Below are 115343 nucleotides of genomic sequence, written 5' to 3'. Positions count from 1 at the left end.
AGTTTCTGCAACAATTTCAATAATTTCATCTAATTGAATTTCGTTTAAATCTGGAGCTATTTTCAATAAAATTGGCTTTTGAGTTGAAAATTCCTTATTCAACTCCTGCATTTTAGTTATCAATTCTATTAAGTAAGATTTATCAGTTAATTTGGCGTGACTACCAACATTAGGGCAACTTACATTCAGCACAAAATAATCTACATAAGGATGCAGCTCTTTAAAACACTCTGCATAGTCATTGGTATAACTATCAGGCATTGTAGCTGTGTTTTTACCAATATTTCCACCGATAATAATTTTTCCCTTATTGTGTTTTAATTTTTCAATAGCAGCTTTTAAACCATCATTGTTAAAGCCCATTCTGTTAATCAACCCATTATCAGCTTTTAATCTAAAAACACGCTTTTTAGGATTTCCTGCTTGTGCTTTTGGAGTTACCGTTCCTATTTCAACAAAACCAAAACCAAAATTAGCCAGCTCATTGTATAACACTGCATTTTTATCAAATCCAGCAGCTAAACCCACTGGATTTTTAAACGTTAACCCAAATAATTTACGCTCTAATTTTTCATCATTTACTTGAAATAAACCTCTAAAAATAGCAGGTACTCCTGGTATTTTAGACAATATTTTAATAAATGAAAATGTAAAATGGTGGATTTTTTCAGGATCGAACAGAAAAAATAAAGGTCTAATTATAAGTTTATACATTGAATTTGTTTTTGCAAAATTAAAAAAAAGCCTTTAGAAATTCATCTAAAGGCTTTAAAATTATAATGTTTTAATTATCGTAAGGTAGCACCCACATTTTTTTCAAATGTTTGTTGCAACTTTTGCATTATTTTATCTATTTGCTTGTCGTTTAAGGTTTTGTTTTCATCTTGCAATAAGAAACTTACCGCATACGATTTTTTCCCTTCCGCTAATTTATCACCTTCATAAACATCAAATAAATCAACTTCTTTTAGTAGTTTTCTCTCTGATTGAAAAGCTAAGTTATAAATTTCACCAAAAGATACATTATTATCTAACAACAATGCGAAATCACGTTTTACCGCAGGGAATTTTGGCAATTCAGAAATTTTAACTTGAGATTTACCTCCAACTTTCAACACATTATCCCAGTTAAAATCGGCAAATAACACTTCTTGTTTAATTCCAAATTCTTTATTAATTGAACGTTTTACAACTCCAAAATCTACCAATTTAATTTTTCCTAAACACAATGTAATTCCTTCTGAAAAAACATCATTTTTAGTTGGTGTTGTTTTTAAATTTTGAAGCCCTAATCGGTTTAATAACGTAAGTACAATTCCTTTTAAATAAAAGAAATCTGTTGTTTTTTGAGCAACATTCCAAGTATCTTTTGTTCTATTTCCAGAAACAAATAGAGTTAAGTGTTTGTTTTCGGTATAACCACTTTCAAATTTATGGTACGATTTTCCGAACTCAAAAAACTTGATCGCATTATTTTTTCTATTGATATTATAAACAACCGACTCTAAACCACTAAATAACAGTGACTGACGCATAACTCCTAAATCACTACTTAACGGATTTAACATAGCCACATCATTCTCAGAATTTAACACATCGGTTAAAGAAAGGTATTCAGCTTTGGTTAACGAATTTGCCATAGTTTCATTAAAACCTTGGGCAATTAATTGGTTGGCAACAACGTTTTCAATTTTTACACCATCAAATTCTGAAAAAGAAATTGACGTATTTAATTTGTGTGAAAACTCCACATTATTATAACCATACACACGCAAAATTTCTTCAATAACATCCGCTTCACGAGTTACATCTACTCTGTACGATGGAATTGTTAAACCAATACCACCATCAGTAACACTATTAAATTTAATATCTAAAGAAGCTAAAATATTTTTTACCGTTTCTCTTGGAATTTCAGCACCAATTAAACGATTCATTTTTTCAAAAGATAAAAACACTTGAAAATCTTCCATTTTTGTTGGATATAAATCAACTATCTCAGAAGATATTTTTCCACCTGCAATTTCTAAAATTAAGTTTGCGGCACGCTTAAGCGCATATTTTGTAATATTTGGATCAATTCCTCTTTCAAATCTAAAAGAAGCATCTGTGTTTAACGCGTGTCTTTTTGCCGTTTTTCTTACTGTTACAGGGTTAAAGTAGGCGCTTTCCAAAAATATTGAAGACGTATCATTTGTAACTCCAGAGTCTATTCCTCCAAAAACACCTGCAATGCACATTGGCTCTTCATTACCGTTACAAATCATTAAATCTTCTTCATGTAACTCACGCTCAACACCGTCTAAGGTTGTAAATTTTGTTCCAGAAGGCAACGTTTTAACAATTACTTTGTTCCCTTTTACTTTTGAAGCATCAAAAGCATGCAGTGGTTGGCCAAGTTCATGCAACACATAATTTGTAGCATCAACAATATTATTAATTGGTGTTAAACCAATTGCTTTTAACCTATTTTGAATCCATTCTGGTGAATCTTTTACAGTAACGTCAGAAATAGTAACTCCAGCATAACGTGGTGCTTTTTCTGAATCCTCAACTTCTACATCAAACTTCAACGTTCTATCATCTACATGAAAATTACTTGCTGAAGGAGATATCAATTCTAAGGTTACCCCATTTTGAATTAAACCTGCTCGTAAATCACGCGCTGTACCGTAATGACTCATTGCATCGGCACGGTTTGGTGTTAGGCCTATTTCAAAAACTTCGTCTTTTTCTATATTGAAAACTTTGGCAGCAGGAGTACCAGCTTCTAATTCATCATCCAACACCATAATACCATCATGACTGGATCCTAAACCTAATTCATCTTCGGCACAAATCATTCCGTGACTTTCTTCACCTCTAATTTTACCTTTTTTAATTTTGAAACCTTCACCTTTATCATCATATAAAGTAGTACCAATAGTTGCCACAGGAACCGTTTGACCGGCAGCAACATTAGGAGCGCCACAAACAATTTGCACAGGTGTTTCCGTTCCTAAATCAACCGTGGTTATTCTTAAACGATCTGCATTGGGATGTTGAACACAGGTTAACACCTTACCAACAACAATGCCTTCTAAACTTCCTTTTATGGATTCAACAGTCTCAATTCCCTCAACTTCAAGTCCTAAATCGGTTAATAATTCCCCTGTTTTTTCCGCTTCCCAATCAACCTTCAAAAACTGCTTTAACCAATTGTATGATATTTTCATCTAAAATTTGTTTTTTTTCGAATGGCAAAGATAATCATTACATATTAAATGTTAAAAGTTTGAAGTTAAAAGTTGCCTTTAGAATTTTAAGGTTTTGGTATTAAAAGTAAGCCTCAAAAGTAGTTATTTAGCTAATGTTTTGCCAAATAGTACTGTTTTTACTTATTTTTTGGTAAGCTATTTTTATACACCCATTTTCTGGATTTGCTAAAATAGGATCTACTGTTAGTAAATTAATTGCTGTAGCTCTTGCCATTTTTAGCAAATTGGCATCTTTAACAATATCGGCAATTCGTAAATTTAAAACTCCACTTTGTTGCGTTCCCATTAAATTTCCTGGGCCACGTAATTTTAAATCTACTTCTGCAATTTTAAAACCATCACTGGTTTCAACCATTGTATTTAAACGGATTTTTGCTTCAGCCGAGAGTTTAAAACTCGTCATTAAAATACAATAACTTTGTTCAGCTCCACGTCCAACTCTACCCCGTAATTGATGCAATTGAGACAAACCAAAACGTTCAGCGCTTTCAATAACCATAACACTGGCATTTGGAATATTAACCCCTACTTCAATAACGGTAGTTGCCACCATAATTTGAGTTTCACCCTTCACAAAACGCTGCATTTCATACTCTTTATCAGTCGGTTTCATTTTTCCGTGAACTATGCTAATTTGATATTTTGGCAATGGAAATTCTCTAGAAATACTTTCGTAACCATCCATTAAATCTTTATAATCCATCGCTTCAGACTCATTGATTAACGGATAAACAACATAAACTTGCCTTCCTTTTTCAATTTCATCTCTTAAAAACTTAAAAACCGACAAGCGATTAGCATCATACCGATGCGCTGTTTTTACTTCTTTTCGTCCTGGAGGCAATTCATCAATTACCGAAATATCTAAATCGCCATACACACTCATTGCCAAGGTTCTTGGAATTGGTGTAGCTGTCATTACCAAAATATGTGGAGGTAATTCGTTTTTTCGCCATAGTTTTGAACGTTGCTCTACTCCAAAGCGATGTTGCTCATCAATAATAGCGATTCCTAAGTTCTTAAATTTTACTTTATCTTCAATAAGAGCGTGCGTACCTATTAAAATATGCAATTCGCCCGATTCTAATTGTTCATGAATTAGTTTGCGTTGTTTTGTTTTTACTGAACCTGTTAAAAGTTGAATATTAACTCCCATTCCGTCTAACAATTCAACCAACGAATTATAATGCTGAGTTGCTAAAATTTCGGTAGGTGCCATTAAAGCTGCCTGAAAACCATTATCCAATGCAATTAGCATCGTTAACAGCGCAACAATTGTTTTACCAGACCCTACATCTCCTTGCAACAATCGATTCATTTGCGCATTAGAGCCAACATCTTTTCTAATTTCTTTCAACACGCGTTTTTGCGCATTGGTTAGGTCAAAAGGTAATTTGTTTTTATAAAATTCATTAAAATAAGCTCCAACCTGTGTAAAATTATACCCTTTAATTTTTGACTTCCGAATTAACTTCTTTCGAATTAATTGTAATTGAATAAAAAATAATTCTTCAAACTTTAAACGCTGCTGTGCTTTAGTTAATAAATCTTGGTTTTTAGGAAAATGAATATTTAGTAAAGCTTCACTTTTTGAAATGAAGTTGTATTGTTTAATAATTGAATCTGAAAGTGTTTCTGCAAACTTACCATGAACTTCTTCAAACAAATTTTGAATCATTTTTGAAACAATTCTGTTAGTAATACCTTTATTAGTTAATTTTTCGGTGGAAGGATATACAGGCTGCATGGCAGTTCGCAAGCTTTTTTTATATTCAGCCAGCAGTTCAATTTCCGGATGCGGCATTGAGAAGAGTCCGTTAAAATGAGTTGTCTTTCCAAAAATAACATACGTTGTATTTAGTTTTAGTGTATCTTTTATCCATTTTGCTCCTCTAAACCAAACCAATTCCATAAAACCAGTTTCGTCTCTAAAAGTGGCCACTAGCCTACTTCCTCTTTTTTGTTGTACCGTTTTTATGTTTGTGATTTTTCCTATTACCTGAATTTCAGCCGAGTTTTGTTGCAACTGATTAATTTTAAAAAACTGAGTTCTATCAATATACCTATTCGGAAAAAAATTCAATAAATCTTCAAAAGTATAGATGCCTAATTCTGATTTTAAAAGATCAGCTCTACTAGGTCCAACGCCTTTTAAATAAGAGATAGAAGTGTTTAAGGTATACGTACTCATTTACTTTTATAAAACACGAAGGTAATAATTCAAAGAGCAATAAACAATTACATTTTTAATAGTAACTAATTACGTATCTTTGCAACCTTAAAATTTTAGTATGAGATTACACAGAAACTTAGTATTTACAGTTATTGACTCCATGAAACTTATTTTTAATGAAGAAGAGTATGCTGATAAAGTGGTTCAAAAAGCATTAAAACGCGATGCACGTTGGGGAGCTAGAGACCGAAAATTTGTTGCCGAAACTATTTACGAAATGGTTCGTTGGAAACGTTTATACAATGAAATTGCTGGAACAAAATCTCACTATACTACTGAAAATGTTTGGAAAAACTTTAGTGTTTATGCTGTTTTAAAAGGTTATAAATTACCCGATTGGCCACAATTTGTTGGAGTTCCTGAAAGAAGATATAAAGGAAAATTTGATGAACTTCAAAAAACACGTGTTTTTAAAGAGTCTATTCCTGATTGGATGGATGAATTGGCGATAAAAGAGTTAGGTGAAAAACATTGGACAAAAGAAATTGAAGCCTTGAATAAACAAGCTGAGGTAATTTTACGTACAAACACGCTTAGAACGAATAAAGCTTCATTACGCAAAAAATTAGCTGAAGAAGGTATTGATACTGTTTTTATTGACGGTTATCCTGATGGTTTAAAATTAGTTGAGCGTGCAAACGTATTTAAAACTAAATGTTTTCAAGATGGTTTATTTGAAGTACAAGATGCTTCTTCACAATTGGTTGCTGCCTATTTAGATGTAAAACCTGGAATGCGTGTAATTGATACGTGTGCGGGTGCTGGTGGAAAAACATTACATTTAAGCGCCTTAATGGAAAATAAAGGACAAATTATTGCTACCGATATTTACGAAAGTAAATTGAAAAAATTGAAAATTAGAACCCGAAGAGCTGGTGCTCATAATATTACTACCAAAGTAATTGATTCTTCAAAAGTGATCAAAAAAATGAAAGGCACTGCCGACAGAGTTTTGATTGATGCGCCTTGTAGTGGTATTGGAGTTTTAAAAAGAAATCCTGATAGTAAATGGAAATTACAACCTGAATTTGTAGATAATATTATTAAAACACAAGCTGAAATTTTACAAAACTATTCGCAATTGGTTAAGGTTGGAGGAAAAGTTGTGTATGCTACGTGTTCTATTTTACCTTCAGAAAACGAAAATCAAGTAAAAAAGTTTATAAAAGAGAATGAGAATTTTCAAATTCTAAAAGATCATAAAGTATCGCCTTTTAAAACGGGTTATGATGGTTTTTACATGGCTTTATTAGAACGTAAAAGTTAAATTAAAAAGACACTATCCCGTAAAGTGTGTAAACTTATTTATAGGGTTCAATTTATTAAAGTTGAACCCTATTTTCAATTATAGTAATAAATTGATTGTAAATTTATCCATTTTTAAAACATGTTTTTTACCATTTTTCGCTAATGTTTGTGCAGTTTGATAGATTGAAGATTGACTTTAAAGCAGCTTCAATATTAGGAAAGACCTTTTTAGTTCGGTTTTACTTTCTTGAACTTGCATTAAAACTTTCAATAATGTTAATAGTATAAATAAATTTTCTAATTTCATTGGGGTGACTTAAAAAAGTTGTTAGGTTGTCCCAAGATTGCATTGATAAATACTTTTTAGCCCAATTTTGTTTAAATATTTCAAAAGATTCTAAGACTTCATCTAAATTGTCAACCTAATAAACCCCCTTATATCTACAATATTTTTTCTACAGTTTTTTAAAAAGGAATATTACACTCCCACATAAAGTAGTAATCATTACAAAAAAAAGCCACTTACATAACAATGTAAGTGGCTTTAATATTTTAATTAAGTTTTATACTATCTAAAAGATATTTTACGCATACGTAAACTTAAAGGTGTAACTTCTAAATACTCATCTTCTTTAATATACTCCATACATTCTTCTAAAGAAAATTCTTTCTTAGGAGCAATGTTTACAGCTGTATCTGTTCCTGATTTACGAACATTTGTAAGTTTTTTACCTTTTGTAAGGTTAATTGACATATCATCTTGTCTGTTATTCTCTCCTACAATTTGACCTTTATATATTTCTTGATTGATATCAATAAAGAAAATACCTCTATCTCCTAATTTATCAATTGAATAAGCAGTTGCTTTACCTGCATCTCCAGAAATTAAAGCTCCATTTATTGAAGTCTCTATTTCTCCTTTAAAAGCATCAAAACCACGTAATCTATGGTTAATAATTGCTTCACCTTGAGTTGCCGTTAATATTTTATTACGTAAACCTATTAAACCACGTGAAGGAATATCAAATTCTAAATGCTGCATATCTCCTTTAGGTTCCATCACCAACATATCCCCTTTTCTTAAACTTACCAAGTTAATTGCTTTACTTGCTAAGTGTTCAGGAACATCAATTACTAATGTTTCATAAGGCTCACATTTAACACCATCAATTTCTTTGATAATTACCTGTGGGCGACCAACTTGTAACTCATACCCTTCTCTTCTCATTGTTTCAATTAGAACAGATAAATGCAAAATTCCACGACCAAAAACATTAAATTTATCTTCAGAATCTGTAGCTTCAACACGTAATGCTAAATTCTTTTCAGTTTCTTTGAACAAACGATCACGTAAGTGACGAGAAGTTACATATTTACCTTCTTTACCGTAAAATGGAGAGTTATTAATTGTAAATAACATACTCATAGTAGGTTCATCTACTTTTAATCTTGGTAAAGCTTCTGGATTTTCTAAATCAGCAATTGTATCTCCAATATCAAAACCTTCAACACCTGTTATTGCACAAATATCTCCACTTCTTACTTTTTCAGCTCTATTTTTACCTAAACCTTCAAATGTATGTAATTCTTTGATACGTACTTTCTTAAAACTACCATCAGCTTTACAAAGCATATAATCTTTTGCCTCAACTAAATCTCCTCTAAATACACGTCCAATTGCAATTCTACCTACAAAAGATGTAAAATCTAATGAAGTAATTTGCATTTGTGGTGTTCCTTCAAAATAAGGAGCTTCAGGTATATTTTCTAAAATAGAATCTAATAAAGGTACAATATTATCTGTTTCATCTTTCCAATCATAACTCATCCAACCATTTTTTGCAGAACCATAAATAGTTGCAAAATCTAATTGTTCTTCAGTTGCATCTAAAGCAAACATTAAGTCAAACACTTTATCGTGAACTATATCTGGTGTACAATTTGGCTTATCAACCTTATTAATAACCACAATAGGTGTTAATCCTAATTCTAAAGCTTTTCCTAAAACAAAGCGAGTTTGAGGCATTGGTCCTTCAAAAGCATCAACTAAAAGCAATACACCATCAGCCATTTTTAAAACGCGTTCAACTTCACCACCAAAATCGGCGTGACCAGGAGTATCAATTACGTTAATTTTTACACCTTTATAATTGATTGATACATTTTTAGATAAAATGGTAATTCCACGTTCACGTTCCAAATCATTATTATCTAATAATAAATCTGTACGTACTTTACGCTCATCTAATATATGAGCTTGATCAATAATTTTATCAACCAACGTAGTTTTACCGTGGTCAACGTGAGCTATAATAGCTATGTTTCTAATAGATTGCATATAATGTTTTTTAGCAGCTGCAAAAGTAGTTGTTTTATTTTGTTTTACAGCACCAATTAAAAATAATAATTTTTAATTAACATATTGATATACAGTAAACTAAAAAAAGAGCCATTAAAACAGCTCTTTATTAATATTTAAAAAAAGATTTAAACTTTTCGTCGTTCTCGTTCTCGTTTCAATAATTCGAGCTCTCTATTTGTTTGCCCAGCTACCGATGTATTTTCCTCTGCGCGTCTAATTAAATAAGGCATCACGTCTCTTACTGGTCCGTATGGCAAATACTTAGCTACATTGTAACCGTGTTTAGACAAGTTATAACTAATATGATCACTCATTCCGTATAACTGTCCAAACCAAATTCTTTTGTCAGCTTTATCAATTGAAGATTTTGACAATAAATCCATTAATAAATAAGAACTCTCTTCATTATGCGTTCCTGCAAAAACAGCCATATCTTCAATATTGTTAAACATATAAGTTAATACATTATTAAACATTTTATCGGTTGCAGCTTTGTTTTCACAAATTGGATCTTTGTAGCCTTTTTCTTCAGCACGTTCACGTTCTTTTTCCATATAAGCTCCACGAACTAATTTCATGCCTATTTTAAAACCTTGCTCGTTAGCTCTTTTATGTAGTTTCTTCAAATAATCTAAACGATCCCAACGGTATAATTGTAACGTACCAAAAACAATCACTTTCTCAGTATTATATTTAGCCATCATTTCTTCAATTAAATCATCGGCGGCAGTTTGCATCCAAGTTTCTTCAGCATCAATTAGTAAAGGTACATCTCTTTCAAAAGCAGCCTTGCAAACAATGTAGTATCTTTCTTTTATACGATTCCATTCGTTTATTTCCTGTTCGCTTAATACTTCACCTTCAGTTAATTTTCTATAGACTTCTAATCTACCAAAACCTGTAGGTTTAAAAACAGCAAAGGGTACACTGTCTTTTTCTTTACCAAACTTAATGTTATTTAAGGTTTTTTGCATTGTTAAATCAAACTGCTCATCATCTTCCTTTCCTTCTGCAGAATAATCTAAAACAGCATGTACTCCTTTCGAATACATTTTTTCAATGGTTGACATACAATCAATTTCTGTAACACCGCCACAAAAATGATCAAATACGGTAGCTCGTATCAATCCTTCAACCGGTAAGTGCGTTTTTAACGCAAATTTAGTCATAGCTGTCCCTATTTTCACTAAGGGCTCACGCTTTATCATTTCAAACAAATAAAAGGCTCTATCAATCTCTGAATTAGATTTTACTTCAAAGGCAACCTCTGTATTGTCAAATATTTTATCCATTCAAATTATGTTTTAACAAAGATAATTACAAACAGTTTATTTTTTCATATTTTTACCCTTAATTTGCACAAAAATATTATCCAAAATGCAACCTATATTATCCAATAATTACTACGTAAATTTTCAAGAAGACGCATATATTAAATTGAACAAATATATTATTGACACTCCTCCTTCTAAAATATTTATTTTAGTAGACGAAAATACCAACGAAAATTGCCTACCTATTTTATTACAAGCTCTTGAAACCACTCAAGAAATTGAAATTATTGAAATTGAAGCTGGTGAAGAAAATAAGAATTTAGATACCTGCTCGGGTGTATGGCATGCACTTACAGATTTGGGTGCTGACCGAAAAAGTTTAATGATTAACTTAGGTGGTGGTGTAATTACAGATTTAGGTGGTTTTGTAGCTTCAACATTTAAAAGAGGTATTGCTTTTGTTAATATTCCTACAACTTTATTAAGCATGGTTGATGCTTCTGTTGGCGGTAAAACAGGTGTTGATTTAGGAGTGTTGAAAAATCAAATTGGATTGTTTTCGGATCCTGAAATGGTACTTATTGACACTCAATACTTAAATACAGTTCCTGAAAGAGAAATTATCTCGGGTTTAGCTGAAATTATTAAATATGGCTTAACTTATGACGTAACAATTTGGAATAAAATTAGAAATTTTGACGAACTTTCACTTGAAAATATTAGTACGTTAATTCACCGTTCAATAGAAATTAAAAACGAAGTTGTAACTGAAGACCCTAAAGAAGGAGGTTTACGTAAAGTATTAAATTTTGGACATACCTTAGGGCACGCTATTGAATCGTATTTTTTAGAATCTGAAGAGAAAGATAAATTAACTCACGGTGAGGCTATTGCCATTGGTATGATTACAGAATGTTATATTTCAGAAAAACTATTAAATTTTCCTTCGGAAGAAGTAGCTGAAATCAAAATGAAAAGTCTTAAGATTTATGAAAAAGTTCAAATTAACAAGACTGATTATGATCCTATTATGGAGCTTTTAATTCACGACAAAAAGAATGTTGGCGGACAAGTAAACTTTGTGCTTTTAACCAGTTATGAGAATTTTAAAGTTGACTGTAAAGTTGATAAAGCCTTATTAATTGAAGCGCTAGATTATTATAATAGTTAATCGAGATTAGGGATTAGAATATAATATTTTAAAACTAACAACAACCAACAACAACTTCACGATACAGTTCTTTATACGCGGGTAAAACGTTTTGTAAACTAAAACGTTTTGCCTGTGCTAAAGCATTTTGCTTAAACTGCTGCAATCTTTCATCATTTTCTAAAATAAAAATTCCGTTTTTAGCCATATCATCGGTATCACCTACATCGCTTAAAAATCCCGTTTCTCCTTGAATATTTACTTCAGGTAAACCACCTGCATTTGTTGATATTACAGGTGTTCTTGCAGCCATAGCTTCCAAAGCAGCCAAACCAAAACTTTCAGTTTCAGAAGGCAGTAAAAACAAGTCTGAATAACAAAGTAATTTATTAACCTCGTTACTATTTCCTAAAAATAAAACTCGATCCAAAATTCCTAATTGTTTTGCTTGAAACTCTATAGCTTCCCTATCTGGTCCTTCACCTACTAATAATAATTTTGATGGAATTACTTTTTGAATTTTATAAAAAATATCCATAACATCGGTTGCTCTTTTAACCGGGCGTAAATTACTGATATGTGTAATTATGCGTTCACTATCCTTTGCAATGGTATTTCGCTTGCACTCTTCAGCATGAATTTCAGGATATTTTTCAAAATCAATAAAATTATGAATTACATGTATTTCTTTTTTAATGTTGAATAAACGCAAAGTATCATTCTTTAAACTTTCTGAAACCGTAGTTACTACATCAGAATTATTGATACTAAATTCAACCGCTGTTTTATAGTTAGGGTGACTTCCTACAAGTGTAATATCTGTTCCGTGTAATGTAGTTACAACCTTAATGTCAATCCCTTTTTCTTTCAACATTTGTTTTGCCATATACGCAGCATACGCATGCGGAATTGCATAATGTACATGTAAAATTTCCAAATCATACATTTCTACAACTTCAACCATTTTACTTGACAACGCTAATTCATAAGGTTGAAAATGAAATAAAGGGTATTCTTCTACAAAAACTTCATGAAAATGAATGTCATTAGAAATAAAATCTAACCTAACTGGTTGTTTATATGTGATAAAATGTACGTGATGCCCTTTTTGAGCCAAAGCCATTCCTAATTCAGTTGCTACTACTCCACTTCCTCCAAAAGTTGGATAACAAACAATTCCTATTTTCATTTATTAAGTTTAATATTATTTTGAACAGACGTAAATATAACTATAAACTTACAAATGATAACTGTTACTTGTACTAAAAAATCACAAAAAAACCTCTTTCAATGTTGAATGAAAGAGGTTTTAGTTAATTTATATAAAATTAAACACTAAGGTTTAATAATCTCCTAATGTTGCAGGGTTTTGATTTAAAGCATCTTCCAATTGAGCATCACTTGGTGCTTTACCATGCCAAGCATGTGTATGCATCATAAAATCAATTCCGTTACCCATTTCTGTTTGTAATAAAATACAAACAGGTTTTCCGTTTCCGGTTAAAGATTTAGCTTCAGCTAAAACTTTTTGAATACTTTCAATATCATTCCCTTTTTCTTCTTCCAAAACAATCCATCCAAAAGCTTCAAACTTTGCTTTTAAATCACCCATTGGCATAACGTGATCTGTAGAACCATCTATTTGCTGTCCGTTATAATCAATAGTTGAAATTAAATTATCTACGTTTTTACCAGCTGCATACATAATTGCTTCCCAGTTTTGACCTTCTTGCAACTCACCATCTCCGTGTAGCGTATATACTAACCTGTCATCTCCATTTAGCTTTTTAGCTTGAGCAGCACCTAATGCAACACTCATTCCCTGACCTAAAGATCCTGAAGCCATACGAACACCAGGCAACCCTTCATGTGTTGTTGGATGCCCTTGTAAACGTGTATTTAATATTCTAAACGTAGCCAATTCTTCCACAGGAAAATAACCACTTCTTGCCAAAACACTATAAAAAACTGGTGAAATATGCCCGTTAGATAAAAAGAACAAATCCTCCCCTTCTCCATCCATATCAAAATCTGTTGAATGCTTCATAACATCCTGATAAAGAACTGTTAAAAACTCATTACAACCTAATGAACCTCCTGGATGCCCAGAGTTTACTGCGTGTACCATTCGTACAATATCTCTTCTTACTTGCTGAGCAAAATCTTTTAATTGTTGTGTAGTTGACATTTTTTATTATTTAATTTAAAAAAGCAAAAATACTCTTTTTGAAATTTGATACAATATTATTTTGAAATAAAGTTATTGTGGTGTTATTAACACGTTTATGTTTTCTGTTTTTTCTTTTTTGCAGCAGGAAACAATACATTATTTAATATCAATCTGTAACCAGGTGAATTTGGGTGTAAATCTAATTCTGTTTTCGGGTCTCCTACTCTATGCTGATAATCTTCAGGATCGTGCCCTCCATAAAATGTAAACATTCCTTTTCCTTTAACTCCATGAATATATCGTGCTTCTCTATTTGATTTTATTTCACCCATAACCAACACATTTGATTTGATAGCATCTCGATCAAATGATGTTGTTTGCCCCATAAAACCTTTCACCAATTGCGTATGATTTTGGCATAACATTGTAGGAATTGGATCCCATTTCGCTGAATATTCTTTCAATGAAAAATAATCTGAGGTTCGTTTTATACTTGAGCGCTTGCGTGTCATATCAATAGAAGAAAACTCGTACTCCATAGGGTTTTTAACCAAGGTGAAATCTTTAAAAGCAAAGGTTTTATTGTAATCTATTTTTGTTTGATAATCTTTTTCTGAAGGATCACCATCAAACATAACTTCACAAATATCAACACCTTCTGCAGAAAGTGCAATGTCAAAACTATCTGTTGCTGAACACATGGCAAACATAAATCCGCCACCAATTACAAAATCTCTAATTTTTAATGAAACTACCAATTTTTCTTGAGAAACTTTTGAATAACCTAAGCTTTCTGCTAAGTTTTCTGCATTTTTTTTCTGTTCAATATACCAAGGGGCCATTTTATAAGAGCCATAAAATTTACCATATTGCCCTGTAAAATCTTCATGATGTAAATGTAACCACTCATATAAAAGCAACTTTTCGCTTAAAACTTCTTCATCATAAACTACATCAAAAGGAATTTCAGCATAAGTTAAAACCATAGTTACAGCATCATCCCAAGGCATTCTATCTTTTGGTGAATATACCGCAATTTTAGGTGCTTTTTCTAAAACAATCGCTTCCATATTTTTAGACGGGCTGCTAATTTCCTCTAAAATTTTTGCGGCTTGCGTGTCTGAGATAACTTGAAAAGTAACACCTCTAATTTTACATTCATTTCTTGTGGCTTCAGAATCTTCTAATAAAAATGAACCTCCTTCATAATTTAGCAACCACTTTGCTGTATTTCCTTTTTCCAAAGACCAGTACGTAATTCCGTAAGCTTTTAAATGATTCGTTTGCGTTACGTCATCCATAGGAATTAAAATAAAAGACGCAAATATAGAATTAGATACTAAACAAAAAAACACAACCAACAATTGTTTAATTATTGGTTGAATATTTAAGTTATATGTGCTGTTTTTAAAAAGGTACATCACCGTCATCTAAGTTATCAGGAGCTCCAAAAGCATCTTCGGCACTTGCTGGAATACTACCTTCAGGAATCACATTCATTTTAGATTGGAATTCATTTCCATAATCTTCATCTAAATTACTAAACTGTGCTAAATGCCCTGTAAATTTTAAACGAATATTTTCCAAACCACCGTTACGGTGTTTTGCTACAATAAATTCTGCCTGACCTTCACAAGGTGAATGTTCATCATCGTCCCACTCTGTTAAACCATAATATTCAGGTCTAAAAATAAATGAAACAATATCGGCATCTTGCTCAATCGCTCCAGATTCACGTAAATCTGAAAGTAAAGGTCTTTTACTACCTCCACGCGTTTCAACCGCACGAGATAATTGTGAAAGAGCAATAACAGGGATTGATAATTCTTTTGCCAAAGCTTTTAAGTTTCTTGAAATCATTGAAATTTCTTGTTCTCGATTTCCTCCACCAGCACCACCAGCTGTCATTAATTGTAAATAATCAATAATTATAATTTTAATTCCGTGTTGTGAAGCCAAACGACGGGCTTTTGCACGTAAATCAAAAATAGATAAGGAAGGTGTATCATCAATAAAAATTGGTGCTTTAGATAAGTTTTTAACTTTTACATTTAATTGCTCCCACTCGTGAGGCTCTAAATTACCTTTTCTTAGTTTTCCTGAAGAAATACCCGTTTCACTAGAAATCATACGAGTAATAAGCTGTACCGAGGACATCTCTAATGAAAAAATGGCTGCAGGAGTTCCAAAATCTATGGCCATATTTTTTGCCATAGACATTACAAAGGCTGTTTTCCCCATACCAGGACGTGCAGCTAAAATAACTAAATCGGAAGGTTGCCAACCAGATGTTAATTCATCCAAACGTGTAAAACCAGTGGCAACACCACTCATTCCACTTTGGTTAGAAATCTCCTGAATCTTTTTAATCGCCTGATTTACAAGACCCTCAGCATCTTCAGATCCCTTTTTAAGATTTCCTTGTGTAACCTCAAAAAGCTTTGTTTCAGCATTGTCTAACAAATCAAAAACATCCATTGTTTCATCATACGCTTCCTCAATAATTTCAGAAGAAATTGAGATTAATTTACGCTGAATAAATTTTTGAAGAATAATACGTGCGTGAAACTCAATATGCGCTGATGATGATACTTTTTGTGTTAAGCCAACTAAATAAAAATCACCTCCAGCAGCTTCTAAATTTCCTGTTTTTCGTAACTGGTTAGAAACTGATAATAAATCAATTGGCTCTGTATTTTGAAATAAAGCATAAATAGCTTCATAAATTAACTGATGTGACTCTTTATAAAAAACTTCATCATGAATAATATCAATAACATCATCAACCCCTTTTTTATCAATCATCATTGCTCCCAAAACAGCTTCCTCTAAATCAATTGCTTGAGGCGGAATTTTCCCCTTCTCAAGACTTATTACTGAATTTTTTTTAAACTTTTTTGCTGGTGTCGGCTGTAAATTCTTCACTCAATTAAATTTATAAATAGTTGGTTATTAGAATATTAATTTACGATATAATATCGATAAATTCAGTTGCAATATAAAAACATATTGTTTAGAAAAACAATTAGATTCGTGTTTTTTTACGTTAACAAATGTAATTTTTAAAACACAGTTTTAACTTAAATATCAATATTTATTTGTACACATTTCTTGTTAACAAGTTTCATTTTTGTTAATAACTTAATAAACGTATAATTCTCATTAATTATTTCATATTTTTGAAAAATGAAAGTTGAAAAAACAACTAAAATATTAACAATCCTTTTAGTTATGCAATGGGCTTTTGTGCAAATTATTGCCCAATACCCAAGTTTTGTTGAGAAATATTATGCGAACGGGTTGTATGTTTATATTTCTAATTTGTTACGATTTGTATTAGGTTGGGTCCCATTTTCAATTGGCGACTTTATTTATACCTTTCTTATTTTTTATATTTTAAAATCTATCTTCATTGCAACCAAAAAAAGAAAAATCAATTTTAAAAAAACTTTTTTTAAAACGGGCGCTATTTTATCTATTCTTTTTTTCTTTTTTCACCTAAATTGGGGGTTAAATTATTTTAGAACTCCTTTATTTGAACGTTTAAATTTTAATAAAACTACGTATTCAAATACTGAACTTATTGAGTTTACCGAAACTTTAATCACTAAAATAAATACTGTTCACACTTTAATTACTCAAAACGACACATTAGTTGTTGCTATTCCTTTCACTAAAAATGAAATAAAACAAATAGCTTCAAATTCGTATAAAGAATTAGAAAAAATACATCCAGAGTTCAACTACAAAAATACTTCTATAAAAAGCTCTCTTTTTAGTTTACCCCTAACTTATATGGGGTTTGCTGGTTATATTAGTCCACTAACAAATGAAGCACAAGTAAATTATTTAATTCCGAAGAATAATTATCCTGCAACAAGCTGTCATGAAATTGCACATCAATTAGGAATTGCATCAGAAAAAGAGGCTAATTTTGTAGGGTATTTAGCTGCTACAACCTCTAAAAACAAATATGTTAATTATTCTGGCTATTTAATGGCTTTACGCTATTGCTTGTTTGAAATTTACAGAAAACAACCCGAGAAATTTGAAGCTTTAAAACAAACATTAAACAAAGGTATTTTAAAAGACATTCAAAATAGCCAAAAGTTTTGGCAATCGTACCAAAACTGGTCTGAACAATTTTTCAAAATCTTTTACGATTCTTATTTGAAAGCTAATAAACAACAGTACGGAATTAATGGTTACAATAAAGTTGTACTGCTTTTAATAAATTATCATTCAACCAAAGAAATATAGCTTTTTAAATAGTATTTTTGCCAAATGTTTAAACAAATTACAAGCCCACAAAACTCTTTTATTAAAGAACTTGTTCAGCTAAAAGAAAAATCACGCCTTCGAAAAAAAACCAATACATTTCTTATAGAAGGTTTGCGTGAAATTTCATTGGCTATAAAGGGTGGTTATGAAATCACTACTATTTTAGCAGATGCTTCAATTATTTATCAAGAAGATTTTGAAACCTTACACCGTTTATTATCTTCAGAAGTTGAAATTATTGAAATTTCAAATGAAGTTTATAAAAAAATTGCTTTAAGAGATAGTACAGAGGGAGTTTTAGCGATTGCTAAAAGTAAAGATTTAAGTTTGGAATCTATCCAATTTAAACATAAAAACCCATTAATATTAATAGCTGAAGCACCCGAAAAACCTGGAAATATTGGCGCAATTTTACGAACTGTCGATGCTGCCGGTATTGATGCTGTTTTTATTGCAAATCCAAAAACAGATATTTACAATCCTAATATTATTCGCTCAAGTGTTGGCTGCGTTTTTACCACAACTATTGCAACGGGAACAACTTCAGAAATTATTTATTTTTTAAAATCAAAAGAAATTAAAATGTATGGAGCTGCTTTAACCGCTGCCGTTGAATATCAAACAATTGATTTTAAAGAACCATCGGCTATTATTGTAGGTACTGAAGCCACAGGTTTAAGTGACGAATGGCTAAATAATACAACACAAAACATTATCATTCCAATGCGTGGCACTATAGATTCTATGAATGTTTCAGTAAGTGCAGCTATTATTATTTTTGAAGCAATTAGACAACGAAATGTCTGATTTATAATTTTTGAAGTTTGGAATTATTCAATACTTGATACAAAAAAGATACACTTTTAAACCATTAAACTTTTCCACACCAATTACAACATGACTCCACAAACCATTTTTTATATTTTAATAGCAATAATTATTGTTAAATTTTTATTCGATACTTTTATTAATGCATTGAATGCGAAACATTTTAACGACCCTATTCCGCAGGAATTAGAAGGTGTTTATAATGAAGAAGAATATGTAAAATCTCAAAATTACAAAAAAACAAATTATCAGTTTTCAGTATTAACTAGTTCATTCTCAATCATAATGACTGTACTTTTTTTTGCTTTAGATGGATTTGCTTATGTTGACACTATTGCTAAAAGTTATACAAATAATAACATCTTAATTACACTTATTTTTTTCGGAATTATACTATTTGCAAGTGATCTATTAAACACACCTTTTTCCTATTATAAAACTTTTGTTATTGAAGAAAAGTTTGGATTTAATAAAACTACAAAAAAATTATTTTTCATCGATAAAATTAAAGGTTGGGGAATGCTTGCTATAATTGGTGGAGGAATATTAGCTTTAATTTCTTGGTTCTACCAATTAACAACTTCAAATTTTTGGTTGTATGCTTGGGCTTTAGTTACAGTTTTCAGCGTGTTTATGAATATGTTCTATTCAAAACTAATAGTTCCATTATTTAATAAACAAACCCTACTTGAAGACGGTGAACTTAAAACAGCTATTGAAAATTTCGCAAAAAAAATAGGCTTCAAACTAGATAACATTTATGTAATTGATGGTTCAAAACGATCAACTAAGGCGAATGCTTATTTTTCTGGTTTTGGGTCACAAAAACGAATTACATTATATGATACGCTGATAAATGATTTGGAAACAGATGAAATTGTAGCAGTTTTAGCACATGAAGTTGGGCATTATAAAAAGAAACACATTCTATATAATTTATCGCTTTCAGTGTTAATTACCGGACTAACGTTGTACATTTTATCTATATTTATTGGAAACGAATTACTTTCAAAAGCTTTAGGTGTTGCAACACCTAGTTTTCATATTGGTTTAATTGCTTTCGGAATTTTATACAGCCCTATTTCTGAAATAACTAGTTTATTTATGAATGCTTTATCTCGTAAATTTGAATACCAGGCTGATGATTATGCTAAAAACAATTTTGCGGCTAAACCTTTAATTACTTCATTAAAAAAGTTATCAAAAAATAGTTTGAGTAATTTAACACCTAGCCCATTATACGTTAAAATTCATTATTCTCACCCTACTTTATTGCAAAGAGTTCTAAATTTGAAAAAATAATAGTTATCAATTGTTTAATAAATTTTAAATAGTATTTTTAAGCGATGGCTTATACTTTAAATACAGAAGAAGAAAATAAGGAAATAGCAAAACGATATAAAGATTTGCTTAAAGGTGCGTATCAAACTTTTACTGAAAATGACAAAAAAGAAATACGTAAAGCTTTTGATATTGCTTTAGAAGCTCATAAAACTCAGCGCAGAAGAACGGGAGAACCTTATATTTTTCATCCTATTGCTGTTGCAAAAATTGTGGCTTATGAAATTGGATTAGATACTACTTCTATAGTTGCTGCATTACTGCATGATGTTGTTGAAGATACCGATTATACTGTTGAAGATATTGAACGCTTATTTGGTGAAAACGTAGCACGTATTGTTAATGGCTTGACAAAAATATCGCATTTAAATAAGGAACAAGACGCTTCAATACAGGCTGAAAATTTTAGAAAAATGTTGCTTACATTACACGATGATGTACGTGTAATTTTAATTAAAATAGCAGATAGGTTGCACAATATGCAAACTATGAGTGCGATGCCACAAGACAAGCAAATAAAAATTTCTTCTGAAACACTTTATATTTATGCGCCTTTAGCACACAGACTTGGTCTTTACAATATTAAAACTGAACTTGAGAATTTAGGATTAAAATACACGGAGCCAGCTGTATATTATAATATTTTAGATAAAATAAGTCAAAGTAAAGAAGAGCAACGTATTTATATTGAAAATTTCTCAAACATTATAAAAGAATCTTTAGATGCTGAAAATTTTAAATACCTTATAAAAGGTCGAAGAAAATCTATTTATTCTATTCGTAAAAAAATGCTCTCACAAGGAGTAACTTATGATGAAATCTATGATAAATTTGCCATTAGAATTATCTACGATTCAACACTAAAAGAAGAAAAATTTGACGCTTGGAAAATATACTCCATTGTAACAGATCATTTTAGACCAAACCCTAGTAGATTAAGAGATTGGATTTCTCAACCTAAATCTACAGGATATGAATCTCTTCATATCACAGTTATGGGGCCTCAAGGTAAATGGGTTGAAGTTCAAATTCGTTCCTCTCGAATGGATGAAATTGCTGAAAAAGGCTATGCAGCTCATTATAAATATAAAAATAAAGAAGAGGCCGAGAGTGGACTTGACGATTGGTTAAATAAAATTAAGGAATCACTTGAAAACTCCGATTCAAATGCCATAGATTTTGTTGAAGATTTTAAATTGAACTTATATTCAAAAGAAATTTTTGTTTTTACGCCTAATGGAGATTTAAAAGCCTTACCTAAAAATGCAACTGCATTAGACTTTGCTTTTTCTATACACACGCAAGTTGGTATGAATTGTAGAGGTGCAAAAGTAAACGGTAAATTAAAACCTATTAGTCATGAATTAAAAAGTGGTGATCAGGTTCAAATTATTACGGCTAAAAATCAAAAACCAAATGTAGGTTGGTTAGAGTTTGTTGTTACTGCAAGAGCAAGAACACGTATAAAAAATGCGCTAAAAGAAGATCAAAAGAAAATAGCCGAAGAAGGTAAGGAAATTTTAATACGTAAGTTAAAACATTTAAAAATTACTTTAAGCGAAAAAGTTGTAAATGAGTTAGTTGTATTTTTTAAATTAAAAACAAGTTTAGATTTGTTTTATAGAATGGGAATTGGCTCAATTGATAACAATCAATTAAAAGAATTTTCATCTCAACGAAACAATTCTTTTGTAAGTTTCTTTAAAAACAGAATAAAACGAACTACAAAAAACGCGCCTTTAATTGACAAAGATGAAGTTACTGAAAATTACGATTCCTTAGTTTTTGGAAAAGAAGAAGAACGTTTAGATTATAAAATATCACAATGTTGTAACCCTATTCCTGGAGATAAAGTTTTTGGTTTTATAACTATAAATGATGGCATAAAAGTTCATAAAAAAGATTGTCCAAATGCTATTAGTTTACAAGCTAATTATGCATATAGAATTTTAAAAGCAAAATGGATTGACTCTACAAAACAGGAGTTTAAAGCCATTATAAAAATTCAGGGTGAAGACCACGTTGGAATGGTAAATGAAATTACTGGTATTATTTCAAAAAATATGAGCGTAAATATTCACGGACTTAATATTTCTAGTAATGATGGTGTTTTTGAAGGGAAAATTACGGTAAGCGTAAAAAACAAATCTCAGCTAGAAAAATTAAGCGATAGTATTAAAAAAATTAAAGGAGTTAACAATGTAGAAAGAATATACAAACACTAACTTTATTCACAATTAAAGTTAATAAATATGACATGTAACATACTTTTAATTAAAAATTAACTTTAACTTTGCGTTTATAGTTTTTATGACTCAATTTTTATAACATTATGGGTGCTGATAATCAAAAGATTGTTAAAAGTGTTTTTGTGAAATATTTGGAAACAAATAGTCACAGAAAAACTCCAGAACGATTTGCCATTTTACAAGAAATATATGATTTAGATGATCATTTTGATATTGAATCACTATATATTCAAATGAAAAATAAAAACTACAGAGTTAGCAGAGCTACTCTTTATAATACCATAGAACTTTTATTGGAATGTGGGTTGGTTCGAAAACATCAGTTTGGACAAAATCAGGCACATTACGAAAAATCATACTTCGACCGTCAACATGACCATGTTATTTTAACTGATACAGGTGAAGTAATAGAATTTTGCGATCCAAGAGTTCAAATTATTAAAAAAACGATTGAGGATACTTTTGATATTGACATCCACAATCATTCACTAAATTTCTACGGAACAAAAAAACAAAAAAACAACTAACATTTTATTAAGCAATGGCTGTAAATTTATTACTAGGACTACAATGGGGAGACGAAGGAAAAGGAAAAATTGTAGATGTCCTTACCTCAGAATATGATATAATTGCACGTTTTCAAGGTGGTCCAAATGCAGGTCACACATTAATTTTTGATGGTCACAAACATGTATTACACACAATTCCTTCAGGTATTTTCCATAAAAACGCAGTAAATGTGGTTGGAAATGGTGTTGTAATTGACCCTGTAATTTTTCAAAAAGAAATTGACAACTTAGCAAAATTCAATTTAGATTTTAAATCTAAATTGTTAATTTCAAGAAAAGCGCATTTAATTTTACCAACACATCGTTTATTAGATGCTGCAAGTGAAGCTTCCAAAGGAAAAGCAAAAATAGGTTCTACTTTAAAAGGTATTGGTCCAACTTACATGGATAAAACTGGTAGAAATGGAATGCGTGTTGGAGATCTAGAATTATCTGATTGGAAAGAAAAATATAGAACTTTGGCTGACAAACATATTAAAATGATCGACTTTTATGATGTTGACATTCAGTATGATTTGGCAGAATTAGAAGTAGATTTCTTTAAAGCAGTAGATGATATCAAAAAACTAACATTTATTGATAGTGAGGAGTATTTAAATAACGCAATGAAAGCTGGAAAAACAATTTTAGCTGAAGGTGCACAAGGATCTTTATTAGATATTGATTTTGGAACTTATCCGTTTGTAACTTCTTCAAACACTACAGCAGCAGGTGCTTGTACTGGTTTAGGTGTTCCTCCAAATAAAATTGGTGAAGTTTTCGGTATTTTTAAAGCATATACTACAAGAGTTGGTTCTGGTCCCTTCCCTACTGAGTTATTTGATGAAGTTGGTGAAAGAATGTCTAAAGTTGGTCATGAATTTGGAGCAACTACAGGAAGAGCAAGACGTTGTGGTTGGTTAGATTTAGTCGCTTTAAAATATGCTGTTCAAGTAAATGGTGTTACACAATTAATGATGATGAAAGGTGATGTATTATCTGGTTTTGATACCTTAAAGGTTTGTACATCTTACAATTATAAAGGAGAAGAAGTTAGCCACTTACCATATAATATAGAAGAACACAACGTAACTCCTATTTATACTGAAATTAAAGGTTGGCAAGAAGATTTAACTGAAATGACCAATGAAGATACACTTCCAAAGGAATTGATGGATTATATAAAATTCATTGAAGATTTTGTAGAAGTTCCAGTAAAAATTGTTTCGGTTGGCCCTGATCGAAAACAAACAATACTAAGATAATATTTAAAAAGCTTCAATTTACTTGAAGCTTTTTTATTTTAAGTCTATTTCATAATATACTAACAACTTTTTCGTTAATTTTGCAGCAAATTACTTTCAATTTGAAAAAATTACTTTTTATTAGTTTTATACTTCTGAATATTTCAGCTTATTCGCAATCTAAAAAGATTAAGATCTTAAAAGCTGACAATACTATGGCAGACCCAAAATATCCGGGAGCTACTATTTCTTTAGGAAATGTTTTTGTTGAGCATGAAGGTGCAACATTACGATGCGACAAAGCCTATATTTATCAAGAAACTAAGTTGATTAAGGCGATGGGAAATGTGGTTGTAAATCAAGGCGATACCATTTTTCAATATAGTAAATATACTGATTATGATGGTGTAAATAAACTGGTAACCTCTTGGGGAGATGTGTTTTTGAAAGATGATATTATGGAGCTAAGAACAGATACCTTATATTTTAATCGAGAAAAACAACATTTGTATTATAGAAGTGGTGGTACTATTAAAGACACTACCAATGTGTTAAAAAGTAAGATTGGCAACTATTATTTAGCCGAAAATAAATTTCAAGCTTTTACAAATGTAGAAGTTACAAACCCTGACAGTAAACTAGTTTCAAATCATTTAGATTATTTTACCGATTCTGGTATTGCTGAATTGTATGGACCTTCAACAATCACTAGCGAACAAAATAAAATTTATACAGATAGAGGGCATTACAACTCTAAAACAAATATCTCCTATTTTATAGAAAATTCTAAAATATATTACGAAGACAGAACAATTGAAGGGGATAGTTTATATTATAACAAGAGTAAAGATTTTGCTTCGGCTACAGGGAATATTGTAGTAAACGACACTTTAAACGATACCAAGATAAAAGGAGGTTATGCCGAGTTGTTTAAGTTAAAAGATTCTGTATTTATTACGGATAAAGCGGTTGCTATTTCTGCCGTAGAAAACGATTCAACTTACATTCACGGAAATGTATTAATGGTTACTGGTCCTACTGAAGAGCGTATTATTAGAGCATTTAATTATGTGAAATTTTTCAAAACCAATATGCAAGGTAAATGTGATTCCTTAGTTACCAATGAAAAAACAGGTGTAACTCAATTGCTTAAAAACCCCGTAATTTGGGCTGAAGGAAATCAAATTACAGGAGATACTATTCACTTAATTTCAAATGTAAAAACCGAACAACTTGACTCTCTTAAGATTCTATCTAATGGATTTATGGTTCAAAAAGATTCAATTGGGTATAGCCAAATGAAAGGAAAAAACATGTATGGAAAATTCAAAAATAACGAATTAGTTACTTTAGATGTTGTAGGTAATAGTGAAGTCATATTTTACGGTAGAGATGAAAATAAAAAATTGGTTGGTATTACGAAAATGCAAACAAGTAAAAACATTTTTATTACGCTAGGTGATAAAACCATAAATACCATCGACTTTTTTGTAAAACCTGATGGAAAAACATATCCTCCTTCTAAATTACCCGAGCAAGAAAAGATCTTAAAAGGTTTTATTTGGAGAGAAGATGAGCGACCATTAACAAAAGATGATATTTTTACAAGAGATGATGGAAGCACTCCAATAACTACAAAATTGGAAAAATCAAAAGCTACAGTTAAAAAACTTGAAATTATTAAATAAACATTGAAAAAAGATTTTTTAACATATCAAGCACAAACATCTCCTCACCCACTTGCTCTTGAAATTTCAAAGGCTAAAGGAAGCTATGTTTACGACACCGATGGAAAATCATATTTAGATTTTATAGCAGGAGTCTCAGCAAATACCTTAGGCCACGGTCATCCTAAAGTATCAGAAGCTATAAAAAATCAGGTTGATGCTTATACACATGTAATGGTTTATGGTGAATTTATTCAACAACCATCAGTTCAATTGTGTAAATTACTTGTTGAAAATTTACCAAGTCCACTAGAAACTGTTTATTTAACAAACTCTGGGACCGAAGCTACTGAAGGTGCCATAAAACTAGCAAAACGCTTTACTGGAAGAAGTGAAATTATAGCTGCTAAAAATGGTTACCACGGAAATACGCAAGGTGCTATGAGTGTTTGTGGTGCTGAAGAACAAAACAGCGCTTTTAGACCGTTAATTCCAGGAATTCAATTTATTGAATTCAATAACATAGCTGATATTGAACGTATAACTAGTAAAACTGCAGGCGTTATTTTAGAAACCATTCAAGGTGGTGCTGGTTTTATTGAACCTAAAGATAATTACCTTTTAAAAGTAAAGAAGCGTTGCGAAGAAGTTGGTGCTTTGTTAATTTTAGATGAAATACAATCTGGAGTTGGTAGAACAGGAAAATTATACGGTTTTGAAAATTATAATGTAGTCCCTGATATTTTTGTAACTGGAAAAGGATTAGGTGGAGGTATGCCAATCGGTGCATTTATTTCTTCTAACAAATTAATGAGTTGTTTACAACAGCATCCCAAATTAGGACATATTACTACTTTTGGTGGGCATCCTGTAATTGCCGCAGCTGCAGAAGCAACATTAGCTGAATTGTTAAATTCTAATCTTATAGCACAAACAATTCAAAAAGAAGTTTTAATCCGTAAATTATTAATCCACCCACTTATTACCGAAATTAGAGGAAAAGGATTAATGTTAGCGGCTTTAGTTGAAACTCCTGAAATTGCTTCAAAAGTAATTTTAAAATGTTTAGACAAAGGATTGCTACTATTTTGGTTATTATTTGAAGGCAAAGCTATTAGAATTACTCCTCCTTTAACTATTTCTGAAGATGAAATTTACAAAGGCTGTAACCTAATTATTGAGAGTTTAAACGAAATATTTTCAGAATACTCATAACCTTTTCAACTTTTTTCAAATTAAAATATTAATAATTAACGACTTAGTTAAATAATTGTTAATATAGTACTATGTAATACATAATAGAGTAACAAAATTTAAGTATGGACGTCTTTTATATAAAGACAATAACTTAAAACTATTTATTATGAAAACACTAGATGTAAACACTGGACAAGAAAACAAGAAAAAAACATTATTTATAAACTTTACAAATACCAAAAGAATTCAATGGGATAGATTCAGAAGATATGGTTTATATAATGCTTAAAATCAAGATTATGAAAAGATTAAAATAACCCTGTAGCTCTTAGTTACAGGGTTTTATTTTGCTAGCAATTCATCTAGTAACTTTCTTACTTTATCACTATCCCAATCAGCAGCACCTGTTTTCTTTATTAAAATATTCCCTTCTTTGTCTAATAAATAAGTCGCTGGAATACTATTTGTTTCTGAAAATTTATTTGGTGGACTACTTATAGAATTATAAGTTGGTAAATTATAACTATTCTTACTATAAAACTTTTCTACAGTAGGCCAATTTTCATTCGTTACAAAAACAAATGCCACTTTATCTTTATAATCATCGTATAGTTTTTGAATCATAGGCATTTCGGCTCTACAAGGCGGGCACCAAGTAGCCCAAAAGTTTACAAAAACTACTTTCCCTTTTAAATCAGAAAATTCAATATTAGCTGTATTTAATCCGTTTAAACTCCAGTTATAGGTATCAATTTGTTCTGATTCGTCTACCGTATTTACAGAAGGAGAAAAGGCTATTTGACGTTGAAACCACTCTCTTGAAGGTGGGTAAAGTAACAATGCAGCAACTATAAGGAATATAATATTTGATGTTGAGAAATTCTTTTTATTGAAAATTTTATTCATACACTTCGTTTTATAATAATAGTGGTTTATTTTACCCAAAACTTACAAGCAAATATAACAAAAAAGCGATGCTACATTGTAACATCGCTTTCACTAGAACTGAATTAAATTAAATTATCTTGAAACAGTTCCTGTTGGGAATTGTAAATTTTGTCCCATATCATAAGTTGTGTGATCAGTTGCTCCTGCTGCAATAGTTCCTACTAAAGGCTTCAATAAAAAAGGAGCTGAACTATTATCTGGGTAAGGCTCAATTGAAATCACCGCTACTCCACCTGCAAGATCAGTTGGAAAAGTTAATCCACTTGGCGCATTTAATAAAAAGTCTTCGCCTGGAAAAGGAGGTCCTGATTTTGAACCACTAAATCCGCTAAAATCATCAGCTACATCAACTGCTGTAAAAGTTCCTGTTGATACAGGACTTCCATTAATTACTACCCAGCCTTCATATTTCCAACCATCAGGTAATGTTGGTAAGTCTAATCCTACTGCGGGAGATCCTGATGCTAAACTTAAAAACCAAATACCACTATTTTCATTGGTATCTACATCATCTGTTGGTGTTGCCAAAATGTATTTTCCTGCTGCTGAAGCATAATCATCTCCTAATGCTGCAGGATGAAAAATACTTAAACTTCCAGATTTACCGCTAAAATCTCCAGCTAAAATATGAACCGCACTTGGCGCAGGATCATCTCCTACTGATGGTTCAATTGTTAAAATAAACGTTGATGCATCAGACACATCATCATAATCTAATGCAAATGAATCTTGAGAAAGTTCTCCTGAAGCATCTACAGAAAATCTTCCAGTTGTTACTGGAGCACCATCAACAATTATCCATCCTTCATACACATAATCATTTCCTAAATCTTCTAAACCTGAAATGTTTAATTCTAAATCTTTGTACTTTGGGGTATCATCATTATCATCACAAGATGCAAAAGCTAATCCCAACGCTAGTAAACTAAATAAAACTTTAATTTTTGCCATTTTTAATAATTTTTAAATTGTTATAAGGCAAATGTATTTTAGTTTGAAGTAATAAAATGTTAGCTAGCTAACACTAAGCAGATTTTTTTAAAAAAAGTATCTGTTTTCCTTTAAAATCAATAACTCCTTCTTCTTTTAACTCATTCATTATTGAGTTTAATGTTGGCCTTGAAGTACCTAATAAATTTGCGATATCCTTTTGAGTATAAGGATGTTCAGCTTTCATTTTACCTGTTTCTTCACAACAAACCCCATAATCTTCACACAATTCATCTAAAAAGTCTAATAATCGAGTTTTAGCATCTTTAAACAATAATAATTGTAAACGACGCTCTAACTTTTGAATTCTAAAACTAATGAATTTATAAATTTTTAAAGTAAACGTTTGGTTATCCCTCATTAAATCGTGAAGTGTCTCAACACCAATGGGACAAATTGATGTTTTACTATCTATAGATTGTGCAAACTCATTACGCTTATCTTCTCCTAAAATGGCCTTTTCACCAAATAATTCTCCTTTACACAGAATTGCTTTCACAACCTCGTTTCCATCTTTCGTATAATAGCCCAATTTAACCTTTCCTTTGTCAATTAAATAAACCGTTGAAGATGCATCATCTTCAAAATAGATATAATCATTTTTTGCATAACCATTAAAATTATGACAGTCCTTATAATTAGCATATTTGTGCGGACATAAAATTTTAAAAAGATTTACATTTTCTAAAAACCAAAGTTTACTCATAATTGCAATTTAAATATTTTTATTAAATTGTCGAAACATCTTATTATAACTTACAAAAAAAGCCTCTTAAAATTAAGAGGCTTTTTTTATATAAATTAGAAAAACTATTCGCTAATAATATGTAATTCCCTAAAACCTTTCGTTATCTCTAACGTTACATCTCCATTTGACATTTTAATTTCAATCTCCTCATTATCTACTTGAATAGATTTTATTTTAAATGGTAACCCGTGAATATTAATTTTAAAAGTTTCATAATTCGTAATAAATTTACCCGACTTATACTGCTGAATAATAAAAGATTTATTTTTTCCAACTTGGGTAAAATTTCTTAAACTATACCTTCCTTTTTTATAATCGTATCCATCTTGAGCATCTTCATACACTTCAGAAGATTCTTTCCCTTTTTTATAATAAACATCTAATTCTAGTTGTTCAATTTCTTTTTCACCTACATATTGTTGAATTGGATATTTCGGAATTATTGCTCCTTCTTTTACAAAAATTGGCATACTATCAATATCTGCGTCTACCCAAATTTCTTCACCTCCAACAATAATTGAATTATCCCAGAAATTATACCATCTTCCTTTAGGAAAATACATTCTTCTCCCCTTTGCATTTGGTTCTAAAATTGGACAGGCTAATATTTTTTCACCAAAAATAAATTCATCATTTCTATAATGTGTGTTTGGATCTTCTTGATCAAAAAGTACTAACGATTTTAAAATTGGAATTCCTTCACCTGCATACCTCCAAAAAGCTGTATATAAATAAGGCAATAACTGGTATCTAATTTCAATAAATTTTCGAACAATATCAGTTAATGTTGTTCCAAAAGTCCAAGGTTCTTGATCTCCATGGTCTCCTGATGAATGTACTCTAAAGAAAGGGTGAAATACACCTAATTGAATCCAACGTGTAAATAATTCACCGTTTGGTTGTTCTGCAAATCCACCAATATCAGATCCTACAAAAGAAAAACCAGACATACACATACGTTGTGCCTGATTATTAGCCAATGATAAGTGATCCCAAGTAGCTACATTATCTCCAGTCCAAGTAGAGGTATAACGTTGTGTACCTGAATAAGCTGCTCTTGTAATTACAAAAGGACGCTTTGGATATGAAAACTTTTTTAAGCCGTGATACGTTGCACGAGCCATTTGCATTCCATACACATTGTGTGCTTTTCTATGACTACAAGGATTTCCATCATAATCGTGACGAACATCTTTTGGAAATGTTTTTCCTGGAACATCCATTACGGCAGGTTCATTCATATCATTCCAAACTCCTTTAACACCAATATCTTCAATTAATTCTCTAAATAATTCAGACCACCATTCACGAACTTCAGGATTTGTGTAATCTGGAAAATAACATTCACCAGGCCAAACTTTTCCTTTCATAAAGGCACCATCAGCACGTTTACAGAAGTAGTCTTTTTCAAGTGCTTCTTTATAAACACTATAATCATTATCAATTTTTATTCCTGGATCAATAATAGCTACGGTTTTAAAACCATCATCAGCTAATTCTTTTACCATTCTTTTAGGATCAGGGAAATACTCTTTATTCCAAGTAAAGCATCTAAACCCTTCCATATAATCAATATCTAAATAAATTGCATCACAAGGAATTTTTAATTCTCTAAATTTACTGGTGACTTCTTTAACCTTACTTTCTGGATAATAGCTCCATTTACATTGGTGAAACCCTAAAGCCCAAAGTGGTGGAATATGTTGTGGACGACCTGTTAAATCGGTGTAATTTGAAACAACCTCAGACATTTCAGGTCCATAAATGAAGTAATAATTCATTTCTCCACCTTCAGCCCAAAAACTGGTTACATTTCTTTTTTCTTTACTAAAATCGAAAAATGAGCGGAATGTGTTATCAAAAAATATTCCGTATGCTTTTTTATGGTGTACACCTAAATAAAATGGAATGGTTTTATAAATAGGGTCAGAACCTCTACCATAAGCATAGGAATCTGTTACCCAGTTTTCAAATCGTTTTCCTTTTAAATTTACATCTACAGGTTTATCTCCTAAACCATAATAACTTTCTCCTTCTTGTGAAGTTTTAGACATTTTTACAATGTCTCCTCCTTCTTCATAAAACTCTTCCCAGTGGAATCCTAATTCATCTTCACAAATAAGTGAGTTGTCTTTGGCATCAAAAATTGCAGTACGCATATCTAATTTAGAAATATGACAAATTAATTTAGATGTTGTAATTATATAATTATCATCATCTTCATCTATATCCAAACGGTTATACCCTTTACTTGCATATTTTGTAATACCGTAAGAAAAGTCTTTTTCAAAAATGGCTGTAGTTGCAAATCTAAATCTTAAAACACTATCTCTCTGGACAATAACTTGCAGTGCAACCCCATTTTCACTTTTAAAATATAAAGTGTCAACATCTTTTTTATAAAAGACAATTTTTGTTGGAAATAAATTTCCTTTGTATTCTAATTCTGTATTTAAAATCATAAGCTAGTAGTAATCAAATATTTGCAAACGTACTAAAATTAATGATTTAATACCATTTCTTTTAATGAAAAAAACGCTTGATATTTTATAAAATTTATAAAATATCAAGCGTTCTATTACTTAAATTAAGTTTGTGTGCTATTTTAACTTTAAAATAGTTATTCCTAATGGTGGTAACGTTAGTTGAGCTGAGAATTCTTTTCCATTCCAAGGTAACTTTTTAACTGGTATTTGACGCGGATTTACAATTCCACTTCCTCCAAATTTTTCGGCATCACTATTAAATTGTTCTTTTAATTTACCACCTTTGTGTACTCCTAATAAATAGTTTTCCTGTACTTTAGGTGTGAAATTACAAACAACAATCACATCATCTTCTGGGTTATTTCCTTTTCTGATATATGAAATAACTGAGTTGGTGTTGTCTTCATAACTAATCCATTCAAAACCTTCATTTACAAATCCTTTTTCAAAAAGTGAAGGTGTTTCTCTATAGAATTTATTCAATTCTTTGTAAAATGTTTTTAATTTTTGATGTGGTTCAAATTCTAACAAATGCCAATCTAAACTACTTTCAAAATCCCATTCGTTGTATTGACCAAATTCACCTCCCATAAATAATAATTTAGTTCCAGGGTGCGTAAACATATAACCGTATAATAATCTTAAATTTGCAAAACGTTGCCACTCATCGCCAGGCATTCTTCCTAAAATAGATTTTTTCCCGTACACAACTTCATCATGTGATAGCGGCAACATAAAATTCTCTGTAAATACATACGCTAAACTAAATGTAATCTCATTTTGATGGTAGCGTCTATAGATGGAATCTTTTGCGAAATACTCCAGGGTATCGTGCATCCATCCCATCATCCATTTCATTCCAAAGCCTAAACCTCCCATTGAAGTTGGTTTTGATACCATTGGAAATGCAGTAGATTCTTCAGCAATGGTTTGTACATCAGGAAACGATTTATACACTTCCTCATTCAATTCTTTTAACAATGAAATAACCGCTAAGTTTTCATTTCCTCCATACATATTTGGTTCCCATTCACCATCTTTACGTGAATAGTCTAAAAATAACATTGAGGCTACTGCATCAACACGGAGTCCATCAGCGTGAAATTGATCTAACCAAAAAATAGCATTACTTATTAAAAAGGAACGAACTTCATTTCGTTCATAATTAAAAATTAAACTTTTCCAATCTTGGTGATACCCTTTACGTTTATCTGGATGTTCATACAATTCTGAGCCATCAAAATAACCTAAACCGTGAGCATCTTCAGGAAAGTGAGATGGCACCCAATCCAATATGATTCCAATACCGTTTTCATGCAGTTTATCTACCAAGAATTTAAATTCTTCAGGATAGCCAAAACGAGAAGTTGGTGCAAAATAACCTGTTATTTGGTATCCCCAAGACGGGTCATAAGGAAACTCCATAATCGGCATTAGTTCTACATGTGTAAAATTCATTTCTTTTACATAACTTACCAAATCATCAGCTAATTCTACATACGATAAAAATCGATCTTCTGTAGCATGTCTTTTCCAAGAACCTAAATGTACTTCATAAACAGAATATGGCGCATCTAAAGCATTGTGTTTTTTTCTAGTTTTCAGCCATTTTTTATCTTTCCATTTATAGTCATCTTTCCAAACAATTGAAGCTGTATTTGGATTATGCTCGCTTCTACGTGCATAAGGGTCTGCTTTTTCTGAAATATATCCTTGATTGTTTGAATGAATTTTATATTTATACGTGGTTCCTTTTCCTACGTTTGGAATAAATCCTTCCCAAATACCTGAAGAATCCCAACGTACATTTAGTTTATGTTCTGCATCAGTCCAGAAATTAAAATCTCCAATTACTGAAACTTGATTTGCCGTAGGTGCCCAAACTGCAAAATAGGTGCCTTCTACTCCATTAACAGTGGTTAAGTGTGCACCAAATTTTTCATATAAGCGATAATGTTTACCGGCTTTAAATAATGAAATATCAAAATCTGTAAATAGACTATATGGTTGTACGTTTGTCATAAATTAATTATTAATAAGATTTGAAATTCCTTTTAAAGGAATAACTGCCCAAGATGGGCGTGAATTTAATTCGTAGCCTAGCTCATATACTGCCTTTTCTAACAAGCAATATTCTAAAATAAAATTTCGTTCTTGACTATATCCAATATTTAAATTAGCTTGTTGTACTTTAAAAACATAGGTGCCTAAAAAAACACCTGTAAAGTAACCATACAACAATTCTGCTGCTTTAAACAATTCTTCTTGTGAGTAGTTGTACTTATCTTTATTATTAAAAATTGTTGCATAAATAGCATAGTGAAAAGATCTAAATAAACCTGCAACATCTTTCATTGGAGGTTGTTTTACCTGACGATCTCTAATGGTACTTTCTGGCTCACCTTCAAAATCAAGTATGTAAAAATCATTTTCTTGTACTAAAATTTGACCTAAATGATAATCACCGTGAATTCTAATTCGTTCACCTTTTAATTTTTTCCAATCAAAATTTAAGAATTTGCTTCTTATTAAGCTTTTTTTACTTAATAAATCTTTCGCCATTTCTAAACTATAGCCATCTAACTTGTGTAAATTATTTTCAATAATATTTAATCTGTTCTGAAATTGGTAAATCATTCTGTTTTTTAACCATACTTCATAATCTCCATTAAAATGAGTGGGTGTAAAAGCAGTATCTTCAAATTCAGAACCTAAATTAATATGCATTTCGGCTGTTCTTTTAGCTAAAACCTTTAATTTTAAAAATAAATTTAATCCTGCCCAATCTATAATTCTATGTGGAATATCATGAATTCTTAATCGTTGATAAAGTTCAGGTTCAGGTAAATTATTGATATCAATATTTTTTTCCTTGAGTGTACTAAATACTTTATCTATTTCCTTCAGAAAAATTTGCCAAGCATCACCTTCATTAGGAATTAATTCTTGCATTACTGCTATAGTTACAAGATCTTTTTCTTTTTGAATAAAATTAATACTTCCAAAATATTTGGGTGTGTTTTTAAAATCCTTTCTTTCAGTTAAAAACCGATTCATTTCATAATCGGGGTTTTTATTTGAGAAAATTCTTCTAAAAAATTTTAATACATATTTTTCATTAAAAATAAGTGAAGTGTTACTTTGTTCTAGACCTAAAAATCCTGAAGATTCATAAGTGATATTTGAAAATAAATCGCTTTTATGATATTGAACTTTTGTTTTATCAATTGCTTCTGCATTTGCTATACGTTCAAAAACTAATTTTCTAAACGATTCTAAATTTACGGCATCAATTATAAACCCTTCTTGATTTTTAATACTTACAGGTAAAATTCGATCCTTTTTTGCAAAATTTTCATCAGAAACAAATGCAATTGGAATAAAATAATGATGATAAAATGCTTCAATAAAATCTACCTCTAAAATTAACCCAAAATAAACTTCATCATTTTGTTGAATTCTAAAATATTCAGAAAGTTCAATATATTTTATTTTACTCGATTTACCTCCATACCAACGCTGCTTAACAATATATTGTTCAAGAACATCTGATAAAAATACTTTTAGAAAATCTTTATTTTCTAAGAGATTTTCCCAAGGAACATCAAAATTGTATTTTGAAATTGTTGGTTCTTTAGACATATTTTATTATTTATCTATCGTAAATATATGAAAAGGCAACGACGGATGTAACTCAACAAAGTTCCATTCATCTTGCCAATAATAGGTGTTATCTGTAATTAAATCTGTTACTTTTAAAGTGTGCCCGTGATCAATACCCAAATCTCCCAAAGGCAATTGTAACATACCTTGTTGAGAATGGTGCTCATCTAAATTAACAATAATTAAAAGTTCGCTAGTTTTAGCATCGTTCCATTTATAAAATGCTATTAAATTATCATTATTGATAGCGCAAAATCGTATGTTATTTGTTTGCTGAAGTGCTTCATGCTGTAAACGAATATTATTGATTTTTGTAATAGAACGGGTAATTTTATTTTCTTTTGACCAATCATAATTACAAATTTGAAACTTTTCAGAATTTAAATATTCTTCTTTTCCAATAATAGGCTCGCTAATCATATACTCAAAAACAGGCCCATAAATACCAATGTTTGAACTTAAAGTAGCCGCTAAAGCGTAACGTTGCAAATACTTAGACTCATTAGCTCCTTGTAAATGAAATGGATTTATATCAGGTGTATTTGGCCAAAAATTTGGACGCATATACTCACGTTGATCTGTTTTTGTTAATTCTTCAACATATTCGGTTAATTCAAACTTGTTATTTCTCCAAGTAAAATAGGTGTAAGATTGCGTATATCCATGCTTTGCTAATTGTTGCATTACTTTTGGCATGGTAAATGCTTCAGCTAAAAATAAAACATCAGGATGCTTAGCTTTAACCTCTGCAATAATCCAATTCCAAAAATAATATGGTTTAGTATGTGGATTATCAACTCTAAAAACATGAATTCCACAATCAATCCAATAGTACAAAGTATCTAAACACTCGTCCCATAGATTTTTAAAATCCTTACTTTCCCAATAAATCGGCAAAATATCTTGGTATTTTTTTGGTGGATTTTCAGCATATTGTACCGTCCCATCTGGTCTCCATTTAAACCACTCTGGGTGTTCTTTTACCCAAGGATGATCTGGAGCAGCTTGCAATGCATAATCCATTGCAATTTCAATATTTAAATCTTTTGCTTTTTTAATTAACGATTTAAAATCTTCAACACTACCAAGTTCAGGATGAATTGCTTTATGCCCACCATCCTTTGAACCAATACCCCAACAAGAACCAACATCTCCTTCAAAAGCTTCTGTAGTATTATTTTTACCTTTTCTATTAACTTCACCTATTGGATGAATTGGTGGAAAATACAAGGTATCAAACCCCATATTTGAAACACGAGGTAGTAACTTTTCACAATCTTTAAACGTACCGTGTCTATTTTCAGTTTGAGATGCTGACCTAGGAAAAAATTCATACCAAGTACTAAATCTCGCTTTTAATCTATCAACATAAACTTGATATACTTTTGAAGCATTGATTAATTTTTTCTCTGGATATTTTGTAAATATGTCATGTAATCTTTTGCTTACAGCTTCCGTTACAGCTTGTAAATAACTAGTTGCATCTGCAAAAGCTTCTATTAAATTTTTTAAGTATTCTTTTTCAGAAGCTGATGCCTTTGGTAAGATATTTTTTAAATACTCAATCCCTTCTAACAACTCTGAAGAGACATGTTGATTGTCGTCTATTTTACGCTCAATACCGTGTTGCCAATTTAAAGCATAATCAACCCAGCCAGCAACTTTATATTCATAAAAGCCCTGTTTTTCAACAGTAAAAGATGCTGTCCAATTATTATTTTGATGTGAAATCATTCGAGCCTCTTGCCAATTCTTAGCCTTCTTATGTTTGTATAAAACTGACGCTGCAATAACATCATGACCGTCAACAAGTACATCAGCAGAAACTGAAACAATTTCGTTTACAACACGTTTTATAAAAAAATCACCATCATTTAATTTTGGAAATACGTTTTCAATAACGACTCTTTTCTGATTCTTCATTCTAAAAATTTAATTAAATTGTAAATCCATTAGGTATTATAGCACCTTTTTTAATAACTACAATACCATCCCTAATTGCATACGTCTCTGTTTCTGTATCTTCTAAGTGACGCCCACCTTTAATACGAACATCGTCTCCAATAAAACAGTTCTTATCTAATATTGCATTTTTTATAAAACAACGTGATCCTATTCCCATAGACGGTTTATTTTCATCTAAGATATCTTCTAAAGGTTGGTAAAAATCACTCCCCATCATATACGTGTTTATTACTGTAGATTCTTTATCAATTTTTGACCGTACACCAATAACAGAATGTTCAATTTTACCTGCATTAATTATACACCCATCAGCAATTACCGTTTTATCTAAAATAGTTCCAGAAATTTTTGTTGTAGGTAACATTCTGGCGTGTGTGTATATTCTTTTTTCTTTGCTGTATAAATCAAATTTTGGAAAATCATCAGTCAATCCTAAATTAGCTTCAAAAAATGAATCAATATTACCAATGTCAGTCCAATAACCTTCATATTGGTAACTTAACGTTAAGTGCTCATCTATTGATTGTGGTATAATTTCTTTTCCAAAATCTATGGTATCAGGATTCTCCATTAGTTTAACTAATAAGTCTCTATTGAAAATATAAATACCCATAGAAGCTAAGTAATTTCTACCTTCACTTTTCATTTCATCACTAACCTCTGAAGTCCAATCTTCTAATAAATCTGCTGAAGGTTTTTCAATAAATGAAGTTACTCTATTTTCATCATTCGCTTTTAAAATACCGAATGAAGTTGCATCTTTTGCATTAACAGGAATTGTGGCAATAGAAATAGAAGCTTTGGCTTTTTTATGCGCTTTAATCATCGCATCAAAATCCATTTGATACAATTGATCTCCTGATAGTATTAAAAAATAATCAAAATCATGTCTTAAAAAATGGTGCATACTTTGTCTAACAGCATCAGCAGTTCCTTGAAACCAACCTTTATTACCAGGAGTTTGTTCGGCTGCTAATACATCAACAAAAGCTGAACTAAAAAAACTAAAATGATACGTATTTTTAATATGTCTATTTAATGAAGCAGAATTAAATTGTGTTAACACATACATTTGTTTAATGTTTGAGTTTATACAATTTGAAATAGGAATATCTACTAACCTATATTTTCCTGCAATTGGAACTGCAGGTTTTGAACGTGACTCTGTTAATGGATGTAACCTAGAACCCTGACCTCCACCTAATATAATTGATAATACTTTACTTATTGCCATGATTTATAAATTTGATTTTTGTTTTATTTTTATTCGGTTTATTTATTTTGGTTTAAAATATATAACTTTTAGTTATTTTACTAATGATTTATACAACTCTTCTACTTGTTTTGCAATGGCTACCCAATCAAAAGATTCTTCTACTCTTTTTCTTCCGTTTAACGCCATTTTTTCTCTCAATTCTTTATTTTGAACTAATTTATTTACACCATCAGCTAAATCTTTAGAAAATTTATCAGGATTAATTGGTTCAAATGGTGCTTCTGTTTGTTGTTCTAACGGAATTAACAATCCTGTTTCATCATGAACTACTACTTCTTTAATTCCTCCAACAGCACTTGCAACTACAGCAGTATTACAAGCCATTGCTTCAATATTTATAATCCCAAAAGGTTCGTAAATTGAAGGACAACAAAAAACATCGGCATGAGAGTATAGTTGAATCACTTCTTCTTTATCCAACATTTCATCAATCCAAATTACATTTTTTCGCGTTTTTTTAACTTCATTAACACTATCTTCCATTTCTTTTGCAATTTCTTTAGTATCAGGTGCACCTGCACATAAAACTACTTGCGTATCTGGATCAATATATTTAATAGCATTTACTAAATGTATAATTCCTTTTTGTCTTGTAATTCTACCAACAAAAAGAACAAATGGTTTTGATTGGTCAATTCCATACCTTTCTAAGGTTGAAGTTTCGTTAGTTACCACATATTGCTCTAAATTTATTCCGTTGTAAATTACTTTTACTTTACTTTCATCTACATTAAAATTGTTTAATACGTCAACTTTGGTTTCTTCTGAAACTGCTATCAATGCATCAGCCATTTCAATTGCTGTTTTTTCAACCCAAGATGAAGCATCATAACCTCTACCCAATTGTTCTCTTTTCCAAGGACGTAAAGGTTCTAAGGAATGTGTTGTAATTACTAATGGAACACCATAACAAAGCTTTGCTACAATTCCTGCAAAATGGGCATACCAAGTATGACAATGAACTATATCTGCATCTAAAACATCAGCGTTCATATGAAGGCAAGTACTTAAACTATTAAATACAGCCTTTAATTTATCGTCTGATTGCTCAAAAATTGGATTATCGTACGGATACCCTTTTACGGACATATTTCCAGCACTTGAATCTTGATCTCCAAAACACTTGATATCAATTTCCATTAATTTTTCTAATTCTGTCGCTAAGTATTCAACAACAACTCCTGCACCACCATAAACATAAGGAGGAAACTCTTTTGTATAAAATAAGGCTTTCATATAATTTTTAAAATTGGGTAAAATTGTATTGTTTATAATTTTTTCAACTTTTGAATGAATCTTAAAACTTCAAAAAAAGAAGAATAAATCATTCAAAAATTAGTTTAAAAAGTTACAAAAAATAATGGTCTTTTGGTATATTTTTACGAAAACGTTAGAAAATTAATGAATTTCTATGTTAAATTATATTTTTTAATCTGTGAATCAACTTCTTATAATTATTTATTTCAGTTGACATCATATAAAAACAGCTATAAAATTTAGCTGTTTTTATAATTTACTAAAAGCAATTCTACTTTTTATGAAGCATTTTCCTTTTTAATTAGGTTTAAAGCAGAACCTTCTTTATACCAATTTATTTGACCTTTATTGTAGGTATGATTCAACATGATAATATCTTTACTTCCACCAGCATGAATCAATTCTAGTTTTAATTGTTTACCAGGTGCAAATTCATTTAAATCTAAAAAATTAAATGCATCATCTTCTTGTATTAAATCGTAATCATTTTCATTAGCAAAAGTTAAACCTAACATTCCTTGTTTTTTTAAATTCGTTTCGTGTATACGAGCAAATGATTTTACAATTACCGCTACAACACCTAAATGACGAGGCTCCATTGCAGCATGTTCACGAGAAGAACCTTCGCCATAGTTATGATCTCCAACAACAACAGATTTAACTCCTGCAGCTTTATATGCTCTTGCCGTTGCAGGCACTGGCCCATACACACCCGTTAATTGATTTTTAACAGCATCTGTTCTTTTATTAAAAGCATTTACAGCTCCTATTAAACAATTGTTAGAAATATTATCTAAATGTCCTCGGAAACGTAACCAAGGTCCGGCCATAGAGATATGATCTGTGGTACATTTTCCGAAAGCTTTAATTAATAATTTTGCTTCCTTAATTTCACTTCCAATTGGTGTAAAAGGCATTAATAATTGCAATCTTTCCGAATCCGGACTTACAACAACTTCAATACCTGAACCATCGGCCATTGCCGGCACAAAACCAGGATCATCAACATCAAAACCTTTTGGAGGTAGTTCAAAACCTGTTGGTTCGTCTAGTAGGACTTCTTCACCATTTTTATTGATTAATGTATCTTTAGTTGGATCAAAATCTAAACGACCTGAAATTGCAATAGCAGCGACTAATTCAGGAGAAGTTACAAAAGCATGTGTATTCGGATTTCCATCTGCACGTTTTGCAAAATTTCTATTGAAGGAATGTATAATTGAATTTTTAGGAGCATTTTTAGGATCAGAATAACGAGCCCATTGACCAATACACGGTCCGCAGGCGTTTGTAAAAATCTTTGCTCCCAACGCTTCAAATATTCCTAACAAACCATCTCTTTCAGCAGTATAGCGTACCTGTTCAGAACCAGGATTGATTCCTAGTTCAGATTTTACTTCAATTCCCTTATCCAATGCTTGTTTTGCTACAGAAGCAGCTCTAGATAAATCTTCGTAAGAGGAATTTGTGCAAGAACCTATTAGTCCCCACTCTACTTTTAAAGGCCAACCATTGGCTTCGGCCTTTCCTTTTAGATCAGTCCCAGCAAATGACGCTAAATCTGGAGAGAAAGGGCCATTAATATGAGGTTTTAAAGTATTTAAATCAATTTCTATTACTTGGTCAAAATACTGTTCAGGATTTGCATAGGCTTCGTCATCACCAGTAAGGTAAGCAACTACGTTATTTGCAGCATCAGCTACATCAGCTCTATCAGTAGCCCTTAAATAACGTTCCATAGCAGCATCATATCCAAAAGTTGAAGTTGTAGCTCCTATTTCAGCACCCATATTACAAATGGTGCCTTTACCAGTTGCAGAAAGGTTTTTAGCACCTTCACCAAAATATTCAACAATAGCACCAGTACCTCCTTTTACTGTTAAAATACCCGCGACTTTTAAAATAACATCTTTAGGTGTAGCCCACCCAGATAATTTACCTGTTAACTTCACTCCTATTAATTTTGGAAATTTTAATTCCCAAGCCATACCTGCCATAACGTCAACAGCATCAGCACCGCCAACACCAATAGCAACCATACCTAATCCACCAGCATTTACCGTATGTGAATCAGTTCCAATCATCATTCCTCCAGGAAATGCATAATTTTCTAATACTACTTGATGAATAATCCCTGCTCCTGGTTTCCAAAAACCAATTCCGTATTTATTAGATACCGAAGCTAAAAAGTTGAAGACCTCACTACTTGTGTTTAATGCATTTTGTAAATCAGCATCTGCCCCAATTTTAGCTTGAATTAAGTGGTCGCAATGTACCGTGGTAGGAACTGCAACTTTATTTTTTCCTGCTTGCATAAATTGCAATAATGCCATTTGCGCAGTTGCATCTTGACAAGCAATTCGGTCTGGTGCAAAATCAACATAATCTTTACCTCTTACAAATACCTTATTTGTAGTTCCATCCCAAAGATGATTGTACAATATTTTTTCAGCTAAGGTTAAAGGTTTTCCAACAATAGTTTTTGCTGCATCCACTCTTTCAATCATTCTAGAGTAAACACCTTTTATCATTTTAATATCAAAAGCCATAATTTTTATTATTTATTTGTTCAAAATATTGATACAATATACAAAAAGGAATAATCTTATTGAAATACTGCTAATTAATTTTAAAAATAAAAGAAATACATCATAAAAAAAGCCCAAGTGAAAACTTGAGCCTTTTAATTTTAAAATTTTAAGTCCTAATTATTTAACTAAAAGCTTATGTGATGGTTTAAACTTCGTTAAGTTAATTCCGTCAACAGCAGCTACATATTCTTCAATAGTTGGAGTTCTACCAAGTATTGTAGAAAGTACAACTACTGGTGTAGAAGAAAGTAACGATTCTCCTTTTTTCTCACCAGAATCTTTTACAACTCGTCCTTGGAAAAGACGTGTAGAAGTAGCCATTACGGTATCACCTGGCTCTGCTTTTTCTTGATTCCCCATACACAGGTTACAACCTGGTCGTTCTAAATACAATATATTTTCATACCCTGTACGTGCAGTTGATTTAGGGTCATTATCATCAAATTCGAAACCTGAATATTTTTGTAAAATATCCCAGTCACCTTCAGCCTTCAATTCATCAACAATATTGTATGTTGGTGGAGCTACTACTAATGGTGCTTTAAATTCAACTTTACCTTGTTGCTCATCAATATTTTTCAACATTTGAGCTAAAATTTTCATATCTCCTTTGTGAACCATACAAGATCCAACAAAACCAAGATCTACTTTTTTAGTTCCTCCATAAAAAGAAAGAGGTCTAATTGTATCGTGTGTATATCGTTTAGAAACATCTTCATTATTTACATCTGGATCAGCAATCATTGGCTCGTCAATAATATCTAAATCAATTATGACTTCCGCAGCATATTTTGCATTTGCATCAGGAGTTAAAGCTAGTTTTTCACCTGATTTAATTTCAGCAATTCTTTTATCTGCAATGTCAATTAAACCTTTAAGAACCTGAAGCTTATTATCCATACCTTTATCAATCATAATCTGGATTCTCCCCTTAGAAATCTCTAAAGATTCAATTAAGGTAGCATCTTCTGAAATACAAATAGAAGCTTTCGCTTTCATCTCGGCAGTCCAATCTGTAAAAGTAAACGCTTGATCAGCAGTAAGTGTTCCAATATGAACTTCAATAATTTTACCTTGAAATACATTATCTCCTCCAAACTGAGTAAGCATTTGTTGTTGTGTCGCATGAACCACATCACGGAAATCCATATAAGGTTTCATTTCTCCTTTGAAGGTAACTTTTACTGATTCTGGAATTGGCATTGAAGCTTCACCAGTGGCAAGTGCCAAGGCAACTGTTCCAGAGTCAGCACCAAATGCAACACCTTTAGACATTCTTGTGTGTGAATCTCCACCAATAATAATTGCCCAATCGTCAACAGTAATATCATTCAACACCTTGTGGATTACATCGGTCATCGGTTTGTATGTATGCTCAGGGTCACGAGCAGTAATTAAACCGAAATCGTTCATGAATTTCATCAATCTAGGAATGTTAGCTTTTGACTTATTATCCCATACTGAAGCTGTATGACAGCCTGATTGGTATGCGCCATCAACAATAGGTGAAATTATTTTTGCTGCCATCATCTCTAATTCCTGAGAAGTCATAAGCCCTGTTGTATCCTGAGAACCTACAATATTCACTTCTACTCTAACATCAGAACCAGCATGTAAAACTTTACCTGGAGTTGTTCCAACGGCATTTTTATTAAATATTTTTTCAACAGCAGTCAATCCTTGACCTTCATGAGAAATCTCTTTTGAAGAAGCAAATACAGGTGTAACTGGAATACCTAAAACTTTAGATGCAAATGTTTGCAATTTTTTCCCAAAGACAATAGCATAAGAACCGCCTGCTTTTATAAATTCAACTTTTTGAGGTGTTAAAGCAGCAGATATATCAATTAACTCTTGGTTTCCATTATACAATTTCTTTTCCTTCGTATTAATTGTAAGTACTGTTCCTGTTTCAACAGAATATACTTCCTCTAAAATAACTTCACCATCTTCATCTCTAACTGTATTTCCTTCTGCATCAACTTTTTTTACCCAATTTTTAAGATCTAATCCAATACCTCCTGTAACACCAACAGTGGTAAGGAAAATAGGTGAAATACCGTTTGTACCTGCAATAATTGGAGCAATATTAATAAATGGAACATACGGACTAGATTTTATACCTGTCCACAAAGCCACATTATTCACACCTGACATTCTAGATGAACCTACACCCATAGTACCTTTCTCTGCAATTAACATCACTCTCTTATCTGGATGTTGTTTTTGCAAAGCAAGTAATTCGTTTTGTTGTGCTTTATTATGTTCAAATATACACTGACCATGCAACTCACGATCTGATCTTGAGTGTGCATCACCACCCGGAGACAGTAAATCTGTAGAAATATCTCCTACACCAGCTATAAAGGTTACAACTTCTATTTCTTTATCTACTTCAGGTAACGTTGTGAAAAACTCAGCCTTAGCATAGCTTTCTAGAAGTTCTTTAGCTATTTTATTCCCTTTTTTAAAAGCTTGCTCTATACGATTTGTATCGGCTTCATAAAGGAATACTTGAGTTTTCAACACTTTCGCTGCTTCTTTAGCAATAGACACATCATTACCAAGCGCTAAATCTAACAATACTCCTATAGAAGGTCCTCCCTTCATATGCGACAATTGTTCAAAAGCAAAGGAAGGCGAAATTTCTTCAACAATAGCTTCTCCAAGAATAATCTCTTTTAAAAAGGTCGCTTTTACACCAGCAGCACTTGTTGTACCAGGTAAAACATTATAAATAAAGAAATTCAAAGAATCTTCTCTGTATACATTATTTACATCTTTAATTTGCTCAATAATTTCGCTTAATAATTCAGCTCCATCAATTGGCTGTGGATTAAGTCCTTGACCTTTTCGTTCTTCGATCTGCTTGATGTAATCGTTATAAGTGTTCATAATACTTCTAGAAATTTAGGGTGGAAGCTTTTCATTTTATCATTAACAAAAGCCCTATTTATTTAGTTTTAGTTATAAAATTTTTAATCAAGCGAAGTTACAAAAAATGATGTTTTTAAATATTATAATTACTACATCAGTAGTATTTTTACATATATAAACCTCAAAAACATCTATTTTTTTTGATAATATAAAAACACCTTACGAAAACGTTGTAATTATTAAGATATGATAAAAATATTTTTATCAACTTTAATAAAAATAATATAATTAAACTTCATGTTGAATCTACTCCCTCTTAATTTCTACTAAATACTCGGTCTCTATATTTTAAAATTGGTAATTCAAAAAAATGGTAAATAAGTTTTGAAATTAATAATGTTATGGTAAGAAATAATAGGGCCATACCTCCTTTTTGAGATAATGACATGTCTTCAAAATTAAAAAATTCTTGAAGTATTAATAACACGATTGAATAATTGACAAGGTAAATTGCATAAGAGTGTATACTTAAAAACTGAATTGGTTTAAAACATACACCTGTATAATTAAGCGTTATAAAGTATGGAAAAACCAAAGCAATACTTATAAGTACAGCTTGAATATATACAAATACATAAAAAAACGGATTTATTTCTGGTGTTAATTGATAACTAAAAATTATTAAATGAATTCCAAAAAAACCTAAAATCCCAAAAAACAATAAGTGCTTTTTATATGAGTTAAAAAATTGCTTATAAACACTTATTGCATAAGCAAGCAAAAATCCAATATAAATACTGTCTACCCTATAAATAACTACTTTTCTGAATGAAATACTCCAACTATGGTATGAAACTATTGTTGTGTTCAAATAATAATTAATTTTTATAAAAGTCAAAAGAACAACTACAATTAATGTAGTATACAAAAATAATTTTTGCTTATTTCCTTTATTGAATAACTTAAAACTATAAAAAAGCAAGGAAGGAACAACTAGATACGCATATTCCTCTATAGATAAACTCCAAGCTTCAGTAAAAAAATTAGGATGAGGAGCTATGAAATTTTGCAAAAATGGAATATACAAAGCCCAATTTTCTGGTAATTGTTTTCCTAAAATTATAAAAATAAAAACATTTAGAAATAGCACTAAAAAATAATTAGGAAGTGTACGAAGCCACCTACGCTTCCAAAAGATAATTAAATCTTTTGAACTTGTTTTGTTTAATTTTAATTGTTTCAATAAAATTCCACCTATTAAATATCCACTTAATACAAAAAACAAATCTACTCCTATAGCGCCTAAAATGCGTACAGCTGTAATAAATAAGTTTACTTCATTCGGAAAAATTAAAAAAGTAAGATGAGATACGAGGACTAAAGAAATGGCTAAAGCTCTCAAAAAATCAAGACCAAAAATGCGATTAAATTTTGTGGAAACCATTCATTTAAATTTCAATAAATGTACTGTTTTTATTAAAGTTTAAAAAATTAAGTAGGTCTATAAGCCGGATCCTGTTCTTTAAAAAAGCTCTTATCATTTATCTAGGCTATAAATTACTCTATAGCTCAAGCTGCCTACCCCTTGAAATAAAGCGAGTAACTCTAAAATTTCAATATACATGACATTTCACCGCATAGAGTTTACCTGGTTTCACTACAGCCGAACTGTACTTGCTTTCTGTTGCACTTGTCCTCAACTCACGCTGGACGGATGTTATCCGCTATGCTACTCTATGGTGTCCGGACTTTCCTCTTTATTACTAAAGCGATAAGACGACCTACTTAATTTTTGCAAAAGTACGTATTTTAAATAAGAAACCCACTCAAAATTTGAGTGGGAAAATTGCTATGAAAAAGAAAAAGTGTTGTTAGCTATTAACCAACAACACTTCAAATATAATTTTTATTATCAATAATTCTAAAAAAATTGATATTTTTTTTATGAAAACATGTCTTTTACTTTCTCAAAAAACGATTTATCAAATTTTGACGGGTTTGGAGTGAAATTCTCATCTGTTTTCATAGCCTCAAAAAACTTCTTTTGTTCTTTTGATAAACTTTGAGGTGTCCAAACATTTACATGAACTAACAAATCTCCATTACCATAATGATCAATACTTGGTAACCCCTTACCTCTAAGTCTTAAAATTTTTCCAGATTGTGTACCTGGTTCAATTTTAATTTTTACTTTGCCAGAAACCGTATCAATATTTTTGCTTTCACCTAAAACAGCTTCAGAATAATTAACGTATAAATCGTAGTGTAAATTAGTTCCTTCACGTTTTAAAGTATCGTGTTTAATTTCTTCAATTACAACTATTAAATCTCCATCAATAGCATTATTTCCAGGAGCAGCGTTTCCTTTTCCATTCACTTTTAACTGCACTCCTTCTGTTACACCTGCTGGTATTTCAATGGTAACCGTTTCTTCATTTACTATTAAACCACTGCTATCAGCATTTTTAGGTTTTTTATCTATAATTTCACCAGCACCATGACACGTTGGACAGGTGGATGCAGACTGCATACGACCTAAAATAGTATTGGTTACACGCATTACTTGCCCTGAACCATTACAAGTACTACATGATTTGTATGTAGCACCTTCAGCCATAATTTTTCTACGAACTTTTACTTTTTTCTCAACACCTTTAGCGATTTCTTCAAGTGTTAATTTTACTCTAATTCGTAAGTTGCTTCCTTTAACACGTGCTCTACCTCTTGAGCCTCCGCCGCCGAAACCTCCGAAGCCACCTCCGCCGCCGCCAAAAATATCTCCGAACTGGCTAAATATGTCATCCATATTCATTCCACCACCTCCGAAGCCACCTCCTCCTTGAGGGCCTTCAAAACCTGCATGACCATATTGATCATATCTGGCTCTTTTATTTTCGTCACTTAAAATTTCGTAAGCTTCTGCAGCTTTTTTAAAATTTTCTTCAGCAGCTTTATCATCAGGGTTTTTATCTGGATGATACTTTACAGCCATTTTTCGATAGCCTTTCTTTATTTCTGCAGGGGTAGCATTTTTGGAAACGCCTAAAATCTCGTAAAAATCTTGCTTCATTTTGTCTTATTTATTGTCCTATAACAACTTTTGGATATCTAATTATTTTATCACCTAGCTTATAACCTTGTTCTACAACATCAATTACTTTTCCTTTTAATTCAGGTGAAGGGGCTGGAATTTGTGTAATAGCTTCATGCAATTCAGCATCAAAAACTTCACCTTGTTCAACTTTTATTGGAGTTAATCCTTTTTGAGATAAGGTGTTTACTAATTTATTATTAATTAATTCCATTCCTTTTAAAGCTGCATCATCTTCCGATTTTTTTAATTCAGCTAAACCTCTGTCAAAATCATCTAAAATTGGCAATAAAACTGACATTAATTCTTCATTGGCAGTTTTAAATAATTCTATGCGTTCTCTAGATGTTCTTTTCTTATAATTTTCAAATTCGGCAAATAAGCGTAAAAATTTATCTTTTTCTTGCTTAACTTCTTCAGTTAATTGCTCTTCAACAGATATCTCTTGCGCTTCTTCCTGTGGATTGGTTTCTGTATCCTGTATATCTTTGTCTTCTATGTTATCTTTATTTTCACTCATAATCTTTCGATAAAAATTAAATTTCTTTAAAGCTTGCAAAAGTATTGCCATTTTTTAATATATGCCAATCTGACAATTGAATTTATTGTTTATTTCTGATTAAATTCATAAAAAAATGGATATTTATGTTGTATAAATATCCATTTTGTATTGTAGGTTTATTTTAATTTAAGCATCAATTCTTGTAATTTTTGCTCCAATTGCTTGTAAACGCGTATCTATATTTTGATAACCTCGGTCTATTTGTTCAATATTATAAATGGTACTTGTACCTTTGGCCGATAATGCTGCAATTAATAGCGAAATACCTGCTCTAATATCAGGTGAAGTCATTGTGGTAGCATTTAAACTTGACTCATGATTCATACCTATTACTGTTGCTCTATGCGGATCACATAAAATTACTTTGGCTCCCATATCAATTAATTTATCTACAAAGAATAAGCGACTTTCAAACATTTTTTGATGAATTAATACGCTTCCTTTTGCTTGTGTAGCTACAACCAACATAATACTTAATAAGTCGGGTGTAAAACCTGGCCAAGGAGCATCTGAAATTGTTAAGATAGAACCATCAATAAAGTTTTGAATTTCATAACTTTCTTGTTCAGGAATAAAAATATCGTCACCTCTACGCTCTAAATTAATTCCTATTTTTTGAAAAATTCGTGGAATTAATCCTAAATCGTTCCAACTTACATTTTTAATTGTGATTGAAGATTTTGTCATTGCAGCCATGCCAATCCAGCTACCAATTTCAATCATATCAGGTAATACTCTATGAGTACATCCTTTCAGATTATTTACACCTTCAATTGTTAATAAATTAGAACCAACACCTGTAATTTTTGCCCCCATACTATTCAACATTTTACATAATTGTTGAATATAAGGTTCACACGCGGCGTTGTAAATAGTCGTAATTCCTTTAGCTAAAACTGCTGCCATTACAATATTTGCTGTACCTGTTACCGAAGCTTCATCCAATAACATATCTGCTCCCGTTAAATATTCTGCTTCAACTCCGTAAAACTTTTCGTCTTTGTTGTATCTAAAAGTCGCGCCTAGCTTTATAAACCCTTCGAAATGAGTATCTAACCTACGTCTCCCTATTTTATCTCCTCCTGGACGTGGTATATAACCTTTTCCAAAGCGAGCCAACAAAGGACCAACAATCATAATAGACCCTCTTAATGAGCTACCGTCTTTTTTGAATTGGTCAGATTCTAAATAATCTAAATTTATTTCATCAGCCTGAAACGTATAAGTATCTTCACTTAGTCTTTCAACCTTTACACCTAATTCACCTAAAACATAAATTAATTTGTTAACATCAATAATATTTGGAATATTACTTATGGTAACCTTTTCTGGAGTTAATAAAACCGCACAAAGAACTTGTAAAGCCTCATTTTTAGCTCCCTGAGGAGTAATTTCACCACTTAATTTATAACCACCTTCTATTACAAATTTTGCCATTATTTTGGGTTATTTAGTTAGATTTATAGTTTTTCTTTTTATAATCCTGACGTTGTTTACCCGTACTTTTAGTTGTTGGTTTTCTTTTCTTAAGCAACTCTTTAACTTCAGATAACGGTTCATTTTTATCGGTTAAATCAATTTTTCCATTAGATAATTCTGCTAAGTGTTTAAAAATCACTTTATCATCAACAGTATCTTTATTCCAATTTAAATAGCATTTTTTCATATGATTTGCTATTGCAAAATATAATGCATCACGAGGTTCACCTTCTTCCCAAGTTAAAGCCACATCAATCATAGTTTGAATGTTATTACCGTAAAAACGATATTTTGAAGCAGATTTAGGATACGCTAACGCTTCTGGTTTTGCTTGTAGTTCTTCTCTTGATGGTTTTTCATAAGGGGAATCTACTTCCAATTCAAAATCAGACATTATGAATAATTGATCCCAAAGCTTGTGTTTAAAATCTGGAACATCACGTAAATGAGGTTGTAAATTCCCCATAACATCTACAATAGCTTTTGCCATTTTATTTCGTTCTTCAAGATCTTCTAAAGCCTTACAATGATCTATTAATTTTTGTATATGTCTACCATATTCTGGTATAATTAAATGTGGTCTTTCTCCGTTATATTCTAAATCAAATTCCATGTATCTTATTCTTTTAGTTTTTGCAAATTACAATATAAATATTGGTTTAACAATGCTTTTTTTTAGCTTATAATTTTAAGCTTTGCAAATTGTAATAATAATTTTTTAACCCCTACAGAAGCAAACCTAATCTCGGCTTTTTGATTTGCTGCTGAACCTTCTAAACTAAGTACTTCTCCCTTACCAAACTTAGTGTGTTCTACAATATTCCCGACAGTTACTTTACTATCAAATAAATTCGCAGAAGCAGTAGTTGGTTTACTGGTTACTTTTTTTAAGTTTTTAGGCGCTTGAAACTCAACTTTAGGTACTGGTTTCTTATTAGTAGGTGTACGCTGAATTGGTTTTTTAAAACGAATTTTATTTTGAGGAACACTTCCAAAAATATCATCATTTAAAAATTTAGTTTGTTTAAACTCTGTAACCTGAGGAGCAATGTGTTCTACAAATTTTTCATCAATTTCTTGTATAAATCTACTTGGCTCACAATCAACTAATTTTCCCCAACGGTAACGCATTTGAGCATAACATAAATACGCTTGTTTTTCAGCTCTTGTTAATGCAACATAAAATAAGCGTCTTTCTTCTTCAAGTTCACTTCTAGTATTCATACTCATTGCTGAAGGAAATAAATTCTCTTCCAATCCAATAATATAAACATAAGAATACTCTAACCCTTTAGACATGTGAATAGTCATTAAAGAGACCTTTGGAGAATCATCTTTTGCTTCTTTATCTAAATCTGATGCTAAAGCTGCATCTTCCAAGAAAAATGCTAAAGAATCATCTTCTCCTTTTTCTTTCTGTTCAACAGTGAAATTTTTAATGGCATTTAGCAACTCTTGAATATTTTCAACTTTACTAACACCTTCAGGAGTGCCATCTTTTTCTAAATCCTTAATAATTCGGGTTTGCTTCACCACAAAATCAGCAACTTCAAAAGCATTTTTTGTTTCAGCTTCAATTTTAAAATGCTGAATCATAGTTGCAAAATTGTTCAATTTTGTTTTTACTCCAGCATTTAAATTAATATCTGTAGCTCCTAAATTACATATAATTTCAAAAATTGATTTATTATAATGATTTGCTGCAACCGACAACTTATCAACAGTTGAAGATCCAATACCTCTTAAAGGGTAATTGATAACACGTTTTAACGCTTCTTCATCATTCGGATTTATTAACAACCGTAAGTACGCTAATGTGTCTTTAATTTCTTTACGCTGATAAAATGAAAGACCTCCATAAATTACATAGTCAATGTTATAATTTCTATGTCTAAAAACATCCTCTATTGCACGAGTTTGAGAATTCGTTCTATATAGAATTGCAACATCCGATAAACTTATTTCATTCTCTTTTACATGGTCTAATATTGAATTTGCAACAAATTCAGCTTCTTTAACCTCTGTTATAGTTCGCATTATTTTAACACGCTCACCATCATTATTATCTGTCCAAACTTCTTTATCTAACTTCGTTTTATTTTTTTCAATAACACTATTTGCAGCTTCAACAATATTGTTTGAAGATCTGTAATTTTGCTCTAATTTAAATATTTTAACATTATCATAATTTTTTTGAAAATTTAAGATATTTTGAATATTTGCTCCACGAAAGGCATAAATACTTTGAGAATCATCACCTACAACACAAATGTTTTGAAAACGATCAGACAGTGCTTTCACTATTAAATATTGTGAATGATTTGTATCTTGATACTCATCAACCAAAATATACCTAAATCTATCTTGATATTTAGCTAAAACTGCTGGATATTGTGATAATAACTGATTGGTTCTTAATAATAAATCATCAAAATCCATAGAACCAGCTTTAAAACAACGATCTACATATCGCTGATAAATCTCTCCCATTTTTGGTCGTTGTGCCATTTTATCGGCTTCAATCAAATCTGGATTGTTATAATATGCTTTTACAGTTATTAAACTATTTTTAAAAGACGAAATTCTTCCCAAAACCTGCTTCGATTTGTAAATTTCTTTGTCCAAGCCCATTTCTTTAATGATAGAAGAAATCAACCGAACTGAATCTTGTGAATCGTAAATTGTAAAATTTGAAGGAAACCCTAAATGATGTCCTTCAGACCTCAAAATTCTAGCAAAAACAGAGTGAAAAGTTCCCATCCATAAGTTTTTTGCTTCAGAAGTACCTACAACAGTACCAATACGTTCTTTCATTTCACGTGCCGCCTTATTGGTAAAGGTTAATGATAAAATGTTAAAAGCATCAACACCTTTATTCATTAAATGTGCAATTCTATAGGTTAAAACACGTGTTTTACCAGAACCAGCACCAGCTATAATTATCATTGGGCCGTCTTTATGAACTACGGCTTCTCTTTGAGATTCGTTAAGGTTATCTAAGTATTTATCCACAGGAAGTCTTTAAAAATTCAAATGTACTACTCCAAAATTAGTTTAGCAATAAAAGTTATCTACAAGTTTATTTTAATGCTCGTTTTTTTAAGTTGATTTATAAATATGAATAGCAAGCCTAACACCAATAAAACACTCACACAAAGCAATAATAATTGGTAATTATGAATAGGTGTTAAACCAATTAACAGTAAAAAACCTTGCGTAAAAAGTAACAATTCGGTTGCTACAACGCCAATTAAAAAAATAACCAACCCAATTTTTGAACTGGTGGTTTTTAGTTGAATTTTATGTAATTGTATTAAAATTAAAAAAACAAAAACACTCATAAATCCTAAAGTAAATAAATGCAAATATCCGATGATTAAAAATGGCTTTAAAGCCAATGATTTTTCTACAAAATAAGGTAACGAAGACAGTATTTGTATTACAATTTTTAAACTATAAGCAATTACGCCAAACTTTAATAATACTTTAGAAATAGCTTTCCATTTTAATTGATGGTAAACCTTCTTCAGAATTCTAAATAGATAAACCAAAGAAATTAGTTGTAAAATAGTAGCTAAAAATCCAATAATATGAAACGTTAAACCTACTTTACTCCATAAAATTGATAATGCATAAGCAGGAATACAAGCTATATTTAGAAATATAAAAAAGTACTTCTGAAGATTCTCTGAAATTACAATCTGTTGATTTTCAATGATTTTAAACAACAAACCAAACAGTACAAAAACAAAATACCCGTTGTATAAAAAATGTAAATAAAAATAAACGGTGTTGTAATACAATTCTGTTTTTCCTTGCGAAACAAGCACATAAGCTAAAAACCATGTTGCTAAACTTGATAGCAAATAATAATAAATTCCGTATTTTATTAATTTAGTCGAAATACATTCTCCCTTAATATCCTTCAATAATTTAAAAGATAATACATAAGAAGTAACTCCGAAAAGACACAATAATACAATGGAAAATAATTTGTAACCTCCTAAAGGAAAACTGAATAGCATTAATGTTACCGTTATAAAAATCACCAATAAAGTTATTTTATAAATGTGTTTTTGTTTGATAGTACTTGAAACAAAACACTGAATAATTGCGCCAATAGTTGCAATATAACCCCAACCTAAAAAGGCAACGTGGGAATGACTTTGCAAGAAGTTTTTATAGGTAAACGACTGTATAGGAAAAACAAAATTCCAACGAATTAGCAATCCATACAATGCCGATAAAATAAATAAAGCAAGTGAAAATAGATAGAACGGTTTCTCTTTTTTAAAAAATTGCATCAAATTAATTTAGAACTACAAATTAACAAGAAATTAATTAATTTTCAGTTTTAGCAAAAAAAAAGCGGTTTCAAATGAAACCGCTTTTAACTTCTTTTAAAGATATATTATTTCATGAAATCATAAGAGATTCCTAACATAATCATACTTGTATTCATTTTATACCCAACTGATGTACCTGGAATTGCTCCATAAGGATTTGAAGCACTAGCCATCATAGGATTTAATAAATTTCCTGTAGTTGAACCACCGCTTGTTCCGTAGTGAAATACTCCATTCAATTTAAATTTATCGCTAAACTCATATCCTAAACCAAATTGATACGCATTTTTAATAACTGCTGTTGCAGGAATTGAAAAGAACGCTAATTCATTAGCTATAGGGTTTGAACTATAAGTATAACCAAATCTTAAAGGTAATTTATCAACTAATTTTAATTGAAGACCTGCTGAAATAATATTCACATCATTCCACCCAAAACCTTGAACTGAACCTGTTCTAGTCCAACCTTTTGCTGCAAATCCATCAGTATTTGTGTAATCTACATTTCTATAATCAACCGTAATATCAAATGCATCTGTTGTATAACCAACACCTAAAGAAATTATTGCTGGATAATCCATATTAAATTGAGTATCTCTAGCTGCAGAACCATCTAAAAAAGTATTTTTGAATTCAAAATCACTAAATGATTGTGCTGATTTGTATGAAGCACCTAATTTAACTCCACCTTCAGAAGCATAATATAAACCTACTTGACCTCCAAAACCAAATGCTGAAGCTTTATCACTTTCAGGGTAACCTAACGTAGGGCTAGGTGAAGAAAGTGGGCTTGGTGCTAATTCTAAAGAAGCGTAGTTAAAGTTCGGTTGAATACCTATAGAGAATCCTTTTAAAATTTCATAAGACCAAGATAATGAAACCTGCATTAACATATAATCTGATTCAATATGTCCAAAACCATTCATGCTTTGAGGGTAACTAATAGGATTTGACGCATTAGGATTCCACGCTGGATTAGGGTTTCCATCCGCATCCATTGGTAAATTCGTTTCTTGAGGAAACGTAACTCCAAAACCACTAATACCAAAAGCAGAAACTCCAAAAGTACTTTTACTTCCTTCTTTTCCGTAAACAAAACCAATTGCTGGCATAGGCGATATACCTCTATCATCTTTTGTAATACCTGAAACAGCTGGAGATCCTGGAAACATCATTCCTGCAGGAATACTAGAACTTAACTCTGGTGAAGATGAGAATGCTCCTATGCTAAAATCTAATATTTTTCCATCAAAAGCAGATAAAGTAGCAGGGTTCCATTGCATTGCTCCACTAATATCTAATGGCATTGCAGTTGCTGCACCACCCATTGACATATTAACGGCTCCTACACCTTGCATAATATGACCGGCTTGAGCAAAAGTAGCAGTTGTAAAAAACACTACCATAAATTTTAATAAATTCTTCATAATTGTTTGTTTAATTTAATGTTTGATTTTTGTGTTAATTCTTATTTCTAAAGTTCTTTTCAATATTGTTAAAACCTTATTTACATTCACAAAAATAATTATATTTCTATTGTAAAGCTATTACAATTACTATTGGTTATCACTTAAAAATAGAACATATGTTTATAAATGTATCATATTTAGATAAACTTTAATAAAAAATAAAATTAGATAGATTGCTAGTTAAAACTACTGACAATTATCAGTAATCTTATTTTAGAATGTAACAATGGTTACTAAGCAACAATTACTACAATATACATTTATATTAAATAATATAAATTGTGAATATTCATAAACATAAGCTAAATTTGATTTTTTATAAATATAAAATACGAATGGATTTAGATCGAATTATTGAATTATTAAGTTATACAATTCCTTCAGTTGTTACTGGTTTAGTGGCGTATTATTTTTTTGTGAATCATACTAAAAATGAACAACAAAAATTAAAATTATCACTTTTAAAAGAAAATCAAAAAAAAGCTTTACCCATAAAATTACAAGCTTATGAACGTATGACGTTATTTTTAGAGCGAATAAATCCTTCTAACTTATTAATAAGAATTACTTCTGTTAATAACGACAAAAACGCTTATGCAGTAAGTATTGTAAATAGTATTGAACAAGAGTTTGAGCATAATTTAGCGCAACAAATATATATATCAAATGAGTGTTGGAATGTTATTGTTGCTTCAAAAAACACCACTATTCAATTGATAACCAACACTAGTAAACTTGAAAATATAACTAACGCTCAAGAGTTAAGAGAAGCTATTTTAACAAAAATGATTGAAGTTTCACCTCCAAGTAAAACGGCTTTGGCTTTTATTAAGAATGAAGTGAAAGACATCATTTAATACTACTTATGAAGGTATTAAATCGCAAAAATGAAAACCAGCAGGTTTAGTTGAATTATCATTTTTAGTAATTTCATATTCTCTATATGTTATTTCACCTAATTCAAACTTTATTGGGTTTTTAAAAATTGGTCCGTCAAAAACAAACGTATGAAATTCTCCATTTTCTCCACAAGGGTCTACGTTTTTAGGTAAGTCTTTTAAGAAATCTTTATCTATAACTCTACCTGCAAAATCGTTTCCTAAAAGTTCAGCGTTACAACAAACAACCATTGTTTTAAAACCTAAGTCTATAAATTCGTTTACAAGTTCAGTTGTATCTCGTTTCCAAAGTGGAAAATTCCCTTTTAAACCAACTTCTTTTAATCTTGTTTCACGATAAACACGTAAATCTTCCAAAAAAATATCTCCAAAAATACTATGTGTAATTTTCTGATTATTTATTTCAGCAAGTTGCTCCTTCATAATGGAATCATAATCTTCCATTGAAGGTGTTTCGGGTAACAAAATTCTCTTTATAGGAAGTCCTAATTCTATTCCTTGCGCAGTCAACAATTCATTACGAACACCGTGCATAGAAATTCTATCATATTTTGAATTTACCGTAGTAACTAACTTTGTAATATCAAACTTACCTTCCTTTAAAACGTGATACAACGCTAAAGCGCTATCTTTACCTCCACTCCAATTAAAAATTGCCTTATTTTTTTCCATATCATTAAATCTTTAAACAAAAAAGTTGGTAATAGCATAAATAATCAAGCTATTACCAACTTAAATATTATGCTATTTATATTAGTTGAAATATATTTTTGAGGCAGATACTGGTGCTGCAACAGAAATAGTTTTTGCTTTAGTTGCTAAATTATATATATCCATAGTGCTTTGTCCTGAAAAACTAGCATCTAAAATAAATAAATTTTCATCATTAGCTTCCATACCATAAAGGTAACCTGCTTCAGTATTAATAAATTCAGTTGAAGGCAAACTAGAATCTGAATTCCCTAATTTATAAATTTTACTCCCTAAATTATAATACATATTCATACCGCCAGTTACTAACAATGTTGGGTTTGATCCCTCAGGAAAAACTATTTCTTGATCTATATTATTTGTTGAAGTATTAATTTTTGAAATCGCACCTTGAGTTTGACCAATTACATTCCAAGAACCATCATAAATTGTATTCCCCTCAGACAAAACAACTAAATAACCTGAATTATCAAAAAATAATTCATCTGGATTATCTTTTACAATAATTTCTGTAGTTGATTTTGAAGCTATATCAATTACTGTAACTACATTATTTGTACTCCAAGCGCCTTTGTGTGAAACATATAATTTACCATTTTTAGCTACAATTCGCTCTGGACCATTTCCAACAGAAATAGTACTTGTAACATCATAAGTATCCAAATCAATTACGGCTACAAAATCATCTGTTGCATCACTTGCACTTCCCCAGTTTGTAGCATAACCTACACCATTTAAAATAGTCATATATCTAGGTAAAATTAAACCTTCAGAAATAATTTCTTTTTCTTCAAAAGTATATCTATCAACTACTGTAATACTATTTGATTGGTCAACACATACATAAGAATTATTAGCATCAAATGCTAAAGACTGCAAGTAAGTCCCTAATTCTTTACCCGCATTAACTTGTTTGTATATTTGATGTTCTACAGTTGCAAAATCATCTGAAACATAAGTAATTGAACCTGAGGCAGCTCCTGAACCTTCTCCAGAAACTAATATTCCATTTTCATAATCCCCTTTTGGTAATTGAGGTTCATCGTCATCATCACACGACACTAATAATACACTTAGTAAAAATATGCTAAGTAAAAATTTACTGATTTTCATAATTTAAAATTTAAAGTTTATGTTTATATTAAAATTTCTATTAGGCATTGGTCTGCTTGGTAAAACTTGGTATTCTTTATTAAATACATTGTTTACTTTTACTCCTAAACCTAACTGATTGTTGTTTGTTTTTATAATATTATAATTTACACCTACATTTCCTACATTGTAATATGGAACTGTATAATTGTCTAAATTATCTGTAGTTGTATATACTTCACCCGTAAATAAATGTTGATAAAAAGCACTAAACCTTTTGTAAGAATATCCTACACTTCCGTTAGCTAAGTGCTTTGGTACATAGGTTAAATAGTTATTGGTGCTTTTATCTTTCGCAATAGTGTAGCTATAATTTAAGTTGAAATTAAAAAGATGCTTACCAATTGCTTTGTTTACAGCTGCTGTAAACTCAATTCCTTTATTAACAGCCTCTGCCACGTTAATTGGAGTCCAAATACCTGGTCGTTCAGAATCACCACCTGGTGTCCAAACTATTTTATCTTTGGAATTTATATAATAAACACCTACATCTAATTTAACCTGTTTGGTTTTGTAACCTACACCAAATTCACTTTGTAAAGAAGATTCTGGAATTAAATCAGCATTACCCAAAGCTGGCCAATACAAATCGTTATACGTAGGCACTCTATAATTTTTTGAACCATTGACTCTTATAAACGTATTTTTTAAAGGCGTTAATTCTGCACCTAATGCAAATACAAATGGAACGTTATAATCAGAATTAAAATCTTTTCTAATTTTCGCATTAATGGACGCAATATTCTCAAAACTAAGATTATAAATAATAGATTGTGAAAATTGTTTTCGGTTTTTCTCTATAATTTCATCGGTGCTTCCAAAAACAGATTCAAGCTCGGTAATACTTTCAATACTTGAATTATCCAAAATTTGAAAGCTAAAATCATATTTTAATAAAAACGTTTTTGATTTTCCGTAATTATAAAAATCTACATTTTTATCAGCAAAATAACGATACTCTTGCGTTAAATAAGCAAATCTAACATCGTGAGCGAATTCATTTTTACGATAATTATAGGCTATTAAGTTTCTGAAATTATAATCTTTATATTTTTCTTTTGCTGCGGAAGGGTTAGGTAGTGTTCCTGAAAATTCACGACTCCCATTAAATTTAGAAGAAAAAACGCTCAACTTGCTAAATTTATTCAGCTTATAACCAAAACCTAAACTAAAACTTAAATTATTATACGCTCCATTTTCGTTTTTCAATCCATCAGTTCCTAACCAATCATAATCGTTTTCAGATTGATTGTAAGAAGCTCCAAATTTAGCTGCAATACGTTCACTTCCAAATGAAAACTTATATAAATTATTGTAGGTATCATAGCTTCCTCCAGAAGCAACGAGTTGATTATCTATATGATTTCCAAAACGCAATTGATCATTTAAATGAATTGTTCCTCCAATGGCACCTGATCCAAATTCAATACTTCCACCACCACTTCTAACATCAATATTATCAAATAAATTGACGGTTAAAGCATTAAATCCTGTTTGCCCATTGTTAATTGAATTTATGTTTATTCCGTTCCAAATAACCGCCGTATTTGAGGCGCTTGTACCTCTAAAACTTGCAGTACTTGTTCCGCCCGCACCATATTCTTTGATATAAATTGGCGTGTTAAAACGCAATAACGTTGTAAAAGACTCTGTATTTTTTAAAATTATAGAATCAGACAATGCTAAAACCTTAAAACCCTTAGAGTGTTTTTGCAATTTTGCTGAACTTAAGTTTACAACCTTTAACTTTTGAATACTGTCAAGTTGCGCAAAAGATTTGCTAACAATTAATAAAATAAAGACGAATAAAATGTTTCTCATCATAATAACCTTTCTCCCGAAAGTTTTAATTAATTAAGATTGTGGCAGGTCTCCTGGCTTACGTATTGTTATTTACCTTCCCGTTAATTAACAGTGGTTTAAGTTTAATAACAACCATCGATTTCGTCGACTAAGCATACAGTTGCGGGAACAGCTTCGGATTTTAACCGAATTCCCTTTTAACTCGTTTTATGTAAAATAAAATTCGAGAACCATAATCGGCTGCAAAATTAATTAATTAAGATTAATTAGTATCATTATTTCATAATAATATTACATTTGCTGAAAATTTCAACTCTATGATACATTACATTACAGGTGGAGAACGATCAGGAAAAAGCAGTTATGCTCAGAAATTAGCAGAGCGTTTAAGCGACTCTCCATACTATTTAGCAACCTCTAGAATTTGGGATAAAGATTTTGAAAAAAGAGTTGAACGTCATAAAAATGATCGAGATGAACGCTGGACTACCATTGAAGAAGAAAAAGAAATTTCAAAAGTAATTCCTGACAATTCAGTAGTAGTTATAGACTGTGTTACACTTTGGTTGACAAACTTATATTTTGATACTGAAAACAATGTTGAAAAAGCCTTAGAATTAGCTTCCATAGAAATTGAAAATTTATCAAAATTAGAGAGTGAAATTATCATCATTTCAAACGAAATTGGAATGGGTGTGCATGCTCAATCTCATATTGCGAGAAAATTTACAGAATTACAAGGTTGGACCAACCAACGTATTGCAAATAAAGCAGATAAAGCCATATTTATGATTTCAGGATTACCACTTACATTAAAATAAAATGAACCTATGAATACATTTAAAATCACTCCAACTAACAAAGAATTTATTAAAAAAATTACACATAAAATAAACAATAAAACAAAGCCTATAGGATCATTAGGAACCCTAGAAATTATTGCTCAAAAATTATGTTTAATTCAAGATACATTAGCTCCAAAATTAAGCAAGCCAACAATGCTTGTTTTTGCTGCTGACCATGGTATTGTAAACAACTACCCGGTGAGTTCTTGTCCGCAAGAAGTAACACCACAAATGGTATTTAATTTTTTAGAAGGTGGTGCAGGAATTAATGTTTTTTGTAACCAACACGGATTTGATTTAAGTGTAATTGATGCTGGTGTAAATTTTGATTTTGAAAATTACGATGTATTAATTAACGCAAAAATTGCAAAAGGAACTAAAGATTATTCTGTAGAACCAGCAATGACAAAAGAACAATGTGAACAAGCAATTAAAAAAGCAGGTGAAATTGTTGCTGATAAACACGCAAAAGGAAGTAATGTAATTTCATTTGGAGAAATGGGAATAGGAAATACTTCTTCTGCTTCTTTATTAATGAGCGCTGTTACAAAACAATCTATTGAAACATGTATTGGTAAAGGTGCTGGTTTAACTGATGAAGGTTTGGCAAACAAAATAGCTATTTTAACTAAAGTTCAAGAATTTCACGGAGTAAGTGAAAATCCTCTAGAAAATTTACAAAATTTTGGTGGTTTTGAAGTTGCCATGATGACTGGTGCTATGCTAAAAGCTGCTGAATTAAAAATGACCTTAATTATTGATGGTTTTATTGCTACTTCTTCCCTATTGGTTGCACAAGAAATAAATAAAAACGTATTAGATTACTGTTTATTTTCTCACGTTTCAAATGAACAAGGACATATTAAAATGTTAGATTTTTTAAACGCCACACCTATTTTACATTTAAACTTGCGTTTAGGTGAAGGAACCGGTGCAGCAATTGCTTATCCAATTATTCAATCTGCTGAAATTTTTATAAATCAAATGGCTAGTTTTGAAAGCGCTGGTGTTGTTAACCCTGCCGATTAATTTTATATGAAAAAAGAGCTCGCTATATTTTTTACAGCAATCATGTTTTTTACACGTATTCCGTGTCCTAAATGGATAGATCACTCTGGTGATGTACTTCAAAGGTGTACTAAATATTTTTCTTTAATCGGGGTAATTGTAGGTGGTTTTGGAGTGTTAGTTTACTGGGGAGCTTCTTATATTTTCCCTCAAAACATTTCCATATTACTAAGTTACGTTTCAACAATTTGGATTACTGGAGCATTTCACGAAGATGGTTTTGCTGATGTTTGTGATGGCTTTGGTGGCGGATGGACTAAAGATAAAATTTTAGCAATAATGAAGGATTCATTAGTTGGAACTTACGGTATTGTTGGCTTAATTTGTTTATTTACGCTTAAATTTTTTGCGCTTGCTGAAATTAGCAATCAACTAATTATTACTATCATTGCCGGGCATAGTATTAGCAGGTGCATCACCACATTTATTTTGTATTTATATCCGTATGCAAGAACTGATGATAGTTCAAAATCTAAAGCCGTTGCTAGTAGTTTTAAACTATCCTATTTAATTTTTAATCTACTAATTGGACTTGCTCCTCTATTCTTTTTTAAAACATATTGGGTATTTTTAGCACTAATTCCTCCGTTTATAGCGATGCTACTATTAGGTCGGTTTTTTAAAAAATGGATTGGAGGTCAAACGGGTGATTGTGCTGGTGCTACCCAACAAATTACCGAAGTTGTATTTTATTTAAGTCTATTGGTTTTATGGAAATTTATTTAGTTAGACATACCACACCCAACATCGAAAAAGGTATCTGTTATGGTCAATCAGATTTAGATGTAGCTGCTACATTTGAAAACGAAGTTGCTGTTATTTTAAATTCATTAGAAATTACTGAAGAAACAATCGTATATTCTAGTCCGTTAAAACGCTGCACAAAATTAGCGCAGCAGTTTTCAAAAGAGCTTATTATTGATGATCGGTTGATGGAACTTAATTTTGGAGATTGGGAATTATTAAATTGGGATCACTTACCAAAAATAACATCCAATATTTGGATGAACGATTTTGTAAATGTTTCAACTCCAAATGGTGAAGCTTATATAGATTTAGCAAAAAGAGCCAACGAAGTTTTTACTGAAATTATTTCAACTTCAGCAAAAAAAATAATTATAACAACACACGCAGGAGTTATTAGAAGCATCCTTTCAAAAATGAATAACATCCATCTAAAAGATTCATTCGACATAAAAGTTGACTATGGTCAAGTATTCAGAATTATAAAACAAAATAACACGCTTACCCTACTTTAAATCTTCCATTATGAACATCATCAAAATTACTTTTTTTATAAGTCTAACAATTTCCTTAATTGTTTCGTGCAATTCACACAGTTCAAAAAAAATTGAAGAAAAAGCTATTTCAAACGTGAAATACGCGAAAGGTTTTGACATTTTAAAAACTGCCAATGAGACAAAATTAATTATAAAAACACCATATCCTGGAGCAACTGAAGACGTTGTTTACACCATTGTTTCTGAAGAATCTTCAGACAAAAACACCATACAAGTTCCTTTAAATGCTATAGTTGTTACGAGCTCTACACACGTTCCTGCTTTAGAGCTATTAGGCGTTGAAAATAAATTAGTTGGTTTTCCTAATACCGATTTTGTTTCCTCAATAAAAACTAGAAAGTTAATTGATGAAAATACAGTTAAAGAATTAGGACATCCTGAACATATCAATACTGAAACATTACTAGATTTAAACCCTGATTTAGTGATGGGTTTTTCCATAAATAGTAATAATAAAATGTTTACAACAATTGAAAAAATTGGAATTCAAGTACTTTTAAATGGCGATTGGCTAGAATCAACTCCAATTGGAAGAGCAGAGTGGATTAAGGTTTACGGGGTGTTATTCAACAAAGAAAAAGAAGCTGATAGTATTTTTAATAAGATAAAGAACAACTATTTAGAAGCAAAAGAAATTGCTAAAAAATCTAAAAACAAACCATCTATTATTTGTGGTGGATTGTATAAAGATATTTGGTATTTACCTGCTGGAAACAGTTTTGAGGCTACTTTTTTAAAAGATGCCAACACCAATTATTTATGGAAAGATTCTGAAGGAGAAGGAAGCTTATCTTTAAATATTGAAAATGTTTTTGAAAAAGGCAAAGATGCTGACATTTGGATTTCACCGGGATTTTACCCAACCTTAAACGATCTTGAAAAAGGTAATTTAATAGGTTCAAAAATGAAGGCTTTCCATAATAAAACTATTTATTCATACAATAATACAACTGGAGAAAAAGGCGGAATTTGGTATTTTGAATTGTCTCCAATTAGACCCGATTTAGTGTTAAAAGATTTGATTAAAATTGCACATCCAGAATTATTACCTGAGTATGAATTTACTTTTTATAAAAAATTAAACTAGTTATTACAATGAAAAAACTTCGCCCAAAATCAAATCTAGATGAACTTTGCTACCCTTATATTTATGAAGATTCTTTGCTTTGTGATTATGAAATTTTAACTGATGATTTAACCAGAATGGTTGGATGGGCTATAAACGACCTTGGCTTTTTAAGACAACAATATACTGAAAACATTGAATTACAAACACTTGAAAATGAACTGAACTGGTTACTTCCTCTCTGCTATCACTTAAACGGTTCTATTCGTGGTGAATTAGCCATTACCGAAGAAGATCATCAACAATTATTAGAGAATTACCGAAGTTTTAAAACCATTACTGAAAAATCTATATCTGGGTTTATATTGCCTGGAGGTGTTTCTCCTGTTGGTGTTTTAAATAAATGCTCTTCAATGTGTAAACAAGCAATTCGTTTAATGGTGAAAATACACAACGAAGAACAAAAAGAAGTTGCCGAAATTTTACCAAAATTCGCCAACTTATTATGTAATTATTTTTTTACAGCCACCGTTTTAATTAACCAAGTAACAGGTTTTAAAGAAACTCCATTTATAAGTAAAAGTTACAAATAACACCTAAAACAATTTAGTTTGATCTTCATCATTCAACTTTTTTTTCGGCGGAATTATTACAGGCTTTTTTTTATTCTTATCAATAATTGATGGTTTAATTTCTTCAATATCTTCTAATGGTAATGCATCTATAATTTCTTCATCATTAACCTCAACCTCCTCAATAACTGGAGGTTCGTAAGGCAAGGACTCCAAAAGATTTACTGTTTTAATTTTGTCAGTAGTTAATTGATTTCCTTGTGCTTTAATTCCTTTTACAGCAATAAACTCTTCCATATTTACTTCCATATTTTCCAAACTACGCTTAGAAAATACAATTTCAGCCATTGGTCTATAATCAGTTGAAACAATTTCTAGTTGTGATTTTGGATGTTCAGATATAAAAATCTCCTCTTTATTAGGGTTGTCTACCATAAAACGTTTGATGTAGTAACGTTCTTTCTCACCATCATAATAAATCGCTGAAATAGGTTTCTCAGGCACCCATTTTTCTAGCACAATCATATCGCTGTCAAAATGCGTTGTTAACTCTGGCTTAATGGTTTTAACTTCTCCTTTTTGATTGATAATTAACAAACGATCTTCACCCTTAAACTCACCTAAAAGTTCTCCTCTATCATCAACATTTAAACGCTGAACGGTTTCATCAAACCAAATTTTACGTGGTTTTAATGTAGAAACACCTTCCGATTTTAATTCAATTTTTCTGATTGGATATTTGGTTACTGTATTCCCTTTTACCCCACGACCTTTTATTGTTAATTCAGAAAAATCAACATCCCATTTTAACTTTTTAACACTTCCTACAGCACGTAAATTTATGGTAACTACTTCAGCCTCACCATTAGGGTTTGCAGTAAAGTACTGAACCACAGAAACTTTATTCCCTGCTGTTAAATCGTACTCTTTATCTCTTGTTACCCCTTTAACATTAAAACGTTTTATATAACTTGGTCCACTTCTACCATCACGATAAATCATATTGTACACCGTACGTTTATCGTTCTTTTTAAAGATTGCAATATGAATGATATCTTTACCAACAAAGGTTTTTGCATCAACCTTGGTAATCATCATAATACCGTCTTTTCTAAAAATAATTACATCATCAATATCGGCGCAATCGTCTACATATTCATCACGCTTTAACGAAGTTCCAACAAAACCTTCTTCTCTATTTACATATAATTTGGTGTTTCGCATGACCACCTTAGTAGCAACAATATCATCAAATAACCGAAGTTCTGTTTTGCGTTCTTTTCCTTTACCATATTTAACCTTTAGGTTTTTAAAATAATCAACAGCATATTCAATTAAATTATCTAAATGATTTTTTACAACAGCAATTTTATCTTCTAAACTCTCAATAAACTGTTTGGCTTTATCAATATCAAATTTTGATATCTTTTTAATTCTAATTTCAGTTAAACGCACAATATCTTCCTCGGTAACGGTACGTTTTAAATGCTTTATATGAGGTTTTAAACCTTCATCAATAGCTTTTATTACACCTTGCCAAGTTTCCTGTTCTTCAATATCACGGTAAATTCTGTTTTCAATAAAAATACGTTCTAATGAAGCAAAATGCCATTGTTCTTCTAATTCATTTAATTGAATTTCTAATTCGAGTTTTAATAACTCAACCGTATGCTGTGTAGACGTTTTTAATATTTCAGAAACGCCAATAAAAACAGGTTTGTTATCATCAATGACACATCCTAACGGTGAAATAGAATTTTCACAATTTGTAAAAGCATATAAAGCATCAATTGTTTTATCTGGTGAAATACCACTTGGTAAATGCACTAAAATTTCAACGTTGGCAGCTGTATTATCTTCAATTTGTTTGATTTTTATCTTTCCTTTTTCATTGGCTTTTAAAATAGATTCTATCAACGAAGAAGTGGTTGTTCCGAAGGGAATCTCCGTAATAACCAATGTTTTTTTGTCTTGCTGAGAAATTTTAGCACGAACCCTTACTTTCCCTCCACGTTTCCCATCGTTATAATTAGAAACATCCGCAATTCCACCCGTTAAAAAATCGGGAACCAATGTAAAACTTCTACCTTTTAAATGCTTTATAGCAGCATCAATTAACTCGTTAAAATTGTGTGGTAATATTTTTGTTGAAAGACCAACGGCAATACCTTCGGCTCCTTGTGCTAATAGCATTGGGAATTTTACGGGTAAATCTATCGGTTCTTTTTTTCTTCCATCATAAGAGGTTTGCCACTCCGTAGTTTTAGGGTTGAAAACAACATCCAATGCAAATTTAGATAAACGAGCCTCAATATAACGAGAAGCAGCTGCACGGTCGCCCGTTAAAATGTTACCCCAGTTACCTTGCATATCAATCAGTAATTCTTTCTGACCAATTTGCACCATTGCATCTGCAATAGAAGCATCTCCGTGCGGGTGATATTGCATGGTATGCCCAACAATGTTCGCTACTTTATTGTAACGTCCATCATCTAAATCTTTCATCGAGTGTAAAATTCTACGTTGCACAGGTTTAAAACCATCTTTAATACCTGGTACTGCACGTTCTAAAATCACATAAGAAGCATAGTCTAAAAACCAGTCCTTATACATTCCTGTAACTTTGGTAATTGTTTCTTGACTACCAAAATCGCTAGCTAGCTCTTCGTTAAATTCTTCGTTATTATCTTCTACTTGCATTATACTACTTCTACAATATCTAATTCAACTTTTAGGTTTTCTATGATAAATTTTTGTCTATCGGGTGTGTTTTTCCCCATATAAAACTCTAGTAATTTTTCAATAGATGTGTCTTTATCTAACATTATAGGATCTAAACGAATATCATCTCCAATAAAATGCACAAATTCATCAGGTGAAATTTCACCTAAACCTTTAAATCGAGTAATTTCTGGTTTTCCTTTTAATGATTTTATAGCGTTTCGCCTTTCTTCTTCTGAATAGCAATAAAATGTTTGCTTTTTGTCCCTTACTCTAAATAGTGGGGTGTCTAAAATAAATAAATGCCCTTCTTTTATTAATTCAGGAAAAAACTGTAGAAAAAAAGTAATTAATAACAATCTAATGTGCATCCCATCAACATCGGCATCTGTTGCTATTATAATATTGTTATAACGTAAATTTTCAAGACCATCTTCAATATTTAAAGCTGCTTGAAGCAGGTTAAACTCCTCATTTTCGTACACAATTTTCTTACTCATATTATATGAGTTTAACGGCTTTCCTTTTAAACTAAAAACCGCTTGCGTATTTACATTTCTAGACTTTGTGATTGAACCACTTGCTGAATCTCCCTCGGTAATAAATAAAGAACTTTCTAACCTATTGTCCTTTTTTAAATCGCCTAAATGCACCCTGCAATCACGTAATTTTTTATTGTGTAAACTCGCTTTTTTAGCACGTTCACGGGCAAGCTTTCGAATTCCCGATAAATCTTTACGTTCTTTTTCAGCTTGTAAGATTTTCTTTTGAATTTTTTCAGCAGTATCTGGATTTTTATGCAAATAATTATCCAAATTGGTTTTTACAAAATCGGTTATAAAAGTACGAACGGTTGGTAAATCTCCTCCCATTTCTGTTGAACCCAGTTTTGTTTTTGTTTGACTTTCAAAAACAGGTTCCATTACTTTTACACTAATTGCTGAAACTATTGATTTTCTAATATCGGATGGTTCGTAATTTTTGCCAAAATATTCACGCACCGTTTTTACAATGGCCTCTCTAAATGCATTTTGATGTGTTCCTCCTTGTGTGGTATGTTGTCCGTTTACAAAAGAATGATATTCCTCACTGTATTGTGCTTTGCTATATGTTAACGCGATTTCAATATCTTCCCCTTTTAAGTGAATAATTGGAAACATCATAAACTCATCAGCAATATTTTCTTCTAATAAATCTTTTAATCCGTTTTCAGAATAATATTTTTCACCGTTAAAAACGATGGTCAACCCAGTGTTTAAATACACATAGTTTTTAATCATTTTTACAATGTATTCATTTCTATATTTGAATTTTGTAAAAATACTTTTATCAGGAACAAAGGTTACTTTAGTTCCTTTTCTTAACGATGAATCTTGTGGCTTTTCGTTCAAGGTAATATTTCCTGCGGAAAATTCAGCAAAAGCCATTTGACCATCACGAATAGACTGTACTTTAAAATATGAAGACAAGGCGTTTACCGCTTTTGTACCGACCCCATTTAAACCAACGGATTTTTTAAAAGCACGAGAATCATACTTTCCTCCAGTATTCATTTTTGAAACAACATCAACCACCTTACCTAAAGGAATTCCACGACCATAATCACGAACAGTAACCGTTTCATCTTTCACTGAAACCTCTATTGTTTTACCTGCTCCCATTACATACTCATCTATAGAGTTGTCTAATACCTCCTTTATTAAAATGTAAATACCATCATCAGGCGATGAACCATCCCCTAATTTACCGATATACATACCAGGACGCATTCTTATATGCTCTTTCCAATCGAGTGATCGAATATTATCCTCTGTATACTTAGTTTGTTCTGCCATTAAAATTGTAAAATTCTTGAAGAACTGCTAATGTACCATTTTGCAGTAAAAAATAAAAAAAAGTATGCTAAAATATTTTAAGATTTAATCATTTAGGGTTTTTATATAAATTTACATAAACTCCAAATTTCTCAGCTTCTTCAATAAGTATCCAACTATTTCGTATTGTATTGATATCTTCATCTGAGGTGTTATTTTCAATATTAGATAATATGATGTATTCATTTTTAGCAACATCTAATTCAGCATAAAGTTATTTTTCATCAACCTTTAATAAATCTGAATACTCTTTCTCATTTAAAGGCAAATTTGTACCAATATTTTCTTTAAGTATCTTATTTTTTTCAATAAATAATTCAATATCATCACGTAGTTTAAAATAATTTAGATATGCCAAAGAACTATCCCAACCTTGAGATATTGTTGAAGGATATATCCAAAAATGCCCTGTAATAAAAGCAATTATAACTATTACATATAAACGTTTATAATTTAGAATCGTCTTATAATTATCAACCAAAACTAAAAACAAAAGCACAACTAAAATATAAGATATCATATAATATCTATGACCTATAGGGTTTGTGAAGAACATAAAAAAAATACTCATTCCAACGGTAAAAACAACTATTGAAATCATTAATTTTATACTTGTTTTACTTGGATGAAATTGCTTTTTCTTAAAAAGGAAATACAATAAGTAGAACGTTATTCCGAAAAGAACTATTCTACCATAATCTAAAAGATTCCTTCCTATGGAAGCTATATTTTTCAAAATATTATAAACATCTGCTACGTTTCGTTGTTCAGACCAATTTACCGATGGCGTTTTAATAATCCATCCTAAAACGGAATATTGATAAATTAAAAAAACAGAAAAAAACAGTATAGAAATTAAATATGGCTTATAGTTAAATTTTTTAGTTGATAATTTATACCTAATAAATATTAATTGAATTACTAATAAACAAAAGAGAAGCAACATTCCTCTTAAATTGGAAAATAAAATCCCTGTGAAAGCAAAAGTCAATAATAACTCCTTTTTTTCTTTAGAAAATACAATTATATTATAAGCCATTAGCGTAAATAAAAGCAAGATCATATCGTTATTAAAAATTGTTGTTTGAGCTAATAAAGTAGGCTCTAACAAAATAATTAAGACTAATAAATGATTTTGTTTTTTTGGAAAAGTATTCTTAAATAATTTAATAAGTTGAAAACCTACTAAAATATTAATTATCAGTAACAACACTCTACTTTTAGCCAATGTAACACCAAAAGATTTCCACCAAACAGCTATTAAAACCGGCCAAAAAGGCGGATGACCAGAATTTAAATTTACTGGTAAAACTAATTGGCTAAAATTGGTTTCGTAAAACCATTGAGCCCTCATTGATTTAGATACTGCATCCCAAAAAAAAGGTAGATCTTTTAAAAAAATGTATTCAACTACAAAAAATAAAATTACAATTATTAAAGTCTTGTAATTCTGTAAATTTAATTTCAACTTAAATATTTATTAAAACTTCATACAAAAAGCTAATGTAAGGTTTTCCTTAAAATATTCATCCTCTAAAAAAATCTATCTCAATAAAACGATTTTTTTTAATTTAATTTTTAATTAACTGTTATATTTAACTATTTTAGTTTCTTAATTAATTGCTACATTATAAAATACAAATTTTTACATTACATGAGTTTATCACAAAAAATAATAATCTCTTTATTACTTGGGGTTTTTATCGGTATATTTTTTGGAGAATATTGTTCTTTTCTTTCAGTTTTTGGCGATGGTTTTATAGGTTTACTACAAATGACCGTTTTACCTTATATTATGGTTTCTATTATCTTAAACCTTGGTAGAATGTCTTTGGAAGATGGAAAAACCTTGGTGTTTAACGGGTTGAAAGTATTGGCTTTTCTTTTAGCTATAGGTATTATAACATTAATAGCTTTACCCTTATCACTTCCAGAATGGACAGCCTCTTCGTTTTTTCAACCTTCAAGTGTTGTAGTTGAAGAGCCATTAAACTTACTTGATTTGTACATTCCATCAAATCCGTTTGGGTCTATGGCAAATAACGTTGTACCTGCTGTTGTTTTGTTTAGTATTTTCTTAGGAATTGGATTGAGTAAAATTAAAGGAAAAGAAACGGTGCTTCAGGGTTTAGATGTAATTGGTGAAGCTTTAAATCATATTAATAAAATTATTATTAAACTAACTCCTATTGGTGTATTTTTTATTGCGGCTTACAATGCAGGAACCATGTCTTTTGAAGAAATTCAGCGTTTACAAGCTTATATTATTATTTACAGTGTAGCTGTTTTATTATTAGGGTTTTACTGGCTTCCGTTGTTAGTTTATACTTTTACAGGTATTAAACCTGCCGCACTATTTAGAGCTACTAAAAGCACTTTGCTTACCATATTTGCAACCGGTAAAATTATAGTTGTTTTACCACAACTAATGGATGATGTAAAACGACTTTTAATATTTAATAAAGAAAAAAAATCGGAAGCTTCTGCAATTACTGATATTTTAATGCCACTCGCCTACCCGTTTCCAAATTTAGGTACTTTTGTAATCTTTGTTTTTGTACCCTTTGTTGGTTGGTATGTTGGAAATCCGTTTGGATGGATTGAAAACTCTACTTTTGTTGGCGCCACTTTACTTAGTAGTTTTGTAGCACCAGTAACTGGTATTCCATTTTTATTAAACTTATTGAAACTTCCGCAGGAAATGTTTCAATTATTTGTTATTTCAAGTGTTTATACGGATAGAATTAGAGTTGTTTTAGGAGCTATACACTTAATTGTATTAACTATTATTACAGTAAGGATGACCCTTGGAGGACTTAAAATTAATTGGACAAAATTAATTAGAGGAACAATTATAGGGGTAGTTTTAACTGTTGTAGCTCTAATTGGTACAAGATATTATCTTTCGTTTTCATTGGGAAAAAGTCAACAATATGAAAGTTTTATACAAATGAAACTTTCAAGAGATTTCAAAAACGGTAGTATAAAAAATGTTTCAACACTTTTAAGCGATTCAACATATAATTCAACTTCTAACCAAATTCAAGCAATAAAAAACAGAGGTAGATTACGTGTTGGCTATTTAGCTAATCAGTTACCATTTGCCTTTAATAATGATGAAGCTAACGCCATTGGGTTAGATATTGAAATGGCTTACCATTTAGCTAATGAACTAGGTGTGAAACCTGAATTTTACAAGGTTACAAATTCTCAAATGATTCAATTGTTGAAAAACAGAAAATTAGATATTGTAATGTCTGGACTTGTAGTTTCAACAGATATGCTTAAAAATTACGCAATTTCAACATCTTATCTAGATCAAACTTTAGCTTTTATAGTTCCTGATTATAATAGAAATAAATTTAAATCGAAAGATGAAATTTTAAAACAAGACTCTCTAAAAATTGGTATTTCAAACCCTTATTTTAGAAAGAAATTTAAAGAATACCTACCAAATGCTAAAATTATAAAATTATCTTCACCAAGAGATTTTTTTAAGAGTAAAACCAACGATTTAGATGCCTATTTATTTTCTGCTGAAAGCGGTGGTGCCTGGACAATTATTTATCCTGAATTTAATGTAGCCATTCCACAACCTACCATTATAAAAGTCCCTATGGCATATCCGCTTCCTAGAGATGAAAGTTGGATTTTATATGTAAATACTTGGATAGAATTAAAAAAGAAAGATGGTACAATAGACAAACTTTTTAGTCATTATATTGAAGGAAAAGGAGCTGATATTCCAGAACCAAGGTGGTCTATAATTAAAGATGTTTTACACTGGGTAGAATAGTTCTCAATTAGGTAACTTACCGTACAAAAAAAGCCTGCTAAATTGACTTTAGCAGGCTTTTTATTTATATTTATGTTTTATTACACGTTAAATCTAAAGTGCATTACGTCTCCATCTTTTACAATATACTCTTTACCTTCAACACGCATTTTACCTGCTTCTTTTACCTTAGCTTCACTTTCGTAAGACGCAAAATCTTCATACGCTATTACTTCAGCCCTAATAAAACCTTTTTCAAAATCCGTATGAATAACTCCAGCAGCTTGTGGTGCTGTATCTCCAATATTAATTGTCCAAGCACGAACTTCTTTTACACCAGCAGTAAAATAGGTTTGCTGATTTAACAATTTATAAGCAGCTCTAATTAAAACAGATGATCCTGGTTCTTTCAACCCTAAATCATCTAAAAACATTTCACGCTCTTCAAACGTTTCTAACTCTGTAATATCTGCTTCCATTCCAACTGCTAAAACAATTACTTCAGCGTTTTCATTTTTTACAGCCTCCTTTAAAACATCAACATATGCATTTCCTTCAACCGCAGAATTTTCATCAACATTACATACATATAATACAGGCTTATCAGTAATAAATTGCAATGGTTTAATGTATTCTTCTCTTTCTTTTTCGGTTAAGTCAACTGCTCTTACTGAAATTGCAGCTTCTAAACCATCTTTAACTTTCATTAAAGCATCTAACTCTTTTTGAGACTCTTTATTACCGGTTCTTGCATTTTTTTTAACGCGCTCTAACCTTTTTTCTAAAGTTTCAAAATCTTTTAACTGTAATTCAATATCAATAGTTTCTTTATCTCTAACCGGGTCAACGGTTGTATCTACGTGTACAATATTATCGTTATCAAAACAACGAACTACGTGAATAATAGCATCCGTTTCGCGAATGTTTGCTAAAAATTGATTTCCCAACCCTTCTCCTTTACTTGCTCCACGAACAAGTCCTGCAATATCAACAATATCAACCGTTGCCATTTGAACACGCTCTGGTTTTACCAACTCCTCTAATTTAGCAATACGAGAATCTGGTACATTCACCACACCAATATTTGGTTCAATAGTACAAAAAGGAAAGTTTGCACTTTGCGCTTTTGCATTTGATAAACAATTAAATAACGTTGATTTTCCTACATTTGGTAATCCTACAATCCCTGCCTTCATAATTTTAATTTTTAGCGCTGCAAATATAGTGTTTAGTTTTCTATTTTTTAAAATGAATTTTTAATAAAAAAAAACACATAAATTTAAGCCTCAGTACTTACTCATTTTTGTGTAAAAAGGCTTGTTTTGCTAACAAGGTCTCATCAGATTCTATAGTATCTTCATCGGGCACACAACAATCTACAGGACAAACAGCGGCACATTGCGGTTCGTCATGAAAACCTTTACACTCTGTACATTTATTAGCTATAATAAAAAATACTTCATCGCTCATTGGTTCTTGCAACTCATTTGCATTTACTTTGGTTCCATTTGGTAACACAACACTTCCTTCTAAAGTTGTTCCGTCAGCATATTTCCAATCTTCAGAAGCTTCATAAATAGCATTATTAGGACATTCGGGTTCACAAGCTCCACAATTTATACATTCATCAGTTATTATTATTGCCATAAGTATATTTAAGTTAATTTTGCATCAAATATAAAATTTAATATTAAAATGAATTTAGAGCAACGCATCAAAGCTTTTGAATCTTTAGGAGTATTTTTTAAGCAATTTTCAACAAAAAAAATTAAAAAAACGGAGGATTCTGAATTAAACAACATGTTTTTTGATGCTTTTAAAATGCAAATTGATAGGGCTCAAGAATTTAACGGTTGGTTTACAAAAGAGAATGTATTAAAATCTTTTGAAAGCTGGGCTGAAGCTTTAACGTTAGAAAATTTAAACAAATGGACTTCAGCTTACAATTTTGACGATTCAAAAACGCCTAAAGCTATTGCAATAATAATGGCAGGAAACATTCCTTTGGTTGGTTTTCATGATTTTTTATGTGTTTTAATTTCAGGAAACAATGCCGTTGTTAAATTATCTTCAAACGATAAACATTTTTTACCTTTAGTAGCTAAATATTTAGAATATTACAATCCTTATTTTAAAAATAAAATAATATTTACCACCGATAAATTACCTGAATTTGAAGCTGTAATTGCTACAGGAAGCAACAATACAGCGCGCTATTTTGAACATTACTTTGGAAAACACCCTAATATTATTAGAAAAAATAGAAATTCTGTTGCTATTTTAACAGGTAAAGAAACCCAAGAAGAATTAGAAGGTTTGGGAACTGATATTTTTCAATATTTTGGATTAGGCTGTAGAAGTGTTTCTAAAATTTATGTGCCTAAAAATTACAATTTCGATTTAATTTTTAATGCTTTGTATAAATACAACGATATAATAAATTACAAAAAATACGAAAACAATTACGATTATAATAAAGCTGTTTATTTAATGAGTATGTTCAATATTCTAGAAAATGGCTTTGTAATGCTAAAAGAAGATGAGAGTTTTGCTTCACCAATTGCAACTATGTTTTATGAATATTACAGCGATTTTAGTGTTTTAACAGAAATGCTAAATTCAAAAAGTGAGCAAATTCAATGCATTGCGTGTAACGAAAACGTTGTAAATTTCGTAAAATTGGGCAAAACTCAATACCCTAAATTATGGAATTATGCGGATAATGTCGATACCATTGATTTTTTAACGAAATTATAAGATTTTTTTTAGAGAAAATACAGCGCCTATTTATCTTTTTTTGCCGAAATTTGTTCACTTAAATAACTCATATTTAATAGAAATGAAAAAACATAATTTTAGTGCAGGTCCGTGTATATTACCACAAGAAGTTTTAAAACAAGCAGCTGATGCTGTTGTAAATTTTAATGGTCTTAATTTATCTTTAATTGAAATTTCACACAGAAGTAAAGAATTTATTGAAGTGATGGAAAATGCACGTAGTTTAGTAAAAGAATTATTAAATCTACCTGAAGGGTATTCCGTTTTATTTTTACAAGGTGGTGCTAGTTTAGAATTTTTAATGAGTGCCTATAATTTAATGAAAGTTGATGGTAAAGCTGCATATTTAGACACTGGAGCTTGGTCTACAAAAGCACTTAAGGAAGCTAAATTATTAGGTGATGTTGATGTTATTGCTTCTTCAAAAGAGACTACTTACAACTACATTCCTAAAAATTATTCAATTCCAACTGATATTGATTACTTACACTTCACAAGTAACAATACGATTTACGGAACTCAATTTAAAGAATTCCCAAAAACAGACTCGTTATTAGTATGTGATATGAGTTCTGATATATTTTCTCGTGAATTAGATTTCACACAATTCGACTTAGTTTACGCCGGAGCTCAAAAAAATATGGGCCCTGCAGGAACTACGCTTGTAATTGTTAAAGATGAAATATTAGGTAAATCTGGTCGCGATATACCTTCAATGTTAGATTACCAAAAACATTTGAATGCAGATAGTATGTTTAATACACCTCCTGTTTTTCCAGTATATGTTTCTATGTTAACATTACAATGGTTAAAAGATTTAGGTGGAGTTAAAGCTATTGAAAAATTAAATGAAGAAAAAGCTGCATTATTGTATGCTGAAATAGATAGAAATCCATTATTTAAAGGCTTTGCAGCAAAAGAAGATCGTTCATTAATGAATGTTACTTTTAATTTAACTGACGAAGCTACAGGTGAAGTTTTCGATAAAATTTGGAATGCAGCTGGAATAAGCGGAATTAAAGGACATAGATCTGTTGGTGGATACCGCGCAAGTATTTACAATGCAATGCCTATTGAAAGCATTCAGGTTTTAGTTGATGCAATGCAACAATTTGAAAAAGAAATTTAAAAATTAACCAAAATAAAATAGAATGAAAGTATTAGCAAATGATGGTATCGCAGTAAGTGGTGTAAAAGCACTTGAAGCAGCTGGGTTTGAAGTAGATTTAACTACTGTTGCCCAAGACCAATTATTAGATTATTTGAACACCAATGAGATAGATGTTTTATTGGTTAGAAGTGCTACAACAGTAAGAACTGATATTATTGATAATTGCCCATCTTTAAAAATTATTGGTCGTGGTGGTGTTGGAATGGACAATATTGATGTAGAATACGCTCGTGAAAAAGGATTACACGTAATTAACACTCCTGCAGCTTCTTCACACTCTGTTGGTGAATTAGTGTTTGCTCATTTATTTGGGATGGTTCGTTTTTTACATGAATCAAACAGAAATATGCCTTTAGAAGGTGATTCTAAATTTAAACAACTTAAAAAAGCGTACGCTAAAGGTGTTGAATTAAGAGGTAAAACTTTAGGTGTTTTAGGATTTGGAAGAATTGGACAGGCTACAGCTAAAATAGCTTTAGGATTAGGTATGAAAGTTATTGCTTTTGATCCTTTTATTGATGAAGTAAATTTAGAGGTTGAATTTTTTGACCACCAAGCATTGTTTTTCAACATAAATACAATTTCTAAAGAAGAAGTATTACAACAAGCTGACTTTATTTCGTTACACGTACCAGCTCAAAAAGAGTATGTTATTTCAACCAATGAATTTGAAATGATGAAAGATGGTGTTTGTATTGTAAATGCTGCTCGTGGAGGTGTTATTGATGAAGTTGCTTTAGTTGAAGCATTAAAAAGTGGTAAAGTTGCAAAAGCTGCATTAGATGTTTTTGAAAACGAACCTACACCAGAAATTCAGTTACTTATGAACCCAGATTTATCGTTAACTCCGCATATTGGTGCTGCAACGGCTGAGGCTCAAGACAGAATTGGAACGGAACTTGCATCTCAAATTATAGAGATTTTAGGCTAATTTATTAGTCTTCATATTATATAAAAAGGTCGTTTATTTAACGGCCTTTTTTTATTTTAAAAAAGCTAAATATTGTATCTTTGAATCTTAAAATTTTTATAAACATAAAATACCAAAATTATGGCTATTATTAAACCTTTTAAGGGACTTCGACCTCCAAAAAATATTGTAAAAGAACTTGCATGTCTGCCTTATGATGTGATGAATTCTGAAGAAGCTGCACAAATGAGTAACGGTAAAGAAACTTCGTTATTAAGAATTACAAGAGCTGAAATTGAATTTGAGAAAGGAACGGACTCTCACTCTGAAAAAGTATATCAAAAAGCTGCTTCAAATTTTAATGATTTTCAAGATAAAGGGTTTTTAATTCAAGATGAAGAGCCGCATTATTATATTTATGCGCAAACAATGAATGGAAAAACACAATATGGTATTGTAGGAGATGCTGCTTGTGATGATTATAAAAACGGTATTATAAAAAAACACGAATTAACGCGTCCTGATAAAGAAGAAGATCGAAAAGTTTTAACAAGGCATTTATTGGCTAATATTGAACCTGTATTTTTTACCTATAAAGCCGTACCTGAAATAGATGTTATTGTTGCTGATACTGTAAATAATAATACACCAGAGTATGACTTTGAAGGAGCAGAAGATGGTTTTAGACATCAATTTTGGGTGATTAAAAGCTCAGATACAACTAAAATCTTAGAGGATTTATTTAAAGATAAAGTTCCTTGTACTTATGTTGCAGATGGACATCATAGAACTGCAGCAGCTGCAGGAATGCAAGATGAATTCAGCAAAAACAACCCTAACCATACTGGAAATGAAGCGTACAATTATTTTATGGCTGTACACTTCCCTGACAATCAGTTACAAATTATAGATTACAACCGCGTTGTTAAAGATTTAAACGGATTATCTTCCGCAGAAGTTTTAGAAAAAATCAAAGAAAGTTTTGATATTTCTGTAGTTCAAGAAACAACAATAAAACCAGAAAAATTAAATGAATTTTCAATGTATTTAGATGGTAAATGGCACAAACTAAATGCCAAACCAACTGCAGTAAATAATGATTCTCCTGTTGATAGCTTAGATGTTAGTATTTTGTCGAAACATATATTAGAGCCTATTTTAAATATCAAAGATTTACGTACTGATACAAGAATTGATTTTGTTGGAGGTATTAGAGGTTTAAACGAATTAAGTAAACGTGTTGATAGTGGTGAAATGGCAGTAGCATTTGCCTTATACCCTGTTAGTATGAATCAATTAATGAATATAGCTGATACCAACAATATTATGCCTCCAAAAGTAACTTGGTTTGAACCTAAATTACGTTCAGGTTTGGTTATTAATAAATTAAATTAGTTTTGAATAGTATAGCTAACAATTTACATACCGTTAAAAACAACATTCCCAGCCATGTTACATTGGTTGCCGTTTCTAAAACCAAACCTGTCTCTGAAATTTTAGAAGCCTATAATGCAGGGCAAAGAATTTTTGGTGAAAACAAAATTCAGGAAATGGCGCTAAAATATGATGAAATGCCAAAAGATATTGAATGGCATATGATTGGACATTTACAACGCAATAAAGTGAAGTATATGGCCCATTTTGTACATTTAATTCATGGTGTAGATAGTTTTAAAACTTTAGTTGAAATTAATAAACAGGCCCTAAAACACAACCGGGTGATAAATTGTTTATTGCAATTAAAAATTGCCAAAGAAGACACTAAGTTTGGATTATCTATTACTGAAGTTGAAGCTATATTAAATTCCGAAGAATTAAAAGAATTAAAAAACATTGATATAAAAGGAGTTATGGGAATGGCTTCTTTTATTGAAGATGAAGCTGTAATAAGAACTGAATTTAAAACTTTGAAAACTTTTTTTGAGAAATTAAAGCGTTTTAACCTATCAAATTTCAATCCAACTGTTATTTCTATGGGGATGAGCGGAGATTATAAAATAGCAATTGAAGAAGGAAGTACCATGGTTAGAGTAGGAAGTGCTATATTTGGTCTTAGAAATTATTCATAATTGTACGCAATAGTAGACATAGAAACCACAGGAGGTAAATTCAACGAAGAAGGAATTACCGAAATTGCCATTTATAAATTTGATGGACATCAAATTGTAGATCAGTTTATTAGCCTAGTTAATCCTGAAAAAGATATTCAACCTTTTGTTGTAAACCTAACCGGAATTAACAACGGAATGCTTGTAAATGCTCCAAAATTTCACGAAGTTGCAAAACGAATTGTTGAAATTACACGCGATTGTGTTTTAGTTGCACACAATGCAAGCTTTGATAGTCGTATTTTAGCAACAGAATTTCGTAGGCTTGGTTATGTGTATGAACCAAAAACCTTATGTACTGTTGAATTAAGTCAGCAATTAATACCAGACCTTCCCTCCTACAAATTGGGTCGTTTATGTAAATCTTTAGGAATCCCAATCTCAAGTAGGCACAGAGCCGATGGTGATGCTTTGGCTACCGTTCAGCTTTTTAAATTGTTATTAAATAAAGATGCTGAAAAAATAATTATTAAACAAGCGGTAAAGAATGACAATCCTAAAAAGTTAGCTCCAAAATTGTTGACTATTTTAGATGAACTTCCTAATAGTACAGGACTTTTTTATGTGCATAACGGAACCCGTAAAATATTGTACATTGGGAAAGGTAAAAACATTCGTAAAACTGTAAATCAGCTATTTTTAAGAACTTCAAAAAAAGCGAAATACCTTCAAAAAAATGTAACTTCCATTACCTATGAAGAAACAGGAAACGATTTAATTGCGCATTTAAAATTTTCCGAAGAAATAAAAGTTAATAAGCCAATTTACAACTATCCTTCAAAAAAAATAACTAAAAGAGTCGAATTCAATAATGAAAACCTATTATTAATTGATAGAGGAAGAGCTATTGGAGAAAAAGCAGTTTTATTAATTGAAAATAATGAATTTAAAGGTTTTTGCTATACTGAATTAAGTTATCAAATTAATAATATTGATGTACTTAAAAATTTAATAGCACCTATGGAAGACTCCCTTGCAAACAGAAGCATTATAAAAAAATACCTCGATAATAATCAACCCGAAAAATTGATACGCTTTTAGATTAAAAAAAATTAACCCCGCTATGAAAATAACATTATTCTTCTATTTATTTTTTTTAACACTATTCTCTTATTCACAAGAAATTAACTATCCCTTCGGTAAAATAACGTTTAATGATCTTAATTTTAAAGCCCATCAAATAGATGCTACAGCAAATGCTGTGGTTTTATACGAATCAGGTGATACCAAATTTAAACTTAAGGATAGATATGTAATTGTTGAAACTACTTTTTATTTTAAAATAAAAATATTTAACAAAGAAGGTTTTAAGCACGGTACATTTTCAATTCCTATTTTTAATAACAAATCAAATAGTGAAGAAGTTATAAATATAAAAGGTATTACACATAACAACAACAATACCAACAAAACAAATTTATCTTTAAACAATGTGTATACAGAGCAAGTAAATAATAATTGGAAATCGGTTAAATTTACAATGCCAAATCTAAAAGAAGAGTGTATTATTGAAGTTTCCTATACAGTAGCTACTCCATTTAAATTTAATTTAACTGGATGGAAATTTCAATCTGACATCCCTAAATTAATAAGTCAGTACAAGGCTTTAATACCAGGTAATTTCACTTATAACAGACGTTTATCTGGCTACTTAAAATTACACACAAACAGTTCAACTGTAAAAAAACATTGCTTTAGCGTTCCAGGTTACGCAGGCGATGCAAACTGTGAGGAAGTTATTTATAATATGAAAAATATCTCTGCCTTTATTGAAGAAGATTATATGACCAGTAGGGAAAATTTTATCTCAAATATTAAATTTGAATTAGCTCAAACGCTATGGTTTGATGGCACAAAAAAAAGATATACGACAACTTGGGATGCGGTTGATCGTGAATTTAAGTCCGACAAAAATATTGGTATCCAATTAAAAAAAATTAAATATTTTGAAGATATTCTTCCTTCAGAAATTAAAAACATACCAGATAGTTTAGATCGTGCGAAAGCTGTATATACGTTTATACAAAATCATTTCACGTGGAATGAAAAATATGGGATTTTTAAAAACGCAAGAGTTAAAGAGGCTTTTGAAAATAGAACCGGAAATGTAAGTGAAATTAATATTTCATTGATTAACGCCCTAAAAACTGCAGGATTAGACGCTGAATTAGTTTTAATGTCTACCCGAAACAATGGAGCTCCAACTAAATTGTATCCAATAATTTCCGATTTTAATTATGTGTTAGCAAAAGTAAATTTAGGGAATAAATTCTACTTGTTAGATGCTACTCAAAAACTTAATCCCTTTGGACTTTTACCATTTAAATGTTTAAATAGTTATGGTAGAGCTATGGATTTTGAAAATGAAAGTTATTGGATTGATATAGTTCCTACAAAAAATAATAAAAGCAGTCTTTATGCTAGTTTAATTTTAAATGAAGATGGAACCATTGAAGGTAAGCTAAGAAAAGTTAGCACAGGATATAATGCTTTAAATAAAAGAATAGATTACCAATCTAAAAATGAAGATGAAATAGCTGATCAATTTGAAAATAATTTTACAAGTTTAATTGTTAAAGATTATACCTTAGAAAATCAAAAAGATATTAATAAGCCATTAATTGAAGTATTTGATGTAAAAATGCAGTATGATGATGCAAATAAAATTTATTTAAATCCATTTTTTGGAGGCGCATTTAAAGAAAACCCTTTTAAACAAGAAAATAGATTGTATCCTGTAAATTTTGGATATCTTAGAAGATATGTGCTCAATTTTTCTATTGAACTTCCTGATAATTATAAAATTGAATCTGTACCACAATCACAAATTATAAATTTGACTGCAAAAGGTGGAAGTTTTGATTTAAAATCAAGAAAACATGAAGATTATAAACTTACACTTTTCAGTAATCTAACAATCGCAAAAGATATTTTTAACAATAATGAGTATGATTCTCTTAAAAAACTATTTGAAAAAACAATAAATGCACAAAAAACACCTATCGTAATTAAAAAAGTTTCAACAAATTAATTACTATTTTATAAATCAAAAGAAAAAGACTAATTTTAGTTTTGCAAAAGTGCAATGAGTTTTGAAAGAAATAAGTAAAAAAAACACTCCCAAATGGAAATCTGAACTTCATGATATTATTTATGAAGCAGATACACCTAAAGGAAAAATATTTGATATACTATTAATTATAACCATTATAATTAGTATTGTATTAGTTATGCTAGAAAGTGTTGAGAGCATCGATAAAAAATATCACGATCTCTTAAATATTTCTGAATGGGTAATTACAATCTTATTCACGATTGAATATTTTGCGCGTATTATATGTATAAAAAAACCTTCAACTTATATTTTTAGCTTTTATGGAATTATAGATTTTTTGGCGACTATCCCTAAATACGTGTCTATATTTTTAGTTGGTTCACACGCGCTAGTTGCATTAAGAGCCTTACGCCTATTACGAGTTTTCAGAATTTTAAAATTAGCACGTTATTTAGGTGCTTCCATAGGATTAATGACAGCTTTAAAAGCAAGTAGAATTAAAATCTCCGTTTTTTTATTTAGCGTAATTGTACTTACTATTATTTTAGGAACCATTATGTACCTTGTTGAAGGTCCTGCTAACGGATTTACAAGTATTCCCAGAAGTATGTATTGGGCCATTGTAACCTTAACTACTGTTGGATATGGAGATATTGCTCCTCATACACCCTTTGGTCAATTTATAGCAAGTTTGGTCATGATTTTAGGATACGGAATAATTGCTGTTCCAACAGGAATTGTAACTGCTGAAATAACTAGAGTTGATCAAAAAAAATCAGCTATTAACACACAACATTGTTCAAACTGTTCTGCTGATAACCATTTAGATACTTCTAAATATTGTCATAAATGCGGAGAAAAATTAAAAAATGAATAATTATTTAATTACCGTTGTAGGTGCAACTGCTATTGGAAAAACCGCTTTAAGCATTGAATTAGCACAACATTTTAATACTGAAATTATTTCTTGCGATTCTCGTCAGTTTTACAAGGAAATGAGCATAGGTACAGCTGTTCCTTCTTCGGAAGAATTAGCTGCTGCTAAACATCATTTTATTCAAAACAGGTCCATTTTTGACAATTATAGTGTTGGTCAATTTGAAAAAGATGCATTAAAAAAACTCGATGAATTATTTGTAAAACATAAAGTTATAATTATGGTTGGTGGTAGTGGTTTATATGCCAATGCGGTGATTAATGGGTTGGATTATTTTCCCGAAGTTTCTTCAGAAATTAGAGCCAATTTAAATTTACAACTTCAAAATAATGGTATTGAACCCCTTCAAAATAAATTGAAAGAATTAGACATCAATTCCTATAATTCAATTGAAATTGACAATCCACACCGGTTAATTAGAGCTTTGGAAATTTGTATTGGCACAGGTAAAACTTATTCAGAATTTAAAAACAAACCAAAAGCACCTAGAAATTTTAAAACCATAAAAATTGGATTAACAGCCGATCGTGAAATAATGTATGAACGTATTAACAAGCGCGTTGATATTATGATGCAAGAAGGCTTACTTGAAGAAGCTAAAAAACTTTATTCAAATAAAGAGCTAAATGCGCTTCAAACTGTTGGTTATAGAGAGCTCTTTGAGTATTTTGACGGAAAGTATTCTTTAGAATTTGCTATTGAAGAAATTAAAAAAAATACGCGCCGATTTGCAAAAAGACAAGTAACCTGGAATAAAAAAGATACCGAAATAAATTGGTTCAATTTCAAACCAAAATTTAGCGAAATTAGTACTTTTTTAAATGTAAATTTAACATAAAAATTAGTACTCAAAATAATTATTTTTTAGTAAACTAATTCAAAACTTTGTATTACTTTTCGCAAAGTATTTCAACTATTAAATACTTTTATTAATAACTATATTTTATGCTAAAAAATATTGAAAATATTGAGTTACAATATTTAACCATTGATGATTACCAAGAGTTAAAAAGCGCAATGTTAGAATCTTACACTAACATGCCTTCAGATTCATATTGGAGTGAAACGCAATTAAAAAAGTTAATTGAAAAGTTTCAAGAAGGACAAATAGTCATTAAAATTAACAATGAATTGGCCGGTTGTGCATTATCAATTATTGTTGATTATGATAAATTTGATGAGCATCATACTTATGAAGAAATAACAGGAAGCTATACATTTAGCACCCATAAAAGTGATGGCAATGTACTGTACGGAATTGATGTTTTTATTAAACCCGAATATAGAGGTTTACGCCTTGGTCGAAGACTCTATGATTACCGAAAAGAATTGTGCGAAAAATTAAATTTAAAAGGTATTGCATTTGGAGGTAGAATTCCTAATTACCACAAGTTTGCAGACAAAATTTCGCCAAAGGAATATATTGAAAGAGTTAAGCGAAAAGAAATTAACGATCCTGTATTGAATTTTCAAATTTCAAACGATTTTCATCCAACAAAAGTTTTAAAAAGCTATTTAGAAGGAGATAAAGCTTCTAATGAATTTGCTGTTTTACTGGAGTGGGATAATATATATTACCAAAAAGAAACAAAACATGCAGTTGCTGATAAAAAAATAATTCGTTTAGGATTAATTCAATGGCAAATGCGTTTGTATAAAGACTTTGAAGAATTAATGCAACAAGCTGAGTTTTTTGTTGATGCTGTTTCTGGTTATAGATCAGATTTTGCGCTATTCCCAGAGTTTTTTAATGCGCCCTTAATGGCCGATAATAATCATTTACCAGAGCCTGAAGCTATTAGAGAATTAGCAAAATATACTGAGAAAATAACACAACGATTTTCTGAATTAGCTATTTCATACAACATTAATATCATTACCGGTAGTATGCCTGAAATTAAAAATGATTTATTATACAATGTTGGTTATTTATGTAAAAGAGACGGCACCGTTGAACGTTATGAGAAATTACATGTAACACCCGATGAAGCTAAAGTTTGGGGTATGCAAGGTGGAAATCAATTAAAAACATTTGATACCGATTGTGGTAAAATTGGTGTTTTAATTTGTTACGATTCTGAATTTCCTGAATTAAGCAGACTTTTGGCTGATGAAGGAATGGATATTTTATTTATACCTTTTTTAACTGATACTCAAAACGGGTATTCTCGTATTCGCCATTGTGCACAAGCAAGAGCCATAGAAAATGAATGTTATGTTGCAATTGCTGGAAGCGTTGGAAACCTACCTAAAGTGCATAATATGGATATTCAGTTTGCACAATCTATGGTATTTACACCGTGTGATTTTTCATTTCCAGTAAACGGTATCAAAGCTGAAGCTACCACAAATACTGAAATGATTTTAATTGCTGATGTTGATATTGATTTACTTCGTGAATTAAATCAATTTGGAAGCGTAAAAAACCTGAGAGATCGAAGAAAAGATTTGTTTGAATTACGAAAAAAGTAACTTCAATATTTATTAAAAAACAACAAATTATAAACTAACAAATTAAAAATATAATCGTATTTAATTTAATCGTTTATACTATTCAACTATATTTGTTATAACTTAAAAAACAATTAAAATGAAAAAACTAATTACTTTATTATTATTTGGATTTGTATTTGCTGCATTTACAAACAATGTTACTGCTCAAGAAGATTACAGCGCATTAAACTTATATGTATCTTTTGGAGGGAATGGTGCTATTAATGCACAATATGAAATTCCTATTGTTGAAAATGTAACTATTTCACCTGCAGTAGTAATCCCTTTTGATTTTGACAACTTAAGCGTTGGTGTAAGAGCCGATTACTATTTTGACAGCTTAATGAAATTACCTGAGCCTTGGGATATTTGGGGTGGTGTAGATACAGGTATTGTTTTAGGTGGTGATGATAACTTCAACATTAACGCTCATGTTGGTGTTGAATATAAATTCAACCAAACTTGGGGTATTCTTGCTGAATTTGGTGGGGGAACCGCTTCTTTTGGAGGAGTTGGAGTTGGTATTCATTTCTAAAACATACACTTATAATTTATAAGGCTTTAATTTACCAATTAAAGCCTTTTTTTATACAGTAACTATTTATAAATTTCAAAAATCAGAATTCAAATCAAATTTTTAATCCATTGAAAAAATCAGAATTAAAAGTGTTTTTAGATGAAAAAGTGTTGGAATACAACAATCTAACATTTATAGAAAGTGACCCCATACAAATTCCGCATTTATATTCACAAAAAGAAGATATTGAAATAGCAGGTTTTTTAGCAGCTACAATTGCTTGGGGAAACCGAAAAATGATTATTAAAAATGCCCATAAAATGATGGAGCTTATGGGAAATTCTCCCTACGATTTTGTGATGAGTCACAAAGGACATGATTTAGAAAAAATGGAAGGGTTTGTACATAGAACTTTCAACAGTATAGACTTCTCCTATTTCATTACAGCTTTAAATCATATTTACACCAATCATCAAGGATTAGAACAAATATTTAATTTAAATGCTACCAACAATTCTCTTCAACCTGCAATTCATCAACTAAAAAAAATTTTTTTTGAAATACATCACCCACAAAGAACTATGAAACATATCTCAGATCCTTTAAAAGGTTCAGCTGCAAAAAGAATAAATATATTAATTCGTATAATTAAGATGGCTAATTAAATTTTACTAAACAATTATTATCTAATTTAATGACATCTAGTTTCTCACCAAATTCTAATTGGATTGTTCCTTCAAATCCTTTTGAAACCGACTTTGATTTCAAATCATCTATAACCGATTGAAAATATTCTTTTTTATCTGGAGAGCTATTCATATAGTTTTTAAATACTTCAGGTATATAAAAATCTAGTATTTCGTTTTCATTAAAATCTGCTAATTCTTTAGAAGATTTATGATACCCAACTAAAGTATATTCATTTAGTTGTTGGTTTGACCTCCAAATAGACTTCTCATTAAATCCCTTGTAGGTAATTAAAAATTGAAATATCCCATTTTTTTCTAATGGTTGGTATGCAACATCAATTCGTTCTATTAGCTTATGAACAGATTCTTGAATAGGCTTAAAACCAGCAGTTAAATCAAATCCATCAATAATATTATTTACTCTATTTAATCGATTGTTATCTCGTTGCTCGTTTAGTTTATTCTCTATAACTTCTAATTCTTCTTTTAATTTCGATAACTTCATCTTAGAGTTTTGATAGTCATCTTTAAGCCTAGTATCATATTCTAAATCTGGGTCACGCATTAAATTATAATCTCTAGTTACCATTTTTTCTTGTGACTTAATTCTTTTAATCTTTTGGCTCACTTTAAGTTGTAACACATCTATTTCATCATTATTTATTTCAATTTTATTAAGATATTCTTGCAAATTTTTAGATAAAAATAGATGGTGAATTATAAAAGTTTCAAACTTTGGAATATTAACAGCTCTTGATTTTTTACAAATATGAGTTGGTGCAGCTTTGCCTTTGCATTTATAAGAATTATCTCTACTTTTCTTTTTAATAACCCCTCTATACATTGAATAACAATCTTTGCAAAATAACAACCCATTTAATAAATAATTATTTGAAGGCTTTTTACCAACCTTTTCTTTTTTGTTCTTCTTAAAATTCTTTTGAATCTTATCAAATTCTTCTTCTGTTATAATTGCCAAGTCGGGTAATTTAACTCTCAAATCCCCCCATACATAAACCCCTTTATAAATTTCCTTTTTTAAAATACCTGATATTGTTGAACCCCACCACTTCTTTGTTGCATTCGTATATTCTTTACCAGTATTTGCTTCTTTTCTAACTGGGGTTAAACCAAGTTTATTATATCTTGTAGGAATTTCTAAACTATTTAGTTTTTTTGCAATACTATAAACTCCCATACCCTCCAATGACCACTTGAATATATCCTTTACAATCTTTATTTCTTCTGGATGATGAATCATTAAGTCATTTTTCTCATCTTTTGTTATACCATAAGCCCTTATTCCGTGGGCTTTGCCCTTTAATGCATTTTTTCTAAAAGCTCTTTTAACAGCATCAGAAGTTAAATCAGAGTGCATTTCATTAATAATGGATAATAAACTAGCTAACGCTCTATTGGTTGTATCATCTAAATCATAAAAGATACCATTTGGATACCACTTACATCCTGAATTAAGAACAGACGCTACAAACAATCTCCAAGTATCAGGTGACCTTTCAATTCTATTTTGATGAATAGCATAAACGTGCTTTATTTTACCCTTATTTATATCCTTAATAAATTTATTAAAATCATCCCTTTCTTCTATCTCAGCTTTACCTGATATTCCAATATCATAATAGATTTGGTAATCCATTTTCATTTTATCAGCAAAAGCTTTTCCTTGTTCTTCTTGGGATTCAATACTAGTATCTTTTCCTTCCTCTTTATTACCCGATATTCTACAATATATTCCTACCATAATTAAAATTTTTAAGCAAGTGTAAATATACATTTAAATGGTTAATTAAGGTAGCATAAATTCACATTGTTATAATCCCAATCTTACCTTTTTATATTAATCAGTTGTTTATTCAACAGCTCGTTAATTATACCACTTCGATAAATAATTATTTAAGAAATATTCATACTTCAACCAGAATTCATCTATTTATATACAAGTGCCTTGGAATTCTCTGAATGACTGAAGGTTCTCAAAAAACATGAATAGAAATGAAAAAATTAATACAACTACTAGAAGCTGTTAACCGAATGGAAATTCTCTGGTTAAACGACCAGTTAACATCACACTCCAAAAGAAAAAACCTTAAAAAATGAAACTAATAATCAATACCCACCAGATGGATTTACTAACATCCAACTTTGTTATCGTTGAAGGTAATGGATTGTATAACTATGAAACCAACCTTATCAAAGAAGGTGGAACTCCTGAGTATCTAGTTAGTTTATGGATTTCATCATATCCCGCTGAGATTAGAATTGGCACTAATATGGGGAGTGGAGGTGCAATGGCCATAGCTCGTAAACTCTTTCCGTCAGCCCGAATTTTCTCAGCTAAGAAAGCGTAATTATACCTTTGAAATTAATCAATTATTTAAAGGATTAAGAATATGGCTTTCGATTACATAAATTAACTCTGGGTTTATTCTATCATATATTCTTAACACTTTGTCATAAAATGTAGATTTATCTTCAAATTCAATAATCGCATCCTTAAAAACAACCTCATCTCCTTTGTTTATTTCCTCCAGAACCATTGACCTGATTCTAATATCGAAGTTAATTAACTTAACATCAACCCTTATATATTTCTTATCAACTTCAACATCGGAACTTATAGACTCTGTGCTGTCATTTGAGAGCTTTGCAGAGGTTTTAACACCTTGTTTTAAGATTATGGAATCCATGACTTCTTTCACTCTATTCGCATCGCTAGGGTGACAAATCAGAGCGTCATATACATATCCAACATAGATGAAATCTTCATTTAATATCTCAACAACCTCAGTCATGATTTCAACTTCTTTCGCAAATAATCTTCGAGAAGTTATCTTGTGTTTATATTCACTTGCGTATTTTTCATCAATTATATTTTGGAGCATCTTTGGCTCATTCTTTTCATAAAAATCGTATAATGGGGATGCTTTCATATGCGGTACTTTCTTATTGAAAAAAGATAGATGTTCCTTTTTAATAATACTAACATCCGTACTCATTGCCAATGCTAAATCATTGTGAGTTAGGTGTTCTTTTGTTCCATCATATAAACCAATGGAAATATTAGGGTGCAAACAGGAATAATCGGCTTCTACATTAGTTTCACCTTTAATCTTTATCATATTCCTAATCCAAGATGGCATCAAAGTGAATGAATCAATAATTCTACCTCCACTTTTTTTACTTCCAACTTCTGGATACATCAGTCCATCTTCGGTTAAGTATTTGAATATTTTAACCGAATCTTCGATAAATGAAATTTTTTGTGGGTCTTTGAATTCTGACCTACTTTTATGCCCTAACTTTTTTAATAATTTACCTTTTTTTGTCTTATAATCCGATTTTCTAAGTCTATCACCTTCTTCCCATATTTGGTCTATTGTTGGCAATGAAACATCTTCATAAAACTCTAAGAGATTTTTGACAATTGGATTTGATTGAGACCTCTTATAAACCCTTATAAAATGCTTGTTTAAGAGTCTTTGAGCCTCTTTTGTTTTCAAATGATAACTTACCATTCCTTTGCCGACATAAGCCTCTCCAAAGCGATAATCAAAGTTCTTTTCACCTTCGATGTGTTTGTGGTCACACTCTATAATAGGACCCTGTTTTGTATGATGCTCCAAGGCTGTTCTAACGTCCTTATATGTATTAGGGTTTATGCTTAAAAACTCTCTTAGATACTTCGCATGAAGAGATTTCCATCCCTCTGACTCTGGATTATCTTGTATTTCAAAATATGTGGAGGTTAGTTGGGTGGTAAACATCAGACATAATTCTATAGCGACATCTCTGTTTGAATGTATTTCTCTAAGCAATTCTTTAGGTATAAATCTTTCAATGGTAGTTCTGACCTTTGTAGGAATCTTAATGATATTTCTATTGATAAAAAACAGGGGGAATTGTGCACGAATATCAGTAGTAATATTGTCATCAAAACACGCTGCATCCCTTATTGTATCTATAGATTTATTACTTATTACCTCATCATATATTCCTACATCATTAATGAAGGAGATATTGTTAATATTAGTTAATAACTTATTATTTGATTTATTATTTAATAATTTATTGGTATTATTTCTATTTAATTGACTTAATTCCTTATTAGCATCCGTTTTAGATAATTGAATTTGATTATTGGGTAATAAGCCATTTTCTTGTAGTTTGATTTCTTTCATAGTAATTTTTATTCTGCATTAAACATTTATGATTTTTATTCTGCTTTATTTAAACTGGAGCAGAAGCTGAGAGCAGTCAATTCTCTCAGCATCCAGTTGAACACCTATGGCCTTCAATTATAAATATGCTCCAGATTGAAAAAAGCCTATCCAAATGGATATTAATTAGCTCCATCCTTGATAAGTTTATACCAACCAGCATAGAATAGAAACCTTAATTCATCTTGATTCATATAACTAATTTCCCCATTTTCTAATACTAGAGCATTTCCTTGTCCGTCATAATTGAATGCAAGTATTTCAATGGTATCAAACCCAAGGAAGTTGTGACACTCTTCATAATTTGGTAATTGAGTTTTTTGCAACTCAAATACAAGATTTTTTATTTCTTTCATATTTTTAAAGTTTGTGAGTGGAAAACCATTTTTTGAGCCTTCCACTCGATTAGTATTAATTTGTTTATGCCGATTGATTGAAAATGACTGGCATTTCATCATATGTTTTTCCATTCAACAATCGCCCAGCCTTTTTTTTGTTTTTTCCACCCCATTGCTTGAAGAAGAAAGCAGTTTTTTGTTCTTTGCATTGCAATTGGATATCTTCAACCCAAGACTTTTCAATTGGTCTGGATTTCGGACCAGATTCGCCACCTACGATTGCCCAATCTATACCCGATAAATTCATATTTGGTAGTGCTCCCAGCAGAGGTTCAAGTGAAAGGAACTTGGTTTGTGCATCGGTACTTCTTAGGAAGTCGATTCTATCCATTACCTTCTGATTTTCAACACTAACCCCCATCCATATATTTGAGGTCCATTCAAGCTCTTCGTGTAATTCGAACAATCTTTCAGCACGCTTGGTTAACACTTGAAAAGTGTGCTGAAGGTTCTCATTCATCACTTTGAATACTTGTTTGATAAATTCCAGCGGAACTTCCTTGTGGAAGAGGTCGCTCATTGAGTTTACAAACACCACTCTTGGCTTTTTCCACTTGTAAGGTCTTTCCAATTCACTTGGGTGAATACGTACTTCAAAGTTGTCTTTGTACTTTATTTGCCCCATAGCTTGAAGTCTTTTGGACATTATTTTTGCATAACAGTTTGCACATCCCGCTGAACATTCAGTACAGCCAGTTGTCGGATTCCAGACCACTTGGGTCCATTCAATTGTTGTTTTACTCATAATTTTCACTTTTTAATTATTATTACTTTTTTGTTTTTAGACATAGGTATCCACCCTCAGGATTTTCCTGAATTTTTAATTAACAGATAACAGATGTTTATTTACCTCAGATATTGAGGATTTTAACTTGGTTTACTTCAATTCCTAATCATAGCATTGATTCGAATATTTAATTCAGTAAGAATTCTAAATCAGACTCAAGAACCTCAACATATTCACCTTCCAAATCTTCAATCTCCGTGAATTCAACATTGCCTTCTTGAGCGTAATGATAGGCTTCTTGTTCCAATGCTTCTATGGTTAGTTCTTCCTCTCCATAAATTTGATAATCATAATCCTCATCGACTATAAAGTATAAATCTATTGAATAGGCATTAAAGTCTTTGAACCCTTTCAATTCAGCCTCCAGTGGTGAGCTAAATTTGCCTCCTTCTGGCATTCCATAATTAAAGAGCTCTTGAAGTTCTTTGACCTTCGATATTGCATTGTTGCGTGATTCAATTAAAGATGGTTCTTGGAAGGTGTATTCAAAATCCTCCGATTTAATTGTTCCTGTTGCATTTGATTTTAAAATGTTTACTCTAACGCTGTATTTTTTCATAATGATAAGTTTTAAATTGGACCATATGTTTTCAGTCCGTTTAACAATCTCAATTTGAGCCACTTGCAAGCTAAATTCCCTACAAAGATACTGTTTGTTTTTCGTTTAAAAAAGATGCTTCCAATAATTGAATGATTTCACGCACCGATATAAAACCTTTAAATTAAAGGTCTTAAGTAATATTATTTAATATATTTGTATTATTACTTAAGCTATTTATGGACAAAATCACGCTTTTAATAGTTAAAAACCTTAATTTCAATCAAATAATGTTGAAATTACTTACTCCCAATGAGGCGGACAAAGTGTTTCCCGACCAAGTGATTTACAAAACAATACTTCTGGTAGCCCTCTCAACAGGTCTCCCCCTCAAAGACTTAATCAAATTGAAATGGAATGCTATATTCAAGTATAACAGCAAAGGAGGTGCTGTTTGTGTGGAGAACTTTAATCTCAATAGAAATTATGATTTTCCTATTAATGAGAAAATTAAAAATCAGCTGATTCAGTTTTACACATCCTTAAATCAACCAGACTTTGACAAGCAAATAGCAGAAAGCTTTAAAAGCCCTCAAACTCTTGATAGGTGGCTACTAGGAACCAACATCGCTCTTGGAATTCGTAGAGTAGATAAAATAGATAAAGATGAATGGTCAGAATATAGGAACGAACACTTAACCCAAATAATCTTCGGTAGAAGAGTTGTCGAAACTTGTGGCCATTCAAATAAGACGGGCAAGCTTCTCAAGGGGTTATTTAAAATTGAAACCAATGAACAGCTCTTTGCTTTTTTGGGATATGATTCAAAATCGGAGATTAAATACGACCTATCCAATCTATCAATTATAGAAAATTTGAACCAAAGATATTCCTTTGGTGAGCCTAGAAGTTTTTTGGATGATGACAAGCATTTTTATGCACTTATAAAAGATTCTAAAAAACATTATCCATTTCAGCATTTTCAAGTTTTTTATGATTTTTTACAAAACTTAAGCCTTCACATGTATGACATTAAAAATCAAGGAGTGTTGGTGTTATTAATGCTAAGTTTAACAAATGGAATTCGTCCATCTGCATTACTTAAGCTAAAATGGTCTGACATTTTATGCATCCCAGAAAATAAAGATACTTACGTAATTAAGAACAAGGTCAGTGGATTAGGACATAAAGCACATAAATTTTACAACACATATGATTTTGAAATAAAAAGGGAGTTTAAATATGGAAGAAATCTGATTAAAGTAGATGAAAAAACAGAAACTAAAATAAAACTTTATTGTAGATTAATGCTAGAGGATAAGAAATTGAATAAAAAAAGAAAATTAGAACGATTATTTTTCTCAGCAGAAACTGCAAGTCTTAAAGGGGACTGTTTCGTCACCAATAGATTGAACCCTCTAACACAAAATTCACTACATAGAGAAATACAAAACACACTTCAAGTTACGGGATTCCAACATGCGGAAAAATTCACCACCAAATCCACACAAATAATGTACGGAAGAAGGATTATTGAACTAAAAGGGCTTCATTCACCTACCGTCAAAGCTCTAAAAACTCATTTCAATATTAGAAAAACACAAAACTTGTTTGACTTTCTTTACATAAGTAATCAAAAAGGAAAAAATACACCAGCTATAAAAGAGTTCAGAACCGTATTTGAACATATTTTATATGATATATAGTACAAATTACTAAACAAATCTTTATTCCTCTTTTTAAACCATTATCGCTAAAATATTTAATTATTTAGAACCATTCTAAAAATCCATTTCATTATATTTGATGAAGAGAAACTTTAATTTTTATTAAATAGATGCTGTTAAAAGAATTACTAAAATCTAAAGGGGTAAAACAAAATTGGCTTGCCCAGCGAATTGGGGTTAGTACCGTAACTATGAGCAATTGGGTAAAAGAAAAAAGTACACCTTCCAAACGAAATCTTGAAAAGTTGAGTGAAGTGCTGAATGTTCATCTAAACGATTTAGTAAATTAATGGCAAAAACTAACAAATACAATTTCTCGTTTACAGGATTTTCTTTAAGAACCAACGAAATGGCCAAAGTAGCTAAAGCAATGAATGTAGGGCTTCCAATTGTGATGGTAGATTTTGGTGATGGAAATAGAAACACTGGCCAACGAAGGTTGGTAGAAATCAAAAAAAGATTGAAACAATTCACTGAAAGGGAATTTGAATTATTCCTTTCAGGAGATTTCGGTACGCAAAAACAACTCGCATTTTTATCAGTATGTAAGTCCCATAAATTCATTAGAGATTTTGTGGTGGAAGTTCTACGTGAAAAATTGTTGGTGTTTGATTATCAAATTACCGAAGGAGATTATATTTCATTTTACAGGCGAAAATTAGAACTACATCCAGAAATGGAGAATTTAACAGATAGAACACAGAGTGCAATTCGACAAGTCACCTTTAAAATATTGGAGGAAGCTGGGATTATAGATAACGTAAAAAATAAAATGATTCAACCTCAACTTTTAGATGCCAACGTTGTCAATACAATTGCATCGGACAACAAACAATGGCTAAAAGTCTTTTTTATGAGTGATATGGATATAGAAAATATAAATTAATATGGTAGAAATTGTAAAAAAGTTTGATGATTTATATAAGAAACTATCATCTAATAGATTTTTAAGAAAAGATGGATTGGGTGGTGAAATACCCTTCTTTATATCGCCATATAAAGCCGAACAAGAACTCAAAATAGCTGAGTCGATTCAACTGTTGAAAAAGAAATTAGACACCGCTGGTGTGCCTATTTTAGAAATCAACTTATATGATTTAGTATGTGAAATACTTGAAGAAAAAGGTGGTGTGGAGCGAATGTTTCGAGTAGAAAAGAGAAAATCTAAAGATAAATTTTTAAGAGCGTTGCAGTCCTCTTTAAATATACATCAAGTATTGATGCCTAGAATTGAAAAGAAAATATTGGAAAGTGATGCCAAGATTTATTTCCTAACGGGTGTTGGATTGGTGTATCCATTTATTAGGTCTCACAATGTATTAAACAACCTACAGAATATAGCAAAAGAGGCTCCAACGGTGATGTTTTTCCCTGGGGATTATGATGGGCATTCTTTAAATCTTTTTGGACTGTTGAAAGATGACAATTATTACCGAGCATTTAATATTGATAAAATTGAAGCAAAATAGATTATTATGATAAAGAAGTTTTTTGAAAAAGACATTAATAGACCAATTGAAACAGTAATTAAAGCTGATGACCGTGAGCATATCTCTGATGAGGTAGCTGAATATGTAATCACCAATGAAATTGGAAAAAAAATTAGAGACCTCTTCTCTGAATACAACGATTACGCTGGAGCTAATGGCGTTTGGATTTCAGGTTTTTTCGGAAGTGGTAAATCTCACTTGTTAAAAATTCTATCGTATACACTAGAAAATAAAGAGTTTGATGGTTATAAAAGTGGAGAGTTATTTGCTGAAAAGATTGAAAATGACGAAATGTTAAAAGCCGATGTTCTTAGAGCCTCCAAAATACCTTCAGAATCTGTTTTATTCAACATAGACCAGCAAGCTCAGATTACAAGCAAATCTGATGAGAATGCCATTTTATCTGTATTTTATAAAGTGTTTTTTGACCATTTAGGGTATTATGGTTTTCAACCTCACGTTGCGGAATTTGAAATGTGGCTGGATAAACAAGGTCAGTACGATACGTTCAAAACCAACTTTAATACCAAGCACGGAAAATCTTGGGAAGAAGCTAGAATTGATTATTTCGACCCGATGGTAACTGACGATATTGCTGAAGTATTGGGTAAATTAAATAATACAGATGCATCAAAATATGAAGATATTTTAGATGATTTAGAAGATAAACAAAAACAATCCATTGAAGATTTTGCTGAAAGAGTTCATAACTATCTAAAAACAAAACCATCAAATTTTAGACTAAATTTCTTTGTGGATGAAGTTGGGCAGTACATTAGTGACAACACTAAACTGATGCTAAATTTACAAACTATCGCTGAAACCTTGGCCACAAGAACACACGGAAAATCTTGGATATTGGTTACGTCTCAAGAAGATATGGAGAAGGTTGTTGGAGATATGAACAAGCAACAACAAAATGACTTTTCACGTATTCAGGCTCGTTTTAAAATTAAAGTCCCATTGACTTCTGCAAATGTGGATGAAGTAATAGAAAAGCGTTTATTAAAGAAAAATAGTGATGCTCAAAAACAATTGGTGGCTTCTTATAAAAAAGAAAGTGCACATTTAGAATCATTATTATCATTTTCTGAAGCTGGTGTTCAGTTTAAAGGATATTCAGGCGGTGCTGATTTTGGAAATAAATTTCCATTGGTTCCTTATCAATTTGATTTGTTTCAACAATGTAGAAGAGCATTGTCAACACATAATGCATTCCAAGGAAAACACGCTTCCGTTGGAGAACGTTCTATGTTGGGAGTGTTTCAACAAGTGATTCAAAAAATTGAAGATAGAGATGACAAAGCCTTGGTGAGTTTCGACTTAATGTTTGAAGGTATTCGTAACGAATTACGTGGTGAAATCCAAAGCTCTGTGATTTTAGCAGAACGAAATCTGGATAACAATTTTGCGAAACAGGTATTAAAAGCATTATTCCTAGTTAAATACTTTGGAAACTTTAAAACAACAAAAAGAAATATTTCAGTGTTAATGATTGATGATATAAACATCGATATTAAAAAACACGAAAAAAACATTGATGAGGCACTTAATATCCTTGAAAACCAAAATTACGTTCAACGGAATGGTGATTTGTATGAGTTTTTAACGGATGATGAACGAGATATTGAAGAAGAAATTAAAGAGACTGAGATAGATGACACAGCTGTTACGCAATTATTAAAAGAAATTTTATTTGATGAAATTATACGTGACAACAAAATAAAATACTTGGATAACAAGCAAGATTACGATTTTACGACCAAGATTGATGGTTCTGTATTTGGGAGAGAAAAGGAGTTAGAAATTGAAATCATTACAGAAAATTATAATGATTATGAAAACCTACTTTTCATACAATCCCAAACAATGGGAAGTACCAGTATGAAGATGGTGTTGAGTTCTGATGCTGTATTTATGAAAGATGTTAAAATGTATTTACGGACACATAAATACGTAAAACAAAATCAATCTACATCCAATCCAACAGAACGTAAAAGAATTCTTCAGGACAAAGCACAATTAAATGCGGAAAGACGGAGAAATTTAATGCTAATTGCTAATAATTCGTTGGCAAAGTCTACCGTGTATATGAATGGTTCTAAACACGAACTGGGTCAAACAGCTGATGGTAAAACTCGTGTAGTAAATGCATTTCAAGACTTGATAAAAACAGTGTATTCGAGCCTTAGAATGTTGGGTACAACACAGTATAGTGAAGATACTATAAAAGCTACCATTGTTTCAAGACAAGATGATTTATTTGGAGCGGATGATGCTACCATTTCAGAAGCGGAATCAGAAGTGTTAAATATCATCAATAGACGAAAGAAACAAGCAGATAGAACCTGTTTGAACGACCTTAAAACACACTTCTCACGCAAACCATATGGTTGGTATCCAAATGCCATTTGGACTATTACAGCAAGGTTGTACAAGCGAGGGAAAATTGAAGTAATGCAAGGTTCAAACATATTAGAGGACCAAGATGTATTGAACTCATTATTGAATAGTTCGAAGCACGCAACAACCTTATTAGAGCCACAAGCAAATTTTGATTTAAATGCTGTAAAAAAATTAAAACAAGTCTATAAAGATGCTTTTGACGAATCGTGTCCGTTAAAAGAACCTAAAGATGTGGCTAACGCTTTTAAAAATGAAATAAAGGAAATGGCTGTTGGTGTGAATCAATTGCTGGCTCGTAAAAATGAATATCACTTCCTAAAAACGTTAGAAGATTTCAGCGAAAAATTGGATAAGTTATCTAAAAAAGAATATAGTTATTTTATTACCAACCTTGCTGATTTTGAGGATAACTTATTAGATACCAAAGAGAATTTATTGGACCCAATTAAACGGTTTATGAATGGTGACCAAGTAAAAATTTACGATGAGGTTAAAAAATTAATGAATAGTAACAATGCCAATCTAAATTTTATTGAAGGCGATGAGGTTAAAACCCTAGAAACCATTCTTAAAAGTGAAACTCCATACAAAGGAAATGGCATTCAACTGGCAAAAGCGTCAAAAGATAGCCTGACAAAAAAAGTATTGGAAGCTATCAACTATGAAAAGGAAATATTCAATACGAAGTTGAATGCGATTGAGAAAGCAATTAAAGATTCGGAAGAATACGGCAAAATTGAGGAGGTGCAACAACGGCAAATTCAAAAAACAATACTCGATTTAAAAAAGAAAATAGCTGAAGAACGCTTTATTGGTAATATTAGAGATATTACTCGTACTATGGATGACCACCTGTATAATAGTCAAATGAATTTAATGACGGAATGGTTAACTCCAAAATCAGCTGAAGGTGATGGAAATAAAGAGTATAAAAAAACAACACCAAAATACATCAAAAAGAGTAGCATTCACGTTGAATTTGTAAAGCACGAATTAGCTACTGAAGATGATGTGGAAGCGTATATGGAAGCTTTAAAAGAAGCCTATTTAGAACGCATACACCAAAATCTTAAAATCACATTGTAATTAAAATAATTGTTATGAAATATACAAAGCCAGAAATTATTAGTCTTAAAAATAGTAATGAGTATAACGAAAAATGGTTGCAAGCAAGAATTGAAGAGGACCCTAGTGTAATTGGTTTAGGAGAGCTAGAATTTAGAGATACTGAAAAAATACTATTAGGAGGAGGTCGTTTGGATACAATATTATATGACCCTGAAGATAATAGGAGGTATGAAGTGGAAATTCAACTAGGGAAAACAGATGAAACCCATATTATTAGAACTATAGAGTACTGGGATTTAGAACGAAAAAAAAATCCACAATATGAACACTGTGCAGTCATAATTGCTGAAGATATTACAAGTCGTTTTTTAAATGTAATTTCATTATTCAATGGTTTTATTCCCTTAATTGCAATTCAAGTTAAAGCAATTAAAGTCGAAGATAATATTTCATTATTTTTTACAAAAGTATTAGATGAATTAAAATTTGAATTGCTTGATGAAGATATTGTTTCTGAGCCTTCTGATAGAAATTATTGGGAAAAAAGAGCAACTATTCAATCTTTAAAATTGATGGATAATATTTTTAAGGAACTAGGTGAATTAGTTAGTGAATATAAACCTAAATACAACAAGCATTATATAGGTTTAGAGAAAAATAATATGGCTAATAATTTTATAGAATTTGTACCACGAAAATCTGTTGTTATTATGAATGTTAAACTGGTAAAGTCTGAAGAGCACGATGAGTTATTAGAGCACTCCGACATAGATACGTTACCTTATGATAAAAATTGGAAACAGTATAGAATGAGGTTAAATAAAAAAGATATACCAGCAAATATAGAAGTAATAAAGAAACTAGTAAATGACGCTAAACAAGCCTATAGAAATTAATTGCTATATGAACACCAACACCCTAAAAAAATTCGCTCAAGAAGCTCGTACCAAATTAATATCACAAATTGGTGCTAAGTTAGAATTGGTTTTAAATACTGACTCTTCCCTATTACGTGAAAAAGCATCGCAAGTAAAAAAACTACAAGAAGCTATCAATGCATCCAGTAAAGAACAAGTTATAGACAAAGTTGCTTATACGTGGTTTAACCGTTTAATGGCATTGCGTTTTATGGATGCCAACGATTATCAACCTATTGGCATACGAGTGGTGACTCCTAAATCTGGATATACATTACCTGAAATTTTAGACGAAGCCAAACAAGGAAATATTCCTGATGAGCTACCCGTAAATCAACAACATATTTACGATGTATTGGATGGTAAAATACCAAGTACAAATGCTCAAAACGAAGCCTACAAGGAATTATTAATTGGAGCTTGTAACCACCTCAACATAGTTTTTCCTTTTTTGTTTGAAAAGTTAAGTGATTATAGCGAGTTATTATTACCAGATGATTTAATTTCTGAATTTTCCATTGTACAAGATATTATAGATGGAATGAATGATGAAGATTGCCAAGAAGTAGAAATTATTGGTTGGTTGTATCAGTTTTATATTTCTGAACTAAATGATGAATTAATTAGTTCTAAAAAGAAATATAAAAAGGAAGATTTAGCTCCAGCATCTCAATTGTTTACACCCAAATGGATTGTGGAATATATGGTGGATAATACATTGGGACAACTATGGTCTGAAATTAATCCAACTACAAAAGTTACTGATAACCTAGAATTTTATATAAAACCAGCTTATAAAGAGCAATTACAAGCAAGAGCAACTAAAAGTATAGAGGATATCAAGTTCTTCGAACCTTGTGTAGGTTCTGGTCATATTTTGTCTTACGCTTTTGATGTTTTTTATAAAATGTATGAGGAACAAGGGTATAACCCATCCGAGATTCCAGAACTTATCATCACAAAAAATTTGTATGGAGTAGATATAGACCAACGAGCTGCTCAATTAGCATCATTTGTATTATTAATGAAGGGACAGCAAAAACATAGAAGATTCCTTCGTGCTGTTGAAAAGAAACACATTCAACCTAATATTTCTTTTTACCAAGATTTTGAGTTTGATAATCATTTTAAAAACGCTACTGCCTTAGGTTCTTTAATTACAATTGAACCTGAAGAAGCTAAAGCCTATAAGGTTGATAAAAACTCATTATTTGGAGAGCGACAAGCAGAAGTAAAAAAACTATATGATTTATTAGGGCAACGCTATGATGTTGTTGTTACAAATCCCCCATACATCAGTTCGTCACGTATGGAAGGAAGTTTGAAGCAATATGTTGAAGCTACCTATCCAGAAACAAAATCAGACCTATTTGCCACTTTTATTTTACGTTGCTTAGAACTTTGTAACGAAGATGGTTTAACAGGATATATGACACCATTTGTTTGGATGTTTATATTAAGTTATGATAAACTAAGGGAAATTATAATTAACAAACATTTCATAAATAATCTAATTCAACTTGAATACTCAGGGTTTGATGGTGCAACTGTACCTATTTGCACATTTACTTTAAGGAATAATAGTATTTCAGATGCCAAAGGAAGCTACATTCGTTTAAGTGATTTTAAAGGTTCAAAGGTACAATCACCTAAAACACTTGAAGCTATACAAAATCCAAATTGTGGTTGGTTTTACACTGTCAATCAAACAGATTTTATAAAAATTCCTGGTTATCCAATTGGGTATTGGTTAAATTTAGAAATAGTAAAATTATTTAATGAGTGTGAAACTCTAAAAGAAATTGCTAACCCAAGAAAAGGACTAGTTACCTTAAATGATGTTAGATTCGTAAAGTATTGGTATGAGATGGATTTTTATAACACGAGTTTTGAAGGTGTTTCAAAGTCAGAAGTTCTTTCAAACAACAAAAAATGGAATCTTTTGAATAAAGGAGGAGGACAATGTAAATGGTATGGAATGAATTCGTACATTATTAATTGGTCCAATAATGGTCAAGAGTTAAAAGATTATATTATTGAAAAGTATAATGGTGGCAGTTATACTAAAGAAATTCGTAGTGAAAGTTTATATTTTAAAAAAGGAATAACTTGGGGAGGAGTTACTTCGGGAACACCAACATTTAGATATTTTGATGAAGGAATAATATTTTCATCTTCTGGTCCATCTGCCTTTCCCAATAAAGAGAAAATAAATTACATTCTAGGGTTTTTAAACTCAAAAATTAGTTTAACAATTCTCGAAGTATTTTCGCCTACTTTATCAATCTTAAGTGGAGATATTGCTAAATTACCAATACGTTACAAAAATGAATCATTCGTAAATAATTTAGTAAATAATTTAGTATCAGCATCTAAAATCGCTTGGAATAGTAAAGAGAATTCATCATTATTTACACAAAATGAACTAATTCGAATAATTGGCCAAGATATAGAAGAAACCTATGATTTATATAAACAATACTGGAAAAATAAATTCTTTCAACTCCATAAAAATGAAGAAGAACTCAACAAACAGTTTATAGACATCTATGGCTTACAAGATGAGTTAACGCCAGATGTTCCTTTAAAGGATATTACCATTTTAAAAGAAGAAACCAAGATTGTAAACAACCAGTTGGTATTTCAAGAAAAAGAAATATTTGCACAATTTATGAGCTATGCGGTAGGTTGTATGTTTGGTCGCTATAGTCTAGATAAAGAAGGTTTAATACTCGCAAACCAAGGCGAAACCTTAGAAGATTACCTTGAGAAAGTGGGTATGAGTGAAACTGAAGTATCCTTCCTACCAGATGATGATAACATTATTCCAATACTAGATGATGAATGGTTTGAAGATGATATTGTAAACAGGTTTAATGAGTTTTTAAAAGTTGCTTTTGGCAAACCCAACTTTGAGAAAAACTTAGCATTTGTAGAAGAATGCTTGGGTAAAGATGTCCGTAAATATTTTGTAAAAGATTTTTATCCAGACCATATAAAACGTTATAAGAAAAGACCAATCTATTGGATGTTCTCATCACCAAAAGGTAGTTTTAATGTGCTTATTTATATGCACCGCTACACGCCAGATACGTTAAACCAAATATTAAATGGCTATTTAAAAGAATACCGAGAAAAACTAAATACACATATAGAGCATTTAAACCATTTAATTGAAACTGGTTCTTCAAGTGAGCAAACCAAAGCATCTAAAGAAAAAGATAAACTTAATGTAGTGCTTCGTGAGCTACAAGAATACGAAAGAGATGTATTGTATCCACTAGCAACAGAACGTATACCTATAGACCTTGATGATGGTGTATTGGTAAACTACAACAAGTTTGGAACAGCTATTAAAAAAGTAGCTGGTTTAAATGATACCAAAGCAAAAGCCAAGGTTAAAAAGTTTGATTGGATAGATGTTAAACAAATAAGATAAGCTAGAGTATGGGATTTATAATATTTATCATTACAACTATTTTTATCATTTATCTTATTAGTAATCTTATTAATAATTTTTCTTCAACGAACAAAAATGAGTTTAATTCTAATTATACAGCTCATTCTAGAAGTTCGTATAAAAAAAATACTAGAGTACAATCCAATAGGTCTGCTACAAAACCAACTCAAGGTATAAGAAGTAAAATTAGACAAGCTATTTCAAATAATCATGATATTAAAATAGAATATAGAAAATATGACGGAACATATAGTAGCAGACGTTTAAGTAATGTTAGTTTCAATAATGAGTTTAAATTAGATGGTTATAATAATGACCATATAAAAGGTTTTTGCCATTTAAGAGGCGAAGAAAGAACATTTAGAATAAGTAGAATAAAATCAATTGGATTAATATAAAAATCAATTGAACTGAAAAAAGAAAAAAACAAAAAATTAAGCTAAATTGTAAAAAAAGTTATGGAAGATATAGTTATTTACCCTATAGATGATACATTAGAAAAGCAACAAAACTTATCTAATGAAAAAAAATGTTTTGGAATAGATTTAGGTACAACCACAACTTTAATGTGTTCTATCGATTCTGAATATGTCAACTTAAAAGAAAATATGACTGTTCCAATACAATTTATAAAGGTAAACCAAGAAAGTCCTTTTGAGTTTAATCCGACTATTGAAGATGAAAAGGTAGCTTCAATAGTGGGTATTTACAATGGCAAACCATATGTAGGAACCAACTTGTACCATTTAAAAGGGCACCCTCAATTTGAGTTTAAAAAGAATTTATTCTATCATTGGAAGTTAGAGTTAGGTATAGACCATCACCCAATGTATCCTAATGCAATAAGTGAGAAGTTAAATATGCCTTATAAAATTGCTGGTGGTATTTTAAACTATATAAGAAAATCTCGTTTCAATGATACGCCATTAGCTAATACAATTATAACCGTACCAGCTTCTTTTCAAGCTAATCAACGTAAAGATGTATTAAAGGCTGCTAAAATGGCTAAAATAGAAACTTCAAATAATATGTTAATTGATGAGCCTAATGCTGCTTTTTTAGGCTATTTTAATAGGCTTTCAAATGAAGAAAAAGTAGAATGGGCTAAAAACATTAAGAATAAGAATGTTTTAGTTATTGATTTTGGAGGTGGTACAACTGATTTGTCAATTCTAAATATAGATTTCAAAAAGGATAAAGGTATTACTATAAGTAATAGAGCTATTTCTAGGTATAATGATTTAGGGGGGCAAGATATTGATACTCTTATTGCTGAAGAATTTTTAGTGCCAAAATTTAAAAAAATATATAAACAATTTGATGTTATTGATAGTATTGATGTTAAAGACATTATTCTTCCACAACTAGCATTGATAGGAGAAGGTTTAAAAATTGGAATCTCTAATAAATTAAGCTTAAAAATTGTTGATGAAGATGTTAGCACTATAAATATAGACAATATAAAATACACACATACGGAATGTAAAATTAAGTATAAAAATACAGATTATGATTTAGGAGACATTACTATTAATGCTAATGAGTTTAAAGATTTGTTTACTAAATTATTTAGAGGGAAAAGTTATTCTTTTAATTACATTGATAAGACAATTACAACAATAAGCGCCTCGATTTCTGATATTATTGAAAAGGCAGTTTTAGGGCTAGATGAGATTGATTATGTACTTTATGTTGGAGGAAGTAGTTTTAATCCATTGCTACACTCTTTATGCAATGAAAAATTGTCAAATTCAAAATCATTAACTTCTCACGAACCAGATAAATTAGTTGCTGAAGGAGCTGCTGTGTATTCATACTTTTTAAATGTACATAATGTCTCTCTAATCAGTCCAATTACTAGTGACACCATTGGCGTTGTATTAAAAAACAAACGGTTTTATCCTATTTTAGAACGTGGACAATCATTACCTCAAAAAGTGACGATACCAAATTTTAAGTTACAAAGTAATTTAAATCAAAAAGTTATAGTTCCTGTTTGCATTAATGGTGTTGATTTCCCTGTTGGAGAAATCCGTTCAACACTTGAATCTTTTTATAATATAAATACAGTTGTAAAGATTGAAGCTGAAGTAACAATTGATAAAGTTTTCAAAATGAAAGTTTATGCCGATGACGATTTAATTGGTAATGCCGAATTCGAAAACCCATACGGTATTGGGAAGTTATCTGAAGAAGAATTGGAAATCTTCAACCTTAAAAAAGAAATCAACACATCAAAATTATCCAAAAATTTAAGAAGTGAAAAAGAGTTATTACGAAGCTTAATTTGGAAATTTTCAGAGGTTAAAAATTATAGAGGCGTTGTTGAAACAGCTGAAGAGTACCTTAAAAGATTTGATGACCAAGATGAATCAGTTTGGAATATGCTTTATATTGGTAATAAAAATTTAGGACGTTTAGAAGCTGCTAAAAAAGCAATAAATCGAGGGTTAGAATTAAATCCCAAAGCTAGTTATTTACACTATAATTACTCATTACTTATAGGTAAAAATAATGAAGGAGAAGCATTAAATTATTTGGAAAATTTAGATGATGATGTAAAAAGTGATATTGAAATAACTTGCCGTATAGTTGATTTAAAAAATGAGTTAGGTTATAATGCAGAAAACGATGCGAAATTATTAGTAAATCGATATAAAAATACACCTAGCGATTTTACTGACTTTAGTAAAAAACATCTATTACCCAGCCTTTTTAAAATTATTGGAGAACCATACGCTTATGTTGACCCTAAAATTCAAAAAAAGAATAAAGACCAAAAAAATTATTTAGACACCAATAATTTACCATTTTAAAAATTATGTCAATATTAATACCGTACAACCAGCTATCAAACGAACAAAAAGGAGTTATTAGAAGAATATCCAGAGAAACAGGAAATCTTTTTGTAGAAGGTCCTCCAGGTTCAGGAAAAACTTTAATAAGTCTTTATACTTTACGAGATATGGTAGAATCATCAAATGTCAGACCGCTTTTGATGATGTACAATCATAGCTTATTTGGGTATCTATCATCAGCTTTAAGTGAATTAGGAATTCGAGATAACTTAACTATTGTAACAAAAGATAAGTTTTTTTGGAATTTGGCTAGACAACACGATATTAAGCCTGAAAATTATAATGCTCCCTATGAAGAAAAATATTCTTTTTTATTAAGCGAGTTGAACAAAAAAAGTATAACAAAAGAACATGGTATTACTATTGTTGATGAAGTTCAAGATTTAATTCCTGAAGAATGGGACTTGATAAAGAAAATGTCTAGTAGGGTATTGACTCTCGGAGATTTTGACCAAGGTGTTTATAAAACAAACCTCAACAGAGAAAGTGTTAAAAACTATGGAATATTTGAAGCTCTATCTGTTATTTTTAGGTTTCACAAGAATATTGCTAAACTTGCTAAAGTATTTTCTCGAAAAAATGATGATTTAGTTGGGAAAGTTTCTAAAGATTCCCAAACACAGCCAAAACTTATTGATGTTAATTTAAATAATGAATTAAGTAAAGTAGGTGAGATTTTAAAAGAGATTAAAATCTACAGAAAACGGATAGGTGTTATTTGTCCAGACAACAATAGACTTGAGGAACTTTCTTATTATTTGAACTCGAATAATATTGACCATCAATACTATGCTTCAAATAGAGATTTAAGAACCCATGATTTTACTTCAACAACACCATTACTCGTCTCTAGTTTTAGCTCAAAGGGATTAGAGTTTGAACATGTAATATTATTTGGTTTTGATAATTCAAGTGGTATCGTTTCACGTCTTAGAAGTGAAAATAAGTTAAGAGATGTTATTTATGTTAGCATTACTAGAACAAACTCAAACTTATATATAATTAGGACGAGTGAGACTGTAAAAGAGCTAAAAGATTTAAAAATAGAGAATGAAGTAAAAGCTCCAGAAATATCACTTGATGATATTTTTTAAATTAAATAATTAGTTATGACTGAAATAAAAGTATATATATCGTTAAAAGAAGCAGAAGAGCTAATATTTAATCGCTGTTTAGTACTAAGGGAAAATAGATTGAATATAAAAAGAGCACAAGCATTATTAAGTATCTGTCTATTCGTTGATAAAAATATGTTATCAAATTACAATGGGAATCACTTAATACTTTTCACAGCTGTTAATTGTTTTGACATACCTGAGAATGAAGAAAACCTTTTTATCAATCATTATAAATTGCCTCAAGGTTTAATCAAATTAAGTGAAAGAAAGGTTCGAGACACTTTTAAGAATCAGATGATTTTAGATGAATATGAATATGATTTTAATGATTATGTTAAAATGAGAAATGGCTTGTTGGGTATTTTCTATCATAATTTTAGTAATTCATCAGGAGGTAAATTTAAGCTTAAAACGATAAAGGTTCTTCAAGAGTTCAATTCTCTTTCGGGAATAAGAAGAAAACTAATGCTAGAATTATTAAAGGAGTCAAAGTTCCCAATACTTAATGTTAAAGTTGATAAGTTTGTTACTGATAATTTTTTCAGAGTAACTTGGTGGGGGAAATTTATAGTTGACAATTACATTCCTAGTCTTAATATTAATTGCGATGAGGATGTTATTGCAATTAAAAAATGGTTGAGAGAATTTCTACAATTTGATAGTATTGATATCTTAAATAATAATCTAGCCTCCGTTCCATTGGAATTGGAATTGGAAATTGATTTTTTATTAGGCTATTATTTAGCTTCAATTCATATTGAATCATTTAATGCTGAAAATGATTTTTTTGAAAAATTATACCAACAAATTAATTATGATAATAAAGATGAGCTGTTTTGTTGGGTTGCTTTTTTTATCTCAATTTTCAATCAAAATATATTATCAGTATATTTTATAAAATCACTGAGGAAAGACGTTTTTAATATTGAAAAACTTGCATTTGAACTATCTCAAAATAATTTTGAAATGCCATTTGATAAGAGTTATGATTTTAGTTTAAAAGATGTGGAACAAGTTAAGTTGATTTCGGAATTTTTAGAATTAAAACATGGGAGGTTTAACCAAACACCACAATTAATTAAATCTAAGGATGCTAAAAATGTATTTAAAAACAATTTTTTTGAAGAACAATTTAAGAAAATTGGTCTAGACTTAGATTCTCAATATGATAATAATAATAGAATTCAAAATTCTTGCTGGTTTTCTAAAAAGCAATTCCATTTAAATATTGATGCCAAAATTAAGCCTTCTGATATTATTTTTTATGTAGAAGAAAATTCTATTGCAAAGGATAAGCTTAAGCAATTAAAATTCAAATTAAAACCAATACATAAACTTATAGATGATAGTAAAAAAATATTGATTGGATTCAATAAGATAGAGGAAGTTCCAAATTTATGTAATATTTATTCTTCATTTTTAAAAGATGAAATCAAGAAAAAAATTGAAAAAATTGTTTTTATTCTGTTAGTAGATTTAGAAATTGAAAAAATACAGTCGATGGAATTTGCTAATTATGTTAAAAATCAGAAAATTGATTTAGAGAGACTATTTGATATTGAAGTTAATTTAATAATTAAAAATGAACAAACTGTTAACGATATTGAAATCAAACGAAATTTAAAAAATATTCTTCAAAACTATAGAATAAATCAAATGGAAGTTATTGACGAAAATTTTGACAACCAAAAGGCTGGTTGGTTATTGGAAAGTAACACTGAATATTTAATAGAGAATAAAGATAAAAACTACCATTACCTTTTTGCATAAGAGATAAGGTGATTTTTTTGATGATGAATAAATTATAAAGGTTTCTAAAAAAGGACCATAACTAAAATTACAAGAATGAGTAATATTAATTTAGAGAATTCACTAACAAAAATACTCAATATTTCACGTATTACTTTTTGGTATGATGAAAAGAAAGAATTCACTGAGCAATATGAAGAATTAGATATTAATGGGGTAGATAAAATTCACGTTCATGGCAATGAGTTCGAAGTAAAATATCGCATCACTAAACAAGACCCAAAAAAGAAATTCTTGCTCTACTTTACAGATAAAAAACCTCTAAACCAAGAAAACTGGTTGTTGGATTTGGAATTGGCACACCACGTTTTTCATACAGACCAAGAGGCTATGTTTATGCAAGAAATTGGAATGGGGTATCATTTCAAAGAATTGGTGGCAGAACATATAGAATTCTTTAAATCTAAAGGACGAAGAACCAAATTAAAAGAGTTGTTGGGAGAAGGTGACCAACACGAAGATATTAGAAGTAAAATGTTGGCCGTGCTATTCAACACAGACTATGTGAATTTAAGCACTTTTATCCAAGCGCATAGCTCAGAATTTATTGATGGGAATGATAAGTTTGATAAAAACTTAGACCGTTATAATCTCTCCAACTATTATTGGGGGAGAATTAAACACCAATTTAATTATTTAAATGAAGCTCCATCCATATATGATTTTCTATTAGAGGTATTTAATCACAATTTTATATTGGGTTCTAAAAATACGTTAAACAAAGAGTCTAGAATATTACTATTGCAATGGAAAGACACTATTCAATTTAGAGATAGCTTTGCCCAAATTTCTGAAAAAATAGCAAAAGATTTGGATATTAAATCCAAATTGAATGAAACTACTTTAGATACTATTATTGATGATGATTTATTTGAATTGGTAGATTTAAAAGTAATTCACGAACTAGTTACGCAATTAGCTGAAGGAAGCATTACCACAGAAAAAGTTTTAAAGTATATAAAGAAGAGAGAAAATAAGTTTTGGAACAATAAATTTCAACCGTTCTACAGCTGTATCACTTATGGAGCTCAGTTTGTTGATAAAGCTAAAGAAACCTCATCAACAACCTATAAATCGTTTGATGAAGGTGTAAAAAACTACTCAGAGAATTTGTACGAAGTAGACTTTATTTATAGAAAATTCATTTGGAATTTCAGGCAAACAAAACAAAACAAAATATTAGCACATTTAGTTGAAACAGTAGAAAAAATATACTCCAATGATTGGTTGTTGAACAACAACAATAACTGGCAAAAGGTGATTGAAAATGTTGAGGTTTGGCCATTTAAAAAAGGGAACAGTCAGAGAGCATTCTTTAAAAATCACGTTGTGCCATTCATTGAGAAGAAGCAACGATTGTTTGTAATTATTTCAGATGCATTTAGATATGAATGCGGAGCTGAATTGAGTGAAAGACTTCAAGCGGAAAACAGATATGAATCATCTATCGATTCGATGGTGGCTTCACTTCCTTCTTATACACAACTAGGAATGGCTTCTTTATTGCCTCATAAAGAAATTTCATTTAAAGAAGGTTCAGATTCAGCAGAGGTTGATGGAATGTCTAGTTCTGGCACACAAGGAAGAGCAAAAATATTAGCAACCAATTCAGGAGTGAGAGCAACAGCTATTAAAGCTAAAGACTTTATGAATTTTAATTCTGCTACTGAAGGAAGAGAATTTGTAAAAAAACACGACCTCATCTACATTTATCATAACAGAATTGATAACACGGGGGATACATTAGAAACTGAAGAAAAAACTTTTGATGCTGTTGAGGATGAGATGGATTTCCTGATGGATATGTTAAAGAAAATAGCCAATATGAATGGGAATAATATGATAATTACATCGGACCACGGTTTTATTTATCAGAATAATCCTTTGGATGAAAGTGATTTTATTGAATCCAATTATAATGGTACAATCTGGAAGAAGAATAGAAGATTTGTAATAGGAGAAGATTTAAAAGGAGATAATAGCACAACAGCATTTACAGGAAGCCAATTAGGTTTAAAATCAGATGCCAATATTTTGATTCCTAAGTCTATTAACAGACTTCGAGTTAGTGCCTCTGGCTCCAGATTTGTTCATGGTGGAGCATCATTACAAGAGATTATAATTCCCGTCATAAAAGTCACTAAAAAGCGTCAGGACACAACTTCTCAAGTTGATATTGATATTATTAAATCTACTGATAGAATTACAACGAATATTTTACCAGTATCCTTTATTCAATCTGACTTGGTAACAGAAAAAGTACTTGCAAGGACAATTCGTGCTGGTATTTATGCTGAAGATGGAGAGTTATTAAGTGACCAATTCAAATACAACTTTGATATTGAACAAGGAAGTGAACGCCAAAGGGAAGTGAAACATAGATTCCAATTGATGGGGAAAGCAAGTGGAAAGTATAAGAACCAACGGGTGCAATTCATATTGGAAGAACCAGTTGAAGGAACTACCAAATGGAAGCAATACAAGGAATACTATTATACATTAAACATATCATTTACTAACGATTTTGATGATATTTAAACTATGGAAAAACTAGATATTAAATTAAATGAGCATTTTGGAGGAAAGGTAGTTCGTAAAGATTTAACCAAATTGGTGAAAGGAAATGCCATTGTACCTACTTATGTATTGGAATATTTATTAGGCCAATATTGTGCAACGGATGATGAGGAAACAATTGTTGAAGGTGTTGAAACAGTTAAGAATATTATTGCCAAACATTTTGTTCATAGAGATGAAGCTCAACTCATAAAAGCAACGGTTCGTGATAAGGGTTCACATCGTATTATTGATAAGGTATCCGTAAGCTTAAATGATAAAAAGGACCAATATGAAGCGTCTTTTGCAAACCTAGGCCTCAACAGAATCCCAATTGCGGATTCAGTAATTAAAGAGCATCAAAAATTACTATCTAGCGGAGTATGGTGCATTTTAACGTTAGCTTATTTCCATACTGACGAAAGAGATTCCACGCCTTGGATAATTGAAAATATAAAGCCTATTCAAGTTTCGAATGCTGATGTGGATGAGTATAAAGAAGCACGAAAAGCATTTACAAAGGAAGAATGGATTGATGTGTTACTGCAAACAATTGGTTTAAATCCAGAAGAATTTACTTTTAGGTCTAAGTTGATTCAACTAACGAGATTGGTTCCATTTGTTGAAAATAATTACAATCTTATTGAGCTCGGACCAAAAGGAACTGGGAAGTCACATATATTTTCAGAATTGTCACCTCACGGGATGTTGATTTCGGGTGGTGAAGTTTC

General features: G+C 30.8%; 85 protein-coding genes, 1 other RNA gene, 2 pseudogenes and 1 riboswitch (2 of these 89 cut by a window edge). Of the genes and pseudogenes, 45 read left to right on the top strand and 43 right to left on the bottom strand.

Annotated elements, in window-relative coordinates; translation table 11 throughout:
* The 3 genes from CHB67_RS01780 to recG all read right to left on the bottom strand — a co-directional run.
* A protein-coding gene (locus CHB67_RS01780) for a quinone-dependent dihydroorotate dehydrogenase (protein ID WP_089380019.1) crosses the window boundary here: on the bottom strand, positions 1-714 show its 5' portion. The gene continues 318 nt to the left of window position 1, outside the view; the window shows 714 of its 1032 coding nt (coding positions 1-714); it begins with the start codon at positions 712-714; its stop codon lies off the left edge, out of view.
* A gap of 74 nt (positions 715-788) precedes the next feature.
* Positions 789-3215 (bottom strand): phenylalanine--tRNA ligase subunit beta, encoded by a 2427-nt coding sequence (gene pheT / locus CHB67_RS01775; protein WP_089380018.1) that lies wholly within the window; start codon positions 3213-3215, stop codon positions 789-791.
* Between the two features lie 127 nt (positions 3216-3342).
* Complete coding sequence (recG, locus tag CHB67_RS01770; protein WP_089380017.1) at positions 3343-5448, bottom strand: ATP-dependent DNA helicase RecG; 2106 nt, start codon at positions 5446-5448, stop codon at positions 3343-3345.
* A 100-nt stretch (positions 5449-5548) separates the two neighbouring features.
* Between recG and CHB67_RS01765 the strand changes: the two genes are divergently transcribed.
* Entirely contained in the window at positions 5549-6757 is a 1209-nt protein-coding gene (locus CHB67_RS01765; RefSeq protein ID WP_089380016.1) for an RsmB/NOP family class I SAM-dependent RNA methyltransferase, read from the top strand.
* Positions 6758-6977: 220 nt separating this feature from the next.
* Here CHB67_RS01765 and CHB67_RS17450 read toward each other — a convergent pair.
* The 3 genes and pseudogenes from CHB67_RS17450 to CHB67_RS01755 form a co-directional block, all read right to left on the bottom strand.
* Positions 6978-7142, bottom strand: a pseudogene (locus CHB67_RS17450) (transposase); the annotation flags it as partial.
* A gap of 164 nt (positions 7143-7306) precedes the next feature.
* Positions 7307-9076, bottom strand: coding sequence for a translational GTPase TypA (gene typA, locus CHB67_RS01760; RefSeq protein ID WP_089380015.1), 1770 nt, complete (start codon positions 9074-9076; stop codon positions 7307-7309).
* 149 nt (positions 9077-9225) lie between these two features.
* Positions 9226-10392 carry a proline dehydrogenase family protein gene (locus CHB67_RS01755; protein ID WP_089380014.1) on the bottom strand — a complete coding sequence of 389 codons (1167 nt, stop codon included), beginning with the start codon at positions 10390-10392 and terminating at the stop codon, positions 9226-9228.
* Between the two features lie 85 nt (positions 10393-10477).
* Here CHB67_RS01755 and aroB point away from each other — a divergent pair, with 85 nt between their 5' ends.
* Positions 10478-11545, top strand: a complete 1068-nt coding sequence (aroB, locus tag CHB67_RS01750; RefSeq protein WP_089380013.1) for a 3-dehydroquinate synthase — start codon at positions 10478-10480, stop codon at positions 11543-11545.
* Between the two features lie 34 nt (positions 11546-11579).
* Here the strand turns inward: aroB and bshA are convergent, their stop codons facing one another.
* From bshA to dnaB, 4 genes are all read right to left on the bottom strand, one after another.
* The gene (bshA, locus tag CHB67_RS01745) at positions 11580-12713 is read right to left on the bottom strand and encodes an N-acetyl-alpha-D-glucosaminyl L-malate synthase BshA (protein WP_089380012.1); all 1134 of its coding nucleotides are present in this window, start codon (positions 12711-12713) and stop codon (positions 11580-11582) included.
* Between the two features lie 153 nt (positions 12714-12866).
* On the bottom strand, positions 12867-13712 hold the full coding sequence (locus tag CHB67_RS01740) for a transketolase (RefSeq protein ID WP_089380011.1): 846 nt from the start codon (positions 13710-13712) through the stop codon (positions 12867-12869).
* Between the two features lie 95 nt (positions 13713-13807).
* The gene (locus CHB67_RS01735) at positions 13808-15115 is read right to left on the bottom strand and encodes an asparagine synthetase B (RefSeq protein ID WP_176461184.1); all 1308 of its coding nucleotides are present in this window, start codon (positions 15113-15115) and stop codon (positions 13808-13810) included.
* Positions 15102-16619, bottom strand: a complete 1518-nt coding sequence (dnaB, locus tag CHB67_RS01730) for a replicative DNA helicase (RefSeq protein WP_089380010.1) — start codon at positions 16617-16619, stop codon at positions 15102-15104. Before dnaB ends, CHB67_RS01735 begins: the two co-directional genes overlap by 14 nt.
* A gap of 261 nt (positions 16620-16880) precedes the next feature.
* Here dnaB and CHB67_RS01725 point away from each other — a divergent pair, with 261 nt between their 5' ends.
* From CHB67_RS01725 to CHB67_RS17395, 9 genes are all read left to right on the top strand, one after another.
* The gene (locus CHB67_RS01725) at positions 16881-17954 is read left to right on the top strand and encodes a DUF3810 domain-containing protein (RefSeq protein ID WP_089380009.1); all 1074 of its coding nucleotides are present in this window, start codon (positions 16881-16883) and stop codon (positions 17952-17954) included.
* 24 nt (positions 17955-17978) lie between these two features.
* Positions 17979-18782: a TrmH family RNA methyltransferase gene (locus CHB67_RS01720; RefSeq protein ID WP_089380008.1), complete on the top strand. Its 804-nt coding sequence runs from the start codon at positions 17979-17981 to the stop codon at positions 18780-18782.
* Between the two features lie 90 nt (positions 18783-18872).
* Positions 18873-20105 carry a M48 family metallopeptidase gene (locus CHB67_RS01715; RefSeq protein WP_089380007.1) on the top strand — a complete coding sequence of 411 codons (1233 nt, stop codon included), beginning with the start codon at positions 18873-18875 and terminating at the stop codon, positions 20103-20105.
* A gap of 44 nt (positions 20106-20149) precedes the next feature.
* The gene (locus CHB67_RS01710; protein ID WP_089380006.1) at positions 20150-22369 is read left to right on the top strand and encodes a RelA/SpoT family protein; all 2220 of its coding nucleotides are present in this window, start codon (positions 20150-20152) and stop codon (positions 22367-22369) included.
* A 107-nt stretch (positions 22370-22476) separates the two neighbouring features.
* Positions 22477-22920, top strand: a complete 444-nt coding sequence (locus CHB67_RS01705) for a Fur family transcriptional regulator (protein ID WP_089380005.1) — start codon at positions 22477-22479, stop codon at positions 22918-22920.
* A 14-nt stretch (positions 22921-22934) separates the two neighbouring features.
* Positions 22935-24206 (top strand): adenylosuccinate synthase, encoded by a 1272-nt coding sequence (locus CHB67_RS01700; protein ID WP_089380004.1) that lies wholly within the window; start codon positions 22935-22937, stop codon positions 24204-24206.
* 80 nt (positions 24207-24286) lie between these two features.
* The gene (locus CHB67_RS01695; protein WP_317045680.1) at positions 24287-25873 is read left to right on the top strand and encodes an OstA-like protein; all 1587 of its coding nucleotides are present in this window, start codon (positions 24287-24289) and stop codon (positions 25871-25873) included.
* A gap of 3 nt (positions 25874-25876) precedes the next feature.
* A complete protein-coding gene (locus tag CHB67_RS01690) occupies positions 25877-27067 on the top strand; it encodes an aspartate aminotransferase family protein (RefSeq protein WP_089380003.1) in 1191 nt (396 codons plus the stop codon).
* Positions 27068-27215: 148 nt separating this feature from the next.
* Positions 27216-27338, top strand: coding sequence for a hypothetical protein (locus CHB67_RS17395; RefSeq protein WP_262494267.1), 123 nt, complete (start codon positions 27216-27218; stop codon positions 27336-27338).
* Between the two features lie 53 nt (positions 27339-27391).
* Here CHB67_RS17395 and CHB67_RS01685 read toward each other — a convergent pair whose 3' ends face one another.
* The 20 genes from CHB67_RS01685 to CHB67_RS01590 all read right to left on the bottom strand — a co-directional run bounded on the left by CHB67_RS01685 (position 27392) and on the right by CHB67_RS01590 (position 56755).
* Complete coding sequence (locus CHB67_RS01685; RefSeq protein ID WP_089380002.1) at positions 27392-27955, bottom strand: TlpA family protein disulfide reductase; 564 nt, start codon at positions 27953-27955, stop codon at positions 27392-27394.
* A gap of 114 nt (positions 27956-28069) precedes the next feature.
* Positions 28070-28948, bottom strand: a complete 879-nt coding sequence (locus tag CHB67_RS01680) for an anti-sigma factor (RefSeq protein WP_089380001.1) — start codon at positions 28946-28948, stop codon at positions 28070-28072.
* A 73-nt stretch (positions 28949-29021) separates the two neighbouring features.
* Complete coding sequence (locus CHB67_RS01675) at positions 29022-29693, bottom strand: Crp/Fnr family transcriptional regulator (protein WP_089380000.1); 672 nt, start codon at positions 29691-29693, stop codon at positions 29022-29024.
* Positions 29694-29797: 104 nt separating this feature from the next.
* The gene (locus CHB67_RS01670) at positions 29798-32197 is read right to left on the bottom strand and encodes a glycoside hydrolase family 31 protein (RefSeq protein WP_089379999.1); all 2400 of its coding nucleotides are present in this window, start codon (positions 32195-32197) and stop codon (positions 29798-29800) included.
* A 138-nt stretch (positions 32198-32335) separates the two neighbouring features.
* Entirely contained in the window at positions 32336-34243 is a 1908-nt protein-coding gene (gene glgB, locus CHB67_RS01665; protein ID WP_089379998.1) for a 1,4-alpha-glucan branching protein GlgB, read from the bottom strand.
* Between the two features lie 3 nt (positions 34244-34246).
* Positions 34247-35863 (bottom strand): trehalose synthase, encoded by a 1617-nt coding sequence (locus tag CHB67_RS01660; protein ID WP_089379997.1) that lies wholly within the window; start codon positions 35861-35863, stop codon positions 34247-34249.
* 6 nt (positions 35864-35869) lie between these two features.
* Positions 35870-37807: an alpha-1,4-glucan--maltose-1-phosphate maltosyltransferase gene (locus CHB67_RS01655; protein WP_089379996.1), complete on the bottom strand. Its 1938-nt coding sequence runs from the start codon at positions 37805-37807 to the stop codon at positions 35870-35872.
* 13 nt (positions 37808-37820) lie between these two features.
* The gene (locus tag CHB67_RS01650) at positions 37821-39083 is read right to left on the bottom strand and encodes a glucose-1-phosphate adenylyltransferase (RefSeq protein WP_089379995.1); all 1263 of its coding nucleotides are present in this window, start codon (positions 39081-39083) and stop codon (positions 37821-37823) included.
* 72 nt (positions 39084-39155) lie between these two features.
* Positions 39156-40361, bottom strand: a complete 1206-nt coding sequence (glgA, locus tag CHB67_RS01645) for a glycogen synthase (protein ID WP_089379994.1) — start codon at positions 40359-40361, stop codon at positions 39156-39158.
* Between the two features lie 299 nt (positions 40362-40660).
* On the bottom strand, positions 40661-42931 hold the full coding sequence (locus tag CHB67_RS01640; protein ID WP_089379993.1) for an aconitate hydratase: 2271 nt from the start codon (positions 42929-42931) through the stop codon (positions 40661-40663).
* Between the two features lie 159 nt (positions 42932-43090).
* Positions 43091-45868, bottom strand: coding sequence for a bifunctional aconitate hydratase 2/2-methylisocitrate dehydratase (locus CHB67_RS01635; RefSeq protein ID WP_089379992.1), 2778 nt, complete (start codon positions 45866-45868; stop codon positions 43091-43093).
* 298 nt (positions 45869-46166) lie between these two features.
* Positions 46167-47294, bottom strand: a complete 1128-nt coding sequence (locus CHB67_RS01630; protein ID WP_089379991.1) for an acyltransferase family protein — start codon at positions 47292-47294, stop codon at positions 46167-46169.
* A gap of 44 nt (positions 47295-47338) precedes the next feature.
* Positions 47339-47638: RNase P RNA component class A (rnpB, locus tag CHB67_RS01625), an RNA gene on the bottom strand.
* 154 nt (positions 47639-47792) lie between these two features.
* The gene (dnaJ, locus tag CHB67_RS01620) at positions 47793-48920 is read right to left on the bottom strand and encodes a molecular chaperone DnaJ (RefSeq protein WP_089379990.1); all 1128 of its coding nucleotides are present in this window, start codon (positions 48918-48920) and stop codon (positions 47793-47795) included.
* A gap of 10 nt (positions 48921-48930) precedes the next feature.
* On the bottom strand, positions 48931-49512 hold the full coding sequence (locus tag CHB67_RS01615; protein WP_089379989.1) for a nucleotide exchange factor GrpE: 582 nt from the start codon (positions 49510-49512) through the stop codon (positions 48931-48933).
* A gap of 117 nt (positions 49513-49629) precedes the next feature.
* The gene (gene murA / locus CHB67_RS01610; RefSeq protein ID WP_089379988.1) at positions 49630-50940 is read right to left on the bottom strand and encodes a UDP-N-acetylglucosamine 1-carboxyvinyltransferase; all 1311 of its coding nucleotides are present in this window, start codon (positions 50938-50940) and stop codon (positions 49630-49632) included.
* 13 nt (positions 50941-50953) lie between these two features.
* The gene (locus CHB67_RS01605; protein ID WP_089379987.1) at positions 50954-51595 is read right to left on the bottom strand and encodes a DUF4290 domain-containing protein; all 642 of its coding nucleotides are present in this window, start codon (positions 51593-51595) and stop codon (positions 50954-50956) included.
* Positions 51596-51657: 62 nt separating this feature from the next.
* Positions 51658-53994, bottom strand: a complete 2337-nt coding sequence (locus CHB67_RS01600; RefSeq protein ID WP_089379986.1) for an ATP-dependent helicase — start codon at positions 53992-53994, stop codon at positions 51658-51660.
* A 59-nt stretch (positions 53995-54053) separates the two neighbouring features.
* The gene (locus tag CHB67_RS01595; RefSeq protein ID WP_089379985.1) at positions 54054-55286 is read right to left on the bottom strand and encodes a hypothetical protein; all 1233 of its coding nucleotides are present in this window, start codon (positions 55284-55286) and stop codon (positions 54054-54056) included.
* A gap of 107 nt (positions 55287-55393) precedes the next feature.
* Positions 55394-56755 (bottom strand): OmpP1/FadL family transporter, encoded by a 1362-nt coding sequence (locus tag CHB67_RS01590; protein WP_089379984.1) that lies wholly within the window; start codon positions 56753-56755, stop codon positions 55394-55396.
* Positions 56756-57132: 377 nt separating this feature from the next.
* Here CHB67_RS01590 and CHB67_RS01585 point away from each other — a divergent pair, with 377 nt between their 5' ends.
* The gene (locus CHB67_RS01585; RefSeq protein ID WP_089379983.1) at positions 57133-57654 is read left to right on the top strand and encodes a DUF7935 family protein; all 522 of its coding nucleotides are present in this window, start codon (positions 57133-57135) and stop codon (positions 57652-57654) included.
* A gap of 6 nt (positions 57655-57660) precedes the next feature.
* On the opposite strand, the gene CHB67_RS01580 is transcribed toward CHB67_RS01585, so the two are convergent.
* The 3 genes from CHB67_RS01580 to CHB67_RS01570 all read right to left on the bottom strand — a co-directional run bounded on the left by CHB67_RS01580 (position 57661) and on the right by CHB67_RS01570 (position 61383).
* Positions 57661-58368, bottom strand: coding sequence for a Dph6-related ATP pyrophosphatase (locus tag CHB67_RS01580; RefSeq protein ID WP_089379982.1), 708 nt, complete (start codon positions 58366-58368; stop codon positions 57661-57663).
* A gap of 81 nt (positions 58369-58449) precedes the next feature.
* On the bottom strand, positions 58450-59520 hold the full coding sequence (locus tag CHB67_RS01575; protein WP_089379981.1) for a YncE family protein: 1071 nt from the start codon (positions 59518-59520) through the stop codon (positions 58450-58452).
* A gap of 3 nt (positions 59521-59523) precedes the next feature.
* Positions 59524-61383, bottom strand: coding sequence for a TonB-dependent receptor plug domain-containing protein (locus CHB67_RS01570; RefSeq protein ID WP_089379980.1), 1860 nt, complete (start codon positions 61381-61383; stop codon positions 59524-59526).
* Positions 61384-61406: 23 nt separating this feature from the next.
* Positions 61407-61612, bottom strand: a riboswitch (cobalamin riboswitch).
* A gap of 67 nt (positions 61613-61679) precedes the next feature.
* On the opposite strand from CHB67_RS01570, the gene CHB67_RS01565 reads away from it, so the two are divergent.
* From CHB67_RS01565 to CHB67_RS01540, 6 genes are read left to right on the top strand one after another with little or no spacing between them, the layout of a single operon-like run.
* The gene (locus tag CHB67_RS01565) at positions 61680-62183 is read left to right on the top strand and encodes a bifunctional adenosylcobinamide kinase/adenosylcobinamide-phosphate guanylyltransferase (protein WP_089379979.1); all 504 of its coding nucleotides are present in this window, start codon (positions 61680-61682) and stop codon (positions 62181-62183) included.
* 9 nt (positions 62184-62192) lie between these two features.
* The gene (cobT, locus tag CHB67_RS01560) at positions 62193-63236 is read left to right on the top strand and encodes a nicotinate-nucleotide--dimethylbenzimidazole phosphoribosyltransferase (RefSeq protein ID WP_089379978.1); all 1044 of its coding nucleotides are present in this window, start codon (positions 62193-62195) and stop codon (positions 63234-63236) included.
* Between the two features lie 6 nt (positions 63237-63242).
* Positions 63243-64001, top strand: a complete 759-nt coding sequence (locus tag CHB67_RS01555) for an adenosylcobinamide-GDP ribazoletransferase (protein WP_089379977.1) — start codon at positions 63243-63245, stop codon at positions 63999-64001.
* Positions 63986-64534, top strand: coding sequence for an alpha-ribazole phosphatase (gene cobC / locus CHB67_RS01550; RefSeq protein ID WP_089379976.1), 549 nt, complete (start codon positions 63986-63988; stop codon positions 64532-64534). The genes CHB67_RS01555 and cobC overlap by 16 nt, the downstream gene beginning before the upstream one ends.
* A 10-nt stretch (positions 64535-64544) precedes the next feature.
* Positions 64545-65663, top strand: a complete 1119-nt coding sequence (locus CHB67_RS01545; protein ID WP_089379975.1) for an ABC transporter substrate-binding protein — start codon at positions 64545-64547, stop codon at positions 65661-65663.
* An 8-nt stretch (positions 65664-65671) separates the two neighbouring features.
* The gene (locus CHB67_RS01540) at positions 65672-66235 is read left to right on the top strand and encodes an ATP:cob(I)alamin adenosyltransferase (protein WP_089379974.1); all 564 of its coding nucleotides are present in this window, start codon (positions 65672-65674) and stop codon (positions 66233-66235) included.
* A 3-nt stretch (positions 66236-66238) separates the two neighbouring features.
* Here CHB67_RS01540 and CHB67_RS01535 read toward each other — a convergent pair whose 3' ends face one another.
* The 3 genes from CHB67_RS01535 to CHB67_RS01525 all read right to left on the bottom strand — a co-directional run bounded on the left by CHB67_RS01535 (position 66239) and on the right by CHB67_RS01525 (position 72277).
* Entirely contained in the window at positions 66239-68914 is a 2676-nt protein-coding gene (locus tag CHB67_RS01535; protein WP_089379973.1) for a DNA gyrase/topoisomerase IV subunit A, read from the bottom strand.
* Positions 68914-70770 (bottom strand): DNA topoisomerase IV subunit B, encoded by a 1857-nt coding sequence (locus tag CHB67_RS01530; RefSeq protein WP_089379972.1) that lies wholly within the window; start codon positions 70768-70770, stop codon positions 68914-68916. The genes CHB67_RS01535 and CHB67_RS01530 overlap by 1 nt, the downstream gene beginning before the upstream one ends.
* Positions 70771-71023: 253 nt before the next feature.
* The gene (locus tag CHB67_RS01525) at positions 71024-72277 is read right to left on the bottom strand and encodes a glycosyltransferase family 39 protein (protein WP_089379971.1); all 1254 of its coding nucleotides are present in this window, start codon (positions 72275-72277) and stop codon (positions 71024-71026) included.
* Between the two features lie 186 nt (positions 72278-72463).
* On the opposite strand from CHB67_RS01525, the gene CHB67_RS01520 reads away from it, so the two are divergent.
* Entirely contained in the window at positions 72464-74605 is a 2142-nt protein-coding gene (locus tag CHB67_RS01520) for a cation:dicarboxylate symporter family transporter (protein ID WP_089379970.1), read from the top strand.
* A gap of 80 nt (positions 74606-74685) precedes the next feature.
* Here CHB67_RS01520 and ychF read toward each other — a convergent pair whose 3' ends face one another.
* Positions 74686-75780 carry a redox-regulated ATPase YchF gene (gene ychF, locus CHB67_RS01515; protein ID WP_089379969.1) on the bottom strand — a complete coding sequence of 365 codons (1095 nt, stop codon included), beginning with the start codon at positions 75778-75780 and terminating at the stop codon, positions 74686-74688.
* Positions 75781-75877: 97 nt separating this feature from the next.
* Complete coding sequence (locus CHB67_RS01510; RefSeq protein ID WP_089379968.1) at positions 75878-76231, bottom strand: 4Fe-4S binding protein; 354 nt, start codon at positions 76229-76231, stop codon at positions 75878-75880.
* Between the two features lie 48 nt (positions 76232-76279).
* Here CHB67_RS01510 and CHB67_RS01505 point away from each other — a divergent pair, with 48 nt between their 5' ends.
* The 12 genes and pseudogenes from CHB67_RS01505 to CHB67_RS01450 all read left to right on the top strand — a co-directional run.
* Positions 76280-77341, top strand: coding sequence for an acyl-CoA reductase (locus tag CHB67_RS01505; RefSeq protein WP_089379967.1), 1062 nt, complete (start codon positions 76280-76282; stop codon positions 77339-77341).
* A gap of 82 nt (positions 77342-77423) precedes the next feature.
* Positions 77424-78491 carry a 3-phosphoserine/phosphohydroxythreonine transaminase gene (serC, locus tag CHB67_RS01500; protein WP_089379966.1) on the top strand — a complete coding sequence of 356 codons (1068 nt, stop codon included), beginning with the start codon at positions 77424-77426 and terminating at the stop codon, positions 78489-78491.
* A 22-nt stretch (positions 78492-78513) separates the two neighbouring features.
* Positions 78514-79464 (top strand): D-2-hydroxyacid dehydrogenase, encoded by a 951-nt coding sequence (locus CHB67_RS01495; protein ID WP_089379965.1) that lies wholly within the window; start codon positions 78514-78516, stop codon positions 79462-79464.
* A 120-nt stretch (positions 79465-79584) separates the two neighbouring features.
* Complete coding sequence (locus CHB67_RS01490; RefSeq protein ID WP_089379964.1) at positions 79585-80838, top strand: DUF1015 domain-containing protein; 1254 nt, start codon at positions 79585-79587, stop codon at positions 80836-80838.
* Between the two features lie 2 nt (positions 80839-80840).
* A complete protein-coding gene (locus CHB67_RS01485; protein WP_089379963.1) occupies positions 80841-81512 on the top strand; it encodes a YggS family pyridoxal phosphate-dependent enzyme in 672 nt (223 codons plus the stop codon).
* On the top strand, positions 81513-82592 hold the full coding sequence (locus tag CHB67_RS01480) for an exonuclease domain-containing protein (protein ID WP_089379962.1): 1080 nt from the start codon (positions 81513-81515) through the stop codon (positions 82590-82592).
* 22 nt (positions 82593-82614) lie between these two features.
* The gene (locus tag CHB67_RS01475) at positions 82615-84582 is read left to right on the top strand and encodes a transglutaminase domain-containing protein (protein ID WP_089379961.1); all 1968 of its coding nucleotides are present in this window, start codon (positions 82615-82617) and stop codon (positions 84580-84582) included.
* Between the two features lie 70 nt (positions 84583-84652).
* Positions 84653-85483: an ion transporter gene (locus CHB67_RS01470; RefSeq protein ID WP_089380207.1), complete on the top strand. Its 831-nt coding sequence runs from the start codon at positions 84653-84655 to the stop codon at positions 85481-85483.
* Positions 85476-86381 carry a tRNA (adenosine(37)-N6)-dimethylallyltransferase MiaA gene (gene miaA / locus CHB67_RS01465; protein ID WP_089379960.1) on the top strand — a complete coding sequence of 302 codons (906 nt, stop codon included), beginning with the start codon at positions 85476-85478 and terminating at the stop codon, positions 86379-86381. The genes CHB67_RS01470 and miaA overlap by 8 nt, the downstream gene beginning before the upstream one ends.
* Before the next feature lie 107 nt (positions 86382-86488).
* Positions 86489-88015 carry a bifunctional GNAT family N-acetyltransferase/carbon-nitrogen hydrolase family protein gene (locus CHB67_RS01460; RefSeq protein ID WP_089379959.1) on the top strand — a complete coding sequence of 509 codons (1527 nt, stop codon included), beginning with the start codon at positions 86489-86491 and terminating at the stop codon, positions 88013-88015.
* Between the two features lie 118 nt (positions 88016-88133).
* Complete coding sequence (locus CHB67_RS01455; RefSeq protein ID WP_089379958.1) at positions 88134-88571, top strand: hypothetical protein; 438 nt, start codon at positions 88134-88136, stop codon at positions 88569-88571.
* Between the two features lie 110 nt (positions 88572-88681).
* Positions 88682-89197: pseudogene (locus CHB67_RS01450) on the top strand (DUF2400 domain-containing protein); the annotation flags it as partial.
* 13 nt (positions 89198-89210) lie between these two features.
* Here the strand turns inward: CHB67_RS01450 and CHB67_RS01445 are convergent.
* Positions 89211-91004 (bottom strand): recombinase family protein, encoded by a 1794-nt coding sequence (locus CHB67_RS01445; protein WP_176461183.1) that lies wholly within the window; start codon positions 91002-91004, stop codon positions 89211-89213.
* A gap of 352 nt (positions 91005-91356) precedes the next feature.
* Here CHB67_RS01445 and CHB67_RS01440 point away from each other — a divergent pair, with 352 nt between their 5' ends.
* Positions 91357-91611, top strand: coding sequence for a hypothetical protein (locus CHB67_RS01440; protein ID WP_089379955.1), 255 nt, complete (start codon positions 91357-91359; stop codon positions 91609-91611).
* Positions 91612-91629: 18 nt separating this feature from the next.
* On the opposite strand, the gene CHB67_RS01435 is transcribed toward CHB67_RS01440, so the two are convergent.
* The 4 genes from CHB67_RS01435 to CHB67_RS01420 all read right to left on the bottom strand — a co-directional run bounded on the left by CHB67_RS01435 (position 91630) and on the right by CHB67_RS01420 (position 95224).
* Positions 91630-93441, bottom strand: a complete 1812-nt coding sequence (locus CHB67_RS01435) for a hypothetical protein (RefSeq protein WP_089379954.1) — start codon at positions 93439-93441, stop codon at positions 91630-91632.
* Positions 93442-93602: 161 nt separating this feature from the next.
* Positions 93603-93836, bottom strand: coding sequence for a hypothetical protein (locus CHB67_RS01430; RefSeq protein WP_141119667.1), 234 nt, complete (start codon positions 93834-93836; stop codon positions 93603-93605).
* A 64-nt stretch (positions 93837-93900) separates the two neighbouring features.
* Positions 93901-94623 carry a DUF5131 family protein gene (locus tag CHB67_RS01425; protein WP_089379952.1) on the bottom strand — a complete coding sequence of 241 codons (723 nt, stop codon included), beginning with the start codon at positions 94621-94623 and terminating at the stop codon, positions 93901-93903.
* A gap of 169 nt (positions 94624-94792) precedes the next feature.
* Positions 94793-95224, bottom strand: coding sequence for a hypothetical protein (locus tag CHB67_RS01420; protein ID WP_141119666.1), 432 nt, complete (start codon positions 95222-95224; stop codon positions 94793-94795).
* A gap of 218 nt (positions 95225-95442) precedes the next feature.
* Between CHB67_RS01420 and CHB67_RS01415 the strand changes: the two genes are divergently transcribed.
* The 13 genes from CHB67_RS01415 to brxL all read left to right on the top strand — a co-directional run.
* Positions 95443-96909 (top strand): hypothetical protein, encoded by a 1467-nt coding sequence (locus CHB67_RS01415; RefSeq protein WP_089379950.1) that lies wholly within the window; start codon positions 95443-95445, stop codon positions 96907-96909.
* Positions 96910-97040: 131 nt separating this feature from the next.
* The gene (locus CHB67_RS01410; protein ID WP_089379949.1) at positions 97041-97220 is read left to right on the top strand and encodes a helix-turn-helix domain-containing protein; all 180 of its coding nucleotides are present in this window, start codon (positions 97041-97043) and stop codon (positions 97218-97220) included.
* Entirely contained in the window at positions 97220-97816 is a 597-nt protein-coding gene (locus CHB67_RS01405) for a DUF1819 family protein (protein WP_089379948.1), read from the top strand. The genes CHB67_RS01410 and CHB67_RS01405 overlap by 1 nt, the downstream gene beginning before the upstream one ends.
* Position 97817: 1 nt before the next feature.
* Positions 97818-98399 carry a DUF1788 domain-containing protein gene (locus CHB67_RS01400; RefSeq protein WP_089379947.1) on the top strand — a complete coding sequence of 194 codons (582 nt, stop codon included), beginning with the start codon at positions 97818-97820 and terminating at the stop codon, positions 98397-98399.
* 6 nt (positions 98400-98405) lie between these two features.
* Positions 98406-101912, top strand: a complete 3507-nt coding sequence (brxC, locus tag CHB67_RS01395; protein WP_089379946.1) for a BREX system P-loop protein BrxC — start codon at positions 98406-98408, stop codon at positions 101910-101912.
* Between the two features lie 14 nt (positions 101913-101926).
* Positions 101927-102790, top strand: coding sequence for a hypothetical protein (locus tag CHB67_RS01390; RefSeq protein WP_089379945.1), 864 nt, complete (start codon positions 101927-101929; stop codon positions 102788-102790).
* 7 nt (positions 102791-102797) lie between these two features.
* The gene (gene pglX / locus CHB67_RS01385) at positions 102798-106250 is read left to right on the top strand and encodes a BREX-1 system adenine-specific DNA-methyltransferase PglX (RefSeq protein ID WP_089379944.1); all 3453 of its coding nucleotides are present in this window, start codon (positions 102798-102800) and stop codon (positions 106248-106250) included.
* 8 nt (positions 106251-106258) lie between these two features.
* On the top strand, positions 106259-106669 hold the full coding sequence (locus tag CHB67_RS01380) for a WYL domain-containing protein (RefSeq protein WP_089379943.1): 411 nt from the start codon (positions 106259-106261) through the stop codon (positions 106667-106669).
* Positions 106670-106729: 60 nt separating this feature from the next.
* Positions 106730-109087, top strand: a complete 2358-nt coding sequence (locus tag CHB67_RS01375; RefSeq protein WP_089379942.1) for an Hsp70 family protein — start codon at positions 106730-106732, stop codon at positions 109085-109087.
* Positions 109088-109092: 5 nt separating this feature from the next.
* Positions 109093-110223, top strand: a complete 1131-nt coding sequence (locus CHB67_RS01370; RefSeq protein ID WP_089379941.1) for an AAA family ATPase — start codon at positions 109093-109095, stop codon at positions 110221-110223.
* Positions 110224-110238: 15 nt separating this feature from the next.
* On the top strand, positions 110239-112017 hold the full coding sequence (locus tag CHB67_RS01365) for a hypothetical protein (RefSeq protein ID WP_089379940.1): 1779 nt from the start codon (positions 110239-110241) through the stop codon (positions 112015-112017).
* A gap of 75 nt (positions 112018-112092) precedes the next feature.
* Positions 112093-114594: a BREX-1 system phosphatase PglZ type A gene (gene pglZ, locus CHB67_RS01360; RefSeq protein WP_089379939.1), complete on the top strand. Its 2502-nt coding sequence runs from the start codon at positions 112093-112095 to the stop codon at positions 114592-114594.
* Positions 114595-114597: 3 nt separating this feature from the next.
* Positions 114598-115343, top strand: the beginning of a protein-coding gene (brxL, locus tag CHB67_RS01355) for a BREX system Lon protease-like protein BrxL (RefSeq protein ID WP_089379938.1). Its footprint extends 1270 nt past the window's final position; the window shows 746 of its 2016 coding nt (coding positions 1-746); its start codon is at positions 114598-114600; the stop codon falls past the right edge of the window.

Origin of the sequence: Lutibacter agarilyticus (genome assembly GCF_900188235.1) — a bacterium.
GTDB lineage: Bacteria > Bacteroidota > Bacteroidia > Flavobacteriales > Flavobacteriaceae > Lutibacter > Lutibacter agarilyticus.
This window is presented reverse-complemented; position numbering and strand designations above follow the sequence as displayed.

Coding starts and splice junctions, on each gene's coding strand:
- pheT (WP_089380018.1), bottom strand. CDS start 3,215: ATGAAAATATCATACAATTGGTTAAAGCAGTTTTTGAAGGTTGATTGG.
- recG (WP_089380017.1), bottom strand. CDS start 5,448: ATGAGTACGTATACCTTAAACACTTCTATCTCTTATTTAAAAGGCGTT.
- CHB67_RS01765 (WP_089380016.1), top strand. CDS start 5,549: ATGAGATTACACAGAAACTTAGTATTTACAGTTATTGACTCCATGAAA.
- typA (WP_089380015.1), bottom strand. CDS start 9,076: ATGCAATCTATTAGAAACATAGCTATTATAGCTCACGTTGACCACGGT.
- CHB67_RS01755 (WP_089380014.1), bottom strand. CDS start 10,392: ATGGATAAAATATTTGACAATACAGAGGTTGCCTTTGAAGTAAAATCT.
- aroB (WP_089380013.1), top strand. CDS start 10,478: ATGCAACCTATATTATCCAATAATTACTACGTAAATTTTCAAGAAGAC.
- bshA (WP_089380012.1), bottom strand. CDS start 12,713: ATGAAAATAGGAATTGTTTGTTATCCAACTTTTGGAGGAAGTGGAGTA.
- CHB67_RS01740 (WP_089380011.1), bottom strand. CDS start 13,712: ATGTCAACTACACAACAATTAAAAGATTTTGCTCAGCAAGTAAGAAGA.
- CHB67_RS01735 (WP_176461184.1), bottom strand. CDS start 15,115: ATGTACCTTTTTAAAAACAGCACATATAACTTAAATATTCAACCAATA.
- CHB67_RS01725 (WP_089380009.1), top strand. CDS start 16,881: ATGAAAGTTGAAAAAACAACTAAAATATTAACAATCCTTTTAGTTATG.
- CHB67_RS01720 (WP_089380008.1), top strand. CDS start 17,979: ATGTTTAAACAAATTACAAGCCCACAAAACTCTTTTATTAAAGAACTT.
- CHB67_RS01715 (WP_089380007.1), top strand. CDS start 18,873: ATGACTCCACAAACCATTTTTTATATTTTAATAGCAATAATTATTGTT.
- CHB67_RS01710 (WP_089380006.1), top strand. CDS start 20,150: ATGGCTTATACTTTAAATACAGAAGAAGAAAATAAGGAAATAGCAAAA.
- CHB67_RS01705 (WP_089380005.1), top strand. CDS start 22,477: ATGGGTGCTGATAATCAAAAGATTGTTAAAAGTGTTTTTGTGAAATAT.
- CHB67_RS01700 (WP_089380004.1), top strand. CDS start 22,935: ATGGCTGTAAATTTATTACTAGGACTACAATGGGGAGACGAAGGAAAA.
- CHB67_RS17395 (WP_262494267.1), top strand. CDS start 27,216: ATGAAAACACTAGATGTAAACACTGGACAAGAAAACAAGAAAAAAACA.
- CHB67_RS01685 (WP_089380002.1), bottom strand. CDS start 27,955: ATGAATAAAATTTTCAATAAAAAGAATTTCTCAACATCAAATATTATA.
- CHB67_RS01680 (WP_089380001.1), bottom strand. CDS start 28,948: ATGGCAAAAATTAAAGTTTTATTTAGTTTACTAGCGTTGGGATTAGCT.
- CHB67_RS01675 (WP_089380000.1), bottom strand. CDS start 29,693: ATGAGTAAACTTTGGTTTTTAGAAAATGTAAATCTTTTTAAAATTTTA.
- CHB67_RS01670 (WP_089379999.1), bottom strand. CDS start 32,197: ATGATTTTAAATACAGAATTAGAATACAAAGGAAATTTATTTCCAACA.
- glgB (WP_089379998.1), bottom strand. CDS start 34,243: ATGACAAACGTACAACCATATAGTCTATTTACAGATTTTGATATTTCA.
- CHB67_RS01660 (WP_089379997.1), bottom strand. CDS start 35,863: ATGTCTAAAGAACCAACAATTTCAAAATACAATTTTGATGTTCCTTGG.
- CHB67_RS01655 (WP_089379996.1), bottom strand. CDS start 37,807: ATGAAGAATCAGAAAAGAGTCGTTATTGAAAACGTATTTCCAAAATTA.
- CHB67_RS01650 (WP_089379995.1), bottom strand. CDS start 39,083: ATGGCAATAAGTAAAGTATTATCAATTATATTAGGTGGAGGTCAGGGT.
- glgA (WP_089379994.1), bottom strand. CDS start 40,361: ATGAAAGCCTTATTTTATACAAAAGAGTTTCCTCCTTATGTTTATGGT.
- CHB67_RS01640 (WP_089379993.1), bottom strand. CDS start 42,931: ATGGCTTTTGATATTAAAATGATAAAAGGTGTTTACTCTAGAATGATT.
- CHB67_RS01635 (WP_089379992.1), bottom strand. CDS start 45,868: ATGAACACTTATAACGATTACATCAAGCAGATCGAAGAACGAAAAGGT.
- CHB67_RS01630 (WP_089379991.1), bottom strand. CDS start 47,294: ATGGTTTCCACAAAATTTAATCGCATTTTTGGTCTTGATTTTTTGAGA.
- dnaJ (WP_089379990.1), bottom strand. CDS start 48,920: ATGAAGCAAGATTTTTACGAGATTTTAGGCGTTTCCAAAAATGCTACC.
- CHB67_RS01615 (WP_089379989.1), bottom strand. CDS start 49,512: ATGGCAATACTTTTGCAAGCTTTAAAGAAATTTAATTTTTATCGAAAG.
- murA (WP_089379988.1), bottom strand. CDS start 50,940: ATGGCAAAATTTGTAATAGAAGGTGGTTATAAATTAAGTGGTGAAATT.
- CHB67_RS01605 (WP_089379987.1), bottom strand. CDS start 51,595: ATGGAATTTGATTTAGAATATAACGGAGAAAGACCACATTTAATTATA.
- CHB67_RS01595 (WP_089379985.1), bottom strand. CDS start 55,286: ATGCAATTTTTTAAAAAAGAGAAACCGTTCTATCTATTTTCACTTGCT.
- CHB67_RS01590 (WP_089379984.1), bottom strand. CDS start 56,755: ATGAAGAATTTATTAAAATTTATGGTAGTGTTTTTTACAACTGCTACT.
- CHB67_RS01585 (WP_089379983.1), top strand. CDS start 57,133: ATGGATTTAGATCGAATTATTGAATTATTAAGTTATACAATTCCTTCA.
- CHB67_RS01580 (WP_089379982.1), bottom strand. CDS start 58,368: ATGGAAAAAAATAAGGCAATTTTTAATTGGAGTGGAGGTAAAGATAGC.
- CHB67_RS01575 (WP_089379981.1), bottom strand. CDS start 59,520: ATGAAAATCAGTAAATTTTTACTTAGCATATTTTTACTAAGTGTATTA.
- CHB67_RS01570 (WP_089379980.1), bottom strand. CDS start 61,383: ATGATGAGAAACATTTTATTCGTCTTTATTTTATTAATTGTTAGCAAA.
- CHB67_RS01565 (WP_089379979.1), top strand. CDS start 61,680: ATGATACATTACATTACAGGTGGAGAACGATCAGGAAAAAGCAGTTAT.
- cobT (WP_089379978.1), top strand. CDS start 62,193: ATGAATACATTTAAAATCACTCCAACTAACAAAGAATTTATTAAAAAA.
- CHB67_RS01555 (WP_089379977.1), top strand. CDS start 63,243: ATGAAAAAAGAGCTCGCTATATTTTTTACAGCAATCATGTTTTTTACA.
- cobC (WP_089379976.1), top strand. CDS start 63,986: ATGGAAATTTATTTAGTTAGACATACCACACCCAACATCGAAAAAGGT.
- CHB67_RS01545 (WP_089379975.1), top strand. CDS start 64,545: ATGAACATCATCAAAATTACTTTTTTTATAAGTCTAACAATTTCCTTA.
- CHB67_RS01540 (WP_089379974.1), top strand. CDS start 65,672: ATGAAAAAACTTCGCCCAAAATCAAATCTAGATGAACTTTGCTACCCT.
- CHB67_RS01535 (WP_089379973.1), bottom strand. CDS start 68,914: ATGCAAGTAGAAGATAATAACGAAGAATTTAACGAAGAGCTAGCTAGC.
- CHB67_RS01530 (WP_089379972.1), bottom strand. CDS start 70,770: ATGGCAGAACAAACTAAGTATACAGAGGATAATATTCGATCACTCGAT.
- CHB67_RS01520 (WP_089379970.1), top strand. CDS start 72,464: ATGAGTTTATCACAAAAAATAATAATCTCTTTATTACTTGGGGTTTTT.
- ychF (WP_089379969.1), bottom strand. CDS start 75,780: ATGAAGGCAGGGATTGTAGGATTACCAAATGTAGGAAAATCAACGTTA.
- CHB67_RS01510 (WP_089379968.1), bottom strand. CDS start 76,231: ATGGCAATAATAATAACTGATGAATGTATAAATTGTGGAGCTTGTGAA.
- CHB67_RS01505 (WP_089379967.1), top strand. CDS start 76,280: ATGAATTTAGAGCAACGCATCAAAGCTTTTGAATCTTTAGGAGTATTT.
- serC (WP_089379966.1), top strand. CDS start 77,424: ATGAAAAAACATAATTTTAGTGCAGGTCCGTGTATATTACCACAAGAA.
- CHB67_RS01495 (WP_089379965.1), top strand. CDS start 78,514: ATGAAAGTATTAGCAAATGATGGTATCGCAGTAAGTGGTGTAAAAGCA.
- CHB67_RS01490 (WP_089379964.1), top strand. CDS start 79,585: ATGGCTATTATTAAACCTTTTAAGGGACTTCGACCTCCAAAAAATATT.
- CHB67_RS01475 (WP_089379961.1), top strand. CDS start 82,615: ATGAAAATAACATTATTCTTCTATTTATTTTTTTTAACACTATTCTCT.
- miaA (WP_089379960.1), top strand. CDS start 85,476: ATGAATAATTATTTAATTACCGTTGTAGGTGCAACTGCTATTGGAAAA.
- CHB67_RS01460 (WP_089379959.1), top strand. CDS start 86,489: ATGCTAAAAAATATTGAAAATATTGAGTTACAATATTTAACCATTGAT.
- CHB67_RS01455 (WP_089379958.1), top strand. CDS start 88,134: ATGAAAAAACTAATTACTTTATTATTATTTGGATTTGTATTTGCTGCA.
- CHB67_RS01445 (WP_176461183.1), bottom strand. CDS start 91,004: ATGGTAGGAATATATTGTAGAATATCGGGTAATAAAGAGGAAGGAAAA.
- CHB67_RS01440 (WP_089379955.1), top strand. CDS start 91,357: ATGAAACTAATAATCAATACCCACCAGATGGATTTACTAACATCCAAC.
- CHB67_RS01435 (WP_089379954.1), bottom strand. CDS start 93,441: ATGAAAGAAATCAAACTACAAGAAAATGGCTTATTACCCAATAATCAA.
- CHB67_RS01430 (WP_141119667.1), bottom strand. CDS start 93,836: ATGAAAGAAATAAAAAATCTTGTATTTGAGTTGCAAAAAACTCAATTA.
- CHB67_RS01425 (WP_089379952.1), bottom strand. CDS start 94,623: ATGAGTAAAACAACAATTGAATGGACCCAAGTGGTCTGGAATCCGACA.
- CHB67_RS01420 (WP_141119666.1), bottom strand. CDS start 95,224: ATGAAAAAATACAGCGTTAGAGTAAACATTTTAAAATCAAATGCAACA.
- CHB67_RS01415 (WP_089379950.1), top strand. CDS start 95,443: ATGGACAAAATCACGCTTTTAATAGTTAAAAACCTTAATTTCAATCAA.
- CHB67_RS01410 (WP_089379949.1), top strand. CDS start 97,041: ATGCTGTTAAAAGAATTACTAAAATCTAAAGGGGTAAAACAAAATTGG.
- CHB67_RS01405 (WP_089379948.1), top strand. CDS start 97,220: ATGGCAAAAACTAACAAATACAATTTCTCGTTTACAGGATTTTCTTTA.
- CHB67_RS01400 (WP_089379947.1), top strand. CDS start 97,818: ATGGTAGAAATTGTAAAAAAGTTTGATGATTTATATAAGAAACTATCA.
- brxC (WP_089379946.1), top strand. CDS start 98,406: ATGATAAAGAAGTTTTTTGAAAAAGACATTAATAGACCAATTGAAACA.
- CHB67_RS01390 (WP_089379945.1), top strand. CDS start 101,927: ATGAAATATACAAAGCCAGAAATTATTAGTCTTAAAAATAGTAATGAG.
- pglX (WP_089379944.1), top strand. CDS start 102,798: ATGAACACCAACACCCTAAAAAAATTCGCTCAAGAAGCTCGTACCAAA.
- CHB67_RS01380 (WP_089379943.1), top strand. CDS start 106,259: ATGGGATTTATAATATTTATCATTACAACTATTTTTATCATTTATCTT.
- CHB67_RS01375 (WP_089379942.1), top strand. CDS start 106,730: ATGGAAGATATAGTTATTTACCCTATAGATGATACATTAGAAAAGCAA.
- CHB67_RS01370 (WP_089379941.1), top strand. CDS start 109,093: ATGTCAATATTAATACCGTACAACCAGCTATCAAACGAACAAAAAGGA.
- CHB67_RS01365 (WP_089379940.1), top strand. CDS start 110,239: ATGACTGAAATAAAAGTATATATATCGTTAAAAGAAGCAGAAGAGCTA.
- pglZ (WP_089379939.1), top strand. CDS start 112,093: ATGAGTAATATTAATTTAGAGAATTCACTAACAAAAATACTCAATATT.